The organism is Nonomuraea coxensis DSM 45129, from assembly GCF_019397265.1.
Classification (GTDB): Bacteria; Actinomycetota; Actinomycetes; order Streptosporangiales; family Streptosporangiaceae; genus Nonomuraea; species Nonomuraea coxensis.
The window spans coordinates 1680506-1791477 of sequence record NZ_CP068985.1 but is presented as its reverse complement, the minus strand read 5'-3'; the positions used below and the strand labels follow the sequence as shown (position 1 = coordinate 1791477).

The window sequence follows — 110972 nt, the reverse complement described above, 5'->3', positions numbered from 1 at the left end:
TGCTCGCTGTCGCTCAGCTCGCGGGTGGTGGTCACGATCTTCGTGGCCAGGTTGTCCTCGACCTTGCGCATGGCGTTGGCGGTCAGCGTGGTGCTGTCGTACCAGTTGTTGAGGTCGCGGCGGGTGGTGACGTCGAGGTCGCCGATCCGGTTGTACTCGCGCATCTGGGCGAGCGCGCGCTGGCGCATGGAGTCGGCGCGGTCGATCTGCTGGCCCCTGACGCCCTGCTGGTAGGCCTTGAGGTCCTCGGCGGACGCCTCGGCCTCGAAGGAGGCCAGGGCGGCCTGCTGCTTGTCCCAGGAGCCCAGGAACTCGGTGAGGGCCTCGCCGTCCAGCTTCCGCTCGGCCAGCGCGACGATGAGGATGATCTGCTGGCGCGAGATCTCCTCCTTCATCGACTGCAGCGAGCCGAGCGCCGCGATGTCCCGCTGGAGGCGGTCGTCGTTGACGCCGTCGGCCAGACCCGCCTGGATCGACGAGAAGATGCCGATCATGGTGGTGTAGGTCCGGATGGAGGCCTGCGGGGGAACGTTCCCGACCATCGAGGTCCGGAGGCTGTCGAGACCGTCGAGCCAGCGGGACATCTCGGCCACGCCCTCGCGGACGCGGTTGGTGTGGGAGTCGTCGATGGCCTCGGCGGCGGTGAGCACCTGCGCCTTGACCTTGTCCGTGGCCTGCCGCTGGTTCTTGAGCTGCACCGTGCGGCCGGCGCGGTTGCCCGTGGCGACGGCCCACGCGGTGAGCGTGCGTTCCTTGGCGAGCTCGTGGTTGAGCGCGCCGACCTTCTGGACCAGCTCGGCGACCTGGGTCAGGCGCCGGTACTCGGCGCTGGTCCCGATGGCGTCGGCAAGCTGGATGCCGGCGAGGAGCACGCCCACGACCGTGGGGATGAGGATCAGAGCGACCAGCCTGGAGCGCACACGCCAGTTAGCCAGCCGGAACCTGCCGCCTGTGTACTCCCCCGACTTCGTATGCCTGGGGTTTTCCGTCCTCACTGACTCTCGCAACCTCTCGCCGGTACGTGCTCGAAAGAAATCAGACACGCGTGTGGCGCATGGGATTCCGTCCGGCTGGGTAATTGGAACACAGTCCGTACCAGATCGGCCAACCGAACATATCCCACCAAACACGCCCAAAGCAGAGCTTTAGGGTGCATTTCGCCGTACGCGTCTTCAGGCGGGCCGGAACGAATCCCGCTCAGCGGGCGCCGCGTGCTTCACCATCAGGTGCCGCGTCACCGAATACTCCAGGACCGCCTCCTGGCTCATGTCCTTGCCGAACCCGCTGCCCTTCACCCCGCCGTGCGGCGCCTCGCTGGCGATGGGCAGATGGTCGTTCACCCAGGTCACGCCCACGTCGAGGCGGTGCGCGACGCGCATCGCCCGCGAGACGTCCCGCGACCACACCGACGAGGCGAGCCCGTAGCGGGTGTCGTTGGCCAGCCGGACCGCCTCGTCCTCGCCGTCGAACGGCAGCGCCACGAGCACCGGGCCGAAAAGCTCCCCCTGGACGATCTCGCTGTCCTGTGCGACATCCGTCACAAGCGTGGGCGGGTAGTAGAAGCCGGGACCCTCGGGCCGGGCGCCGCCGTGCCGCACCCGGCCGCCGGAACGCTCCACGAACCCGTGCACGCGCTCCCGGTGCGCCGCGGAGATCAGCGGGCCGATGTCCGTGGCCGGGTCCCAGGGGTCGCCGTAGGTGATTTCGGCAAGAGTTGCCCGTAGCGCCTCCACGGCGTCGTCGTAGATCTCACGGGCGAGGTAGACGCGGGTGGCCGCGGTGCAGTCCTGCCCGGTGTTGTACGTCGCCCCCATCGCCACGCCGTGGGCCATCTCCGCCAGGTCGGCGTCCGCGAAGACCAGCGCGGGCGCCTTGCCGCCCAGCTCCAGGTGCACCCGCTTGAGCGTGGCCGCCGCGCCGGTCATCACCGCCCGGCCGGTCTCCGTGGAGCCGGTGACGCTGACCATGTCCACGCCCGGGTCGGTGACCAGCGCCTGGCCGACCTCGGCGCCGCCGGTCACCGCCTGGACGAGCCCTTCGGGGGCTCCCGCCTTCGCGAACAGCTCGGCCAGGCGCATCGTCGTGCGCGGCGTCTGCGGCGCCGGCTTGATCACCACGGCGTTGCCCGCGGCCACCGCGGGACCGACCTTCCACACGGCCATGATGAACGGGAAGTTCCACGGCGAGATCGACCCCACCACGCCGACGGGGCGGCGCAGCATGACCGAGGTGTAGCCGGAGCTGAACACCCCGGCGCCCGAGCCGTCCAGCGAGCGGGCGGCCCCGGCGAAGAAGCGCAGGTTGTCCACCGCGAACGGCAGCTCGCCGTCACGGAAGACCGCCGCCGGCTTGCCGGTCTCCTCCACTTCGAGCCTCGTCAGCTCCTCGGCGTCGGCCTCGACGAGGTCGGCCAGCCGCAGCAGCAGCCGGGCGCGCTCGGCCGGGGTGGTCTCGGACCACTCGGCGTAGGCGGCACGGGCGGCCGCCACGGCCGGCGCCACGCCCTCCACCGGCGTGTCCGCGATCTCGGCGAACGGGAGCCCGGTGGCGGGGTTGATCAGTTCACGCATGGAAGGTCATGTCCTTACTGGCCGAGCTGTTCGATCAGGTCCGCGGCCCTGCGCAGGCCGTCGCGACGCCGGATCTCCTCACCCGCGGCGGCGAGCCGCTCCCGCAGCTCGGTGTCGCCGAGCAGGCGGTCGATCGCCCCCGTGAGTTCGTCGTCGTCGAAGGTGTAGGTCGAGAGCCTGACACCGTAGCCCAGCTCGGAGACCCGCTGGGCGTTGTCGTACTGGTCCCAGAACAGCGGCAGCACGATCATCGGCTTGCCGAAGTGCAGAGCCTCGGTGGTCGTGTTGTTGCCGCCGTGCGTGATGACCAGATCGCACTGAGGGACGATCTTAGTCTGCGGCAGGAACTCCGCGCCCCACATGTTGCCGGCGAGCTTGATCTCCTCGTGCAGCGGGCCCATGGAGACGATGTACTGGTGCGGGGTGGTGGCCAGCACGTCGATCACGCGCTGCATCAGGCCGACGTCGGCCGAGCCGAGCGAGCCGAGCGAGAAGTAGATCAGGGCGGTGTCAGGCCGGCGCTCGAAGGGCAGCGTGAAGTCCTCGTCGGTCTCGCGGACCGAGGAGTCGAGGCGGTGCCAGGACGGGCCCAGCGGGCGGCGGTCGGTGTAGTCCAGGATCTCCGGGTACACGTAGAGGTTCAGGTCTCCCTCGTGGATGAAGTCGAGGTCGGGCAGCGGGGCCGTGCCCTGCTCGACGCACCACTCGTTGTAGGCGCTCCACAGCTCGCGGTGGGTGCGGTCGTACTCGGCGCGGAAGTCGTCCCACTCGCTGCGGTCGTCGGCGGGCAGGCCCGAGAAGACCGGCGGGACGTCGGCGCCGCGCACCTCCAGCGGCTGGCAGGAGACGATCCTGACGAACTTCTTGCCCGCCGTCAGGAGCGCAGGGAAGGTGATCACGTTGTCCTCGATGATCACGTCCGGGTCGACCCGCTCTATGATGGCCTTGAGCTGCGGCTCGCAGTACTTCGCGCCGTCGATGAGCTCGCCCCAGATCGGCCTGGTGACCGTGTCGAGCTGCTCCTTGGTGCTCTTGCGGTACTCCGGGGCCGTGTCGCGGATGAAGTCCTTCCAGAACTGGCCCGGGTCCTGCTCCTCGGCGTTCTCGGACGGCGGGGCGAGGTCGACCAGGTCCTCCTCGAAGCCCAGGGCCTCCAGCTTGCCCTTCCAGGACGACTCGGCGGCGAAGACGACGCGGTGGCCGCGGCGGCGGAGAATGTCGCCGATCCCGATGGAGTTGTTGGTGGGGCCGTACGCGCTTTCCGGCATGAACAAGAACGTGAGTGACATCGGAACTCCGAGGAGAGGGATTCGAAGAGTTGAAGGCTAATTCAAAACGTGGCTGGCGTGATGGTCAAGTAACGGGCACTATGGTCACGGCTAACTGAACGGGAGCCCAACGAGTGAAGGTGGTGAGGGTGGCTCAGCGTAAAAGCCGGAGTGACCGGCGCATCGACTTGATCGAGGCCGCGCGCAAAGCCATCATCCGCCACGGCATCGACGGCGTGCAGCTCTCGCACGTCGCCGAGGAGGCGGGGCTCACCTCGGGAGCCGTGCTCTACCACTACCCCGACCTCGGCGAGCTGCTGGTCGAGGCGCAGCACGCCGGGATGGAGCGCTTCTACGAGCAGCGCCTGCGCCGCCTCGCCGACTTCACCGACCCGGCCGAGAAGCTGGTCGTCACGATCCGCTCCGGGCTGCCGACCGGGCCGCTCGACCCCGACGTGCGCCTGCTCAACGAGCTGGGCGGCGCCGCCGGCCGCAACCGCGTCTACGGCGTCCTGCTCACCTCGCTCTACGACCGCCAGGTGTCGATGTACCAGGCGATCCTCGACACCGGGGCGGCGCTGGGCGTCTTCAGGCTGGCCGCCGACTCGCTGTCGATCGCGCGCAACCTGGTGGCGCTGGAGGACGCCTACGGCTACCGCATCACCGCACGGCACCCGGTGATCGGGCCCGCCGAGGCCGCCGAGCTGATCCTGTCGTACGCGCGGGCGGCGACCGGCAACGAGCTCGCTCACTGAGGGTCCGCCATGATGACGGCGTCCTCGGCGTTCCAGCGCACCTTGACCTTGGCCCCGGGCCGCACCGTGCTGGCCCCCTGGACGGCCGCCAGGACGGGCTTGGGGTGGCCGGGGACGTCCACGGAGACGTGCGAGACGCCGCCGTAGAAGCTGACGTCCACGACGCTGCCCGCCAGGCCCCTGACGGCGCTCTCGTCGGCCAGCTCGACCCGCTCGGGCCGCACCGCGAGCAGCGCGGGCGTGTCGGCCTCCAGCTCCTCCAGCGGGGTGCCCGCCAGCATGCCGAACTCCTCGCTGCGGACCGCGTCGAGCCCGCTGGCGAGGCCGCGGAAGAGGTTGTTGGCGCCGACGAAGTCGGCCACGAACGGCGTCCTCGGCCGCTCGTAGAGCGCCACGGGCTCGTCCACCTGGCGCACCCGGCCCGTGTCGAACACCGCGATGCGGTCGGCCAGCGACATCGCCTCCTCCTGGTCGTGCGTGACGACCACGAAGGTGATGCCGACCTCGTGCTGCAGCCGCTTCAGTTCGAGCTGCATGTCAGCGCGGACCTTCTTGTCCAGGGCCGACAGCGGCTCGTCGAGCAGCAGCAGGCGGGGCCGCTTGACGATGGAACGCGCCAGCGCCACCCGCTGCCGCTGGCCGCCGGAGAGCTGCGCGGGCTTGCGGCCGGCGTGCGCCGACAGCCCGACCGTCTCCAGCACCTCGCCGACCCGCTGCCTGATCTCCTGCCGGGGCAGGCGCTCGCGCTCCAGCCCGTAGGCCACGTTCTTGGCCACGGTCATGTGCGGGAACAGCGCGTACGACTGGAACATGAGGCTGATCGGCCGCCGGTTGGGCGCCTTGGACAGCAGGTCCTCGCCGTCGAGCATGACCTGACCGCTGTCGGGCGTCTCGAACCCGGCGATGATGCGCAGCAGCGTGGTCTTGCCGCAGCCCGAGGGGCCGAGCAGGGCGAAGAACTCGCCCTGCTCGATCTGGAGCGAGACGTCGTCCAGCGCGGTGACGCTCCCGAAGCTGCGGGAGACGCCGTCAATCTTGAGCACGTGACTCCCCGATCCTGGTCATCCGCTGACCGGCGATCACCGCGGTGAAACTCACCAGGAGCAGGATCGCGGCCAGCGCGTTGATCTTCGGGGTCACCCCGAAACGAACCATTGAGTAGATGACGATCGGCAGCGTCGGCTCCGCGTTGCCGATCGTGAAGAAGGCGATCACGAACTCGTCGAGCGACAGCGTGAACGCCAGCAGCGCACCGGCCACGATCCCGGGCGTGAGCTGCGGCAACGTGACCCGCATGAAGGTGACCACCGGCCCGGCGCCGAGGTCGCGCGAAGCCTCCTCCAGCGAGGTGTCGGCCCCCGTGAGCCGGGTGCGGACCACCGCCGCGACGAACGCCATCGAGAACAGCGCGTGCGCGAGCGTCACCGAGTACAGGCCGAGCGTGAGCTGGATGGCGCTGTAGAACACCAGCAGCCCGATGGCGAGCACCAGGTCGGGCAGCACGGCCGGCATCAGCGCGAGCGCGTCCAGCGTCTTCGACCGGGTGAAGCGGGCCAGGCCGACCGCGAGCAGCGTGCCGAGCACGGTGGCGATGACGGTGGAGCCCGTGGCCACGACGAGCGTGTTGAGCAGGCCGGTCCTGATGCGCTCGTCGCCGGCCAGCTCGCCGTACCACTTGAGGCTGAAGCCCTCGTAGGTGTAGGCCGAGTCGCCGGCGTTGAACGACATCACGACGAGCACGAGGATCGGCAGGTACAGGAAGGCGTACGTGGCCCAGAACGGGACGTACAGGAGCTTGGACCTACGCACGGCGCGCCGCCCATGCCTGTACGACCAGCAGCGCGACCAGCACCGCGATGAGCGCGAGCGCCAGCGTCGAGCCGAACGGCCAGTCACGCGCCTTGAGGAACTGGTCGCGGATGAGGTTGCCCACCATGGTCGACTTGTTGCCGCCCAGCATCTCGGGGATGACGAAGTTGCCGAAGCTCGGCACGAACACGAACAGGCAGCCGGACAGCACGCCCGGCACGCTCAGCGGCAGCGTGACCTTGCGGAACGTGGTGAACGCCGAGGCCCCCAGGTTGGCCGACGCCTCGCGGAGCTGCGGGTCCAGCCGTTCGATGGCGGCGTACAGCGGCAGCACCATCAGCGGCAGGTACGAGTACAGCAACCCGGTGACGATCGTCCCCTCGTGGTAGAGCAGCTCGTACGGCCCCAGCCCCAGCTTGCCGAGCGCGCTGTTGACCAGCCCGGGCCCGCTCAGCAGCATGATCCAGGCGTAGACCCGGATGATGAAGTTCGTCCAGAACGGCAGCACGACCGCGACCAGCGCGAGCGTCTTCCACCTGGAGGGGAGCTGCGCGATCAGGTACGCCGTCGGATAGCCGACCAGCAGCGCGATCAGCGTCGTCAGTCCCGCGATGCGCAGGGAGTCGCCGACCACGCCGAGGTAGAGGGGGTCGATCAGGCGGGTGAAGTTCTCGGTGGTGAACTCGTACACCACGCCGCCGAAGCGCCCGCGCTGGAAGACCGTGTAGCTCAGCACCAGGCCGAGCGGCACCAGCAGCAGCACCACCAGGTAGGTCAGTCCGGGTGACAGGAAAACGAATGCGCCCAGCCGGCGACCCCGCACGCGGGGCGCCGGCCGGGCCTTTGCCTCAGACTTCACTGCACTGACTACGACTGCGCCGTGACTTCGCTGGAAAGCCGGGTGTACTTGGTGGACGCCTGGCCGAGGTCGATGATGGACTCACCGTCGAGCAGCTCGGCGGGCTTGACGCCGAGCAGCGAGCCCTCGGGGGCCTTGACCCGCTCCATGGCGGCCTTGTTCGGCACCTTGTAGTTGATGTTCTCGGCGGCCCAGCTGTGGATCTCGGGGTCGAGGATGTAGTTGATCAGGGCGTGCGCGGCCTCCTTGTTCTTGGAGGACTTCATGATCACCATGGTGTCCACCCAGAGGTCGCTGCCCTCCTTCGGCACGACGAACTTGATGTTCTTCTCGGTCGTCGGGCACCAGCCGTCCCACGCCTCGACCATCACGGCCTCGCCGGACACCAACTTGTCGCCGAACGTCGTGTCGTCGTAGGCGAGCAGGTGCGGCTTGGCCGCCACCAGCAGCTCCTTGGCCTTGGCGATCTCCTCGTCCTTGTCGGTGTTGACCGAGAAGCCGAGGGACTTGAGCGCGGGCAGGGCCAGCCAGCGCTCGGTGGTCATCATGGTGACCTTCTTGTCGGCCCAGGCCGGGGGCTTGAGCAGATCGTTCCAACTGGTGGGCTCGGCCTTCACCAGGTCGCTGCGGTAGCAGATGCCGGTGGTGCCCCAGGTGTAGGGCACCGAGTACTTGTTGCCCTTGTCGTAGGAGAGCTGGCCGGCCTCCGGGTAGAGGTTGGCCAGGTTGGGGACCAGCTCGGCGTGGATGGGCTCCAGCAGGCCCTGCTCGTTGAGCGCCTGGGCGTACTGGCCGGAGACGAAGGCCACGTCGATGCCGCTGTCGCCGGAGGCGGTCAGCTTGGCCATCGCCTCCTCGTTGGTGGCGTGCAGGCCGATCTTGACGTCGGAGACCTTCAGCTTCTCCTTGGCCTTCTCGGGCAGCTCCTTCGGGGTGTAGCCGTCCCATACGGTGACCTGGAGCGACTGCTTCGACAGGTCGGCGTTGGGCTTGAGCTGTTCGGCAGCCGCCGCGGTCGCGCCGTCTGAGCTGGTCGACGACTCACCGCCGCACGCCGCGACGGCAAGCGCGAGGCCGGCCACCGCGACGGCGGCCGGAAGACGACGGGTGAACCGGATACGGGACACGGCCGCTACTCCTTCTTGATGTGCGATGTACGAGGGGTCGCGCGACCTTACCGGACACAGCAGACCAGGGTAGGAGTGTTGCAGCACGAATCAACATGAGCAAGACTTTTCGTCACATTGCTACCTGGAAGTTTGGTCTACCAGTTGAATTGGGATTCAATAGCGCAGAGGTTGGTCTCTCTCGGTGAGAAACCCCTTACCGCACGGGACCGCGGGTTCACCGCCGCGCTTCTCACCGTGCTGGAGGGGGAGGTCCCGCCGCCTTTCGGCGTGCGCAGGTTCCTGCCGCTGCCCACCCTCTCGCACGACCCGGGACGTCTCCACATCGGGGTCCCACGCGAACGGGACTTCGGCCCCCACGTGGACCAGACCAACTACTCGGTCGTGGTGGCCGAGAAGGTGGTCGTCAAGTGGCTCACCCCGCCCGTCCCGCTGCCCCATCCCACCCCGGAGATCCTCTCCCATCTCGTTGAGGCCGGATTCAACGACACAGCTCCTCCTTACGCCGCTCTGACCGGCCCTGTCGACGGCCGCGAGTGCCTGCTCGCCCTCGCCACCGGCTACCTTCCCGAGGCCAGGGACGGCTGGGAGTGGTGCGTGGACGAGGCCGAGTCGGGCGGCACGGCGTTCGCCGCCGACCTCGGCCGCCTGGCCGCCGACCTGCACCTCGCCCTGTCCACCCTCCCCCTCACCGCGGCGGCCGAGCTGCCCTCCCCCGCCGCCGTGCGGGCCGCGGGGGCGCTGGCCGAGGCGCTGGAGCTCACCGGCGGCGAGGACGGGCAGTGGCTGGCCGCCCACGCCGACCGGCTCAGGCACGAGCTCGAACCCCTCGACGCGCCCATCGCCTCGCCCCTCATCCGCATCCACGGCGACCTGCACGTGGGCCAGATCCTCCGGTGGCGCGACGGCTACGCGGTCATCGACTTCGACGGCAACCCCACGGTGACCGACGCCGACCCCTGCCAGCCCGCCGCCCGCGACGTCGCCCAGCTCACCACCAGCCTGGAGCACGTGGCCCAGGTCGCGATCAAGCGCCGCGGCACGCCGCCGGAGCGGGCCGCCGCCTGGGCCGCCCGCGCCCGCGCGGGCCTGCTCGCCGCCTACCGCGCCCGCCTGGCCGCGCGCGGCCGACCCGACCTGCTGGACGAGGGCCTGATCCGCCCGTTCGAGATCGAGCAGGAGTGCCGCGAGCTGATCTACGCCGCCCGCCACCTGCCCCGCTGGCGCTACGCCCCCATGGGCGTCCTGCGCACCTGGTACACCGAGGAGAACCCGTCGTGAATTCCGAGCTCTACCTGGCCGACCTGGAGTCCAAGCCCGCCGCCCTGGAGGGCCTGACCGCCGCGCTCGCCGCCGCCGACCCCTTCGCGGAGCTGCCCGCGAACCCGCGCCGGGTGCTGTTCCTCGGCATGGGCAGCTCGCGGTACGCGGCCGGGGTCGCGGCGCTGCGCCTGCGCGCCGCCGGCGTGGACGCCTACGCCGACTACGCCTCGGCGGCGGCGACGTACCCGGCCACGCCGGACACCCTGGTGATCCCGATCTCGGCCACCGGCGGCAGCAGGGAGACCCTGGACGCCGTGGACCGCTACGCGGGCGGCCCCGCCTTCGTCGCGGCCCTCACCAACCGGCCGGGCTCCGAGCTGGCCGCGCGGTCCCGCCTGACCATCCCCATGCACGCCGGCGAGGAGCGCGGCGGCGTGGCCTGCCGTACCTTCCAGCACACCCTGGCGCTGCTGCTGGCGCTGGAGAGCCGGCTCACCGGGCGGCCCCTGGACCTGGCCGGGCTGCTCGGCCGTACCGCCGAGGCCACCGCCGACCTGCTCGACCGCAGGGACGAGTGGCTGCCGCTGACCATGGAGCTGCTGGACGGCCCGCACGGCGTCTACACGGTCGCCCCCGCCGAGCGGCTGTCGTCGGCCGAGCAGTCGGCGCTCATGCTGCGGGAGGGCCCGCGCCGCGCGGCCGACGCCTGCGAGAGCGGCGACTGGTCGCACGTGGACGTCTACCTCACCAAGACCCTCGACTACCGCGCCCTGCTCTTCCCCGGCTCCCGCTACGACGAGCAGGCCATGGACTGGGTGCGGCAGCGCGGCTCCACGGTGGTCAGCGTCGGCGGCGAGGTCAAGGACGCCGCGGCCGCCGTCCGCTACGCGCACGACGACGACCGGGACGTGGCGCTGCTCACCGAGACGCTGGTGGCCGAGCTGGTCGCGGCCTACTGGTGGGCGGCCCAGGGGTAGTCAGCGGGCGCGCGCGGCGAGGGCGTGCTCGACCAGCGTGATCAGGGTGTTCTTGACCGCCTGCCGGTCGCGCGCGTCGGTCCGCACGATCGGCACGTGGGCCGAGAGCGTCAGCGCCTCCCGCACCTCGTGCTCGACGTGCGGGAACTCGCCGTTCCAGCCGTTGAGCCCGACGACGAACGGGAGCCCCGACTCCTCGAAGTAGTCGATCGCGGGGAAGGCGTCGGCCAGGCGCAGCGAGTCGACCAGCACGACCGCCCCGATGGCGCCGCGCACGATGTCGTCCCACATGAACCAGAACCGGTGCTGGCCCGGCGTGCCGAACAGGTAGAGGATCAGGTCGCGGTCGAGCGAGAGCCGGCCGAAGTCCATCGCCACCGTGGTGGTGGTCTTGCCGGGCGTGTGCTTCAGGTCGTCGATGCCCTGCGACGCCTCGGTCATCACCGCTTCGGTGGTGAGCGGCATGATCTCGGAGACCGCGCCGACGAACGTGGTCTTGCCCACCCCGAAACCGCCGGCCACCACGATCTTCGTCGAGGTGAGCCCGCTGCTAGAGCCTCCGAAGTCCACTGAGAACCCTTTCGAGCAGGCCGCGATCGGGCAGGCCCGCCTCAAGCTGCGGCTGGTAGACGCGGACCAGCCCGTCCGCCTCCATGTCGGCGATCAGCACCCGTGCCACACCGAGCGGGACATGCAGCAGAGCCGAGATCTCCGCCACGGATCTTACCTGGCGGCACAGCTCGCTGATGGCCCGATGTTCGCGGGGGTAGCTGGCGCCGAGCTGCGCCGACGTGGCAGAGGACACGAGCGCCTCCATCGCCAGGGCGCTGCGCGGGGTGGTGCGGCCACCCGTGAGGGCGTACATCCGCACCAGCGAGCTGCGCTCCGGCTCGGCCTCACCATTGTGCCACGATGCCACGATCGCCTCCCCCTACCACGGACGCCCGGACAGCTCCGCCCGCACCGCGGGCGTGAGCACCTGTCCCGCGCGCTCGACCAGGATCGTCATCTGGTACGCCACCAGCCCCATGTCGCAGTCGGGCGCGGCCAGCACCGCCAGCGACGAGCCGTCGCTGATCGACATCACGAGCAGCAGGCCGCGCTCCATCTCGACCAGGGTCTGGGTCACGCCGCCGCCCTCGAACACGCGGGCCGAGCCCGCCGTGAGGCTGACCAGGCCGGCCGCGATGGCGGCGAGCTGGTCGGCGCGGTCCTTCGGGAACCCGCGGGAGAAGGCCATGGGCAGGCCGTCGGCGGAGACGACCACGGCGTGCGCGACGCCGGGCACCTCCTCGACGAAGCTGCTCACCAGCCAGTTCATGTCCCTGGCAGCTTGACTCAGCTCCTTCATGAGTCCTCCTCAAGCTCGGACCGGCCCTTGCGCACGCCCTGCTGGTAGCTGGCCAGTCTGCTGCGTAACCGGTCGGGGGACAGCGGAGGAGCGGGAGCGGGCGGCGGTTGGGGGTTCGCGGTGCCCGGTACCAGGTTCGCTCTCGGCGTGCGCTTCGGCAAGCCGGAGTTCGTGGTCCCGCTCTGCGCGGGCTCGGCGGCGCTGCCGGCGGCCTGCCAGCCGGCGTCGGCGGGCGAGGACCAGCCGGGGTCGCGCTCGCGGTGGTCGGCGGTGGGCGCGGGCTTGCTGAACCAGCTGCTCTCGTCCTCGACCGAGGTGAAGATCGGCAGGAACTCGTCCTTGGACGGCTCCGCCGGGTACGACGGCAGCGGCGTGGCGAACGACGGGTACGACCCCGTCACGTGCGGCGCCTCCAGGGATGACATGGAGCCGGTGCCCGTGTGCGGCGAGCTGAACCAGGACGACGGCTCGGGCATCGCCGCGTCGAACGACGGATGCCCGGCGAAGGGCGCCACCGGCGCGGCGGCCTGCCGCGCCGGCGGGACGGGCGGCGGGAAGGGCGGCGCGGGCGGCGCGGCCAGGACCGGCGCCATCGGGGGAAGGGCGGGCGACTGTCCCTGCTGCGAGTGGTGGCCGGGCAGCGCGCCGGTCACCGCCGTGAGCAGCATCGGCGGCACGAGCACCATCGCGGTCAGCCCGCCGACGTCCTGGCGGCGGAGCTGCACCCGGATGTTGTGCCGCAGCGCCAGCCGCCCGACCACGAACAGTCCCATGCGCCGCGACACCGACACGTCCACGACGGGCGGGTTGGCCAGCCGGTGGTTGGCCTCGGCCAGCTCCTCCTGGGTCATGCCGATGCCGTTGTCGGTGACCGACAGCAGCAGCGAGCCGCCGTCGATGCGGCTGCTGGAGATGATCACCTTGGTGTCGTGGGACGAGAACGACACGGCGTTCTCGACCAGCTCGGCGAGCAGGTGCACGACGTCGGTGACGGCCTGGCCGGCGACGGCGACGTCCGACTGCACCTGGATGCTGACCCGGTCGTAGCTCTCGACCTCGCCGAGCGCGGCCCGCACGATGTCCATGATCTCGACCGGCTCGCTCCACTTGCGGGCGGCCTCCTGCCCGGCGAGGACCAGCAGGTTCTCGCTGTTGCGGCGCATGCGGGTGGCCAGGTGGTCGAGCTTGAACAGGTCGGCCAGCCGGGTGTCGTCGCGCTCGCCGCGCTCCAGCTTCTCGATGAGCGTGAGCTGCCGCTCGACCAGGGTCTGGCTGCGCCGCGACAGGTTGACGAACATGGCGTTGACGTTGGAGCGCAGCCGGGCCTCGTCGCCGGCCAGCCGCACGGCCTCGCGGTGCACCTCGTCGAAGGCGCGGGCGAGCTCGCCCACCTCGTCCTTCGTGAAGATGCCGATGGGCGGGACCTCGGCCTCGACCGCGCCGTCCCTGGACTCGCGCAGGTGCTGGACGAAGGCGGGCAGCCGGTGGCCGGCGATCTCCAGGGCCTCGCTGCGCAGCCGGCGCAGCGGGCGCACCATCGAGCGGGCCACGCCGGTGGTGACCAGCAGCACGGCGACCAGCAGGGCGAGCACGGCGCCCGCGACGACGAAGGCGCTGCGCCGCTCGGCGTCGCTGAGCTCCTCGCTGCGGGCGAGGATGCCGGCGGCCTGGCGTCGCTCGACCGTGCGCATGGCGTCCACGACGACCTTGGACGCCTCGAACCACTCCTTGGCGTCGTCCTTCCTGGACAGGTCCAGGCCGCGCAGCGGCAGGCCGTTGGTGGACCTGATGAGGACCAGCTCGCGCAGGAACAGCATGCGCTCGGCGGTGTTGCCGTTGACGGTCTCGTCGAAGAAGCGGCGTTCGGCGGCGGTGGCCTCGGCGGCGAAGGCCCTGCGCTCGGCGGTCTCGCCGGCCTGCCGGCCGAGGAAACGTTCCAGTTGGTCGGGGTCGAAGGCCCCTTCGGTGAGCACGACGGTGACGAGGGCCTGCTGGTAGGCCACGCTCTCCTTGGCGCGGGCCAGCGCGTCGAGCATGCGGGTCTGGCGGAACAGCTCGTCGTCGGAGCTGCCCTTGATCAGCTCGTTGTGCGTGGAGAGCAGGCCGGCGATGACCGTGGTGTAGAGCTCGACGGAGGGGCCGGGGAGCAGGTTGGCCTCCAGGGCCTGCTTGCGCAGCGCGACCAGGTCGTCGAGCCGGTTGAGCAGCTGTTCGAGCTGGTCGGCGGTGCGGCCGGTGACCTCGCCGAGGAGCTCGCGGGCGATGGCGCGCACGTCCCTGGCCGCGAGGTCGCTCTCGTCCATCTGGTTCTGGACGTCGCCGAGGGCGCTGGCGGGCCGGTTGCGGGCGATGTACCAGGACATCCTGGCCCGTTCCCCGGAGACGGCGTGCGTGAGCGCGCCCAGCTCCTCCGACAGGCGGGCGAACTGGCTGGTCCTGGCGTAGTCGCCGGCCGCGGAGGTGGAGGCCAGCACCTGGAGGCCGCCAAGCAGGACGGCGGCGGCCGTGGGGATGAGGATGAGCGCCACGAGCCGCGCCCGCACCCGCCAGTTGCGCAGCCGCCAGTTGCCTTCGCCGGTCTGCCTCCTCTGGCCCAGCTGTGTAGTCACCGGAACGCACCTCGCCCGAATCGGCGTAAAAGGGAGGGGCCTGTGTCCCCTGAGGAAATCAGCAAGTGCCGGTAATTGGAACACATCACGTGGCAGGGAAGCTACCCAAACATATCGCGACAAAAATCTAGGCGTGTGGTACGCGCACAAAATCTGGGGCTCCAGTTTCCGGACCGGTCCAGCCGGAAATACGCCTTCGACTCACTCACTGTCGCCCAATGGGTGGTTTGAACGTTTCAAAGCAATAACACGCCGGAAGCACGCCGGTCTCCGACCGGTCACACCGTTGAGATCGGCGTTAATCACGACATATGTTGAGCGACGGCAAACGAGGAGGCGAGCGTGGGGGTTTCTCCCGGCAGCACGGCAATCGGCGTCGCGGGGCTTTGGAAGATCTTCGGCTCCAAGGCGCGGAAAGTGCTGGACAGCGAGGACCGGCACCTCGACCCCGCCGCGCTGCGCGAGAAGACCGGCTGCACCGCCGCCGTCCGTGACGTGAGCTTCGAGGTGCGTCCTGGCGAGGTCTTCGTGGTCATGGGCCTGTCGGGCAGCGGCAAGTCCACCCTCGTCCGGTGCCTGACCCGGCTGATCGAGCCCACCGCGGGCACGATCACGATCGGCGGCGAGGACGTCGGCCGGGCCTCGCCCGCCCGCCTCCGCGAGATCCGCCGCCACCAGGTCAGCATGGTCTTCCAGCACTTCGGCCTGCTGCCGCACCGCAAGGTGATCGACAACGTCGCCTACGGCCTGGAGATCCAGGGCACGTCCAGGGCCGACCGGCACGCGCGGGCCGGCGACATCCTCTCCCTCGTCGGCCTCGACGGCTACGCCGACGCCTATCCCGACCAGCTCTCCGGAGGCATGCAGCAGCGCGTCGGCCTGGCCAGGGCGCTCGCGGTGGACCCGCAGGTGATGCTGTTCGACGAGCCGTTCAGCGCGCTCGACCCGCTCATCAGACGCGACATGCAGGCCGAGGTCGTCCGCCTGCACCGCGAGGTCGGCAAGACGATGGTGTTCATCACCCACGACCTGTCCGAGGCGCTCAAGCTGGGCGAGCGGATCGCGATCATGCGGGCCGGCTCGATCGTGCAGCTCGGCACGGCCGAGGAACTGGTGGGCGCGCCCGCCGACGACTACGTGGCCGACTTCGTCCGCGACGTGCCGCGCAGCCACGTGCTGACCCTGCGCTGGATCATGCGCTCCCCCGAGCCGGGCGAGGTGCTGGACGGGCCCGAGCTGCCCGCGGCCACCCTGGTCAAGGACGCGGTCGGCGTGGCCTCGGCCTCCGCCCGCCCGATCAGGGTCGTCGACGGCGGCGAGCTGGCCGGCGTCGTGGACCGGGTGGACCTGCTGACGTTCCTGTCCGGCCAGGACGCCCCGGTCAAGGCGGGGGCATGAGCAGCACCGCCGCGGTCGGCACGCCCTCCGGGCTCAGGCTCCCCCGATGGGCGGCCCCGGCCGGCGCGGCGGCGCTGATCGTCGCGGCCTACCTGGTCTTCCGCGGCACGGGCACGCTGCCGCACGACAAGGAGGCCCCGCAGTTCCTGGCCGTCACCGAGCTGCGCGAGTGGATCGACGAGCACCGCAACGACAACCCGCTGTTCCTCTACTTCCTCAACTACATCCGGCTCTTCGTGGGCTCGCTCTACGACCTGTTCGCGGGGGCGCTGACGGCGCTCGGCTGGCCCGGCCTGACCGGCGTGCTGGGCGGCCTGGCCTGGCTCGCGGGCGGCCGGCGGGTCGGGCTGCTCGCGGTGGCCGGCGTGAGCGCGTTCGGCGTGCTCGGCCTCTGGCAGTCCAGCGTGGACACCCTCGCCCTGGTCGCGGTGGCGGTGCTGCTGTCGCTGGTGATCGGCGTGCCGATCGGCGTCTGGGCGGGCCGGTCGGAACGGGTGCGGCGGGCCGTCACGCCGGTGCTGGACGTCATGCAGATCATGCCGACGTTCGCCTACCTGGCCCCGCTCGCGCTGTTCTTCCACATCGGCGCCCCGGCCGGGGCGATCGCCACGATGATCTACTCGATCCCGCCGGCCATCCGCATCACCGCCCTGGCCGTCTCGGAGGTCTCGCCCACGGCGGTCGAGGCGTCGGCGTCGCTGGGCGCCACCCGCCGCCAGACGCTGTTCAAGGTCGTCCTGCCGCTGGCCAGGCCCACGATCGCACTGGCGGTCAACCAGACGATCATGATGGCGCTGTCCATGGTCGTCATCGCGAACCTGATCGCCGCCCCCGGGCTCGGCGGCGACATCATCCGCGGCCTGTCGCGGGCCCAGGTCGGCATCATGCTGCCGGCCGGGGTCGCCGTCGTCGTCATGGCGATCGTGCTCGACCGGATGACGACGGCACTCGCCCGCCGCGGCCCCCACACCCGGCCGCGCCGGATCGACCTCGCCGCCGCGGGCGCGCTGGCCGTGGCCGGCCTCGCGCTGATCCCCGTGCTGCCGCGCGCCTGGCCGGAGAGCTGGACGCTCGACGTCACGGCCGAGATCAACGCCGCCGTACGGTGGGCCGAGACGAGCTGGTACCCCGTCACCACGTTCGTCAAGGACCAGACCTCCCTCCTGCTGCTCAACCCGCTGGAGTCGCTGCTCACCTCGGCCCCCTGGTGGCTGGTCGCGCTGACCGTGCTGGCCGTGGCCTGGCGGGTGAGCGGCCCCCGGGCGGCGCTGACCGCGCTCGGCTGCCTGCTGGCGATCGCGCTGCTCGGCACGTGGGAGCACGCCATGCAGACGATGACCACGGTGGCGCTCGCGGTGCTGGTCACCCTGGTGATCGGCCTGCTGCTGGGGGTGGCCGCGGCCCGCTCGCCGCGCTACTCGGCCGTCCAGCGCCCGCTGCTGGACGCCGCCCAGACCATGCCGGCCTTCGTCTACCTGCTGCCCGCGCTGGCGCTGTTCGAGACCACCAGGTTCACCGCCATCTTCGCCTCGGTGATCTACGCCGTGCCGCCCGTGGTGCGCCTGGTGGAGGACGGCATCAGGGCCGTGCCCGCCGAGGTCGTCGAGGCCGCCGTGTCGGCCGGCTCCACCCCGGGCCAGCTGCTGTGGAAGGTGCAGCTCCCGATGGCCAGGCGGGCGATCCTGCTGGCCGCCAACCAGGGCATCGTGATGACGCTGGCCATGGTGGTCGTCGGCGGCCTGGTCGGGGCGGGGGCGCTCGGCTACGACGTGGTCGTCGGCTTCTCCCAGCGCACCGACTTCGGGCTGGGCTTCGTGGCCGGTGTCGCCACCGTGCTGCTCGGGGTCATGCTCGACCGCATCACGCAGGGCGCGGACCGGCGCCCTTCCCCCCAAAGAAGGAAAAGCACATGAAGATCCGCCTGCTCGCAGGCTTGCTCGCTCTGGGAATGGCCGCCGCGGGGTGCGGCGGAGCCACGGTCGAGTCCTCCCCCAGCGCCTCGGCGGGCGCTCCGCAGGGCGGCTCCAGCAGCTCCGCGGGCACCGTCAAGATCGCGATCAACCCGTGGGTCGGGTACGAGGCCAGCGCGAACGTGGTGGCGTACCTGCTGAAGAACGAGCTCGGCTACACGGTGGAGCTGCCCGAGATCAAGGAGCAGCTCGCCTGGGAGGGCTTCGAGAACGGCAGCGTCGACGTCATCATCGAGAACTGGGGCCACCCGGACCTGAAGAAGACATTCATCGAGGACAAGAAGGTCGCGGTCGAGGCCGGATCCACCGGCAACAAGGGCGTGATCGGCTGGTACATCCCGAAGTGGATGGCCGACAAGTACCCCGACATCACCGACTCCAAGAACCTCAACAAGTACGCCGACCTGTTCAAGACCTCCGAGTCGGGCGACAAGGGCCAGCTGCTGTTCGGCGACCCGTCGTACGTCAGCAACGAGGACGCCCTGATCAAGAACCTCAAGCTGAACTTCAAGGTCGTCGTGGGCGGCAGCGAGGCGGCCCTGATCAAGGGCGCCCAGCAGGCGCAGGAGCAGCAGAAGCCGCTGCTGTTCTACTTCTGGGACCCGCACTGGCTGTTCAACAAGACCCAGCTCGTCCGGGTGAACCTGCCCGCCTACACCGAGGGCTGCGACGCCGACCCGAAGAAGGTCGCCTGCGACTACCCGGAGATGGACCTCGACAAGATCGTCAGCAAGAAGTTCGCCGACACCGGCGGCAAGGCCTACGAGCTGGTCAAGAACTTCCACTGGACGAACGAGGACCAGAACGCCGTCGCCAACGACATGACCAACAACGGCATGACCGGCGAGCAGGCGGCCAAGAAGTGGGTCGAGGCCAACACCGCCACGTGGCAGGCCTGGATCCCCAAGTGACCCCGTCCGGCCGCGGCCCCGTCGGCGGGCCGCGGCCCCGGAGACCTCTCATGCGCTTGAAGACGCTCGCCGCGCCGCTGGCCGCGGCCGTTCTGCTCCTGACCTCCTGCTCCGGCGAGGAGCCCGGCGCCGGCACCGGCGCCAAGAAGACCGTCAACCTCGACATCCACGCCTGGGTGGGCTACGAGGCCCAGGCCGCCGTGCTGGCCCACCTGCTGGAGCACGAGCTGGGCTACACGGTGAACACGCGGAAGATGAAAGAGGAACAGTCCTGGCGTGATTTCGAGACCGGCAAGGTCGACGTCATCATCGAGAACTGGGGCCATCCCGACCTGAAGAAGCAGTACATCGAGCAGAAGAAGGTCGCGTTGTCGGCCGGGCTCACCGGGAACAAGGGAGTGATCGGCTGGTACGTCCCCGAGTGGATGACCAAAAAATATCCCGACATTACGGACTACCGAAACCTCAATAAGTACGCGAACCTCTTCCGGACCGAAAAAACCGGAAACGCCGGCCAGCTCCTCGACGGCGATCCGACGTTCGTGACGAATGACGAGGCTCTGGTGCGCAACCTCCGCCTGAATTACAAGGTCGTCTACTCGGGCAGCGAGGACGCGTTGATCAAGGCGGCCCAGGACGCGACGAAGAACCGGACACCGCTGCTCATGTATTTCTACGAGCCGCAATGGCTGTTCTCCAAGGTGAAGCTGGTCAAGATCGCGCTGCCGGCGTACGCCGTCGGCTGCGACGCCGACGCGGCCAGGGTCGCCTGCGACTATCCGCCGTACCTGCTGGACAAGATCGTCAGCCGGAGCTTCGCCGAGAAGGGCGGGCGGGCCTACGAGCTGGTCCGCAACTTCACCTGGACCAACGACGACCAGAACCGGGTCGCCGGCGCCATGGTCAACGACAGCAAGACGGCCGAGCAGGCCGCCGCCGAGTGGGTGGCGGAGAACAAGATCGTGTGGAAGGACTGGATCCCCCGTTGAGGTTCGACTTCGTCATCGTGGGCGGCGGCTCGGCCGGTTGCGCCCTGGCCAACCGGCTCAGCGCCGACCCCGCCACGTCGGTGCTCGTTCTGGAGGCCGGGCGACCCGACAGCCTGTGGGACGTCTTCATCCACATGCCGGCCGCGCTGATGTTCCCCATCGGCAACAGCCGCTACGACTGGAAGTACGAGTCCGAGCCGGAGCCGCGCCTGGACGGCCGGCGCGTCTACCACGCGCGCGGCAAGGTCCTCGGCGGCTCCAGCAGCATCAACGGGATGATCTTCCAGCGGGGGAACCCGCTGGACTACGAGCGGTGGGCGGCCGACCCCGGCATGAAGCACTGGGACTACGCCCACTGCCTGCCCTACTTCAAGCGCATGGAGACCTGCCTCGCCGACCCCGGCACCGACTTCCGCGGCGGCGACGGACCGCTCAAGCTGGAGCGCGGGCCGGCCGAGGGGCCGCTGTTCGAGGCGTTCTTCGCCGCCGTCCAGCAGGCCGGGCACCCGCTGACCGACGACGTCAACGGCTACCGCCAGGAGGGCTTCGCGGCCTTCGACCGCAACGTGCACCGGGGCCGCCGGCTCAGCGCCGCCCGCGCCTACCTGCATCCGGTGCGCCGCCGCCGCAACCTCACGGTCCGCACCCGCGCCTTCGTCGAGCGGGTGCTCTTCGAGGGCGCTCGCGCGGTGGGCGTGCAGGTGGGCGGCGAGCGGATCGACGCCGGCGAGGTGATCCTGTGCGGCGGCGCGATCAACTCCCCGCAGCTCCTCCAGGTCTCGGGCGTCGGCCCGAGCGCCCTGCTGGAGCCCCTGGGCATCGACGTGGTGCACGACCTGCCGGGCGTCGGCGAGAACCTCCAGGACCACCTGGAGGTCTACGTCCAGCACGCCTGCCGCCGGCCGGTCTCGCAGCAGCCGTCGCTGCAGCTCTGGCGGCGGCCCTTCATCGGCGCGAACTGGCTGTTCCTGCGGCGCGGCCCCGGAGCCACGAACCACTTCGAGGCGGGGGGGTTCATCCGGTCCAACGACGACGTGGCCTACCCCAACCTCATGTTCCACTTCCTGCCGCTCGCGGTCCGCTACGACGGCTCGGCCCCGGCCGGCGGGCACGGCTACCAGGTGCACATCGGGCCGATGTACTCCGACGCGCGCGGCTCGGTCCGCGTCACCTCGGCCGACCCGAGGGTCAAGCCCGCCCTGCGCTTCAACTACCTGTCCACCGACCAGGACCGCCGCGAGTGGGTCGAGGCCGTCAGGCACGCCAGGAACATCCTGGCGCAGCCCGCCTGGGACGGCCTGGACGGCGGCGAGCTCTCCCCCGGTCCCGGGGTCGAGACCGACGAGGACATCCTCAGGTGGGTGGCCAAGGACGCCGAGACCGCGCTCCACCCGTCGTGCACCTGCCGGATGGGCACCGACGAGCTGTCGGTCGTGGACCCGGACACCATGCGCGTGCACGGCCTCGACGGGCTGCGCGTCGTGGACGCCTCCGCCATGCCCTACGTCACCAACGGCAACATCTACGCGCCGGTCATGATGCTCGCCGAGAAGTCCGCCGACCTCATCCTCGGCAACACCCCGCTGCCGCCCGAGCCGGTGGAGTTCTACCGGGCTACGTGACGCGCCGCTCGACCAGGGCCTGGATGCCGTCGAGCACCCGCTGCAGGCCGAACTCGAAGGCGTGCTCGGGGCTGTAGGCGCTGTTCATGGCCTCGCCGGCGGCCTGGCCGACGCGGGTGGCGACCGGCCAGCGCTCGGTGTCGGCGATGCGCGCGAAGAAGGGCGCGTGCGCGGCCCACCACTGCTCGTCGGTCAGGCCCGTCTGGCTCTCGATCTGGGCCGCCTCCACCGCACCCCTGGCCGTGCCGTGCACGAAGCCGGTGATCAGGGTGATCACCGCGTCCATCTCCACGTCGGTCAGGCCGATGCCGTCCACGGCGCGCAGCTCGTAGTCGTATTTGGCGGTCACGTTGGGGCCGAGCACCGGGCGGCTCGCGGCCACCTGCAGCAGCCACGGGTGGCGCAGGTAGAGCGCGCGGTTCTCGCGGGCGATCTGCTCCAGGCGGCCCCGCCAGCCGCCGGGGACGTCCTCGGGGCGGGCGGTCTCGCCGTAGACCGTGTCGAGCATGACGTCGAACAGCTCCGGCTTGCCCGGCACGTACGTGTAGAGGGACATCGTCCCGACGCCCAGCCGCTCGGCCACGCGGCGCATGGACAACGCCTGGAGGCCCTCGGCGTCGGCCACCTCGATCGCGGCGCGCACGATGCGCTCGACGCTCAGCTCCGGCTTTCCCTTGCGGCTGGCGCGCTCGCTGGTGCGCCAGAGGAGGGCGAGGCTGCGGGCGGGGTCGCCTTTTCCCGGGTACTCGACGGTCACCCTCGTACGGTACACCGTACGGTTGCGTGTTCAAGTCGTAGGCTGTACGGTACAGCGTACGATTCGGAAGGAGAGCGCGATGACGGCAGTGCTCGCACGGGGATTGCGCAAGACGTACGGCGGCGGCAAGACCGCCCTCGACGGCCTCGACCTGGACGTGGGCGAGGGCACGGTGTGCGGGCTGCTCGGCCCCAACGGCGCGGGCAAGACCACGGCCGTGCGCATCCTCACCACGCTCCTGCGCCCGTCGGGCGGCCGGGCCGAGGTGGCCGGGCACGACGTGGTGCGCCGGCCGCGCGAGGTGCGCCGCAACATCGGCCTGGTCGGCCAGCACACGGCCGTGGACGAGCTGCTGACCGGCCGGCAGAACCTGGAGCTGTTCGGCCGCCTGCACCACCTGGGCGCGGCGGCGGCCAGGGCGCGGGCCGACGAGCTGCTGGACCGGTTCGGGCTGCGGCACGACGGCCCGGCCAGGGAGTACTCGGGCGGCATGCGCCGGCGGCTCGACCTCGCCGCGAGCCTCATCCTGGCGCCGCCCGTGCTGTTCCTCGACGAGCCGACCACGGGCCTCGATCCACGCAGCCGCACGGACATCTGGCGCGCGGTGCGCGAGCTGGTCGCCGGCGGCACGACCGTCCTGCTGACCACCCAATACCTGGAGGAGGCCGACCGGCTCGCCGACCGGGTCGCGGTCGTGGACGCGGGCCGGGTGGTGGCCGAGGGCACGCCGGACGAGCTGAAGTCCCGGCTCGGCGGCGACCGGCTGGACGTGGTGATCCGCGACCACGAACGGCTGGCGGAGGCCGCCGGCATCGCGGCCCGCGCGGCCGGCGGGCCGGTGGAGACCGACCCCGACGCCCGCCGCGTGTCCGCGCCCGTGACCGACCGGGTCAGGGCCCTCACGGAGGTGCCGTCCGCGCTGGCCGCGGCCGGGATCGAGGCCGAGGACATCACCGTGAGGCGGCCGACCCTGGACGAGGTCTTCCTGACCCTGACGACCGCCACCCTGACCACCGACGGGGCCTCCCCCCAGGCGCGAGAGGAACGCGTATGACCACGCTGCGATGGGCGCTGGCCGACGGCTGGACCGTCGCCAGGCGCGACCTGACCCACTGGCGCAACCAGCCGATGACCGTCGGCTTCGGGATCGCCTTCCCGATCATGATCACGCTGGCCTTCGGCTACCTGTTCGGCGGCGCCGTACGGGTGCCGCCCGGAGCCGGCTACTTCGACTTCCTCATGCCCGGCATGTACGGCATGACGATGCTCTTCGGCCTCAGCGCCACCATGGTCGCCGTCTCGACCGACGCCGCCGCGGGCGTCACCGACCGCTTCCGCTCGCTGCCCATGACGCCCTCGGCCGTGCTCATCGGCCGGGCCGTCGCCGACCTGCTCCACTCGGCGCTGGTCCTCGCCGGCCTGCTGGCCTGCGGGCTCGCCGTGGGCTGGCGGCCCGCGACCGCGGGCGGGGCGCTCGGCGCGGTGGGGCTGCTGCTGCTCCTGCGCTTCTCGCTGCTCTGGGCCGGGATGTACCTCGGGCTGGTGGCGCGCGAGCCGGGCGCGGCGGTGGCCGTCCAGACCCTGGAGTTCCCGATCGGGTTCCTGTCGAACGCCTTCGTCGCCCCCGGGACCATGCCGGGCTGGCTGGGCACCATCGCCGAGTGGAACCCGCTGTCGTCCACCGTGGCCGCGGCCCGGCAGCTCTTCGGCAACCCGGGCTGGGGCGGCGACTCCTGGGTGGCGCAGCATCCGCTGCTCATGGCCGTGGCGTGGCCGGTGGCCATCACCGCCGTGTTCTTCGTCCTGTCGGTCCGCCGCTACCAGCGGCTGGACCGGTAGCTCAGGGGGCTCAGTGGACGGCGGCGCGCAGGCGTACGACGTGCTCGACGAGGGCGATCAGCGTGGCCTTGACCGACTCGCGGTTGCGGGCGTCGGTGCGGACGATCGGCGTGTGCGGCGAGAGCGCCAGCGCCTCCCTGACCTCCTGGTCGGAGTGGACGAACTGCCCGTCCCAGCCGTTGATGCCGATGACGAACGGCAGCTTCGCCTCTTCGAAGTAGTCGATGGCGGGGAAGCTGTCGGCCAGCCGGCGGGTGTCCACCAGCACCACGGCCCCGATGGCGCCGCGCACCAGGTCGTCCCACATGAACCAGAACCGGTGCTGTCCGGGCGTGCCGAACAGGTAGAGGATCAGGTCACGGTCCAGCGAGAGCCGGCCGAAGTCCATCGCCACGGTCGTGGTCTGCTTGTTGGGGGTCATCCCCAGGTCGTCGATGCCCGCGGACGCGTCCGTCATGACCGCTTCCGTGGTGAGCGGGAGGATCTCGGACACCGCCCCCACGAACGTCGTCTTGCCGACGCCGAAGCCTCCGGCCACGACGATCTTCGTCGAGGTGAGGCCGGGGCTAGAGCCTGCGTAGTCCACTGAGCACCCTTTCGAGCATGTTGAGGTCTGGCTGTCCCTGCTGGAGGCGTGGCTGGTGCAGGCGGACAAGTCCTTCATCGGACATGTCCGCCACGAGCACCCTCGCCACGCCCAGCGGGACGCGGAGCAGGGCCGAGATCTCGGCGACCGACCGGAACGTCCTGCAGAGCTGCATGATGGACTCCTGCTCGGGGGTGAGCAGAGCCATCTCGGCGTCCGGGATCGACATCGAGGAGATCAGGGTCTCCATCGCGAGGTGGTACCGCGGCTCGGAACGACCGCCCGTCACCGCATAGGGACGGAACAGGGGCTCTTCTTCCCCGATCCCGTCACTGCCGTACACGGCCCGCTCCCATCAGTTCCATCACATCACCGCGCCCTGGCGGCCTGCAGTTCGGCGCGCAGGGCGGGCGTGAGCGCTTGTCCCGCCCTGTCTACCAGCAGCGTCATCTGATACGCCACCAAACCCATGTCACAATCCGGACCCGCCAGCACGGTCAGCACCGAGCCGTCGCTGATGGCCATGACGATCAGCAGCCCGCGCTGCATCTCGACGACGGTCTGCGTCACCGCACCGCCCTCGAACACCCGGGAGGCGCCCACGGTCAGGCTCAGCAGGCCCGCGGAGACCGCGGCGAGCTGGTCGGCCCGGTCCGGCGGGAACCCCTCGGAGGCCGCCAGGCAGAGCCCGTCGGCCGAGACGACCACGGCGTGCGCGACCCCGGGCGTGTTGCGCACGAAGTCGGTGATCAGCCAGTCGAAGCGGTGCGCCTCATGGCTCAGCGTAGTCACGCATCCTCCCCGGCGGGACGCTTACTCACTCTGTTCCTCCTGTCGACGTACTTCCTGGCGGCCCCGTCGCACACCCTGTTGGAAGCCGGCCATCCGGCTGCGCATCCGGTCCGCGGAGACCGGAGGCGGCACGGGGGCCTGCCGCTGCGGCGGCTGCTGCTGCGCCGGCGACGGCTGGGCCGCCGTGCCGGGCACCAGGTTGGCCTTGGGGGTCCGCTTGGGGAGCCCGGCGGCGGTGATGCCGCCGAGGCTGGGCTCGCTGGCCTTGGCCGCCGCCTGCCATCCGGCGTCGGCGGCCGTTCGCCACGATTCCTCCCCAGAGGGTACGGCTTGCGCGGACGTGGCCTCACCGCCGCCCGTCGCCTGCGGCTGCGCAGGGGGTTGCTCGCCCGGCGGGCGCCGGAACCAGGCGGACTCCACCGACGCGAAGATCGGCAGGTATTCCTCCTGGTCAGGCTCCATGGGCGAGACGTCCACGGAAGGGGCGGGGTCGGCCCTGCGCACGTCGTTGGTCGGGTACGCGGGAGGCGGCGGCGTCTGGAACGCGCCATTTCCCGATGCGTTGTGGACGCCGTTGACCGGCTGGCTCGGGTACGACGGGTAGGACCCGGAGTCGAAGGCGCCGGGCGGCCGGCCCCGGTAGGAGCCGCCGTCGGTGTCGGCCGTGAAGGCGTTCACGCCCGGCTGGCCGGGGTCCGAGCCGTACGTGCCGAAGGCGTGCCTGGGCGTGCCCGGCGTGCTGTCGTGGCCGCCCTGGCCCGGATGCCCGGGGCTGGGGCGGGCGGGGCCGCCGCGCGGCGCGTCCATGGACTCGAAGCTGCCGAACGACCGGAACGTCCCGTTGGGGACGGAGCCGGCCGGCCCCCCGTGCCGCCCGCCGAACCCGGCCCCGTTGGCGGGACCGGCGACCGGCCCACTGGCGGACCCACTGCCGGGGCCGGTGAGCGGGCCGGTGAGCGGGCCGTTGGCGGGACCGGTGAGAGGTCCGTTGAGGGGGCCGCCGCCGAAGGACGGGGCGGGGGCGGTGCCGCCGCCGAAGGCGGGCCGCTGCGGCAGCGGCTGCTCGCGGCCGTCGGCGATGAGCGCGGGCGGCAGCAGCACCATCGCGATGAGCCCGGCGCCGTCGCCCTTCCTGAGCTGGACCCGGATGCCGTGGCGCAGCGCCAGGCGGCCGACCACGAACAGGCCCATGCGCCGCGACACCGACACGTCCACGACCGGCGGCTCGGCGAGGCGGCGGTTGGCCTCGGCCAGCTCGTCCTCGGTCATGCTGATGCCGGTGTCGCTCACCGACAGCAGCGCGCCACCGCCCTCGATGGGGCTGCTGGTGACGACGACGTGCGAGCTGTTCGGGGAGAACTGGATGGCGTTCTCGACCAGCTCGGCGACCAGGTGGACGAGGTCGTTGGCGCAGCTGCCGAGCACCGACGTGCCCCGGTGCACCCGCACCTGGACCCGCTCGTAGCCCTCGACCTCCGACAGCGCGGCGCGGACGACGTCGACCAGCTTGGCCGGCTGGCTGCGCCGCCTGGTGGCCTCGTGGCCGGCGAGGACCAGCAGGTTCTCGGAGTTGCGGCGCATGCGGGTGGCGAGGTGGTCGAGCTTGAACAGGTCGGCCAGCCTGGCGCCGTCCTGCTCGCCCTTCTCCAGGCCGTCGATGAGCGAGATCTGCCGCTCGACCAGCGTCTGCGTACGGCGGGAGAGGTTGACGAACATCGAGCTGATGTTGCCGCGCAGCTCGGCCTCCTCGCCCGCCAGGCGCACCGCCTGCCGGTGCACCTGGTCGAAGGCGCGGGCCACCTCGCCGATCTCGTCGTTGCCCTCGACGCCGATCGGGCGTACCTCGCCGACCTGGGCCTCGCCGTTGACGCGGAGCTGGCGCACCACGTCGGGCAGGCGGAAGCCGGCGATCTCCAGCGCCTCGGTGCGCAGCCGGCGCAGCGGGGTGACCATGGAGCGGGCGATGGCGACGGTGAGGAGCAAGACGAGCAGAAGTAGCGCTACGATCATGACACCGGCGATGATCGCGTTGCGGATCTCGGAGCTGCGCAGCTCCTGGCTGCGCAGGCTGACCTTGTCGGCGAGGTCCTTCTCGACGCCGTGCAGGACGTCGATCACGATCTGGTTCTGGTCGAACCACTCCTGCCGGCTGGCGCGGGCGGAGATCAGGTTGTCGGTGATGCGCACGCCGGGAGCCCGGCCGCTGGCCAGCGTGATCGCGCGCGACTTCGTGAGCTGGACGTTGACGTACTCCGGCTTGGCGGCCAGCGACTTGGACAGGTCGAGGCCGACCTCGGCGCCGGCCTCGGCGCCGACGGTGCTGATGTTGCTGAGCTGGCGGGCGTTGGAGGTGATGAACTGCTCGACCGTCTTGGCGTCCACCTTGGCGGTGTCGTAGCTGGCCTGCAGGAGCTGGACGCGCTGGCGGGAGACCTCCTCCTTGGCCGCGGCGAGCGCGCTGAGCGCGCGGAACTGGCCGACTGTCAGGGAGTCGTCGGACAGCAGGCCGAGCTCGTCGTGCAGGGTGAGGAGGCTGTCGGTCAGGGTGTCGTACTGGGCGGTGTTGGTCTGGCCCTCGGCGCGGATGCGGGGCAGCCGGGCGAGGACGGACCTGGCCCGGTCGGCGGCCTTGACGGCGCGCGGGCCGTAGGAGTCGTCGATGGCGTTGAGGTCGGAGCGCACCTGGCCGGCCAGCCCGTCGACGGTCGCCTTGCGCTGGGCGAGCGGCGCGGAGAGCGTCTTCTTCATGGCGCGGCTGGCTCCGATCCAGCCCGCGGTGTCACGCTCCAGCCCGATCGCCTGCAGCAGGTCACGGATGTGGCCGGCCTGTTCGGCGGCGGCGGCCGTGCGGTCGTAGTCGGCGATGCTCTGGACCGACTCGACCACGCGGGAGCCGCCCAGCACGACGGCGGCCACGGTCGGGACCAGGATGAGCGCCGTGAGGCGCCAGCGCACGCGCCAGTTGCGCAGTCCGAAGCGTGACAGCGACCGTCCGCCGCGCCTCCGCGGCGCGGCTGAGCCGCTGTCGGAGTTCCCCGTAGTCACTGGTTCCGCTACCCCTCAATCATGCCGTGGCGATGTGCTCCCAAGCCGCCCAAACCTCGAAGCCGGTCCACAAGGTATCCGAGCAAGTGTCACAACCGGCAAATCGGACACAATTGTTACAGTGGTACCGACAGCCGTTCGGTGCCGGTTATCGCAGTGCGGCGAGCACGTGATCGCGGACTTGTGCCCGCTGCGCGTCGTCGCTGAGGGGGCGACCGGCGCGATCAACCACGTAGAAGACGTCCACCGCCTCCGCGCCGAGAGTCTCCACGCGAGCGGCCCGCACGTCAAGACCGCACTCCCCGAACGCCCGACCGATCCGCCACAGCAGCCCCGGTCTGTCATGGGCTCTGACTTCCACCACGGTGGCCGTCGCGGAGGCGTCGTCGACCAGCGTCACCCGAGGTGGGGCCACGGGTACGCGGGGCGGGCGCACGGCCCTCGCCCGCCGGGCCAGCCGCTGCTCGATGTCAAGACGGCCGGCAAGGACGAGACGGAGATCGGACTCCAGGGTCGCCGGGTCGGGAGGGGAGCCGTACTCGGGGATCACGGAGAACTCGATCACCGCCGTGGAGCCGGCGGAGGCCGACGAGGCGGAGCGCACGATGAGCCGGTGCGCGGACAGCACGCCGGCCGCGCTCCACAGCAGCCCCACCCGGTCGGGGGCGACGACGGTGACGTTGCCGCCGGCGACGCGGACCGCGCCGCCGCCGTGCCTGGCCAGCGCGGCCTGCTCGGCCGACAGGGTGGGCGGCTTGGGCGGCGGCGAGCCGGACAGCACGGACCTGACCCGGCGGACGAGGTCGGCGACCAGCCCGGCCTTCCAGGCGTTCCAGGCGGCCGGGCCGGTCGCGTTGCCGTCGGCCACGGCCAGCGCGGCCAGCAGGTCGAGCACCTCGCGGCTGCCGACGGTGGCGGCCACCTTCTCGATGGTGACCGGGTCGTCCAGGTCGCGGCGGGTGGCCGTCTCGGGCAGCAGCAGGTGGTGGCGGACGACGGTGGCCAGCGTGTCGACGTCCTGGGGCGGCAGGCCGATGCGGGTGGCGATGTCGCGCACCACGACCTCGCCGGTCGCCGAGTGGTCGCCGGGCCAGCCCTTCCCGACGTCGTGCAGGAGCGCCGCGATGAGCAGGAGGTCGGGGCGTGAGACCTCGCGGGTGTGGCCGGCGGCGTTGGCGGCGGCCTCGATGAGGTGCCGGTCGACGGTGAAGCGGTGGATCGGGTTGCGCTGCGGGCGGTGGCGTACGCGCTCCCAGTCAGGAAGCAGCTTGACAACGATGCCGGCCTGGTCCAGCTCCTCCCACACGGGCACGGCGGCGCGGCCCGCGCCGAGGATCGACACCAGCGCGTCGCGCGCCTCCTCGGGCCACGGCACCGGCATGGGAGGCGACTGAGCTGCGAGGACGGACACCGTGGCGGGCGCCATCGGCAGCCCGGAGTCGGCCGCGGCGGCGGCCGCGCGCAGCACGAGGACGGGGTCCGTACGCGGGTTGACGCCTCTGGCGAGCACGACCTCGCCGCCGTGCTCGACCACGCCGTCGGCGAGCGGGCGGCGGCCGCGCGGAGCCGGTCCTGACAGGAGCTTGTCAACGGTGCGCCAGGTCGCGTCGAAGGCGTGGGAGACGGTGCGGCCGGCCTCGGCGAGGCGGCGCATGAGCGCCTCGGCGTCGAGCAGGCCGAGCAGCCCCGCCACGGCGTCCTGCTCCTGGAGGACCAGCCGGTCGGCGCCGCGGGCGGTGACGACGTGCAGCGCGTGCCGGACGTCGAGGATGAACTCGTGGGCCTCGCGGACCCGGGGGCCGGGTGCCGAGGCGACCCAGGCCGCCGCCACGGCCTGCATGGCCTGGACGTCGCGGAGCCCGCCGCGGCCGTCCTTGAGGTCGGGTTCGAGGAGGAACGCCAGCTCGCCGCTGACCTGGGCGCGCTTGTCGGCGGCCTCCCGCAGCTCGCCGAGCCTGCGCCGGGAGTCGGCCCGCCACTCGGCGAGCACCGCCTCCCTGGCCTTCCTGGTCAGCTCGGGGTCGCCCGCCACGTGGCGGGCCTGGATGAGGCCGAGCACGGCCTTGAGGTCCTGGCGGGCGACCGCCACGGCCTCCTCCACCGTGCGTACCGAGTGGTCGAGGCCGGACGAGGAGTCCCAGATCGGGTACCAGATCCGGTCGGCGATCCTGGCGACGTCCGGCCGCCCGTTGTGGAGCAGGACCAGGTCGAGGTCGCTCCCGGGAGCCGGCTCGCCCCTTCCGAGGCTGCCGACGGCGACCAGTGAGACGTGGTCGCCGTCGCTCGCCGTGCGGAAGAGATCCTTAAGCCAGCGGTCGGTGTCCGCGGTCCGCTCCTTGCGGGCCGCGGCGTACGAACGGGCCTCTCCCCTCACCTCAGTGCCCCCTCACCTCAGTGTCCTCTCGCCGGGACCCGCCCGGCGAACCCTGTGTTCCCGCTCCGACGCCGTTGTCGGAGCTCCGCAGGAACATCACAGGGCCTCCGGGCCCCTTTCTCCCGTGCGTACGCGGATCACGGTGTCCACGGGCACGGACCAGACCTTGCCGTCGCCGATCTTGCCGGTGTGCGCGGCCTTCACGATGACGTCGATCACGTCCTCGGTGTCGTCCTCCTCCGCGAGGACCTCCAGGCGCACCTTGGGCACCAGGTCGACCTGGTACTCGGCGCCGCGGTAGACCTCGGTGTGGCCGCGCTGCCGGCCGTAGCCGCTGGCCTCGCTGACCGTCATCCCCTTGATGCCGAACTGCTCCAGCGCGGCCTTGACGTCGTCGAGCTTGAAGGGCTTGATGATCGCGGTGATGAGCCTCATGCGTCCACCTTCTTGGGAGCGGGAGCCGTGGGACCGTTGGAGGAGGCCACGCCCGAGGCGTAGACCGTGCCGAGGTCGTAGCCGGTCTCGGCGTGGGTGGTGACGTCGATGCCGGTGACCTCGTTGTCGGCGGGGACGCGGAAGCCCACCGTCTTGTCGATGATCTTGCCGATGATCCACGTGAGGACGAAGGAGTAGCCGCCGACCGCGATCGGGCCGAGCACCTGGAGGCCGAGCTGGCCGAAGCCGCCGCCGTAGAACAGGCCCTCGCTCTGCTGGTCGAGGAAGGGGTAGGCGGCGAGGAAGCCGAGCGCGACGGCGCCGATGACGCCGCCCACCAGGTGGACGCCGACCACGTCGAGGGAGTCGTCGTAGCCGAGCTTGTACTTCAGGCCCACGGCGAAGGCGCAGATCGCGCCGGCCAGCAGGCCGATGACCATCGCGGCCCACGGGTCCACGAAGCCACAGGCCGGGGTGATGGCGACCAGGCCGGCGACCGCGCCGGAGGCGACGCCGAGGCTGGTGGCGTGCCCGTCGCGCAGCTTCTCGACCACGAGCCAGGCGCCGGCCGCGACCGCCGTGGCGACCTGCGTGTTGAGGAAGGCCAGGGCGGCGGTGCCGTCCACGGCCAGCTCGGAGCCGGCGTTGAAGCCGAACCAGCCGAACCACAGCAGGCCCGCGCCGAGCAGGACCAGGGTGAGGTTGTGGGGCCGCATCGGCTCCTTGCGCCAGCCCTGCCGCTTGCCGATGACGAGGGCCAGGGCGAGGGCCGCCGCGCCCGCGTTGATGTGGACGACCGTGCCGCCCGCGAAGTCCTCGATGCCCATGGTGTTGAGCCAGCCGGTGCCCCAGACCCAGTGCGCCACCGGGAAGTACACCACCGTGGCCCACACGACGGTGAAGAGGATCCACGCCCCGAACTTCGCCCGGTCCGCGATCGCGCCGCTGATCAGCGCGACCGTGATGATGGCGAACGTCATCTGGAAGGCGGAGAAGATGAGACTCGGCATGCCGGTGCCGTCGTCCTTGGTGGCGGTGTCCACCAGGCTCTGCAGACCCAGTGCGTCGAATCCGCCGACGAAGTTGTTGAGTGCCGAGCTGGGATTGTCGGTGAACGCGAGCGAGTGACCGAACAGCATCCAGGTGATGGACACCGTGATGATGGCGCCGAACGACATCATCATCATGTTCAGGACGCTCTTGGCCCTGGTCATGCCGCCGTAGAAGAACGCGAGGCCGGGAGTCATCAGCAACACCATGGCGGTGGCGACGATCATCCAGGCAGTAGTGCCGCCGTCGATCTTCACGAAGCGACCCTCCTTACGTGTGACGTGTGGCCACAGCGTGTTCGCCCGGGGTTTCGTGGCACGACCAGGTGTGTTTCACATCTGTGAAACTCGCCACACAGGTGTTTCGGCCGCGTTTCGGACGTCTCACCCCTCTCATAAGGGAACTGCGCAATCGGCGGCGTGGTCAGCCGAGGCGTACGGGATCGCCCTTCCGCACCAGGCCGGGGTGCGACACGCGGGCGTACACGCCGGCGCAGGGCTGCGGCCCCGTGCCGAAGACCGGCACCCGGTTGTGCCTGGCGACCGTCCGCAGCGCGTCGGGGTCGCGCTCCAGCGTGCCGTGCGCCAGCGTGGGCACGGCGCAGCGCGGGCTGGCGACGATGACCTCCAGCACCACGTCGGCGCCGACGTGCAGCCGCCGGCCGACCCAGTCGTTCTCGGGGAAGCCCTCGCCCTCGGCGGCGATGACCAGGTTGGGCCGGTAACGGGCGGCCTCGACCCGTCCGCGCGGGCCGAGGGCGCCGATCGTCGCCAGGGCCGCGGTCGTGATCAGGTGGATCGGCGCGAAGTCGAAGAAGGTGCCGGGCGGCGCGCCCGCGCCCAGCGTGCCCACCGTGTACGGGACCTCCGCCTCGATGCCCTCGGCCAGCACCCGCTCCGGCACGGACCGCTCCAGCTCGGCGCCCTCCGGCGGCACGTCGATGAGCCGCACCTCGCGACCGAGCAGCCGCGACAGCTCCTCGTCGCCGGGCGGCGCGGCGCCGTCCAGGGTGAGCAGGTCCCGCCAGAGCCGGGGGTTCTTGGCGCTGGCGATCTTGCCGGTGGCGACGTCGAGCACCGCCCGCGCCCGGTCGCCCGCCAGCCCGCGCTCGTCCACCTCGCTCTCGGGGAGCTCCTCACCCAGCAACGACTTGACCGGATAGCGGCGCAATGTCTCGATATGCATGCGCCCCAGCCTAAAGGCGGCGGGTCAGGCGGCGGCGGTCGCCATCTTGCGCAGGCGGGCCAGGGCGTCGCGCTCGATGCGGCGGGCCCGGTCACGGCCGATGCCGTAACGCTCCCCCACCTCGGTCAGCGTGTGCTCGCGCCCGTCGACCAGCCCGTAGCGCCAGCGCAGCATCTCGCTGGTCGGCCCCTCCAGCCCGGTGAGCCACTGGTCGAGCCGCTCGCGCTCCAGGATGTCGATGGCCTGCTGCTCAGGATCGGCCCAGGTCTCGTCGGCGATCATGTCGCCCAGCTCGGTCTCGTCCTCGTCGCCCACGCCGAGCTGCAGCGACACCGGGTCGGAGGCCCAGCGGCGCAGCTCGCGCACCCGCTCGATCGGAAGCTCGAGGATGTCGGCGAGGTCGTCGTCGGTCGGCTCGGCGTCGAACTCGGCGAGCATGTCACGCCGCACCCGCATGAGCCGGGTCATCTGCTCCCCCGCGTGCGTGGGCAGCCGCACCGGCCGCGCCTGCTCGTGGATGGCCCGCCCCACCGACTGCCTGATCCACCACGTGGCGTAGGTGGAGAACTTGTAGCCCCGCCGGTAGTCGAACTTCTCCACCGCCCGCACCAGGCCCAGGTTGCCCTCCTGGACGAGGTCGATCAGCGGCATCCCCCGGCCGGAGTACTTCCGCGCCACCGCCACCACCAGGCGCAGGTTGGCCTGGATGAACTCGTCCTTGGCGCGCCGGCCCGAGATGGCCAGGCGCTCCAGCTCCTCGTCGGCCGCGTCCCCGATGCGCGGCTCCGAGCCCCCGCTGTCGAGCAGGTGCTCCGCGAACAGTCCCGCCTCGATCCGCTTGGCGAGCTCCACCTCTTCCTCCGCGGTGAGCAACGGGACGCGGCCGATCTCGGCCAGGTACGTCCCCAGCAGATCGCGGTCCGCGACGTGCTGCTCCTGCGTGCGACTCCCCGTAGGCCTTGCCATCCCCTGGCACCTCGTTCCGCAGCTGCGTCCTATACCCGGCCAACGTGCGGCCCCGGGCAAAGATTCCCTAAAGCACTACGACCGAGGGAGGGTTCTGGATGTCCTCCTGAAGGAGGAGACCACCCTGGAAGACCTGATGGACGAGGGGGACGCCGGGCCGATAGGCCAGGTGGACGTAGGACGGGGCGTCGAGCACGACCAGGTCGGCGCGGGCGCCGGGACGCAACCAGCCTACGTCCGCGCGGCGCAGCGCGCGGGCCCCGCCGTACGTGGCCGCCCGGATCGCCTCCAGCGGCGTCATCCGCATCTCGCGCACCGCGAGCGCCACGCAGAACGCCATCGACGAGGTGTAGGACGACCCCGGGTTGCAGTCGGTGGCCAGCGCCACGGTGACTCCGGCGTCGAGCAGCCGGCGCGCGTCCGGGTACGGCGAGCGCGTCGAGAACTCCGCCCCCGGCAGCAGCGTCGCCACCGTCCCCGAGCCCGCCAGCGCGTCCACGTCGGCCGCCGTGAGATGCGTGCAGTGGTCGGCCGAGGCCGCGCCCAGCTCGCAGGCGATGCGCACCCCCGGCCCCTCGCCGAGCTGGTTGGCGTGCACCCGCACGCCGAGCCCGGCCCTCTGGCCGGCGGTCAGGATCTCCCGCGTCTGGTCGCCGTCGAAGGCCCCGCGCTCGCAGAAGACGTCCACCCACCGCGCGAACGGCGCGCACGCCGTCAGCATCTCCCCGGCCACCAGCCGTACGTAGTCGTCGGCGTCCACGCCCTCGGGCACGACGTGCGCGCCGAGGAAGGTCGTCTCGTCGGTGAGCGCGGTGGCGAGCTCCAGGGAGCGGCGCTCGTCCTCGACGGTGAGGCCGTAACCGCTCTTGATCTCGACCGTGGTGGTGCCCTGCCTGGCCATCTCGCGGACCAGCGCGAGGGCGTGCGTGGCCAGCTCGGCGTCGCCGGCGCGGCGGGTGGCGGCGACGGTGGTCCTGATGCCGCCGCCGGTGTACGGCTCGCCGGACATGCGGGCCTGGAACTCGGCCGTGCGGTCGCCGGCGAAGATCAGGTGGGCGTGGGAGTCGACGAAGCCGGGGATGACGGCCCGGCCGGCGACGTCCACGCGCTCCTCGGCGCCTCCCGGGGCCTCGGCGGCGGGGCCGAGCCAGACGACCACGCCGTCCTCGGCGAGCAGCGCCGCGTCCGTGATCTCCTCGCGCTCGGGGTCGCCGGTGTAGAGCAGCCCGATCCCGTCGAACAGGGTGGCGGTCATGGCAGGGCTCCGATTCGTCGTCGGTCGGGTGTGGTCAGCGCAGGGCCTTGATCGCCTCGGACAGCAGCGCGCCGGCGTCGCCGAGGACGTGCCGCCCCGCCGTGACCACCCGCCGCCCGCCGGAGACGACGGAGTGCACGTCGGCGGCCGTGGCCGCGAACACCACGGCCTCCAGCCCGGCCGCGCCCGCCGTGCGCACGCTGTCGAGGCGTACGGACACGAGGTCGGCCCAGGCCCCCGGGACGAGCAGGCCCGCGTCGGGGAAGCCGAGCGAGATGTGGCCGGCGCAGGTCGCGGCGGACAGCAGCCCGGCGGCGCTCCAGTGGCCGCGCCGGCCGCTGGCGAGGCGCTCGTCCAGCTCGACCGCCCTCGCCTCCTCGAAGAGGTCGACGACGGCGTGGCTGTCGGAGCCGAGCGTGATCGCCGTGCCCCGGTCGGCGAGCTCGCGGGCCGGGCCGATGCCGTCGGCGAGGTCGCGTTCGGTCGTGGGGCACATGCACACCGCCGTGCCCGAGTCGGCGAGCAGTTCCACGTCCACGTCGTTGAGGTGGGTCGCGTGCACGGCGGTCGAGCGCGGCCCCAGCACGCCGTGCTCGTGCAGCAGGCCGACCGGGGTCGCGGCGTACATCTCGACGCAGGCCGCGACCTCGGCGCGCTGCTCGGAGACGTGCGCGTGCAGCGGCGCGGCGTGGCGGCGGGAGAACTCGGTGACGAGCGGCATCTGCTCGGGCGGCACCGCGCGGACCGAGTGCACCGCCGCCCCGATCTCGACGTCCGGCTGCCCCTCGTAGGCGGCGGCGAGCGCGTCCGCGCGGGCCGCCCAGCGGCCGGCGTCGCCGTCGCCGAAACGGACCTGCGGCCCCGACAAGGGGGCGCCGATGCCGCCGGTCAGGTAGCAGGTGTCGAGCAGCGCGACGCGCAGCCCGGCCGCGCGGGCGGCCTCGACGAGGGCGTGCCCCATGGCGTTGGGGTCGTCGTACGGCGTGCCGTCCGGCCCGTGGTGCACGTAGTGGAACTCGCCCACGCAGGTCACCCCTGCCAGCGCCATCTCGGCGTAGACGGCGGTGGCGAGGCGCAGGTAGGAGTCGGGGTCGAGGCGGGCGGCCACCTCGTACATGCGCTCGCGCCAGGTCCAGAAGTCGCCCTTGCCCTCCTGGGCGACGCCGCGCAGCGCCCGGTGGAAGGCATGGGAGTGGGCGTTGGCCAGGCCGGGGAGGGTGAGCCCGGCCAGCCGCTCGGCGCCGGGCGGCGGCGGCCCCTGGCCGACCCTGGTGATGCGGTCGCCCTCGACGACGACGAGCACGTCCTCGGCGACGCCGTCGGGCAGCCACGCCTGCTCGCACCAGTACGTCAGCGACACAGATCCTCCAGCACGTCGGCCAGCGCCACCACTCCCGCCTCGCAGTCTGCCCGCTCGGCATGCTCCTCCGGGCTGTGGGACACGCCCGTGGGGTTGCGGACGAACAACATCCCGGCCGGCACGCCCGCGGCGGCGAGGATGCCCGCGTCGTGGCCGGCCCCCGTCGGCAGGACGGGCGCGGGCGTGCCGCCGCCCGCCACCCTCGCCAGGCGGTCCCTGAGCGCCGGGTCGAAGCCGACGACCGGCGTCCAGGACTCCTCGCTCACCTCGTGGCCCTCGGCGAGCTCCGCCACCAGGGCGCGGACGTCGTCCTCTTCCGCGCCTCGGGCGTCCAGCCAGGCGGCCACGTGGCCGGGGACGGCGTTGGCGTTGCCGGGACGGACCCGTACCTTTCCGACCGTCGCCACCACGCCCCGCCGCTCGGCCGCCGCGCGGGTGGCCAGCACCATGCGGGCGAACGGCAGCATCGGGTCGTCGCGGTCGGCGAGCCTCGTGGTGCCCGCGTGGTCGGCCCGGCCGCGGAAGTCGAAGCGCCAGCGCCCGTGCGGCCAGATGGCGGCGGCCACGCCCACCGGGCGGCCGTGGGCGGCCAGGCCGCGGCCCTGCTCGACGTGCAGCTCCACGAACGCGCCGACGCCGGCCAGCGTCTCGTCGTCGCGGCCGGCCCACTCCGGCCTGCGTCCCGCCCTGGCCAGGACGTCGGCGAGGGTGTCGCCCTCGTCGTCGGTGAGCGCGAGCGCCCGTTCGGGCCCGATCGCTCCGGTGAGCAGCCGCGACCCCATGCACGGCACGCCGAACCTGGCCCCCTCCTCGTCGGTGAAGCAGACCACGCCGAGCGGCCTGCCGGGGGTGACGCCGCGCTCCCTCAGCAGGTCGAGGGCGGCGAAGGCGGAGACGACGCCGAGCGGGCCGTCGTACGCGCCGCCCTGGCGCACCGAGTCGAGATGGCTGCCGGTCACGACGCCGGGGCTCCGCGACGGGTCGCCCCACCAGGCCCACAGGTTGCCGTTGCGGTCCTCCCGCAGGTCGAGGCCGCGCCGGCCGGCCTCGCCCGCGAACCACTCCCGGAGCTCCATGTCCGCCGGCGACCAGGCGTCCCTGACGTAGCCGCCGGTCGCCGCGTCTCGTCCTATGTGTGTGAGCGGTTCGAGCATGGCCCCACTGTAGTGAATGGATCCATTCAGTTGACCGGGCCGGCGGCGGGCCGCAGCGTCAGCTCGGTGAGATGGGCGTCCGGCCCGGCGTTGACCGCGGCCAGCACGGCGCGTGCCACGCTCTCGGCGGTGAGGTATTTCTCGGGCTCGAACGGGCCGCCCTCGTACGCGCGGACCTCGTGCTGCATGTCGGTGGCGATGCGGCCGGGGTAGACGGTCGTGACCCGCACCTCGCTCTCCTCCTGCCGCAGCGCGTCGGCGAACGCCTTCAGCGCGAACTTGCTGGCCGCGTACGCCGCCCAGTGCGGGTTCGCGCGCTGGCCCGCGCCGGAGTTGACGCACACCACCTGCCCCTTGGCGCGCCGCAGCGCGGGCAGCAGCAGCCGGGTCAGCTCGGCGACGGCGACGACGTTGACCTCGAACATCTCCCGCCAGACGGCGGCCGGCTGCTCGGCGATCAGGCCCATGCGGGTGATCGCGGCGCTGTGCACGAGCAGGTCCAGCCGCTCGACGCCGGCGACGTCGGCCTCGGTGACCCCGGTCAGCTCCACCGGCCACGGCCGCGCGTCCGGCAGCTCCGCCGCCACGGCGGCCAGCGCGCTCTCGTCCCGTCCGCCCAGGATGACGTGGTGAGTGGGCCCGAGGGCCCTGGCGACGGCCGCGCCGACACCTCGGGAAGCGCCGGTCACCAGCGCCGTCGGTCGTTCAGTCATGGTGATCAGCATATTGACCCGCCGAGCGACCGCCGGGATCACCGGCCGGACGCCTCACCCCGCGACTCCGTCACGAATGTCCCCTTGCCGTGCACAGCACGAACGAGCCCTCGCTCCGTCAACTCCCGGATGGCACGCCGGACCGTCATTCGCGCGACCTGCCACATGTTGGAGAGCTCGAGCTCGGAGGGCAGACGGGAGCCGACCGCACGCTCGCCGCGCTCGATCTGGCCGGCGATGTGCCCGGCAATGATCATGTAGACCAGATCAGCCCCAGCGGGATCGGTCTTCGGAAGTATCGCGCCGAGATCGTCTGTCCGCTCTTCAACGTCGCCCCGTGCCATCGGTCAACCATAAAGGGCACTTGACGTCACAAAACACCTATCGTCTTTCAGCGACGTCTATAGACGTCTACTGTCGTAGTCGGGCCACCAGCTGTTCTCCGCCTCATCGATTCCCGACGACAGCCGAAGGGGACCCCTCGTGACCATCACAGTCGTGGAGCTTGAGCTGACCGGACGCTGCGCACTTCGGTGCGCGCACTGTTACGCCAGTTCAGGGCCTCGTGGGAGCCACGGCAGCATGACGGCCGCCGACTGGGCGAACGTCATCAGCGCCACGGCGGACATGCGCATTTCCCAGATCCAGTTCATCGGAGGAGAAGCAACCGGGCACCCAGCTTTTCCCGTACTCATTCGGCAGGCGGTCGCCGCGGGTCTGGCAGTCGAGATCTTCTCCAATCTGCTCAACATCCGCCGCGCATGGTGGGACGAGCTGTTCTCTCTCCCCGGCGTGTCCCTCGCCACGAGCTATTACAGCGACGATGCCAAGACGCACGACCGCGTTACGGGACTTGCGGGCAGTCATGCGCGGACCCGGGCCAACATCGCCGAGGCCGTACGCCGCCACATCCCGATCCGAGCGGCCGTCGTCGAGGTGATCGCCGATCAGCGCGTGGAAGGCGCCGCCGCCGACCTCATGGCGCTGGGTGTCACCAGGATCGGCACCGACCGGGTACGCGGCATCGGTCGCGGGGCATCGACGTCTCCGCAGGTTGCAGAGCTGTGCGGCAGGTGCGGACGCACCAAGGCCGCCGTCAGCCCTGACGGGGAGGTCTTGCCGTGCGTGATGGCCCGATGGATGTCGGCGGGCAACGTCAAGGCGACGCCGCTCGCCGACATCCTCGGAGGCGATCGCTGGCGGAGTCTGGTCTCCACCATCCCCTCGTCTCCGCACAGAAGGGTGTGCAATCCTGAGTGCATGCCCGGCCAGGGAGACTCATCCGACTGTGCTCCCGCCGAGACCGACACTTGCGGTCCTTCCTACTGCGAGCCCGATTTCTGAAGGACGCACATGGCGACGCAGACGACATGGCGGACGAGCGCCGCGCGGCTGGCGGCCGAGGTGGCACCGGCTGGGTCGCGGTGGCGCGGACCGGTCGCGTCCACGCCCCGGCATCTGTTCGTCCCGCGCTGGTGGGACACCCCGCCCGGCGTCGGCTACGGGCAGTGGGAGCTGCACGACGGTCCTTCGGACGACGAGAGCTGGTTCGCGGCGGCGTACCGCGACCAGACGCTGATCACACGGGTCGCGGGCGGGCACGCCGACCACGCGGCCTCCGGCGCGCTTACGTCGGGGCGGCCGACCTCGTCGGGCACGTTGCCGGGCCTGGTGGTCCGCATGCTGCGGCACGGCGAGATCCACGAGGGGGTGCGGGTGCTGGACGTGGGCACCGGGACGGGTTACAGCGCCGCGCTCCTGGCCCGCGCGCTGGGCGACGGCCTGGTGACCAGCATCGACGTGGACCCTTACCTGGTGGAGGCGGCGGCGGCGCGTCTGGACGCAGCCGGGCTCCGTCCCGAGGTGGTGGCCTGCGACGCGACCGGCCCCCTGCCTGGGCAGTACGACCGGATCGTGTCGATGGTGGCGGTGCGCCCGATCCCGCCGAGCTGGCTGGCGGCGCTGCGGCCGGGCGGCAGGCTCGTCACCGTGATCGCGGGCACCTCGCTGATCGTCACGGCGACGAAGACGGCCGACGGTGCGGCGGCCGGGCACGTCGCGCGGGACTGGGCGATGTTCATGCCCACCCGCTCCGGCGCGGACTACCCGCCGGCGCTCGGCGACCTCGCCAAGGACCAGGACGGCGAGCGGATCAGCCGGGGACGCTACCCGGTCGTGGACGCCGGTAGCTCCTGGGAGCTGCGCTCCATGCTGGAGGTCATGACCTCCGGCGGGATCGAACACCACTTCGAGGAGAGCGAGGACGGGCGGCGTACGGCGTGGCTGGCGCACGCCGACGGGTCATGGGCACGGGCCGGCGCGTACGGGAGCGAGCTGCCCGAGGTGCACCAGGCCGGCCCGCGCCGCCTGTGGGACCTGCTCGACGACATCCGCGAGCACTGGCTGCTGAACGGCGCGCTGCCGTTGTACGGGGCGCGGGCGTTCGTCTGGCCGGACGGCGCCGTGGGGCTCGCCAGGGGCGGCTGGCGGCGGGTCATCCGGTGAGGTGGCCGCCGTTGCCCGCGACCGGCGGGGGCGGGTCGCCGGGCAGGAACACGCCGGTCTCGTCGGTCATGCGCTCGTACTCCTCCAGGCGGGCCCTGGTGCGCAGCGGCGCCGCGTCGGCCATGGCCTCCACCAGGGCCATCGCCAGCAGCAGCGGGGCCGCGTGCGAGTCGAACACGAGCCGGTCGCCGACGGGCGCGTCCAGCACCACCTCCGCGGGGAAGCCGGGCTTGTCGGTGATCGCGGCCACCCGGTAGCCGAGCTTCTCGGCGTACTCCAGGGCCTGGACGGCCTCGCGCGGATAGCGCGGCAGGACCACGGCCACCAGCCACTCCGCTCCCGCCCGCCGGCAGGCGTGCAGGCCGTCCACCAGTTCGGAGCCGCCGTGCGTGAGCAGGCGCACGTCGGGGTGGATGCGGCGGGCGTAGGAGGCGAACGTGGTGGCCAGGCCGCACGAGACGCGCAGCCCCACCACCGGCAGCGGCTCGGTGGCGGCCAGGTGCTCGCCCAGCTCCTTCAGCGGGAACGTGGCCAGCCGCTCGCGCACGACGGCGAGGTTGCGGATCTCGACGTCGATCGCGCCCCGGAGCAGGCTCTCCTGCGGCTCGCCCGTGCCGGAGCCGCCCAGCACGAGCGGGCGCAGCGCCTGGCGCAGCTCCGGGTAGCCGGCGAAGCCGAGGACCATGGCGAACCTGGTGACCGACGGCTGGCTGACGCCGGCCCGCTCGGCCAGCTCGACGCTGGACAGGAAGATGGCCTCGTCGAGGTTCTCGCTGAGGTAGTGGGCGATCCTGCGCTGCACCGGTGACAGCCTGCGGCCGTCGAGGAGCACGTTGAGTCCGCCCTGGTATCCGTCCGCCACGCCTCCTCCAACGTCGGCCACCCCTCGTTCTCATCCCTCCCACCAGCCCCACCCGGCCCCCCTTGCCGGAGGGGCGGGGGTCAGGACTCGCGCATCGGGATGCGGACGCCGCGGGCGCCGGCGACCTCGGCGGCGCGGTCGTAGCCGGCGTCCACGTGCCGCATCACCCCCGTGCCCGGGTCGTTGGTGAGGACGCGGGTCAGCTTCTCCCGCCCCAGGGCCGTGCCGTCGGCCACCGTCACCTGGCCGGCGTGGATGGAGCGCCCGACGCCGACGCCGCCCCCGTGGTGGATGGAGACCCAGGCGGCCCCGGAGGCGGTGTTGAGCAGGGCGTTGAGCAGCGGCCAGTCGGCGATCGCGTCGGAGCCGTCGGCCATCGCCTCGGTCTCCCGGTAGGGAGAGGCCACCGACCCGCTGTCCAGGTGGTCGCGCCCGATGACGATCGGCGCGCTCAGCTCGCCCGAGGCCACCATGTCGTTGAAGCGCTCGCCCGCGAGGTTGCGCTCGCCGTAGCCGAGCCAGCAGATGCGCGCCGGCAGCCCCTGGAAGCGCACCTTCTCCCCCGCCGTGCGGATCCACCTGGCGAGCGGCTCGTTGTCGGGGAACAGCTCCAGGATCGCCCGGTCGGTGGCCGCGATGTCGGCGGGGTCGCCGCTCAGCGCCGCCCACCGGAACGGGCCCTTGCCCTCGCAGAACAGCGGCCTGATGTAGGCGGGCACGAACCCGGGGAAGTCGAAGGCCCGCTCGTAGCCGGCCAGCCGCGCCTCGCCCCTGATGGAGTTGCCGTAGTCGAAGACCTCGGCCCCCGCGTCCTTGAAGCCGACCATGGCGGCCACGTGCCGGGCCATCGACGCCCGCGCCCGCTCGGTGAAGCCGGCCGGGTCCTTGTCGCGTTCGGCGGCCATGTCCTCGAAGGCGACGCCCACCGGCAGGTACATCAGCGGGTCGTGCGCCGAGGTCTGGTCGGTGACGATGTCGATCTCGGCGCCGCGGGCCAGCACCTCGGGCACGACGACGGCGGCGTTGCCGACCAGCCCGATGGACAACGGCCGGCGGGCGGCCCGCGCCTCCTCGGCCAGGCGCAGCGCCTCGTCCAGGGTGGCGGCCTCGACGTCGAGGTAGCGGTGCTCGATGCGGCGGGCGACGGAGCGCGGGTCGCAGTCGACGCAGATGGCGACGCCGCCGTTCATGGTGACGGCGAGCGGCTGCGCGCCGCCCATGCCGCCGAGGCCGGCGGTGAGCGTGACGGTGCCGGCCAGGGAGCCGCCGAAGCGCTTGGCGGCGACCGCGGCGAACGTCTCGTACGTGCCCTGGAGGATGCCCTGCGTGCCGATGTAGATCCACGACCCGGCGGTCATCTGGCCGTACATGGTGAGCCCGGCCGCCTCCAACCGGCGGAACTCCTCCCAGTTCGCCCAGTCGGGCACCAGGTTGGAGTTGGCGATGAGCACCCGGGGCGCCCATTCGTGGGTGCGGAAGACGCCGACGGGCCGCCCCGACTGCACGAGCAGGGTCTCGTCGCCCTCCAGCGTGGTGAGCGTCCTGACGAGCGCGTCGTACGACGCCCAGTCACGGGCCGCCCGGCCGGAGCCGCCGTAGACGACGAGCTGCTCCGGATGCTCGGCGACCTCGGGGTCGAGGTTGTTCTGGAGCATCCGGAGCGCCGCCTCCTGCGGCCAGCCTTTGGCGGTGATCGTCGTGCCTCGCGGCGCGCGGACGCTGCGGCCCATCGTGACCCTCCTGAATGAAAACATTCATCTTTGTCACCCGCAGACTACAACGCACCGGCGCGCGTCACCTCACGAGGAACTGGGTGGCCGCGAGCTCCCGGTAGAGGTCGTCCTCCCCCACCAGCTCGGCGTGCGTGCCGACGGCGCGTACGCCGCCCGCCTCCATCACCACGATCCGGTCGGCGCCGGTGACCGTGGAGAGCCGGTGGGCGATGACCAGCACGGTCGTCTCCTTCGCGACCTCGGCGATGACCTCGCGCAGCCGCAGCTCGTTGACCGCGTCGAGCTGCGAGGTGGCCTCGTCGAGCAGCAGCAGCCGGGGCCGGCGCAGCAGCGCGCGGGCGATGGCGACGCGCTGGCGCTCGCCGCCGGACAGCAGCACCCCCCGGTGCCCGACCGGCGTTTCCAAGCCCTCGGGGAGGCGGGACACCAGGTCGTCGAGGCGGGTACGGGCGATGGCGCGGGCCAGCTCGTCCTCGGTGACGTCGCGGGCGGCGAAGAGCAGGTTCTCGCGCAGGGTGCCGGCGAGCACGGGGGCGTCCTGCTCGACGTAGCCGAGCGCGGCCCGCAGCTCGCCGAGCGGCCAGTCGCGGATGTCCCTGCCGCCCACGGTGATCGTGCCGGCCTGGTGGTCGTAGAAGCGCTCGATGAGGCCGAACACGGTGGACTTGCCCGCCCCCGACGGCCCGACCAGCGCGGTCAGCCCGCCGGGCGACACCTCGAAGGTGACCCCGTCGTGGACGAGCGGCCGGTCCTCGCCGTAGCGGAACACCACGTCCTGGAAGGTGACGCCGACCGGCTCGGGGCCGGCGTCGTCCGGGTGCGCGGCGGGCTCGGGGGCCTCGGCGGGTTCGGCCGGCAGCCCTTCGATCTCCTTGATCCGCTGCATCGCGGCCAGGCCCTGCTGGAGCTGCACGCCGCCCTGGACGAGCTGCCCGATCGGCGCGACCAGGTAGAACAGGTACAGCAGGAACGCGATCAGCGACGAGACCTCCAGCGCCCCCGAGGAGACCCTGGCCCCGCCGACCGCCAGCACGGCGAGGAAGGCGATCTGCAGCGACACCCAGGTCGAGACCCCGGCGAGCGAGGTCCAGACGGCGACCTGCAGCCCCCGGTCGCGGGCCCGGGCGGCGGCCTCGCCGACCACGGCGATCTCCCGCTCCTCCGCGCCGCTCGCCTTGACCGTCCGGTACGCCTGCAGCGCCCGGTCCAGCACGGACCCCATCTCGCCCACGGCCTCCTGGGCCTGGGCCTGGGCCCGCTGGATGCGCGGCATGATCGTCGCCACGATCCCGCCGACGACCACGATAACGCCGAGCGTGACGAGCAGCAGCACGGCGTCCATGGTCGCCATCATGACGATGGCCCCGACCAGCATGAACGCCGCGCCGACGGACTCGACGATGCCGTTGGTGAGCACCGCGCGCAGCAGCGTGGTGTCGCCGGTCACCCGCGAGAGCAGGTCGCCGGGCTTGAGCCGGTCGACGTCGGCGACCTTGAGCCGGAGCATCCGGTCCACGAGCCGGCGGCGGGCGCCGAGCACGATGCCCTCGCCGGTGCGCTCCATCAGGTAGCTGCCGCTCGCCGAGACGACCGCGCCGATCAGCACCGCGACGGTCAGTCCCAGCAGCGGCCCGGCCATCGACCCGCCCGCGCCGAAGGCGTCCACGACGTACTTGGCCAGCAGCGGCATCGCGAGCCCCGCGGCCGAGCCGATGAGCCCCAGGAGCCCGCCGAGGATCAGGATCCTCCGGTGCGGGCGGACGTAGGCCAATAACTCCTTGAGCACGGCATCCCCCTCCATGAAATTTCCCACTTTGCGCAACGAACGAAGCGGCGCGATCCGCACCACTCCAGGAGAGTCAACCTAAATTGACGACCTAAGTATGTCAACTTAGGTTGACTCTCCTCCTTGAGGAGGAGAAGGAACCCGCGACATCCACGAACGCCCGGCGAACGAATAGGCCGTCGAGGAACCCGGCCGGACCTCGCAGCACCGCACCAGCAACCGAACCAGCACCTGCGAAAGGACCGAACATGGAGCTCCGGATCAGCCGGCGCGCTCTGGTCGGGCTCGGCCTCGCCGCAGCGGTCGCCATGTCGTCGACGGCCGCGCTCCGCACCGACCCCGGCACCGCCTCCTCGCACCGGAAGGCACCGAAGATCCTGGGGATGCCCCAGGTCGACAACACCGACGTGTACGCGTTCGTCAGCCCGGACAAGCCGGGCACCGTGACGCTGCTGGCCAACTGGATCCCGTTCCAGGAGCCCCACGGCGGCCCGAACTTCTACCCCTGGGACCGGCCTCCTGCTGGTCAAGCTGGTGGACCGCCTGGAACGCCGGGCCGCCGCGGGCCGCCGCCTGGCCGCCCGCGTCTCCGGCCTGGCCCCGCTGGGCACCGCCGCGATGGTCGTGCTGCTCGGCGCGGGCCTCGTCCTCCGCTCGGCCGCCGCACTCTGAGAAGGGCGTCAGAGGGTCGAGGTCAGCCCCTCCGCGATCCTCCTCAGCTCGGCGCTGACGGCCTCGGCGCCGGAGAACTCCTTGGCGTACGACGGACTGAACATGATCTCGGCGCGCTGCCTGTCGCCCATCCTGAGGAAGAGCGTCGGGGTGCCCTTCATGCCGTCCTCGCCCACATGCTGGATGACCAGATAGCCGGTCCGGTCGCCGATGGTCACCTCCTCGCCGTCGCCCTCGTCGCGGTAGCGCTGGATCCGCTCGTCGAGCTCCTGTACGGCGGCGTCCTCGTGCACGAAGATCTGGACGCAGAAAAAACCGCCCTTGTCGCCGTCGAAGTTGTAGCTGGTCGTGTAATGGTCGCCGTAGTCCAGCGACCAGTTCGACCATCTCAGCCCATCAGGCAGATATCCCACCTTGACGTGCCCGAACGCCTTCCCGTCGCCCAGGTCGCCGAAGTCCGGCGGGTCGGAAGGGAGCGGCGGGGTGTCGTCGATGGCGGGCGGCTCCAGCGTCGTGGCGGTCGTGGTCTGCACCACCACCGGGGGCTCGCCGCTCGTGGCCGCCGAACCCAAGGTCACGTACCCGATGGGCGCCGCGGCGACGACGGCGGCCACCGCGGCCAGTGCCGCGCCCCTGACCCTCGTCCGCCTGCCGCCGGCGGCTCGCATGACCCGCTCCGCCAGGTCGGGCGCGGCGTGCAGTCTCGCGGTCTCGTCCGCCATGATCTGGCGGAGCTCCTCCTCAAGCGCGGGCATTCCTGATCACTCCTTCCGCTGTTTCGCGGCCGAGCGCCGAGCGGAGCTTGGCCATGGCCTTCGACGCCTGGCTCTTGACGGTGCCGACCGAGCACCCGAGCACCTCGGCGGTCTGCGTCTCGCTGAGGTCCTCCCAGTACCGCAGGACGACCACCGCGCGCTGCCGGGGCGGCAGGGCGCGCAGCGCGTCCATGAGCACGTGGCGCAGGTCTGGACGACGGCAAGCAGGTCCCCGGCAAGGACTCCGCCGAGACCCTGGTCGAGGTCGGCTGGACCGACAACCCGCCTGCCGTCCCGGCCCTGCCCTAGCGTCCGGCGCCCGCTCTGCTTATAGTCATGTCCATGACTACTCATGGGCATGACTGACGATGGCCCTCCGTCACGCCGTCCTCGCCGCCCTCCTCAGCGGCGAGCACAGCGGCTACCAGCTCACCAAGGCCTTCGAGGTCGGCGTCGCCGACTTCTGGTACGCCTCCCCCCAGCAGCTCTACGCCGAGCTGGCCAAGCTGGAGGCCGACGGCCTGGTGGCGGGCCGCGAGATCGTCCAGCGGGGCCGCCCCAACAAGCGGGTGTTCACCGTCACCGGCGCCGGTCTCGACGAGCTGGCCGCCTTCGCCGCCGCCCCGCCCAAGCCGCTGCTGCTCCGCGACGACCTCGTGGTGCGCGTGCACGCCGTGGACGTCCTCGACCCCGCCCCCGTCATCGCCCAGCTCCGCGAGCGGGCCGGGACGGCCGCCGCCAAGCTGGCGCTGTTCGAGCGCACGCTGCTGCACTTCCGCGGCGACCTGGACGAGGAGACGTTCCTGCGCGAGGGCGAGCGCGTCGGGCCCTACCTGTCGTGCCTGGGCGGCTGCCGGCTGGAGCGGGAGATCCGCGACTGGTGCCTCGGCACCGCCCGCGCCCTGGAGGAGCGCGCCGCCCGCGCCGGGAAGGAGCAGCCCTGATGTACGCCCGTTACGTCGCGCTCGGCGACAGCCAGACCGAGGGGCTCGGCGACGGCGACGACCTGCGCGGCCACCGCGGCTGGGCCGACCGCCTGGCCGAGGTCCTGGCCGGCGCGAACCCGGACCTGCGCTACGCCAACCTCGCGGTCCGCGGCAAGCTGGCCGGCCAGATCCGCGACGAGCAGTTGCCTGCCGCCCTGGCGCTGCGGCCCGACCTCGCCACGGTCATGGCGGGCATGAACGACATCATCCGGCCGGGCTTCGACGCAGCGCGGGTGGCGGAGGCGCTGGAGGAGATGTTCGCGGCCCTGACCGCCGCCGGAGCCCGGGTGTTCAGCGTGACCTTCCCCGACATCGGCGCGATCATGCCGCTGGCCCGCCCGCTCCTGCCGCGCGTCCTCGCGCTGAACGCGCGGATCAGGGACGCCGCCGCCCGGCACGGGGTGACGCTGGTGGACACCTACGGGCTGCGGTTCGTGGCCGACGCCCGGATGTGGAGCCCCGACCGGCTCCACGCCAGCCCGGAGGGGCACGCCAGGATCGCCGGGGCCGTCGCGCATGCCCTGGAGCTGCCGGGCAGCGACGGCTCGTGGATGGACCCGTTCCCGCTCCTGCCGGCGGCGCCGGCCTGGCGGACGGCGGCGGAGCAGGCGCGCTGGGTGGGCGCGTTCGCGGGGCCGTGGATCGGCCGGCGGCTGCGCGGCCGCTCCTCGGGCGACGGCCGCACCGCCAAGCGGCCCCTGCTCGCCCCGGTGGATCAGTCGACGCCCGGCACGTCCTCGGCGTCGTAGTCCACGTCGCCGTCGTCGGCCCGGCGCAGCTTGATGTCCTCCAGCCACTCCCTCGCGAAGCGCCGGACCGCCCGCACGCCCTCCTCGTCCAGTCCGTACGCCTCGAACTCCTCGTCGGCGATGAGGTCGGCGAACTCCAGCCGGTCGGCCAGCTCGTGCACGGAGAAGGACTCGTGGTGCGGCCTGGCGAGGCTTTCGAGCTCGCGGAAGGAGTAGAGGTGGCGCACGGCGGCGACGTCGATGATGTCGCGCGCGTAGCTGCGCTCGTGCAGCGCCCGCATCTTGAGCCCGATCGTGTCCTCGACGCTCAGCACGCGGATCGTGCCGCGCGTGACCGGGTGCTGCTGGAACGCCTCGCGCAGCAGGTCGAACTCGCAGGTCTCGCCGGTGTCGGGGTCGGTGGCGAGCAGCCGGCCGGACCGCGGCGTCACCTCGACCTCCGACACGTCGAGCCCCGCCTCCCTGAGCGCCGCGGCGACCGCGTCGGCGACCTCGGCGAGCGGCGTCTCCCCGGCCGTGGCGAGGTCGAGGTCCCTGCTCGGCCGGTCGGTGAAGCCGTGCGCCCTGACCGCGTGACCGCCCGCGAGCACCAGGCCGTGCCGCTCGCAGGCGGGCAGGACGGCCCGCAGCAGCCGCTCCTGGAAGGGCGGGAGGTCCATCAGGGCGCGCTCTCCCCCCGCAGCGGCAGCCTGCGTTCCCAGGCGTCGCGGTAGCCGAGGCCGAGCGCCCGCCGCAGCAGCGGCCAGTCGGCCGCCAGCAGGCCGGGGTTGAGGTAGGTCTCGTAGTCGGCACGCCGCCCGGCGGTGATCACGATGCGGTACATCGTCATGCGCAGCCGCGGGTCGGACAGGTCGAACTCGGTCAGCCCCGACCAGACCAGGTGCGGCGGCAGGGCGACGACGCCCTCGGCCGGGCCCCGCAGGTCGGCCAGGGAGCCGGGGACCTTGTCCGCCAGGCCCTCGTACAACGGAGGCAGTGCCATGACCCCAGTATGCGTCTCACGTACGCCGGCGGGCCCGCCGGGTGGACGGGAGATCGTGCCGCCCGGACAGGAACTCCTGGAAGGCGATCTTGGCCCGGATCGCCGGCCGCCGCCACCGCTCCTCCCTGTGCAGGGCGCGCGCCATCTTGCGCGGCGAGCGCCGGGCGAAGACCCAGCGCGCCCACGGCGACCCCGGCCTGGCCAGCCGGATCGCGCCCACCAGCAGCATGGGCGGCACGAACAGCCCGGCCATGCCCGTCCAGATCTTCCCCTTGAGCAGGGTGATCACGGCCAGCGCCAGGTTGCCGACGATGAGCACGGCGGGGTTGACGAGGGGCGTGCCGTAGTCCCAGGTGAGCGGCCTGAGCCCGATGAGCAGCAGACCGGTGACGGCGACCGCGATGAAGACCGCGTCCACCGAGGTCCGCCCCTCCTCCTCCCAGTACACGTCGTGCAGGTGCAGGATCAGCGCGAACTCGTCCAGGACCAGCGCCGAGCCGACCCCGAAGACGCCCGCCGCCACCGCGTGCCCGGTCTGCGAGGCGGGCGCGACGACGATCTGCGTGACGCCGCCGACGAGCATCAGCACGACGCCGAAGACGACGTGGTGGATGTGCATCTCGCCCACGTTGACGTCGCGGAACCAGCCGACCTTCGCCCTGATCAGCCGGACGTTGATGCGCGTCGCGATGAACGCCACGATGAGCATGACGAAGAAACAGAACAGCGACAGCCGTCCCGTGGCGACGATGGTGTGCTGAAACCAATCCCCCATGACCTTTAAACGATGGTACGAGGAGATCGCCCTTACGGTGACGTCACTTCCGTCATGCGAGGAACGCGCGCAGCAGCGCGGCCGTCCCCTCCAGGTGCTCGGTCATGGCGCGGCGGGCCGCGTCGGGGTCGCCCGCGAGGATGGCGTCCACGATGGCCCGGTGCTGGACGGCGGCGTGGTCCAGGTTGACCTGGAGCATCGGGATGGCGTTGAGCAGGTCGCTGACCCGCGAACGGGCGTCGGCGCAGGCCGTGGTGAGCAGCGTGGAGCCGGTCAGCTCGGCGATGGACAGGTGGAAGGCGGTGTCGAGGCGGCGGTAGTCCTCCAGGGACGCCTCGTTGAGCTCGGTGAGCCTGCGCAGCAGCAGGGCGCGCCGCTCGCCGGCGAGCTCCGTGCCGGCCAGCACCTGGGCGGCGCCGCACTCGACGGCCAGGCGGAAGGTCAGCGCGTCGGCGAGGTCGTCGCGGCCCATCTCGGCGACGGCCTGGCGCAGGTCGCGGGCGTCGGGGGCGGGCGGCTCGTAGGTGACGAACGCGCCGCCGTAGCGGCCCCTGCGCACGTCGAGATAGCCGGCGTCGGACAGGGCGCGGATCGCCTCACGCAGGGTGACCCGGCTGATGCCGAGCCGCACGGCCAGCTCGCGCTCGGGGGGCAGCTTGCCGCCCGGCGGCACCACGCCCAGCTTGATGGCCTGGAGCAGCCGCTCCACCGTCTCCTCGAAGGCGTTGCCGGCCCGCACCGGGCGCAGCACCGTCATCAGTCGCGCCGACTCGTCCAACATGTCCTCGGGTCTTGACAGACGATCCCACCATGCACATCAATGGTCTGAGACTAGCCCAATCAACGGGAAAGCGCCTCAGGCCAGATCGGAGCGACCTGAACGTGCACGAAGGCTTCCTGACCGTGGACGAGCTCCGCGACGAGGTGACCGCGGGCCGGATCGACACGGTGCTCCTCGCCATCGCCGACATGCAGGGCAGGTTGCAGGGCAAGCGGCTCTCGGCGCGCTACTTCCTCGACGAGGTGCTGCACCACGGCTCGGAGGGCTGCAACTACCTGCTCGCCGTGGACGTCGACATGAACACGGTCTCCGGCTACGCCATGTCGTCCTGGGACCGGGGCTACGGCGACTTCGTCATGAGGCCCGACCTCGCGACCCTGCGCCGGGTGCCCTGGCAGGAGGGGACCGCGATGCTGATGGCGGACCTCGCCTGGGAGGACGGCGGCGACGTGACCGCCTCGCCCCGCCAGATCCTGCGCCGCCAGCTCGCCCGGCTCGCCGAGCGGGACCTGGCCGCGTACGTCGGGACCGAGCTGGAGTTCGTCGTCTACGACAACTCCTACGAGGACGCCTGGAAGCGCGCCTACCGCGACCTCACCCCCGCCAACCTCTACAACGTCGACTACTCCCTCCTCGGCACCGCCCGCGTCGAGCCCCTGCTGCGCCGCATCAGGCGCGGCATGGAGGGCGCCGGCATGTACGTCGAGTCCGCCAAGGGCGAGTGCAACCTGGGCCAGCACGAGATCGCCTTCCGCTTCGACGAGGCGCTCAGGACCTGCGACAACCACGCGATCTACAAGAACGGCGCCAAGGAGATCGCCGCCCAGGAGGGCCGGTCGATCACCTTCATGGCCAAGCCGAACCAGCGCGAGGGCAACTCCTGCCACATCCACATCTCGCTCCGCTCCACCGGCGGCGACCCGGTGATGGCCGGCGACGGGCCGCACGGCCTGTCGCGGCTCGGCGCCCGCTTCATCGCCGGCCAGCTCGCCTGCCTGCGCGAGCTGACCCTCCTGCTCGCCCCCAACGTCAACTCCTACAAGCGCTTCGTCCCCGGCAGCTTCGCCCCCACGGCCGTCAAGTGGGGCCTGGACAACCGCACCTGCGCGCTGCGCCTGGTCGGTCACGGGCTCTCGCTGCGCATCGAGAACCGGGTGCCGGGCGGCGACGTCAACCCGTACCTGGCGGTCGCCGCGCTGGTCGCGGCCGGGCTGCACGGCATCGACGGCGAGCTGACGCTGGAGGACCCGTACGCGGGCAACGCCTACGACTCCGGCGCCGACACCGTGCCGGCGACGCTGCGCGACGCGCTGACCCTGTTCGAGGGGTCGAAGGCGGCGCGCGAGGCGTTCGGCGAGGACGTGGTCGGGCACTACGCGAACAACGCGCGGGTCGAGCTGGCCGCGTACGACGCGGCGGTGACCGACTGGGAGCTGTTCCGCGGTTTCGAACGGATGTGAACATGAAGATCGTCAATCCGGCGACGGAGGACGTCATAACGGACGTCGAGTTCGCCGACGCGGCCGAGGTGGACCGGGCCGTGGAGCGTGCCAGGAAGGCGTACCCGGCCTGGCGGGCGGTGGCCCCGGGCGACCGGGCGCGGCTGCTGCGGCGCTTCGCCGACCTGGTGGGCGAGCACGCCGAGGAGCTGGCCAGGCTGGAGGTGGACAACGCCGGCCACACCATCGGCAACGCCCGCTGGGAGGCCGGCGCGGTCCGCGACGTGCTGCACTTCTACGCCGCCGCGCCCGAGCGCAACCACGGCAAGCAGATCCCGGTGCCCGGCGGCGTGGACGTCACCTTCCAGGAGCCCCTGGGCGTGGTGGGCGTGATCGTGCCGTGGAACTTCCCCATGCTCATCCTGTCGTGGGGCGTGGCTCCGGCGCTGGCGGCGGGCAACACCGTCGTCGTCAAGCCCGCGGAGCAGACCCCGCTGACCGCGCTGCGGCTGGCCGAGCTGGCCCTGGCGGCGGGCCTCCCCGAGGGGGTGCTCCAGGTGCTGCCTGGGGCAGGGGAGGTCGCGGGGGCCCGGCTGGTGGAGCACCCGCACGTCGCCAAGATCGTGTTCACCGGCTCGACCGAGGTCGGCAAGGAGATCGCGGCCAGGGCGGCGGCCCAGGTCAAGCGGCTGACGCTGGAGCTGGGCGGCAAGTCGGCGAACATCGTCTTCGCCGACGCCGACCTCGCGAAGGCGGCCGCGGCGGCGCCGTACGCGGTGTTCGACAACGCCGGCCAGGACTGCTGCGCCCGCTCCCGGCTGCTGGTCCAGGCCGAGGTGTACGACGAGTTCATGGCGCTGCTCGCCCCCGCCGTGCGCGCCGTCCGGGTCGGCGACCCGCTCGACGAGGCCACCGAGATGGGCCCGCTGATCAGCGCCGAGCACCTGGAGCGGGTCCGCGGGTTCGTCTCCGACCCCTGGCTGCAGGGCGAGTGCCCGGCCGGCAAGGGCTACTGGTTCCCCGCCACCGTGCTGACTCCCGAGGTGACCGACCCGGCGTTCACCGAGGAGATCTTCGGTCCCGTCGTGTCGGTGGCCCGCTTCACCGACGAGGCCGACGCGATCCGCGTCGCCAACGACACGCCGTACGGGCTGAGCGGCTCCATCTGGACGCGGGACGTCGGGCGGGCGCTGCGCGTGGCGCGGGCGGTCGAGTCGGGCGCGCTGTCGGTCAACTCGAACGCGTCGGTCCGCTACTGGACGCCCTTCGGCGGTTTCAAGCAGTCCGGCCTCGGCCGGGAACTCGGTCCTGACGCCCTCGCGGCGTTCACCGAGACCAAGAACGTCTTCATCTCCTGGGAGTGAGCAAGTGCAGCGGTTGCAGGATCGGGTCGCCGTCATCACCGGCGCGGGCAGCGGCATCGGGCTCGCCACGGCCCGCAGGTTCGCCGAGGAGGGCGCGAGGGTCGTCTGCGTCGACATCGACGAGGAGGCGGGCGTCAAGGCCGCGGGCGAGGTCGGCGGCCTGTTCGTGGCGGCGGACGTGACCCGCGAGGACGACGTCGAGCGGGTGTTCGCGACGGCCCACGAGACCTACGGCAGCGTGGACGTCGCCTTCAACAACGCCGGCATCTCGCCGCCCGACGACGACTCCATCCTGGAGACCGGGCTCGACGCCTGGCGCCGGGTCCAGGAGGTCAACCTCACGAGCGTCTACCTGTGCTGCAAGCACGCGATCCCGTACATGCGGCGGCAGGGCAAGGGCTCGATCATCAACACCGCGTCGTTCGTGGCCGTGATGGGCTCGGCGACCTCGCAGATCTCCTACACCGCCTCCAAGGGCGGGGTGCTGGCGATGTCGCGGGAGCTCGGCGTGCAGTTCGCCCGCGAGGGGATCAGGGTCAACGCGCTCTGCCCGGGGCCGGTGAACACGCCGCTGCTCCAGGAGCTGTTCGCCAAGGACCCGGAGCGGGCGCAGCGGCGGCTGGTGCACGTGCCGCTCGGGCGCTTCGCCGAGGCGTCGGAGATCGCGGCGGCCGTGGCGTTCCTGGCCAGCGACGACTCCTCGTTCATCACGGCCAGCCAGTTCCTGGTGGACGGCGGCATCAGCGGCGCCTACGTGACGCCGCTCTAGGGGGAGCTCGTCGTGCGTCGCCCGTTGATCGGGATCACCTCCTACGTGGAGCCCGCCACGTTCACGGTCTGGACGGACGTGAGCGTGGCGCTGCTGCCGTACATGTACGTCGAGCAGGTCGTGCGGGCCGGCGGCCAGCCCGTCGTGCTGCCGCCGGCCGGCGAGCCCGCCGGGGCGCTGCGCGGTCTCGACGGGCTCGTCCTCGCCGGTGGCGGCGACATCGACCCGGCCAGGTACGGCGCGCGGCCGCACGAGCGCACCGGCTACGTGCGCGGCTTCCGCGACGAGGCGGAGTTCGCGCTGCTGGCGCGGGCGCTGGACGCCGGGCTTCCCTACCTGGGGGTCTGCCGGGGCCTCCAGGTGCTCAACGTGGCCCTCGGCGGCACCCTCCACCAGCACCTGCCGGACGTGGCAGGGCACACGGGGCACGCGCCGGGGCCGGGCGTGTTCGGCCACCTGCCGGTGACGCCGGTGCCCGGCAGCCGCCTGGCGAAGGCGCTCGGCGCGGAGCCGGTGACGGTCCCGCACTACCACCACCAGGCCGTGGACCGGCTCGCTCCCGGCCTGACGGTGACCGCGACCGCCGGGGACGGCACGGTCGAGGCGGTGGAGCTGGAGTCGGCGTCGTTCGCGATGGCCGTGCAGTGGCATCCGGAGGAGGCCGAGGACGGCGCGGTGTTCGAGGCGCTGGTCGCGGCCTGCTGAGACCCGTAGGCGACAAATGCCCCGTACCGGCACTAGGCTGGCGGGCATCACCGTCGACACCGTGCGGGAGAGCACTCTGACAGCCGGTCAGAGTCCCTGAAGGAGCAAGCCCTCCCCGCGAACCTCTCAAGGCAAAGGACCGCACGGACGAGGTGGCCTCTGGAAAGCAGGCTCTTGGCCTCGCCGAAGGTGAAAGTCCGGCAAAAATCGGGCGAAGCTCTCAGGCATCGATGACAGAGGGGGAGGATGCTGGCATCCACTCCTGTCCTGAGGTGCGACACATGTCCCGACCGACACCGCTACGCGACGTCCACGAGAGCCTGGGCGCCACCCTCACCGACTTCGCCGGCTGGCTCATGCCCCTCCGGTACGGCAGCGAGTCCGCCGAGCACAAGGCCGTGCGCGAGGCCGCCGGGCTGTTTGACCTCTCCCACATGGGCGAGATCTTCGTGACCGGCTCCCAGGCCGCCGAGGCCCTGGACTACGCGCTGGTCGGCCACCTGTCCGCGCTCGCGACCGGCCGGGCCCGCTACACCATGATCGTCGACGAGCGGGGCGGGGTGCTCGACGACCTCATCGTCTACCGGCTCGGGGACGAGGAGTTCATGGTGGTCGCCAACGCCTCGAACTACCTCAAGGTCGCCCAGGAACTCCAGGAGCGGGCCAAAGCGTACGACGCGGCCGTCGAGGACCGCTCCGACCGCTACGCCCTCATCGCCGTCCAGGGCCCGCGCGCGCAGGAGATCCTGGCCACGCTGACCGACGCCGACCTCGCCGGGCTCAAGTACTACGCCGGCCTGCCCGCCCTGGTCGACGGCCGCGAGGCGCTGATCGCCCGCACCGGCTACACCGGCGAGGACGGCTTCGAGCTCTTCGTCGCGAACCAGGACGCCGTGCCGCTCTGGGCCGCGCTCACCGCCGCCGGGGAGCCGTACGGCCTCGCGCCCGCGGGCCTGTCCGCCCGCGACACGCTCCGGCTGGAGGCCGGCATGCCGCTGTACGGCAACGAGCTCGGCGCGGAGCTGACCCCGTTCGACGCGGGACTGGGCAGAGTGGTGAAATTCGACAAGCCCGGCGACTTCGTCGGACGGGCGGCGCTGGAGGCGGTCAAGGACGACCAGCCACGCCGCCGCCTCGTCGGCCTGGTCGCGCGGGGCCGCCGGGTGCCGAGGCACGGCTACCCGGTGACGCGGGACGGCGCCGTCGTCGGCGAGGTCACCAGCGGCGCGCCTTCCCAGACCCTGGGCAAGCCCATCGCGATGGCCTACGTCGACGCCGGCGCGAGCGAAGGCCTGGCAGTGGACATCCGGGGCAGCCAAGAACCCGTGGACCTCGTAGAGCTGCCCTTTTACAGGAGGAAGAAGTGAGCAACATCCCTGACGAGCTGAGCTACACCAAGGAACACGAGTGGGTGGCCGGGCTGGACGACGGCCTGACCATCACCGTGGGCATCACCGAGTTCGCCGCCGAGGCCCTGGGTGACGTCGTCTTCGTGCAGCTCCCCGAGGTCGGCGCGAACGTCGAGGCCGGCGACTCGGTCGGCGAGGTGGAGTCCACCAAGTCCGTCAGCGAGATCTACGCGCCCGTCGGCGGCGAGGTGGTCGAGGTCAACCAGAACGTGGCCGACGACCCGTCCCTGGTGAACAGCGACCCCTACGGGGAAGGGTGGATGTTCCGGGTGCGCATCGAGGGCGAGCCTGAGGACCTGCTGTCTCCCGAGGAGTACACCGCCCTCACCTCCGGCGAGTCCTGATCTCCCCGCCGGGGCCCTCACCGGGGCCCCGGCGCCGTCCCAGTGAAAGGCGCACATCAATGGCGATCAGCGTCTTCGACCTCTTCAAGATCGGCATTGGGCCCTCCAGCTCCCACACGGGCGGCCCGATGGCGGCCGCGCACAAGTTCGCCCGGGGCCTGCACGAGGACGGCCTGCTGGAGCGGGTGGCCCGCGTCGAGGCGATCCTCTACGGCTCGCTCGGCCTGACCGGCAAGGGGCACGGCAGCGACAAGGCCGTCCTGCTGGGCCTGTCGGGCGAGAAGCCGGAGCTGGTGGACGTCGACACCGTCGACGAGCGCCTGGCCGCCATGCGCGCCTCCGGCACCGTACGCCTCCACGGCCGCCACGAGATCCCGTTCGTCGTCGGCGAGGACCTCGTCTTCGAACGCAAGATCTCCCTCCCCGAGCACCCCAACGGCATGCGCTTCACCGCCCGCGACGCCGGCGGCGACACGGTGCGGGAGAAGGTCTACTTCTCGGTCGGCGGCGGCTTCGTCGTGGACGAGAACGCCACCGGCGCCGACCGCATCAAACCCGACGACACCGTGCTCCCCTACCCGTTCACCACCGGCGAGGAGCTGCTCAAGCACTGCTCCAACACCGGCCTGTCGATCTCCGCGCTGATGATGGAGAACGAGAAGGCGTTCGGCCGCACCGAGGACGAGATCCGCGCGGGCGTGCTCAACCTGTGGCGGGTCATGCAGGAGTGCGTGCGCCGCGGCATCTCCCGCGAGGGCGTGCTGCCGGGCGGGCTCAAAGTCAAGCGCCGCGCCAACCAGCTCCACCGCCGCCTCCAGGCCGAGCCGCCCGAGAAGGACCCGCTCCAGGCGATGGACTGGGTGACGCTGTTCGCCCTCGCGGTCAACGAGGAGAACGCCGCCGGCGGCCGCATCGTCACCGCCCCCACCAACGGCGCGGCCGGCATCATCCCGGCCGTCCTCACCTACTACACCCGCTTCGTCCCGCAGGCCGACGACGAGGGCGTCATCCGCTTCCTGCTGACGGCCGCCGCGATCGGCGTGCTGTTCAAGGAGAACGCCTCCATCTCCGGCGCCGAGGTCGGCTGCCAGGGCGAGGTCGGCTCGGCCTGCTCGATGGCCTCCGCCGGGCTGACCGAGGTCATGGGCGGCACCCCTGAGCAGGTGGAGAACGCCGCCGAGATCGGCATCGAGCACAACCTCGGCCTCACCTGCGACCCCATCGGCGGCCTGGTGCAGATCCCGTGCATCGAGCGCAACGCCGTCGCCTCCAACAAGGCCATCACCGCGGCCCGCATCGCCCTGCGCGGCGACGGCCGCCACTACGTGGCCCTGGACAAGGCCATCAAGACCATGCGCGACACCGGCCGCGACATGCTCGACAAGTACAAGGAGACCTCCCGCGGCGGCCTCGCCGTCAACGTCATCGAGTGCTGACCGCCTTTGAGTGGCACCGTAAAGCTGTACCACTCAAAGGGAGGGTCATGTCCATCACCGCGAGCGAGGCCCGCCGCCGCCTGTTCGGTCATCATCCTGCAGGCTCGCTACCACTACGAGTAGGAGACCCGGCCCGGCGGAACTTTGCACTTTCCCCCTCCGTTGCGTGACGACCCATCTACGATCGGTGGTCGAAGGGATGACAGGAGGCAGGCCGTGTTCCGCGAGCGCAAGCCGAGTGTCCGATGGGTCCTTCCCGAAGGGCGGTACGACCCCGTCGTCGCGGACGGGGTGCGGTGGCTCGACTACGAGCGGGCCGCCGAGGCGGACGATCGCGCCCCGGCCCCCGGCGAGCAGGACACGCCCGGCGCCGACGAGCCGACCTGGCTCTGGGCCGACGAGCCGGCCGTGACCGTGCCCGGCGAGCCGGGCGCGTCCGGGGGCGGCGAGGAACCGCGGGCGCCGTCGCCGGCCGCCGGCGCGGACGACTGGTTCGACCGGCCGCACCGGCCGCCGCCGCTCGCCGAGTGCCGGCCGTACGACGTGCCAGGCGGGCTGGCGCGGCCGGACGCGCGGGCCGAGCGCGACCTCATGGAGGCGCTGCCCCCGGGGGCGCGCTTCCCCGACCCGCGCGGCACCTGGATCAGGCTGATCAACGGCTGCGGCCCCGCCGACGACCCGTTCCGGGCCGCCAACGCCGCCGACTGCGCGCTCGCGGTGCTGTCCACCTGGCACGGCGAGCCGGCCACGGCCGCGCCCCGAGTGCCCGAGCACGACCGCATCGGCCGGCCCGTGCTCACCGGCGAGCGCGGCAGCACGGCCAGGATCGAGCGGTGGGTCGGGCAGCGGCTGGAGTACACCGGGCAGGGACGGCACGCCTACCCCATGATCGCCCGGCGGCTGGTGGAGGCCGGGCACGGCGCGAGCGCGGTGATCGTGGTGCGCTGGCCCGGCGGCGGCAGCCACGCCTGGAACGCGGTCAACGCCGACGGTGAGGTCATCTGGATCGACGCCCAGCGGGGGCACATGTCGGTGGAGCCTCCCTACCTGACGGTGACCGGGGTGTTCTGCGTGATCCTCGACCGGCACGGGAGGCCGCGGTGAACCTGGACCAGGCTCGGGCGCTCGCCGAGGAGTACGTCAACGGGGCGCTGCCGGCGGACGAGGCCGTCTCCGTCGGCGTGTACGGCTTCCACGACGGCTACGTCGCCTGGATCCGCGACCTCGAACCCGACGACCCCGCCCGGCTGCCGGACACGATCGGCGGCGCGTGCGTCGTCATCGACGAGAGCACCGGCGAGGTGGCCCCCCGTCCGCTCCTCGACCCGGAGACGGTGGCCGAACTCTGGCCCGGCCCCCTCCCCCGCTGACCCACCATCCGGCCCCGGCCCGCTCAGTCAGTGAGCCCGCTCGGCCGCTGAGCGGGCGCGAGGGCCGGGCGCCGCCCCCATGAGACGCCCGGCCCTCGCGCATGCGCTCTCTATCCACACATTCCGGATTTATGCACCTTCAAGGCGCTTTCACCGACTTATCGCTCATCCGGCGGCGAGCGCGCCGGCGATCGACGCCCGCGCCGCCCGCCGCGCCGGCACCAGCGAGGCCACCACCCCCGCCACCCCCGACAGCGCCACGAACAGCACGACCTGCCCCACCGGCACCGACAGGACCGCCCCGTCCAGCATCGCCAGCACCGCCACCCAGCCGTACAGCCCGCCGAGCACCACCCCGACCAGCGCTCCGACCAGCCCGAGCACCAGCGCCTCGACCGAGAGCATCCGCCGCAGCTGCGGCCGGGTCAGCCCGAGCGCCCGCAGCAGCGCCGACTCCCGCGACCGCTCGTGCACCGACAACGACAGCGTGTTCGCGATGCCCAGCAGCGAGATCAGGATCGCCAGCCCCAGCAGCCCGGTGACGATCATGAGGAGCATGTCGAGCGTCTCGTCGAACTCGCCGCGCACCTCGGTCGAGCTGCTGAGCCGTACGGTCGGGTAGGCGGCGACCGCCTCCCGCACCACGGCCCGAGCCCGGTCGGCGGGCACGCCGTCCCGGATGGTGACGAACACCCGGGCGTCGGGCAGCGCCCCCGCGTAGCGGTCGAACGCGCTCTCGGCGACGGTGAGCGGCGGCAGCGCCGCACCACCCCCGCCGAGCACAGCGACGACGCGCAACGGCACGCTCCCCGCGCGCCCCTCCGTGTCCCGGCCCTTGGCCCGTACGCTGACCTGGACGGTGTCGCCGACCCGTACGCCCAGCTCGGTCGCGACCCGGTCGAGCAGCGCCACCTGCCCCTCCGCCAGTCCGGCGGCCATCGACCCCGCGACCACCTCGGGGGTGACGGGCCCGTGGAAGGTGCCGAGATCGTACGTCCTGGCGCCGCCCGTCCGCCCCGTGACCCTGGCCGGCGTCTCGCGGACCTGGAGCACCGAGTCCAGCTCCGGCGCCCGCCGCAGCTCCCCGGCCACCGAACGCGGCACCGCGGCCTCCCCGCCCTGCGCGGACAGCAGGTAGTCCACCGGGAACTGCTCGTCCAGCTTCTCCGTCACGGTCGCCCGGGTGGACGCGCTGAGCACCGAGATCACCGTCATCAGCGTCACCCCGATCGTCAGGGCGACGGTCGTGGTGGCGGCCCTGCGCGGGTTGCGCGCCGCGTTGTCCAGCGCCAGCCGTCCCGGCACGCCGGCCAGGCGCGCCGGGAGCCGGCCCACGACCGCGGTCAGCGGCCGGACCAGCACCGGCCCGAGGACCAGCACGGCCAGGAACGTCAGCATGCCGCCGGCCATGACCACGACCAGTGTGGGCGCCTGCCCGGGCGGCATCCCCCATACGCCGAACCCGGTCGTGCCCGCACCGCCCAGCAGGAACAGCGCCGCGGCGCTCCAGCGCGCCGCGCCCGTACGGAACGCCTGCTCGTCGGCCTGGGTGCGCAGCGCCGCGACCGGCGGCACCCGGGTGGCCGACCGGGCGGGCAGCAGCGCCGCGCCCACGGTGACGACGAGGCCCACGGCCGCCCCGACGGCGATCGTGACGGGGGTGAGCGCCACGGAGGCGTCCGTGGGCAGCGGCGCGTCGAACGCGGCCAGCAGCGCCAGCGCGAGCGCCGCGAGGCCGTACCCGGCCGCGAGGCCGAGCGCGGAGGCGAGCAGGCCGACCACGCCCGACTCCAGCAGGACCGAGCCGAACACCTGCCCCCGCGTGGCCCCGATGCAGCGCAGCAACGCCAGCTCGCGGGCGCGCTGCGCGACGAGGATGGTGAAGGTGTTGTAGATGACGAGCGCGGCCACCATCATCGCCACGACCCCGAACAGCAGCAGGCCCACGGTCAGCGTCCGCATCTCCAGCCCGGCCGCGTGGGCGAGGTCGGCGGCCAGCTCCTCGCCGGTCCTCACCTCGGCCCCCGGCCCGGCGGCTGCCGCCACGGCCTGCTTCAGCCCCGGGGCGTCGCCCGCGACGTCGATCTCGTGGTAGCCCTTCCCTCCGGTCATCCGCAGGGCGGCGGACGTGGTGAGGCCGACCGCGCCGGTGAAGGCGAGCTCCTGGTCCACTCCGGGGTCGAGGAGCCCGACGAGTTCGAAGGTGTGCCGCTCCCCGCCGGGGCCGAGCAGCACGACGTCGTCGCCGAGCCGGAAGCCGTTGACGCGGGCGGTGTTCTCGTCGAGCACGGCGGCGCGGTCGTCCGTGCCGGGGCCGGTGCCGGCGACGATCGTGGTGCGCTGCAGCGGGCCGCGTACGACGGAGATCGCCGTCGTGGGGAGGTCGCCGACGGCCCTGCCGTCCTTGCCGAGCAGCGGCGCGGGCCCGCGTACCAGGCCCTGCGCGTCGGTGACGCCCGCGACCGCGCGCACCCGCCGCAGGACGTCCTCGGCGAGCACGCCGTCCCCGGCCAGCACCGCCACGTCCACCTTGCCGGCGTCGGCGGTGACCCGCTGGGCGAATCCCGCCTGTACGGTGTCGTTCAGGACGAACGTCCCCGCGATGAACCCCACCCCCAGCACGATCGCCAGGGACGTGAGCAGCAGCCGCAGCCGGTACGCGCGCAGCCCGGCCAGCGCCGTCCTCAGCACCTCACGCCTCCAGCTTCACGAGCGTGTCCAGCACGGTCTGCGGCGTGGGCGCGGCCACCTCGGTGACCAGCTCGCCGTCGCGCAGGAACACCACGCGGTCGGCGTAGGAGGCCGCGACCGGGTCGTGCGTCACCATGACGATGGTCTGGCCGAGCTCGCGTACGGAGGTTCGCAGGAAGGACAGCACCTCGGCGCCGCTGCGCGAGTCCAGGTTGCCGGTCGGCTCGTCGGCGAAGATGACCTGCGGCTTGCTGATCAGCGCGCGGGCCACGGCCACCCGCTGCTGCTGGCCGCCGGACAGCTCGGCGGGGCGGTGCCCGAGCCGGTCCCGCAGCCCGACGGTGTCGATCACCCGGTCGTACAGCGCCTGGTCCGGCTGCCGGGCGGCGATGTCGAGCGGCAGGCGGATGTTCTGCTCGGCGGTCAGCGTGGGCAGCAGGTTGAACGCCTGGAAGACGAAGCCGATGCGCTCGCGGCGCAGCAGCGTGAGCCGCCGGTCGCTCAGCCCGGTCAGCTCGGCCTCGCCGACGCGCACGGTGCCGGAGGTGGCGGTGTCGAGCCCGGCCAGGCAGTGCATCAGCGTGGACTTGCCGGAGCCGGACGGCCCCATGATCGCGGTGAAGGCCCCGGTGTGGAAGGCCACGGAGACGCCGCGCAGCGCGTGCACGGCGGCGTCGCCGTGGCCGTAGATCTTGGTCAGGTTCGTGGCCACCACGGCGGGCGGGGCCTGGGTGCGGGTCACTCGTCGCTCCTTGTCGCACTTTTTCAACGCGACCAACGCTAGGAGCGGAAATATCGGGATTCCTGGGCCTTGAGGAGGGACTTCGGGTGAGACTCCAGACGACCCCGGTCAGACTTTCGGCCGATGGGCGGGCACGATCAGCCCGGCCTCGTAGGCGTACACCACCACCTGGGCGCGGTCCCGCAGCCCGAGCTTGGCCAGCACCCGCCCGAGATGCGTCTTGACCGTCGCCTCGGCGACCTCCAGCCGGGCCGCGATCTCGGCGTTGGACAGGCCCCGCGCCACCGACAGCAGCACCTCGCGCTCGCGCGGCGTCAGCTCGGCCGCCGCGACCGGCTCCGCCGACGGGAGCTGGGCGGCGAAGCGGTCCAGCATGCGCCGCAGCGTGGTGGGCGCGACCACCGAGTCACCGGCGTGCACGTGCCGGATCGCGCTGACCAGGTCGTCCGGCGGCACGTCCTTGAGCAGGAAGCCGGCCGCGCCCGCCTTGATCGCGGCGAAGGCGTACTCGTCCAGGTCGAACGTGGTCAGGATGAGCACCTTCGGCCCGTCGATGCGGCGGGTGGCCTCGACGCCGTCCAGGTGGGGCATCCGCACGTCCATGAGGACGACGTCCACCTCGGTCGTGGCCAGCAGCTCCAGCGCGGCGGCGCCGTCGGCGGCCTCCGCGACCACCTCGATGTCCGGCTGTGCGCCCAGCACCATGCGGAAGCCCGCCCGCAGCAGCTCCTGGTCGTCGACCAGCATCACCCGGATCACCGGGGCCGCCTCACTCACGCCGCCCTCGCCATGGGGAGCCGGGCCAGCACCTCGTAGCCGCCTCCTGGGCGGGGGCCGGCCGTCACCGCGCCGCCGTACAGGCCGACACGCTCGCGCATGCCGATGAGGCCGTGGCCGGAGTCGCCGCGGGGCGCCGTCGCGCCCCTGCCGTCGTCGGTGACGCGCACGACCAGCTCGGGGCCGCCGAAGTCGATCTCGACCAGCGCGCGGGCCTCGGGGCCGCCGTGCTTGAGCGCGTTCGTCAGCGCCTCCTGGACGATGCGGTAGACGGCGAGCTGCTGCCCCTCGGGCAGCTCGCCGGGCGCGCCGGCCACCACCAGCCGGGCGGGCACGCCGGAGCCGCGTACCAGCTCCTCAAGCTGGGCCAGGCCCGGCTGCGGGGTGTAGTCGGTGCCGGGGTGCCCGTCGTCGCGCAGCACGCCGACCAGCCGGCGCATCTCGGCCAGCGCGGCCCTGCCGGTCTTGGAGATGGCCCGTACGGCCTGGCGGGCCTGCTCGGGGTCGCTGTCGAGCGCGTAGCCCGCGCCGTCGGCCTGGACCACCATGACGCTGACATTGTGGGCGACGACGTCGTGCAGCTCCCTCGCGATGCGGGCGCGCTCGGCCGAGGCCGCCATCCGCGCCTGCTGGTCCCGCTCGCGCTCGGCCCGCTCCGCGCGCTCCTCCAGGCTCTCCAGGTAGCGGTGGCGGGTGCCGGCGTACAGGCCGAACAGCCAGATCGTGACCACGAAAACCGACCCGCCGAAGAACGTGCCGAACGAGGGCGACTCCCAGTTGACCAGCGCCAGGAGAATCCCCAGCTCGGCCACCAGCATCGCGGCGAGCGCCCACTGGAACGAGCACCGGTAGGCGACCGCCCAGAGCGCGACCAGCACGGCGAGGTTGGCGGGCAGCGGGTCCACGCCCGCGAGCCACTGCCCGAAACTGATCAGCGCGATCAGCGCGAAGGACTCGACCGGCCTGGCCAGCCACAGCAGCGGGGCCAGCAGCGCCGCCGACAGCGCCAGATAACCGGCCACGCCGAGCGCCATGCCGCCGCCCGGCGGGGCGTAGGACGCGTACGGCACGGCGAACAGGCCGCACAACGCCGCGAGGGGAGCGACCCGCAGGGCGCTCGCCAGCTTCTCGTGGCCACGGGACCACGACCGTACCCTGCCGAACACATCCTCACGATATGCAGGCAGGGGCCAGGGTTGGTCCGCCTGGAGGTGGAAGTCCGCCTACGACCCAGGTCGCACATCGACGAGGTCTTACACGGGGCTTACGCCCTTTGGTGCACTCTGATCTCTGGGAGCGCCCGTTCAGCGGGCGAGTAAAGGGAGATCGTGATGACGGATCATGATCGCGATGCCGGGCCGCGCGGCGATGAGGAAGCGCCGCGCGGCCCTGACCCCCGCACCGGCCCCCACGCCGACCCACTGCCGCCGGACGCCCGCACCGGCCCCACTCCCGCGGACACCGGCGAAGCGCCCCGCCTCAAGTACGGCGAACTCCCGCCCGGCCCCCGCGCCCCTGACGCGAACGATGAAAGTTTCCCCCGTCACGGCTCCTCCACCAGCGCCGTTGACCGGCGGCCGGCGTCGCCCGTGTTCCCTCGGCGGCGAATGACGTACCTTACTCCCGCTCACCCACATCCCCGGTGAAGAGGGAGTCCTCGTGCGTGCATGGCTGGCCGGTGTCGTCGCGTCCGTCCTGATGGTGCCGCTGACGGCGGCTCCGGCCGCCTCAGCCCGGACGGACCCGCGTACGTGCGCGAAGGCGGGCCTGCTGTTCTGCGAGGACTTCCAGGCCATGCCGGTCGGCGGCGCGAGCAGTCTCCGCTGGGGCGTCGACACCAAGCACGGCACGCTCACCGTCGAGCGCGACGGGCGGCGGGGGCAGAAGGTGCTGCGCGTGCACACCGAGGGCAACGGCCGCGCGTTCCTGAAGGTGGACGACTTCGCCGCGCCGGGCAACAGCTTCTACGGCCGCGTCCGGCTGCGGGTGGGCGCGTTCCCGACCGCGCCGGACTGGGCGCACTACACGCTGGTCGAGGCGACCGGCGACGGGCCCGAGATCGTCCGTCCGCTCGGCGGCCAGTACGCGCCGCCGCCCCACGGGGGAGCCGCGTACTGGGGCGTCGGCGCGGACGGCGGCCCCACCGGGGACTGGACGAACTGGCGGACCACCGCGCCCTCCGTCGCCGGGACGTGGTCCTGCGTGGAGTGGCGCATGGACGCCGCCGACAACCGGATCTCGTTGTGGTTCGACGGGGTGGCCAAGCCGGAGCTCACCGTGTCCACCCGGGAGCACGGCGGCAACCCGGTGGACTTCATCTTCCCGCGGTTCGACACGATCAAGCTGGGCTGGCAGCTCTACCAGGCGAACCCGACCCCCGCCGGCTACGACGTGTGGATGGACGACATCGCGCTGAGCAGCCGCAGAGTGGGCTGCTGACCGTAGGCGAACCGGACACCACGATCGTAGGGCCGGTGGGATTCGAACCCACACTGACAGCCACCTAAAGACTGCGCCTCTGCCATTGGGCTACGACCCCTTGCGAACTGCCCGCCCGGCAGCTCGGGGCACAGGAAGGCGGAAGTGATCGACGACCTTCCCTGCCACGTGCGGCCAATCCTACACGGGTCAGGCCAGGCCGAGCTTCTTCTTCAGTGAGGCCACGTGCCCGGTCGCCTTGACGTTGTAGAGGGCCTGCTCGACCTTGCCGTCGCCGTCGATGACGAACGTCGAGCGGATGACGCCCTCCACCTCCTTGCCGTAGAGCTTCTTGAGCCCGTACGCGGCGTACGCCTTGTGAACGGTCAATTCGGGGTCCGACAGCAGCGGGAAGGTCAGCCCGTCGCGCTCGGCGAACGTGGCCAGCTTCGCCGGCTTGTCCTTCGACACCCCGAGCACCACGAACCCCTCGGCGGCGAGCTGATCCAGACTGTCACGGAAATCACAGGCCTGCTTGGTGCAACCGGGCGTCATCGCGGCAGGGTAGAAATAGAGGATCACCCGCTTGCCGCGGTAGTCCTCCAGCGAGACGGCGCCGCCGGCGGCGGTGGGTAGCGTGAACTCGGGCGCGGCGTCGCCGGGCGCGAGCTTGGTTTCGGTCATGTGGCCCTCCTCGAGTTCTCCTCGCCAACCTACCGGCCCGACCGGCGTGCCGTACCGTACGCGGACCTGACAGACTGATCACGACCGGGCGCACGGTCGAGAGGAGAGCCATGGCTGACACCGATCCCGACGAGCTGGAGCGGCGGATCGCGCGGGCACGCGCGGAGCTGGCGCAGACGGTCGACGCCATCGCCGACCGGGTGAACCCCAAGCGGGTCGCCGAGCGCACGGTGGCCGACGTCAAGAGCCGGGCCGGGCACTTCGTGGCGTCCGTGGGCGACGCGCTCGGGGTCACGCCGCGGCCGGTCGAGTACGGCGACGAGCCCGGCCAGGTGTGGGAGGACGAGCGGCCCAGCCTGGCGCCGGTGCTCATCGGGGTGGGCGCCGTGCTGGTCGTGGGCGCGGCGATCGCGCTCCTGCGCAGGCGCCGCCGCCGCTGACGAGCCCCGGCGGTCAGCGCGCTGCGGTCAGGCGCCGCGGTCGGGCCCGGCGTTCGGGCGCCGCGGTCACAGGAAGGTGCGGCCCTCGCCCCGGTACGTCGGCACCGTCTCCACGACCTTGTCCCCTTCCACGAGGTGCAGCGCGTCGAACCGCTCGCACAGCTCCCCCGCCTTCGCGTGCCTGAACCACACCCGGTCACCGATCCGCAGGTCCTGCGCCGCCTGCCCGAGCAGCGGCGTCTGCACCTCGCCCGCTCCCTCGTCGGGCGCGTAGCGCAGGCCGGCGGGCAGATACGGCTGCGGCAGCCGGCTCGGCCCCGCCGACCCGGAGGCCGGATAGCCGCCGCCGAGCACCGTCACCACGTCGGGCCGGGGCCGGCGCACCACGGGCAGCGCGAAGAGCGCGGCCGGGTGGCCGGTGAAGCGGCGGTAGAAGTCGAACAGCCGGGGGTGGAACAGCCCGGATCCTGCCCCCACCTCCGTGACCGCCTTCTCCCGCACCGTCAGCTCGATGCTCCCGGTGCCGCCGCCGTTGACGAACTCCAGCTCGGCGAACTGCCGTACGGCGTTGACCACGAGCCCGCGCCGGACGATCAGCTCGCGGGCCGAGCGCGCCTGCATGAGGCGGACGGCGCGCGCGTAGGCGGCCTTCCCCTGCGGCGCGTCGCCGACGCCGGCGATCTGGGCCTCGTACGCCAGCAGCCCCACCAGCCGCAGCCCCGGCCGCTTGGCGATCTCGGCGGCCAGGTCGGCGGCGTCCTCCGGCTCGCGGACCGGCGAGCGCAGCGCCCCCGCCCGGAACCTGCCGCCGAGGGCGACATATCCGGCGTCCACGTCGAGGCAGAGCCGGAGCTCGGCCCTCGGCGTGGCCTGCTCCACGGCGTGCTCGATGAAGTCCAGGTGGGCGGCGGAGTCGACGGTCACCGTGATCCGCCGGGCGGCCTCGGCGTCGGCCGCGAGGGCGGCGAGCGCGTGCCGGTCGGCCGTCGGATAGGCGACCAGGATGTCGGTGAAGCCGTGCCCGGCCAGCCACAGCGCCTCGGGGAGCGTGAAGGCCATGACGCCGCGGAAGCCGTCCATGGCGAGGATCCGTTCGAGCACGGGGCGGCTGCGGATCGACTTGCTGGCCACCCGGATCGGCTTGCCTCCCGCCCTCCGGACGAGGTCGGCCGCGTTGGCGCGCATGGCCTCCAGGTCGAGGATGGCGAAGGGGGGCTCCAGCTCAGCGGTGGCACGGTCGTAGCGCTGGCGGTCGTCCATATGAGCAGCGTAACGACATACGAGACAAAAGAATATGAGCGCTGTTCGCGTTCGCCCGGCTTCCGTAAGGATCGGGCAAACCGGCGGCGAGGACAGGACAGCGCCCGCCCTGCCCCCGTGTACCTCTGATGCTGTGATGACCACGCTCCAGCGGCAACGCACGGGCGCGCCCGCCGGTCAGGGGCAGAGCCCGCTGCGCCGGGCGCGGCGGGCGCTCAGGCCGGCGCGCGCCCTGCCCGGCGCCGTCGTGTCGCTCACGCTCACCGGCGCTCTCGGGGCGAGCGCCGCCGAAGTGGTCTCGGCGCTGCTCGGGCATCCGCTCGGCTGGGTGCCGCTGAACGAGCTGGCCGAGCTGGCGGGCCGTACCTCGTGGCCGGAGGCGTCCACGGTGGCCCTGGCCCTCACCGGCGCGGGCGCGGCCATGCTGCTGCTCGCCGTCGTGCCCGGCCGCTCCCGGCTCGTGCCGGTCGAGACCACCGACCCGCTCATCGTCATCGGCATCACCCGTACGGGCCTGCGCCGTACCCTGCGGGCCGCCGCCCAGCAGGTGCCCGGCGTGCATCGGGCCCACGTACGGCTGCGCCACCGCACCATCGAGGTCACCGTCGTGACGGAGGCCGAGAGCTCCGGCTCGATGCTCCGCCAGGTCGGCACCGCCGTCGGCGACCGCCTCGCCGGGGTCGGCACGTTCGGCGCGGGCGAGGTCGTCGTCCGGCTGCGCGGGAAAGCCGGCTGATGGCAGCGCCGCCGCTCCCCCTGAGGAGGCCGTGACATGCGCCCGTACACCGGCAACCGCATCGGCCTCGCCGTCGTGGGCGCCACGCTCGCCGGGGCCGGCGGCTACGCCTGGCTCCGCGGCCACGGCCGCTTCCTCGACCTGCCGACGAACGCCAAGGTGCTGCCCGCGCACACCGTGCGCGCCCTGACCGACACCGCCTGGCCCCTGTGGGCGCTCGCCCTCGTCCTGCTCCTGCTGGCGCTCGCCGCGCTGCGCTGGCTGCTGCTCTGCCTCGGCTGGGGCCGCCGCGGCGCCCGCAACGGCACCGGCACCGCCATGCTGTACGTCGGGCTCAAGAACGTGGACGGGCTGAGCAAGGCCAGGGTGCGGCTGGGCCCCGACGGCCTGCGCCTCACGCTCACCTGCCCGTCGGACGCCGACGTCGGCGCCGTCGCGGGCAAGCTCGACCAGGACGTCATCGGCCGGATCCGCCGCGAGCTCCGCGACGACGAGACCCCGGCGATGGCCCGCCTGCACGTCCGCCGGTAGCGGGGGGGATCAGGCCACGCGGACCGTGATCGTGTGCCAGCCCGTCGCGCCGTCCGGGGCCGGCGGGGCCTCCTGCTCGGTCTGGGTGTAGCCGGTGGCGTCGGTGGCGCGTACCTGGAGGGTGTGGGAGCCGGGCGTGGCGTCCCAGTCCAGCGACCACTGCCGCCAGGTGTCCGGCCCCGGCACCTCGGCCAGTCTCGCCTCCTGCCACGCGCCGCCGTCCACCCGCACCTCGACGGCCGCCACGCCCTTGTGCTGGGCCCACGCCACGCCGGCGATCGCCGTACGGCCCGGCTTGAGCGAGGCGCCCGAGCCCGGCACGTCGATGCGGGACTGCGTCTTGATCGGGGCCTTGGCCGACCAGCCGCGCGGCGTCCAGTACGCCTCGTCCCGGTCGAACCTGGTCACCTTGACGTCCACCACCCACTTCGTGGCCGACACGTACCCGTACAGGCCGGGCACCACCTGGCGCACCGGGAACCCGTGCTCCACCGGCAGCGGTTCACCGTTCATCGCGATCGCGAAGAGCGCCTCGCGCCCGTCCATGACGACATCCACCGGGGTGCCGCAGGTGAAGCCGTCGGCGGAGGTGGACAGCAGCATGTCGGCGTCGGCCCCCAGCCCCGCACGGCGCAGGACCTCCGACATGCGGACCCCGAGCCAGCGGGCGTTGCCGGCGAGCCGCCCGCCCACCTCGTTGGAGACGCAGGTGAGCGTGACGTCGGCCTCGGTGAGCGGCATCCTGAGCAGGTCGTCATAGGTGATCTCGACGGGCCGCCCGACCATGCCATGGATCCGCAGCTTCCAGGTGCCGGGATCGACCTGAGGGACGACCAGGGCCGTGTCCACCCGGTAGAAGCCGGAGTTGGGAGTGACGAAGGACGACAGCCCGCCGATCCGCAGGTCCGCGCCCGCGGGGATCGGCCGGGCCGGGGTGGCCGGTGAGGGCAGCGCCACGTTCACCCGGGCGAGGTCCACCGCCCGGGACCCGGCCAGCCGGGTCCCGGCCACCGCCCCCACCCCGGCCACCACCACTCCCCCGGCGACACCGGTCAGCAACCGCCGCCGGTCGAAGGTGGAGGGCTCACCGCTCGCCCGCATCACGGCGGGCCGCTCGGCCTCGTCGCGATCCTGGCCGGAGGGCGCCTCCGGGACGGCTGGAGCCGGGACGGCGGCACGCCGGAGCAGCCAGGCGAGCGCCCCCATCCCGGCGGCGGCCCCCACGAGCGTCGGCAGCACGTCCACGACCGAGGCCGTCGGACGAGTGACGACGGCGACCAGCCCGACCACCCCGAACGCCGCCAGCCCCGCGATCCCGTACGCGAGCCGCCGCCGCGCGAGCACGCCGATGACCGCCGCCACGACGGCGAGCAGCACCAGCACGCCCCAGACGAGCACCGTCTTGTCGTTCTCGCCGAAGGTCCTGATCGCGAAGTCCTTGACCGGCGGGGGCGACAGGTCCACGACGCCATCGCCCACCGCGACCACGGGTGAGGTCTGCGGCCCGAAGAAGCCCGCCACGAGCTGGGCCAGCCCGAGGGCCACGCCGCCGGCCGTCAGTCCGGCCAGCGCACCCGCCCAGGCGGGCACCGAGAAGTTCCTCTGCACACTGCCGACGCTACGCCCCGCGCCACCACCCGGTTCTTACGCGATGGTTACGAGATCCCCAGCCCGCTCCAGCCGTACGCGCTCCCCGTCGAGGCGGGAGCCTGCGAGGATCGCAGCGTGCCGATCTTCCGTCTCTTCCTGGTCGCTGTCGCGGTGCTGACCGCCGCCGTCCTGGCCTTCCCCCAGTCGGTGCCGAACGGGGCCGGGCGCCTGGGCAGCCTCGTCGACACGTTCCTGCCGTGGCTCGCCCTGGCCGTTCCCGTGCTGCTCGGACTGGCCTGGTGGCGGCGCTTCACGGCGGGCGCGCTGGCTGTACTGCTGCCGGTCGCCGCCTGGCTCGCCCAGTTCGGCGGGCACCTGCTGCCCCGGGAGGAGCAGCCACACCATCTCGTCGCCGTGCAGCACAACGTCAGTGACGAGAACACCGACCCGGCCGGCACCGCGCGCACGCTGATCGCGGCCCGGCCGGATGTGATCGGCCTGGAGGAACTCCTCCCGGCAGCCCTGCCGGTCTGGGAGGCCGCGCTGCGCGCCGACTACCCGTATCGGACGGTGCACGGCACCGTCGGCCTCTGGTCCCGCCACCCCCTCACCGAGACCGCGCCGGTGGACATCCGCCCGCACGACGTCGGCCCGGACTGGAACCGCGGGCTGCGCGCCGTCGCCCGCACCCCGTACGGAGACATCGCCGTCTACGTCGCCCACCTGCCCTCCGTACGCATCGGCCCAGGAGGATTCGACGCCGTACGCCGGGACGAGAGCGTCCGCCGGCTCGGCGCGGTGCTGGCCGCCGAACCACGCGACCGCATCCTCCTGCTCGGCGACCTCAACAGCACCGTCGAGGACCGCGGGCTGCGCCCGGTCCTCTCGCTGATGACGGCCCCACCCCGCGATTTCGCCTTCAGCTGGCCGGCCCGCGTCCCGTTGGCGCGCATCGACCAGATCCTGACCCGCGCGATGACGGTGACCGGAGTCCACTCGCTGCCGGCAACGGGCAGCGACCACCTGCCGATCGCGGCCCGCATCCGCCTCTGACAGTGACGAGAGGCGGTCAGGGGGCGAGCAGTTCGCGCACCAGCGGCGCCAGGGAGCGGAAGGCACGCCCCCGGTGGCTGATGGTGTCCTTCTCCTCGGGGGTCATTTCGGCGGTGGTGCGCCGCTCGCCCTCGGGCACGAAGATGGGGTCGTAGCCGAAGCCGTGCTCGCCGCGCGGCGCCCTGACCAGGTGGCCCGGCAGCGTGCCCTCGGCCACGCGCTGCTCGCCGCCGGGCAGGGCCAGGGCGGCGACGCAGGCGAAGTGGGCGGTCAGCTTGCCGGCGGGCACGTCGGAGACCTGGGCGAGCAGCAGGTCGAGGTTGGCGCGGTCGTCGCCGTGCCGGCCCGACCAGCGGGCCGAGAAGACGCCCGGCATGCCGTTGAGCACGTCGACGCAGAGGCCGGAGTCGTCGGCGACGGCGGGCAGGCCCGAGCCCTGGGCGACGGCGTGCGCCTTGAGCAGGGCGTTGTCCTCGAAGGTGACGCCGGTCTCGGCGACGTCGCCGATCTCGGGGAACTCCTCCAGGCCGACGATGTCGAACCCGGACAGGATGCGGCGCAGCTCGGCGATCTTGCCGGGGTTGCGGGTGGCGAGGACGATCCTCATGACCCCAGGGCCTCCTGCTGGATGAGCGTCAGCTCCTCGCACCCGGCCACGGCGAGGTCGAGCAGCCGGTCGAGCAGCGCGCGGTCGAACGGCGCGCCCTCGGCGGTGCCCTGCACCTCGACGAAGCTGCCCTCGCCGGTCATGACGACGTTCATGTCGGTCTCGGCGGCGACGTCCTCGGTGTAGCAGAGGTCGAGCATCGGCACCGAGCCGACGACCCCGACGGAGACGGCCGAGACCGAGCCGATCAGCGGGTCGCCGGGGCACATGCGGCGCTCGCGCATCCAGGCGACGGCGTCGGCCAGCGCGACGTAGGCGCCGGTGATGGCGGCCGTGCGGGTGCCGCCGTCGGCCTGCAGCACGTCGCAGTCGAGCAGCACGGAGTTCTCCCCCAGCGCCTTGTAGTCGACGCAGGCGCGCAGCGAACGGCCGATGAGGCGGGAGATCTCGTGGGTGCGCCCGCCGATCTTGCCGCGGACCGACTCGCGATCGTTGCGGGTGTTGGTCGCCCGCGGCAGCATGGCGTACTCGGCCGTGACCCAGCCCTGGCCGCTGCCCCGCCGCCAGCGCGGCACGCTGTCCTGGACCGAGGCCGCGCAGAGCACCCGGGTGCCGCCGAACTCGACCAGCACCGAACCTTCGGCGTGCGCCAGCCAGTTGCGGGTGATCGTGATGGGACGGAGCTGGTCAGGGTTGCGGCCATCCTGTCGGGACATGCAGATCACCCTATCTCCGCCCCACGACGCTCTTGACCAAATGTGTCGGCCACATGGATCCTTACGCAATGACAACGGGGGTGTTGCGCAACCCTGACTTCCTCCGGTTCCTCAGCTCACATCTGGCCAGCGAACTCGGGGCGAACATCTCCCGGGTCGCGCTTCCGCTGGTGGCCGTCCTCGTGTTGCACGCCGGGCCGGCCGAGGTCGGCCTGCTCGCGTCGTTGCAGACCACCGCTTACCTGGTGATCGGCCTGCCCGCGGGGGTGTGGGTCGACCGGATGCGCAGGCGGCGCGTGATGATGGCGTCCGACCTGGCGAGGTTCGTGCTGATCGGGAGCGTTCCGGTGGCGGCGGAGCTGGGTGTGCTGACGATGCCGATGTTATGCGTGGTCGCGCTGCTCGCGGGCACCGCTCAGGTGTTCAACGACGTGGCCGACCAGACCTACCTGCCGAGACTCGTACGGGGACCGCAGCTCGCCGACGGCAACGCGAAGCTGGAGACCGTGCGCTCGGCGTCGTTCCTGTCCGGGCCCGCGATCGGGGGCGCGCTGGTGGAGCTGGTCGGGGCGTCGCGCACGATCGCGGCCACCGCCCTCGGCTCGCTCGCCTCGATGCTCTTCCTGACCACCATCAGGACGCCGGACGAGCCCCGCAGGACCGGCGGGCACGAGCCGCTGCTGCAGGGCATCCGCGAGGGGCTGGCCTATCTGTGGCACGACCGGCTGATGCGGATGTTCGTGGCGTCGTCGGCCATCTCCAACCTGTCGGTGAGCGGCGTGCTCGGCCTGTCGGTGCTGTTCCTGGCCGACGTGGTCAGGCTGGAGCCGGGCGTGCTCGGCGCGCTGCTCGTCTTCGGCGGCGTCGGCGGCATGGTGGGCGGGCTGAGCGCGGGGTGGCTGTCGCGGCGGGCCGGGTCGGCGCGGATGACGTGGCTGGCCGCCGTGATCGTCCCGCCGTTCTGCCTGCTGCTCCCGATGACGCAGGCGGACTGGCGGGCGGGGTTCTTCGCGGTCACCTCGTTCGCGATCTCCTGGGCAGCGGCGATGAGCAACATCGGCCAGCTCACCTACCGGCAGACCGTGACCCCTGAGCACATGCTCGGCCGGGTCAACGGCTCGGTGCGCTTCCTCGTGTGGGGCACGATGCCGGTGGGCGCGTTGCTCGGCGGGCTCATCGCCGCGGAGGTCGGGGTCCGCCAGGCGCTCTGGATCCTGCTGACGGGCCGGGCGCTCGCGTTCGTGCCGCTGCTGTTCTCGCCGCTGCCGCGGATGCGGGAGTTCGACGAGGCCGGCGAGGTTCAGGCCAGGTCGTAGACCGCGCCGCTGCGGGCCAGCTCGATCGGGCCCCCGTAGCCGCCGCGGGCCGCCTCGGCGAGCACCTCGGACTGGTCGTTCCACGGCACCAGGTGGGTGAGGACGAGCCGTCCGACGCCCGCCTTGGCGGCGTGCTCGGCGGCCTGGCGGCCGGTCATGTGCAGGTTGGCCGGCAGGTCGGGCCGCTCGACGAACGACGCCTCGCACAGCAGCAGGTCGGCGTCCCCGGCCAGCGTGACCAGCTCCTCGCACTCGCCGGTGTCGCCCGAGTACGCGACGACGCGCCCGCCCGCGGCCACGCGGAAGCCGTACGCCTCGACCGGATGGTTGACCAGCCCCGCGGTGACCGTGAACGGGCCGACCTCGAAGCTGCGGGGCTCCAGCGGCACGAAGTCGAACGCGGTCTCCAGGCCGGGCTCGTCCGGCATGCCGTACGCTGCCGCCAGCCGGGCGGGGGCGCCCGCGGGCGCGTGGACCGGCAGCACCGGGTACGGGGCCCGCGGCCCGTAGGTGCGGGCGACGTGGTAGCCGCAGAGGTCCAGGCAGTGGTCGGCGTGCAGGTGGGAGAGGCAGATGGCGTCCACGTCGTACAGCCCGATGTGGCGCTGGAGCGCGCCGAGCGCCCCGCTGCCGAGGTCGAGCAGCAGCCGGAAGCCGTCGGCTTCGAGGAGGTAGCAGGACGCGGGGCTGTCGGGGCCCGGGTAGCTTCCTGAGCAGCCGACGACGGTCACCTTCATGTGGGCTCCTTCTCGTTGCGACGCTCGGCGTCGCGGCTCGGCCGCGCGGCCCCGCCGTCCAGCGCCCCCCAGCCGCCGTCGAGAGCGGCGAGCGGCGCGGGCGCCGGACGGGCCGGGCGGCCGTTCACGGTGGTACCCCCCACGGGTGCGACTTCGACCGCGTCGATCTCCGGGCCCAGGAACCGGCGCCCGAGGCGGGCGAAGGGCCGGGGGTCGCCGGTGGCGAGGAAGCGGTGCCGGGGGGTGGCCCCGCCTCCTGACGCCAGGCCGCGGTCGTGCAGGATCCGGTAGACGTCCTTGGCCGTCTCGTCGGCGCTGGAGACCAGCGTGACCTCCTCGCCGGCGACGTACGAGATCGCGCCGGCGAGCAGCGGATAGTGGGTGCAGCCGAGGATGAGAGTGTCGCACCCGGCGGCCCTGACGGGCTCCAGGTAGTCGCGTACGACCTCGATGAGCTCGCCGCTCATCGTCTCGCCTCGTTCGACGTACTCCACCAGGCGTGGGGCGGCCACGCCGGTGAGCTGCACGTCGGGAGCCGCGGTGAAGGCGTCGTGATAGGCCATGGACTCGATGGTGGCCCTGGTGGCGATCACGCCGACCCTGCCGTTGCGGGTCGCGCGCACGGCGCGCCTGGTGGCGGGGTGGATCACCTCGACGACGGGCACGTCATAGCGCTCGCGGGCGTCGCGCAGCACGGCGGCGCTGGCGCTGTTGCACGCGATCACGAGCAGCTTGACGTCGAGCTCGACGAGGTGGTCCATCACCTCCAGGGCGCAGGCGCGGACCTCGGGGATGCTCTTCGGCCCGTACGGCTGCCGGGCCGTGTCGGCCACGTAGGTGATCGACTCGTGGGGAAGCTGGTCGATGATCGCGCGGGCGACCGTCAGGCCGCCGACCCCGCTGTCGAATATCCCGATGCTCGTGTCCGGCACGTCTCAGAGCGTAGGCGACCTGGCCGATCAACACTGCGTAAGAATGCTCACATGTGCGACTCGTGAGCATGATGCGATGTCGCCTTGGTCACATCCGTACTCTCCCGCGCCGGTCAGCCCCTCCCCACCCGGGCGAGCTGGCGGGACTGGGCGACCAGGCGGCCGGTGGAGTCGCGCACCTCGACCTCCTCGTCGAACCAGCCGTCGGAGATCATCCGGCCGCCGCCGATGAGCGTGAGCCAGCCGGGGGCGGGCAGGGCGCGCAGGTGCCAGGTGAGGTCCACGGTCGGCGCCCAGCCGCGCGCCCCGGCCGAGAAGACCACGGGGGGCAGGACGTCCACGGCCAGCGCCAGCACGTACGGGTCCGGGTCCTGCGGCTCGGCCATCCGGAAGTAGGCGCGCGACTCGGGGCGGCCGGTGGGCTCGCCCTTGAGCCAGCCGATCGTGGGCGGGTCGAAGCGCAGCTCCATCTGGGCGTTCAGCGTCATGCCGGACTCGGGCTTGGGGTCGGGGAGCCTGAGGCAGTCGTCGAGGGGCGGCATGGGGTGGACGTCGTCGTCGTGGTAGTCGGGGGTCACCTCGCCGAGCGTCGCGGTGGTGATCAGCCCCTCGATCTTGGCGGTGCCGTCCTGCACGAGCGTGGCGCGGGCGAACGCGGCCGTGCGGCCCGCCTTCAGCGGCTCCACCCGCACCTGCGCGGGCCCCGGGACCGGCGGCTTGAGGAACTGCGCGGTGGTGCTCACGGGGTGCTCGAACGGCGAGGCGTCGACCACCGCGCGCAGGATCACGGCCATGAGGTAGCCGCCGTTGAGCGGGCCGCCGATCGCGTAGCCGGGGTCGAGGCACACGTCGTACGTGGTGTCGTCGATCTTGATCGCCTGCGTGGCCTCGTCGAACTTCGTCATCCGCCTCACCCGTGAAGTCTGGAACTATGTTCTAGTCGCCACATACTCTACGGCATCCCCTCATCAGCGCGCCTACCTGGGGAAACGTGACCGGACTGAGACAGTTTGATCATGGCAACTGTTACCGAACTCATCGGCCAGTCCGTGTGGGACGCCAACGGGGTGTGGGTCGGGCACGTGGTCGACATCCGGGTGGTCCGGCACAAGGGGGAGCTCCAGCAGAGCCACACCGTCTACGGGCTCGTGGTCTCCCAGCACCGCGCCCCGCTGCTGCTCGGGCTCACCCGCGAGCGCGAGGGGCGGTCGCCCTGGCTGTCGAAGGCGCTCGCGCGGGTGCTGTACGCCGGATGCGCGTTCGTCCCGTGGGCGCGCGTGGCCGACTACGGCGGGGGCGAGGTGCACATCAGCGCCTTGAAACGCGAGCTTGACCGCGCGTAAGGGCGGGATCCAGCGTTCTGCAAGCGCCTGATAAGCAGCAGGCACTATGGTCCGATGTGGCCAGAAGTCCACATTGTGAGTGAAGTGATGTCTGCGAATAACCCCCCTTACGGTGCTGGGCAGGATCCTGACCGCACTCAGGCGTACAACTGGAACCAGGGACAGCCCTATCCGCCACAGCAGGGCCAGTCCGCGCACCAGCAGCAGCTTCCTCAGGGCGGCTGGCAGCAGGAGCAGATCCAGCAGGGCCAGTACGGCCAGCAAGCCCCGTCCGGCCAGCAGCAGTACGGCCAGCAGTACGGCCAGCAGCCCCAGTACGGGCAGCAGCCCCAGTACGGCCAGCCCGGCCAGTACACCCAGCCCCAGTACGCCCAGCAGGACCCCTACGGGCAGCAGCAGGGCTGGCAGCAGCACCAGCAGCCGCCCGCCCAGCCCCCGAAGAAGGGCCGCAAGGGCTGGCTCGTCGCGGGCGCCGCGGCGCTCGCCGTGGTGGTGCTCGGCGGCGGCGCGGTGTGGGCGGTCGGCGCGCTCGGCGGCGGCGGCACGCAGCCGGCCGAGGTCCTGCCCGCCAACGCGATCGCCTACGCCCGCCTCGACCTCGACCCGGCCGCGAACCAGAAGCTGGCGCTGTTCCAGCTCGCCAGGAAGTTCACGGTCACCAAGGACACCTTCTCCGGCGAGGACCCGCGCAAGGCGCTGTTCGACACCATCAACAAGGACTCCGACGGCAAGCTCGACTTCGCCAAGGACGTCGACCCGTGGCTGGGCAGCAGGGTCGGCTTCGCCGCCGTGCCCTCCGGCAAGGAGGAGCCCGACTTCGCGGTGGCCGTCCAGGTCAAGGACCAGGAGCAGGCCAAGGCCGGCATCGCCAAGCTGATGGAGGGCGAGAAGTACGGCATCGCCTTCCGCGACGACTACGCCCTGCTCACCCCCACGCAGGCGCTGGCCGACAAGTACGCCGGCGCCGACGGCAGCCTGGCCGACAACGCCGAGTTCAGCGACGACATGGGCGCCGTCGGCGAGCAGGGCGTGCTGTCGTTCTGGACCGACATGGGCGGCCTCGTGGAGCTGGCGGGCAAGGAGATCCCGGCCGACCAGCGCGCGGCGGTCGAGCAGGTCAAGGACGCCCGCTTCGCCGGCGCGCTCCGCTTCGACAGCTCCTACGTCGAGCTCGCCGGCACCGTGCGCGGGGCGAAGGGCATGACGCCGGAGGGCGACCTGCCGCAGGCGAACCTCGGCACGCTGCCCGCCTCCACCGCGGGCGCCCTGTCGGTCTCCGGCCTCGACCAGATGGTCACCAAGCAGTGGGCGGAGATCGAGAAGCAGGCCGCGGCGACCGGGTCGGCCGAGATCACGCAGCTCCTCCAGCAGGCCAAGACCCAGTACGGCCTCAGCCTGCCCGGCGACATCGCCACGCTGCTCGGCAAGAACGTCACCTTCGCGGTCGACTCCGAGGGCCTGAACGGCGACCAGATCAAGGCCGGGCTGCGCATCGCCACCGACCCGGCCAAGGCGCAGGCCGTCTTCGACAAGGTGCAGCAGGCGATCACGTCGAGCGGCCAGCCCGCCCCGCAGATCGCCAAGGTCACCGGCGACGGCGTCTTCACCGTGGCGAGCAGCGACGCCTACGCCAAGTCGCTGTCGGAGGAGGGCTCGCTGGGCGACTCGGAGACGTACAAGACGGCGGTCGCGGACGGCGACGAGGCCAACTTCGCGCTCTTCGTGGACCTCGACAAGGTGGAGAACCTCTACCTGGAGTCCATGAAGGGCGACGACAAGGCCAACCTCCAGGTGCTGCGGGCGGTGGGGCTGAGCGGCAAGGTGACCGACTCGGACGCGACGTTCTCGCTCCGGGTGCTGTTCAACTGACCCTGACACGGCGAAGGGCGGCCCGGCGGGCCGCCCTTTCTCGTGCGCTCAGGCCCAGAGCTGGCCTTCGAGGCGCTCTTCGGCCTCGTCCAGGGTGCCCTCGTAGGCGCCCGTGGACAGGTATTTCCAGCCGCCGTCGGCCACCACGAAGACGACGTCGGCGCGCTCGCCGGCCGTGGCCGCCTTCTTGGCGACGCCGATCGCGGCGTGCAGCGCGGCCCCGGTCGAGACGCCGGCGAAGATGCCCTCGGCGGACAGCAGCTCGCGGGTGCGCCGCAGCGCGTCGGCCGAGCCGACCGAGAAGCGCGTGGTCAGCACCGACTCGTCGTAGAGCTCGGGGATGAAGCCCTCGTCCACGTTGCGCAGGCCGTAGACCAGCTCGCCGTACCGCGGCTCGGCGGCCACGATCCGCACCTCGGGCACCCGCTCGCGCAGGAACCGGCCGACGCCCATGAGCGTGCCCGTGGTGCCGAGCCCGGCCACGAAGTGCGTGACGGTGGGCAGGTCGGCGAGGATCTCGGGGCCCGTGGTCTCGTAGTGGGAGCGCCAGTTGGCCGGGTTGCCGTACTGGTAGAGCATGACCCACGACGGGTTGTCGGCGGCGAGCCGCTTGGCGACGCGGACCGCCTCGTTGGAGCCGCCGGCGGCGGGCGAGGAGATGATCTCCGCGCCCCACATGCGCAGGAGCTGGCGGCGCTCCTCCGAGGTGTTCTCCGGCATGACGCAGATCAGCTTGTAGCCCTTGAGCTTGGCCGACATGGCGAGCGAGATGCCGGTGTTGCCGCTCGTGGGCTCCAGGATCGTGCAGCCGGGCGTGAGCAGGCCGTCCTTCTCGGCCTGCTCGATCATCCAGAGCGCGGGCCGGTCCTTGATGGAGCCGGTCGGGTTGCGGTCCTCCAGCTTGGCCCAGATCCGTACGTCGCTGGACGGCGACAGCCTCGGCAGGCCGACGAGCGGCGTGCGGCCCACCGAGTCGATCAGTGATGCGAAACGCATGTCATCCGCCGGCGACGGCGGGAAGGACGGTCACCGTGTCACCGTCGGACACCGGGGTGCCGAGGCCGCCGAGGAAGCGCACGTCCTCGTCGTTGAGGTAGACGTTGACGAAGCGGCGCAGGCCGCCGGCCTCGTCCACCAGGCGGTTCTTGATGCCCGGGTGGTTGGTCTCCAGGTTGGTGATCAGCTCGTCCAGGGTCGCGCCCTCGGCGTTCACTGCCTTCGCGCCGTCGGTGTAGTTGCGAAGGATCGTCGGAATGCGAACCTCGATGGCCATCGCGGTCAGTCTCCTCATGAGTGCTCAGGTCGTCGTCCAACGGGCGTCAACGCCCAGGGTGTGGCTGGTGTTCCACGCTCAGCGACAGTCGTAGACGACGACGGCCGGAGTGTGCGCGAAGAGGAAGCTCTGCACAGGCCGGACCATCATGGGAGGAACTCTACCTCTTCCTCTGTGACCACCCCATCGAGGATGCGGTAGGAGCGGAACTCCGTCTCGCCCTCCTCGCGCGTCGAGACCAGCACGTAGTGGGTGTCGGGCTCGGAGGCGTAGGCGATGTCGGTGCGCGACGGGTAGGCCTCGGTGGCCGTGTGCGAGTGGTAGATCACCACGGGGGTCTCGTCGCGGTCGTCCATCTCGCGCCAGACGCGGAACTGCTCCTTGGAGTCGAAACGGTAGAAGGTCGGCGAACGCTCGGCGTTCTCCATCGGGATGAACCGCTCGGGCACGCCGTCGCGGCCGGCGATCACCCCGCACGCCTCGTCGGGATGGTCGGCCCGGGCATGGGCGACGATCTTGTCAGCGAGTTCACGCGGGATCGACAGCATGGCCCGGAAGTTACCAGAGGGCCCGGACCAGGCTGTCCTGGAGGTAGGTCAGCCAGTCGTAGGTGACGTACGCCGGGTAGCGGGGGTCGTCCTCGGACATCATCGCGATCTCGTCGTGCACCTCCTCGGTCACCTCCAGCTTGGTGCCGAGCGTGAGACGGACGTCGTTGAGTGCCCGCAGCCACGCCTGTGCCTGCTCCGGGGTCAGCTCGAAGCGGCCGGGGGCGGCGGTGTCGTGGACGGTCTGGGCGTCGGCCCGCTTGCCCTCGCGCAGGGTCGCCTCGGTGTAGCGGCGGAACTCGGAGGCGTCCTTCTCGTCGTCGTACGCCGAGGGGAACAGCCGCGCCAGCACCGGATCGGACGGCGCCTCGCCCCCGCCGATGCCGAGCGCCCGCTCCAGCGGGTCGTCGCTGGTCTCGCCCGGCGGGACGAGGCCGAGCATCATCGACACCAGCGAGCGCAGCAGGGAGATCTCCGCGGCGTCGAACCGCGCGACCACCCGCCCGCCCTCGCCCGGCGAGAACTCCGAACTCACCCGTACCTCTTCACGCGCGTCGAGAGCGTCATACGCCCTATTTGACCGAATCCGGCTGGAGCGTCGCCCACAAGCCGTAGGAGTGGAGAATCTGCACATCGCGCTCCATCTCTTCGCGCGTGCCGCTGGACACGACGGCCTTGCCCTTGTGGTGCACGTCCAGCATGAGCTTCTCGGCCTTCTCGCGGGTGTAGCCGAAGACCGTCTGGAAGACGTAGGTCACGTAGGACATCAGGTTGACAGGGTCGTTCCACACGATGGTTACCCAGGGCAGATCGGGCCGGACGTCCGATGACGGACGCTCGACGGCGATTGGAGCGGTGGTACCCACATCCGCAAGTCTGCCCTATCTGAGTCGTAGTCTTCGAGTCGTGACAATGACCATGAGCACTGCGTTGCTCACAGATCACTATGAGCTGACGATGCTGCAGGCGGCCCTGCGCAGCGGCGCGGCGCACCGGCGGGCGGTCTTCGAGGTGTTCGCCAGGCATCTGCCGGGCGGGCGCAGGTATGGGGTCGTCGCGGGCACCGGGCGTGTCCTCGACGAGCTCGAACGCTTCCGTTTCGGTGACGAGGAACTCACCTTCCTGCGCGAGCACCGGGTCGTCGACGAGGCCACCCTGGCGTTCCTGGCCGACTACAGGTTCTCCGGGACCATCTGCGGCTACCCCGAGGGCGAGCTCTACTTCCCCGCCTCCCCCATCCTCGTCGTCGAGGGGACCTTCGCCGAGGCCGTGCTGCTGGAGACGCTGATCCTGTCGATACTCAACCACGACTGCGCGATCGCCTCCGCCGCCTCCCGCATGGCGAACGCGGCCGGCAAGCGGCCCCTCATCGAGATGGGCTCGCGGCGCACGCACGAGGACGCGGCCGTGGCGGCGGCCCGCGCGGCCTACCTCGCCGGCTTCGCCTCGACCTCCAACCTCATGGCCGGCCACCGGTACGGCATCCCCACCGCAGGCACCGCCGCCCACGCCTTCACCCTGCTGCACGACAGCGAGCGGGCCGCGTTCGAGGCCCAGATCGCCTCACTCGGCCCCGGCACCACCCTGCTGGTGGACACCTACGACGTGGCCGAGGCGGTGCGCACGGCGGTCGAGCTGGCCGGGCCCACGCTGGGCGCGGTCCGCATCGACTCCGGCGACCTCGCCGCCGCGGCCCAGGAGGTACGCGAGCAGCTCGACGCGCTCGGCGCCTTCGACACCCGCATCCTCGTCACCTCCGACCTGGACGAGTACGCCATCGCCGCCCTCGCCGCCGCCCCCGTGGACGGCTACGGCGTCGGCACCTCCCTGGTGACCGGCTCCGGGGTGCCGACGGCGGCGCTGGTGTACAAGCTGGTGGCGCGCGAGACGGCGAGCGGCGAGCTGGAGCCCGTGGCCAAACGGTCCGTGGGCAAGCCGTCGCGGGGCGGGCGCAAGGACGCGTACCGGCTGCTCGACGACTCCGGCCACGCCGAGACCGAGCTGATCACCACCGGAGGCCCGGCCCCGGCGGGCGGCGTGCCGCTGCTGCACGACCTGGTGCGCGACGGCAAGGTGGTCGGCAGGGAGTCCCTGGACGAGGCCCGCGAGCGTCACCGGCGCGCGGTCGCCACCCTCCCCCTGGAGGCCCTGCACCTGGGCAGGGGGTACGCGGCGATCCCCACCGAGTTCGCGTGACGTATCGTGCTCCTATGGGCACCGCGCTGATCATCGTCGATGTGCAGAACGACTTCTGCGAGGGTGGCAGTCTCCCCGTGGCCGGCGGCTCGGCCGTGGCCGCGGCGATCACCCGCCACGTGAACGAGCACGGCTACGACCACGTGGTGGCCACCCGCGACTACCACGTCTCCCCCGGCGAGCACTTCGCCGACTCCCCCGACTACGTCTCCACCTGGCCCGCCCACTGCGTGGCGGGCACGCCCGGCGCCGACTTCCATCCGTCGTTCGACGTGTCGGCGGTGGAGGAGGTCTTCAGCAAGGGCGCGTACGCGGCGGCGTACAGCGGCTTCGAGGGCGCGAGCGGCGACGGCGCGACGCTGGTCGACTGGCTGCGCGAGCACGGCGTGGACGAGGTGGACGTCGTCGGCATCGCCACCGACCACTGCGTGCGCGCCACCGCCCTCGACGCCCTGAAGCACGGCCTCTCGACGCGGGTGCTGCTCGACCTCACGGCCGGGGTGTCGCCAGCGACGACCGAGGCCGCGCTGGCGGAGCTGGAGCGGGCGGGCGCCACGCTCACCGGGACCCCGGTTACGGGCTGACCACAACGGCCGTTCACGGTGCGTACACGCTGCACAACGCTGCGGTCATGTGATAATCAAGAGGACGAACCCTCTCCGGAGCCGTAGTAGTACGGAGAGTGACACATGATCCTCTATCTCGAAGGTTTCCCATGCTGGCCCTCTCACTCGGGGTGGCCTGGCTGCTCCTCGCTCCGCTCAGCCTCTGGCTCCTGTTCAGGGGCCGTCCACTGGAGCGAACGGGCGCGATCGTGACCCTGCTGCTGCTGGAGGCCAGCACGATCGTCATGGGCCGGCTCACCACACCGCATCCGGCGCCCGACCACGCGGTCGTGGCCCACGACGCCGCGCCGCCGGTGGCGTCCTGCGCGCAGCGCGCCCCCACCCCGCGCTCGGCCCGGCTGGGCACGAGCCTGGTGCTGACCTGGGTGGCCGGCCACCACGAGTGCCGCACGGCGGAGGTCGCGATGCGCTCGCAGGGCCGGCGGCTGCTGGTCTGGCTGCAGACCGGGCGCCCGGCCCCGGCGGGCGGCGCCCGCTCCGGCCCGCAGCGGCTCGCCTACACCTTGCCGGTGCAGGTCAAGGGCCACACCGCCGCGGTGACGGTGCCGCTGCCGAAGAACGCCGCCCGCGTCCCGGTCGACGGCCGCAGCGGCCGGCGCATCCCGCCGCCGCGCGGCTGAGCGGAGTCAGGGGGCCGCGACCGCGAGCCTGAGCGCGTCATCGAACCGCGCGAACACCTCGAACGCGTGCCGCAGCCCCGTGATCGACAGCACCCGCGCCATCACGCCCTGCACCCCGCCGAGCAGCAGCCGGGTGCCACGGGCCTCGCAGCGCTGCATGACGCCGACGAGCTCGTTCATGCCCATCGAGTCGCAGAACTGCACCTCACCGAGATCGAGGATGAGAAACGGCGGCGGCGGCAGCCCCCAGACGAGCTCCAGGTGCTCCCGCAGCAGGGGCACCGCGTTGACGTCGAGCTCGCCTTCGAGCCGAAGGATCACGGCGTTGCGGGAGAGGCCGGAAGTGACGTTGAGCGTCGAATGTCGGTTGACCTCATGTGACATGGGGCGGAGTCCTTCTGCGCATCAACGCGAGCCAAGAGAGTTTGTTGCCGCTTCTACCGGGTCTCTAACGGAAGGTCACTGCTCTGTATCCATATGCGTAGAGTCTGATGGAGTGGGGTCGGCAGACATGGCCGAGAGGGTGTCCTGCCCGCAGAGGTCCGCCTGTTCGCCGCAGGGGACGGCGGAAGGATCGCGTGCCAGGATCACCAGAAGAACTCCACCCGGCGGCCGTGTACGTGTGGCTGGCGCCCGCCGAGGAGCCCGAGCTGCGCGCCCACTTACCCGGCGTGGCGCTGCTCACCCACCTGGAGGTGGCCGCGCCACGCCGCAACCAGGGCATCGGGACCGAGCTGCTGTGGGCGGCCGAGGACCGGCTGCTCGCCGAGGGCCACGACCGCGTCGCCCTCGGCGTGGACCTGGACAACCACGACGCGCAGCGGTTGTACCGCCGCCGCGGCTACGCCGAGTGGCCCCACGGCCCGGTCGCCACGACGGAGGTCGTCCACCACCCGGACGGGACCCGCGAACGCCGCCCCGGGATCTGCCGCATCATGACCCACCGCCTCGGCCGCGACCGCTACCGCTGACCCCCGCAGACGCGGCGCAGCTCGGCGTGGATGACGCCGTGCGGCTGGCCGGTGCGGTGGTTCCAGGCGCCGACGAGGCCGTTGAGCTCGCGGCGCAGCTCGGCGACCTGCTCGTGCGGGGCGAGGGCCTGGGCGGCCGGCTCGGCGGACGCCTGCTTGCGCTTGGCGGCCTGCTGGTCGGACTGGCGTTTGCGGAGCAGGGTGGCCACCTGGTCGGGCTCCAGGAGGCCGGGCAGGCCGAGGAAGTCCTCCTCCTCGGCGGAGCCGATCTCGGCCCCGGTGCCGAACTCGCCGCCGTCGAAGAGCACCCGGTCGAACGTGGCCGAGGTCTCCATCGTCTCGAACGGCAGCTCATCGCCCAGAACGTCAGGATTGTCCTGCTTGCGGTTGGCCTGCTCCAGCAGCGAGTCGTCGAGCCCGTCCTCCGGAGGCCGTTTGTTGAGCACGTGGTCGCGCTCGACCTCCATCTCGTTGGCCAGCCCCATGAGCGTGGGCACCGAGGGAAGGAAGACCGAGGCCGTCTCACCGCGCTTGCGGGCACGGACGAACCGCCCGACCGCCTGCGCGAAGAAGAGCGGCGTGGAGGTGGAGGTCGCGTAGACGCCCACGCACAGGCGCGGGATGTCGACGCCTTCGGAGACCATGCGGACGGCGACCAGCCACCGGTCCTGCGACGCCGCGAACTGCTTGATCTTCTTCGAGGCGCCGGGATCGTCGGAGAGGACCACGGTGGCGCCCTCGCCGGTGATGTCGCGCAGGTGGCGGGCGTAGGCGCGGGCCGTCTCGTGGTCGGTGGCGATCACCAGGCCGCCCGCGTCGGTCACGCCCCGGCGCACCTCGGTCAGCCGCCGGTCGGCGGCGTGCATGACCTGGCGGATCCAGTCGCCCTTGGGGTCGAGCGCGGCCCGCCACGCCTGGGAGAGCTGGTCCTTCGTGAGCGGGGTGCCGAGCGTGGCGGCCAGCTCGTCGCCGGCCCGCGTGCGCCACTTCATCTCGCCGCTGTAGGCGAGGAAGATCACCGGGCGGACGACGCCGTCGTCGAGAGCGGGACCGTAGCCGTAGGAGTAGTCGGCGACGCTGCGCTTGAAGCCCTCGGCGTCCTCCTCGTAGCCGACGAACGGGATCGGGTTGTCGTCGGAACGGAACGGGGTGCCGGTGAGCTGGAGGCGGCGCGCGGCCGGCTCGAACGCCTCGCGCACCCCGTCGCCCCACGACTTGGCGTCGCCGGCGTGGTGGATCTCGTCGAAGATGACCATCGTCTTGCGGGCCTCGGTGCGCGCCCTGTGCAGCGCCGGATGCATCGCGACCTGCGCGTACGTCACCGCGACGCCCGTGTAGTCACGCGACGTGGTGCCCTGGCTGTTCTTGAACTCGGGGTCGATGCCGATGCCGACCCGCCCGGCGGCGTCGGCCCACTGGCGCTTGAGGTGCTCGGTCGGGGTGACGACGGTGACGGCCCTGATCACCCCGCGGGACAGGAGCTCGCTGGCGATGCGCAGGGCGTAGGTCGTCTTGCCCGCGCCCGGCGTCGCCACGGTGAGGAAGTCACGCGGCTCGCGCCTGAAGTAGAGGTCGAACGCCTCCTGCTGCCAGGCGCGCAGCTTGGGAGCGGTGCCCCACGCGGCCCGGTCGGGATAGGAAGGCGACAGGTGGGACGCGGCGAAGGTGCTCACCGCATCACCTCTGGGGTTCGTGTGCTTCGCTCTCTCACAGTGACCCAAGAGTAATCGGGCCCACTGACAAGACGTGCCGTGAGCCGTGGATTCTGGCCAAGGTCGTCCTCACGTGCTATGCGGCTTATCGGAGGCTCGTCAGCACCGTGTCGAGAGCCTGTCTGCGTGCGGTTTGCTCGGGTTGCAGCAGGCCGAGCAGCAGCACGCTCCGCTCGCCCCGGGTGAGAAGCATCACCCTCAGGTAGGCGGGCCGGTTGACCACGTCACGGTACTCCGCCCGCAACGCCCGCGTGTGCCCGCCGGGGATCCGCCGGTCCTCGACGACCTTGACGCGGTCGCCCTTGAGGAGCAGCCGGCCGTACAGCTCGGCGGCCTCGGCCGTGGCCTTCCCCGCGTCGGCGACGGGTTCGGGGAGCGGACGGGCCATCACCAGGCCCCCGGCCCCGTCCCTGGCCACCGACGTGAAGCCGGACACCGGGGGCACCGGGGCCACGTACCAGCCTTCCGGCAGGGTGGCGGCCACCCCGGCCAGGCCGTCGCTCAGCCTGCCCGTCCCGGCGGCGGGCCGCCCGGGCTCCGGCGCGACGAGGCGCGGCGCCACGGCGATCGCCACCGTCACGACCGTCGCGGCGGTCAGGAGCACCGCCAGCGCGAACGCCCAGCGGCGCCGTACGCCTGCCTCCGCCGCCCGCGCGCCCGGGGCGGCGGGGGTGCCGTAGAGGCGGGCGGAAGGCGGCAGGGCGTCCCTGGAGTTCTCCCTGGAAGCCGGGGACGGGATCGGCGGGAACGGCGACGGCTCGGCGACCGCCGTCCGGTACGACGGCGACTCAGCCCAGAACTCGGCGTCCGGGTCGTCATAGGGATCAGGGTTCCGGACGTCGTCCCGGGCGCCGTTCCGCGCCCAGTCGGAGGCGGCGCTCCAGCCCAGGTCCGGGCCGGAGTCCGGAACGGGGTCGAGCGCGGGTGGCTCGTCACGGCCGAAGCCCCGGTCGTAGGGGCGTCTCAGGCTGCGCGCGGCATCGCGCTCAAGGCCACGCCGCCGCCCCAGCCGGTCAAGCCCGCCGTCCCCGTCCTCGGCCTCGGCCTCCTCGGAGGCACCCCCACGCACAGTCCCGCGGCCTCCTAAGGCCCCCCAGCCGTTCTCCTCGTCGTCGGCATCCCCGCCGTCGCCCCTGGAGGCGCTGGACGCGGCCGTCGCGTCCGGGTACGGGGCCCGGCCCGACCGGGGCTGGGCGGCGCGGGGAGCGGTGCGCCGGATGCGCGGGTTCCAGGGCTCGTCGAGCTCTTCGGTCTCCCCCGGCTCCAGGTCCAGCGGATGCCCGCGCCGGCGTACCACGGGCTCCCCGGGGGGAGCGGGCTCCTGCTCGCCGTCCGGCGGAGGACTGCGGCGGTGCCTGGCCCCCGGCGGGAGGGGCGGCCAGACTCGGTGATCATCCTCCATGACACCTCCTCGCCCGCTGTCCTATCACTCCTAGCGACGGAGATCAGGCGATCCGTGATCGCTGGGACGGGAGGGGCGGAATTCACCTCATGCGACCGGCGAGTACGGCCCCGCTCCCTCCGACCACCGCCATGAGGAGGCAGATGACCACGAACCCGGTGGCGATCTGGTCCGGCGCGTGCCCGATCAGGTTGACCAGCGCGCCCCCGGCCCCGATGGCGAGCGCCGACCCCAGCATGTCGGTGACGTTGAGCGCCGCCGAGTTGGCGCCCTGCTCGTTCTCCGGCGACTGCTTGAGCGTGGTGACGCTGACCGTGGCCATGCCGACCCCCATGCCGAGCCCGGCCACGATCCAGGCCGGCACCGCGACCCAGCCGGTCACCCCGGGCAGGACGGCGAGCAGTGCCAGCAGCACGCCCACGGTGACGCAGGACGTCGCGAACCTGATCCGCAGGTGCGGCTCCCCGGCCTGGCGGCTCTGCAGGTACGACCCCGCCGACCAGCCGAGCGCCCCCGTGGTGAGCGCGATCCCCGCCTCCCTGACGCCGAACCCCTTCACTTCCTGCAGCGCGAGCGGGATGAAGGAGTTGACGCCGAAGAAGGCGGCCGACAGGAAGCCGCGCATGAGCACGGTCGTGGGCAGCCCGCGGGCGAAGCGCAGCGCCCCGGAGGGCAGCAGCCGGTAGAGGCCGTACAGCAGGAACGCGAGCCCCACGACGGTCTCCACGGCGCCGGCGACGGGTGCTTGATGCAGCCGGTCGACGCCGTGCAGCAGCACGCCGGCGCCGCACGCGGCGGCCGCCGCGGCCAGCGTCATGGCGAGCGGGCGCGAACGCGGCCCGTCGGGCAGTTCCTCGGCGGCGGCCGAGCGCTTCAGCGACGGGAGCAGCATGAGCAGCGCGGGCACGACCAGCGGGATGATGCCGTAGAAGACGTACCGCCAGCCCCACTGGCCGGCCACGGAGCCGGCGATGGCGGGGCCGACCATGGACGGCACGACCCAGGCGGCCGAGACCGCCGCGAACGCCTTGGGCCGCATGTCGACCGGGTAGACCCGCGCGATCATCACCAGCAGCGCCACGAACGAGGCTCCGGCCCCCAGCCCCTGCACGGCCCGGGCCGCGAGGAACAGCACCGACGTGTTCGCCGCGCCCGCCAGCGCCATGCCGGTCACGAACAGCGCCAGCCCCACCACGAACGGCGCCGCGAAGCCCCGCCGGTCCGCGAAGAGCCCGGCCACCACGTTCGCGAACAGGCTGGAGACCAGGAAGGCGGAGAAGCTCAGCCCGTAGAGGTCGAGGGCGTCGAGGTCGCGGGCGACGTCCGGCATGACGACCCCGACCGACATCCCCTCGAACGCGACGAGGGTGACGACGAGCAGGATGCCGAAGGTGGCGACGCGGTAGTCGGCGCCGAAGAGCCTCGGGGGTTGGTGGGGGGCGTCGAGTGCTTTTGGTGCTGTCACCTGCACATCGTAATTTGTCGCACCGTTTACCTTTCCGCGGCGTGACCGTGCGCATGCCGACGGGACGGCGGTCGCCCGCCGGACCATCCGGTCCCCCGTACGCGGTCAGGGCCGGTCAGAGGTCCTGACCACAGCGCGGCGCTTACTGCTTGTCGCCGCCCTGGTCGCCGCCGCCGCCCGAGGGGAGGCCCTGGTAGATCTCCTTGCACTCCGGGCACACCGGGTATTTCTTGGGGTCGCGGCTGGGCACCCAGACCTTGCCGCACAGGGCGCGGATGGGCGTGCCGGTGACCATGCTCTCGGTGATCTTGTGCTTGTCCGCGTAGTGGGCGAACCGCTCGTGATCGCCGTCGCCGTGCGACGTCCGGGGCGTGGTTTCCTGCTCTGGAAGGATCTTCGTGCTCACCCCATCGAGTTTATGCCCGCCCGCGACCCGTGGCCGCCCCGGACAGCCCGACGGCCCCCGCCGTGGGGCGGAGGCCGTCGGGGAAGGCGGCGATCAGCCCACGTGCACGGGAGCGCCCTCGGTCTTGCGGCCGGCCTTCACGAACAGCGTGAGGGCCGCGGTCAGCACCGCGACGCAGGTGCTCACGATGAAGGCGAGGTGCATGCCGTCCATGAACGAGTTGTGGACGGCGCTCGTGACCACCTCGGGCAGCCCGCCCGGCGCGATGCCGAACGCGGCGGCCGCCTCAAGGCCCGCCATCTGCTCGGGCGACATCATCTGGGCCGCCGGCCCGAGGTAGCCGGGCAGCCTGTCGGAGATCTCACCGGCCATGACGGCGCCGAGGATCGCGGTGCCGAGCGCGCCGCCGACCTGCATGGCCGACTGCTGCAGGCCGCCCGCGACGCCGCTCAGGTCGAGCGGGGCGTTGCCCACGATGATCTCGGTGGCGCCCACGAACACCGGCGACAGGCCGAAGGCCAGCAGCACGAACGGGATCGCGGTGTCGACGAACGAGGCGTCGATGCCGAGCCGGGACATGAGGAACATGGCGCCGGCGGTGACGAGCAGGCCGCCGGCCATCGTGACCTTCGGCCCCAGCCTGCCGATCGCGAAGCCGGCGAGCGGCGAGGCGACGATCATGCCGGCGCTCATCGGCAGCATGCGCAGACCGGCCTCCAGCGGCGTCAGCCCGTGCACGCCCTGGAAGAAGAAGCCCAGGAAGAACATGGCGCCGAACATGGCGAAGGCCACCATCATCATCAGGAACGTGCCGATGGAGATGGACCGGTTGGCGAACAGCGACAGCGGCACCAGCGGCTGGCCGCCGCGCTGCTTGAGCAGGTGCTGCCAGAGGACGAACGCCCCGATCAGCGCCACGAAGCCGGCGAGGAAGCCCAGCGTGGTGGTGTCGCCCCAGCCCCACTCGGGGGCCTTGATGATGGTCCACACCAGCGCGAACATGGCGCCGGACAGCAGCAGCACGCCCAGCCAGTCGATGCGCGCGAACGTCTTGGCCCGGCTGTCCTTGATCAGCGCGATGCCGAGGATCAGCGCGATGACGCCGACGGGGGCGTTGATGAAGAAGACCGACTCCCAGCTCACCTTCTCGACCAGCACGCCGCCGACGATCGGGCCGGCGGCGCTGGACAGGCCGATGATCGCACCCCACGCGCCCATGGCCTGGTTGAGCTTCTCCCCCGGGAACGCGGCGCGCAGCAGCGCCAGCGCGGCGGGCTGGAGCAGCGCACCGAACAGGCCCTGGAGCACGCGCAGCCCGATCAGCGCGCCGACCGGCGTGATGCCGGGAATGATGTCGGCCAGTTCGGCGCTGAGTCCGATGCCGACCGACGTGACGGCGAATCCGGCCACACCGATGAGGAAGACCCGCTTGTGCCCGAACAGGTCGCCGAGCTTGCCCGCGGTGATCAGGAAGACCGCCAGGGCCAGCAGATAGCCGCTGGTCACCCATTGCAGGTCGGACAGCGACGCCTTGAGGTCGACCTGGATCACCGGGTTGGCGATGCCGACGACCGTGCCGTCCAGCATCACCATGATCACGCCCAGGCTGACCGCCAGCAGCACGAGCCACGGATTCCCCCCGGCCCCCGTCTTCGCCACCTCGGGCGAGGACGGTGCGTCCACCGCCTTCGCGTTCGCCATGAAGCCCCCTAGTTTCACATTCGCCCCTCAACAGGGCGGAACTCTCTTAAGCCTCAGGTAATCTATGGCAGGCGATGACGACTGACAAATGACTTTCAATCGGCAGCGGATGACTTCTGTCACACTGTGACAGGAAAGTTTCGAGGGAGTGACGGCAGTGGGTCTCCGCGAACGCAAGAAGGAGAAGACGCGCCTGGCGATCCTCGACGCGGCGCTCGACCTTTTCCTCGAACAAGGATACGAGTCGACCACCGTCGAGCAGATCGCGGGTGCCGTCGAGGTGTCCCCGCGCACGTTCTTCCGCTACTTCACCAGCAAGGACCATCTGGTGCTGTGGTTCCACGACCACGGCGAGGAGATCGTGCTGGAGGCGATGGCGGACCGGCCACCGGACGAGCCGCCGTTCACCGCGCTCATGCACGCCCTGCGCGCCATGGTGGCCGACATCGAGGACGCGACGCCGCAGGAGCACGAGCGCTTCCTCAAGCTGCGCCGGGTCCTGGACGAGAACCCGCGCCTGGTCGGCCAGTCGGTGGCGCGGGGCACGGAGATCGAGCGCCGCCTCGCCGAGGTGGTGGCCGCCCGGCGCGGCGTCAGGGCCGACGAGGACCAGCTCTCCCACCTGATCGTGGCCTTCGCGATGTCCACGGTGCGGGTGGGCTTCGAGTGCCCGCGCAGGGATGGGGGCCTGCCCGAGATCACCGGCCGGATGGCCGAGAGCATCGAGCTGGCCGAGCGGTCCCTGCGGCCCGGCTGGGACACCTGAGCGGCCGGTCCGAAGGGGCTGTCAGTTCATCGAGGGGTCGTCCGGGCAGGTGGCGACGAAGGCCAGCTCGCCCGGCTGCCGCCGCAGCACGTGCCGCCACAGCGACCCCGGGTCGGCGTGGAAGGTGTCGCCCACCTCGGAGTCGACGACGTACCAGGCGCCTTCGGCGATCTCGCTCTCCAGCTGGCCGGAGGACCAGCCGGCGTAACCGGCGAAGATCCGCATCTGGGCGATCTCGCCCTGGAGGATCTCGGGCGGGGCGTCGAGGTCGACCGTGCCGAGCCGGGACACCGCGGGCGTGCCGGCGTGCAGCCTGCGCCAGCCGAGGGGCTCCTGCCCACTCGGCACCGCCGCCAGCGCCAGCGCGCTGTCGGTCTGCACCGGCCCGCCCTCGAAGAGCACCGAAGGCCCGGTGACCAGCGGGTCCCAGACCGGGAGCACCTGGGTCACCGAGATGTCGCTGGGCCGGTTGAGCACGACGCCGAGGGTGCCCCCGTCGCGGTCGTGTTCGAGGATCAGCACGACGCTACGCCGGAAGTTGGGGTCGTCGAGGAGCGGCGTCGCCACCAACAACCCGCCGACGTAGATCGCTTCCGCCATACCTCCATCATGAAGGGTGTGGGGGGGTTCGCGCTGCCCTAGAGGGCTCATGTTACTTTTCGTGTTCATCAAGACACTTCGGGTAGCAATGATCACGACGTGCGGACCTTGGGGGGAGCTCATGCGCATCGGTACCCGTCTGGCCTTGGCCGCCCTGCCGGTGGGCGCCGCGCTGTTCGTTCCCGCGTCGGCCGCGTGGGCCTGGCCGGGGACGCCCGATCCGGGTGACGCGTTCACGATGACCGTGGACGACGTCGGCTGCCGCTCGGGGCGGGCGGAGGTGACGCTGCGCAACCAGACCCGGCAGGCGGTCCGCTTCGACCTGAAGTCCGACGCGGTCAGCGTGGCCAGCGGCTCGATCCCGGCCCGCAAGAGCGTCGTACGGCAGGTGCCGGTCGGCAAGGGCAGCAGCGCCGAGATCGAGGCGTACCAGGTCACCGAGCACCAGCCGGACACCCTCATCGACTCCACCCGGGTGCGGAACGACTGCCCCTGGGGTCACCGCCGCGGGCAGCTCCCCTTCACCGGCCCGCCCGTCGATCTCATGGCCAAGCTGGCCACCGGGGGCGGGCTGGTCGTGATGGGCGGGATCTTCTGGTGGTACGGCTCCGTCTGGCCCCGCCGCACCGGCTACGGGACGAACGCGCCCGCCTTCGCGGCGGCGAGCGCGCGGCGCACGGACCGCTCGGCGTCCTCCGGGGTGACCGGCTCGCGGGTGACGACGAGCCGGTAGTAGAGCGGGGCCGAGACCGCCCGGATCACCTCCATGGCGTCCGTGCCGGGCGGCAGCTCGCCGCGCCCCACCGCGAGCTCCACCACGCCCGCCCATTCCTCGATGCGCCGCAGGTAGAACGCGCGCAGCGCCGCGGCCGCCTGCTCGTCGCAGGTGGCGGCGGCGATCATCGCCTGGAACGTGGCCCCGAGCCGCCCGTCGTTGAGCGCCTCGGCCACGGCCAGGGCGTTGGCGCGCAGGTCGCCCTCGATCGAGCCGGTGTCGGCGTGCGGCGAGGACTGTTCGGCCAGCTCGACCATGAGATCGGTGACCAGGCCGGCGGGGCTCCCCCAGCGCCGGTAGAGCGTGGTCTTGCCCACGCCGGCCCGGATCGCCACCTGGTCCATGGTCAGGCCGTGGAAGCCGTGCTCGACCAGCTCGTCCTGGGTGGCCTGGAGCACGGCCGCGCGGACCCGCGCGGTCCGGCCGCCCGGCCGCACGGTTCCCGCGACGCGGGCGGGTGAGTCCATCTGTCTCCTCGTCCCTCGGGGGCACGCGCGGTCGCCGGGACGGGGGTCCCGGTGCGCGTGAGGGTGGCGGCGCCTGCAGGTCCGCTGAGCGTCCGCTGCGAGAATGCTTACCGCTTGCGCAAATTGTAGAGCCAGGCGGGCCGGCCGTCGGCAGGGCGATCCGTGTTCGGCGATGTCGAACACCCCTGCGCTACAGTGCCGAACGTGGGAGAGACGATCCAGTCGGTCGAGCGGGCGGCCGCGATCCTGCGGCTGCTGGCCTCCGGCCCCCGCCAGCTCGGGGTGGCCGAGCTGGCCCGGGGGCTCGGCCTGCCGAAGGGCACGCTGCACGGCATCCTGCGCACCCTGGTCAGGGTCGGCTTCGTCGAGCAGGACCCCGCCACGGGCAAGTACCGTCTCGGCGCCACGCTGCTCCACCTCGGCAGCAGCTACCTCGACGTCAACGAGCTGCGCGCGCGGGCCATCAACTGGGCCGACGCGCTGGCCGGGCGGAGCAGGGAGAGCGCCTGGATCGGCACGCTGCACGAGGGCCACGTCCTGGTGATCCACCACGTCTTCCGGCCCGACGACAGCATGCAGACGCTCCAGGTCGGCACGTACCTGCCGGTGCACGCCAGCGCGCTCGGCAAGGTGCTGCTCGCCCACGACCCGTACGGCGAGCCGGCCGCCGCGCCGCTGCCCGCGCTCACCAGGGCGACGATCACCGATCCCGGGCGGCTGGAGGCGGAGCTGGAGCTGGTCCGCGCCCGCGGCTGGGCGGCCGAGATGGAGGAGCTGACCGAGGGCGAGGTGGCCGTGGCCGCGCCCATCAAGGACTCCCGGGGCGTCGTCGTCGGCGCCATCGGCATCAGGGGCGCCCTGGAGCGGCTGGCCCCGGAGGGCGGGCCGCGCATGGAGTTCGTCTCGTACGTCAGGGACGCCGCCCGCGCGATCACCCGCGACCTGGCCCGTTGAGCCCGACCGGTTGAACGCTTCCGGAGAGACCGCATACCATTCCCCATGTCGTTCGACATTGTCGAACCCCGAGCCAGCGAGGAACCGCACAGTGCCTCGACCGACCTACATCGCCGCCATCGACCAGGGCACCACGTCCAGCCGGTGCATCGTCTTCGACCGGACCGGCAACATCATCTCCGTCGCCCAGCGCGAGCACCGCCAGATCTTCCCGAGGCCCGGCTGGGTCGAGCACGACGCGGCGGAGATCTGGGAGTCGGTCCAGCTTGTCCTCGCCGAGGCCGTCGGCGGCGTCGACGGCGAGATCGCCGCGCTCGGCATCACCAACCAGCGCGAGACCACCGTGCTGTGGGAGCGCGACACCGGCCGGCCCGTCTGCCTGGCGATCGTCTGGCAGGACACCCGCACCGCCCCGCTGACGCACGCGCTGGCCGAGCACGAGGCCCTGTTCAAGGAACGGGCCGGGCTGCCGCTCGCCACCTACTTCTCCGGGCCGAAGATCCGCTGGCTGCTCGACGAGCACCCGGGGCTGCGCGAGCGGGCCGAACGCGGCGAGGTGCTGTTCGGCACCATGGACAGCTGGCTGCTGTGGAACCTCACCGGCCGCCACGTCACCGACGTCACCAACGCCAGCCGTACGATGCTCATGAACATCCACACGCTGGCCTGGGACGACGACCTGCTGGCCGCCATGGGCGTGCCGCGCGCCATGCTGCCGGAGATCCGCCCGTCCGCCGAGGTCTACGGCCGCACCGGCGACGGTGTCCCGGTGGCCGCCGCGCTCGGCGACCAGCAGGCGGCGCTGTTCGGCCAGACCTGCTTCGACCCCGGCGAGACCAAGAGCACCTACGGCTCGGGCAGCTTCCTGCTCATGAACACCGGCGACCGGCCGGTCGTCTCCCGTAACGGCCTGCTCACCACCGTCGGCTACCAGATCGGCGACACCCCGGCCACGTACGCGCTGGAGGGCGCCATCGCGGTCACCGGCTCGCTGGTGCAGTGGCTGCGCGACAACCTCGGCCTCATCTCCAGCGCCGCCGAGATCGAGACGCTGGCGAAGACCGTCCCCGACAACGGCGGCTGCTACTTCGTCCCGGCGTTCTCGGGGCTGTTCGCGCCGCACTGGCGCTCCGACGCGCGCGGCGTGATCGCGGGGCTGACCGGGTTCGTCACCAAGGGGCACCTCGCGCGGGCCGTCCTGGAGGCCACCGCCTGGCAGACCCGCGAGGTCGTCGACGCGATGAACGCCGACGCCGGGCTCGGGCTCACCACGCTGCGCGCCGACGGCGGCATGACCGCCGACAACCTGCTCATGCAGACGCTCGCCGACGTGCTGGCGGTGCCGGTGATCCGGCCCATGGTGGCCGAGACCACCGCGCTCGGCGCGGCGTACGCGGCCGGCCTCGCCACCGGCTACTGGCCCGACCTCGACAGCCTGCGCGCCAACTGGCACAAGGCGGCCGAGTGGCGGCCGGAGATCGGCGAGGCGGCCCGCGAGCGCGAATACCGCAACTGGCGCAAGGCCGTGGCCCGCACCCTCGACTGGGTCGATGAGCAGGAGTTCCAGCAATGATGATCAGTACGGGGACCGACCGCGCGGAGACCAGGGAGGAGCTGTCCACCACCACCTACGACCTGCTCGTCATCGGCGGCGGCATCCTCGGCACGTCCGTGACCTGGATGGCCGCCCAGGCCGGGCTGCGGGTGGCCATGGTGGACGCGGGCGACTTCGCCGGAGCCACCTCCAGCGCCTCGTCCAAGCTGGTCCACGGCGGCCTGCGCTACCTCCAGACCGGCAACGTCCGGCTGGTCGCCGAGAACCACCGCGAGCGCCGCGCCCTCGCCGCCGACATCGCTCCCCACCTGGTCAAGCCGCTGACGTTCCTGGTGCCGATCTACAAGGGCGGCCCGCACGGGGCGGCCAAGCTGGGCGCCGGGGTGTTCCTGTACTCGGCGCTGTCGGTGTTCGGCGACGGCATGGGCCGCGTCATCACGCCGCACCAGGCCCTCGCCAAGGTGCCCGCGCTGCGCGCCGAGGGGCTGCGCGCCGCCGCCGTCTACGGCGACCACCAGATGAACGACAGCCGCGTCGCGGTCATGACCGTACGCGCGGCCGTGGACGCCGGCGCGACCGTGCTCAACCACGCCGAGGTCGTCGGCCTGCGCAAGAGCCGCGGCACGGTGACCGGCGCCGAGCTGCGCGACCGGCTGGAGGGCGCCGAGTTCGGGGTGAACGCCCGCCTCGTGCTCAACGCCACCGGCCCCTGGGTGGACCACCTGCGGCGCATGGAGGATCCCGGCGCGGCCCCCAGCATCCGCCTGTCCAAGGGCGCCCACCTGGTGCTGCGCCGGCACGAGCCGTGGAAGGCGGCGCTGACCACGCCGATCGACAAGTACCGGGTGTCGTTCGCCATCCCGTGGGAGGGCCACCTGCTGCTCGGCACGACCGACGAGGCGTACGAGGGCGATCCCGCCGCCGTGCGGCCCACCGAGGCCGACCTCACGCAGATCCTCGACGAGGCCGGCCACGCCGTGCGTGACACGCAGCTCAGGCGCGAGGACATCACCTACGCCTTCGCCGGCCTGCGCGTGCTGCCCGGCGGCCCCGGCCAGGTGACGGCGGCCAAGCGCGAGACCGTGGTGACCCGCGGCGCGGGCGGCATGCTGTCGGTGGCGGGCGGCAAGTGGACGACCTACCGGCACATCGGCCGCACCGTCCTCGACACCCTCGCCCACCTGCCCGGCCGGCCGCTCGGCGACGACCTGGCCGACATCCTGCCCGCCGTGCCGCTGCCCGGCCTGGCCAGCCCCGACGCGGTCGCCCTGCGCCTGTGGACGGACCGCGAGCGCGGCGCCCGCATGGACCCGCTGGTCGCCAGGCACCTGGCCACGCACTACGGGTCGATCGCGTTCGACCTGGCCCGGCTCATCAGGGAGGAGCCGGCGCTCGGCGAGCGCATCCACCCGGAAGGGCCGGACATCTGGGCGCAGGCCGTCTACGCGCGCGACCGCGAGTGGGCGGCGACCGTCGACGACGTCGTGCGCCGCCGTACCACGCTGACCGTGCGCGGGCTCGACACGCCGGAGGTGCGCGCCAGGATCGCCGCGCTGCTCGGCTGAGCCCGCCGGGTGGCGGCAGGAGGTGGCTGACGCCGCTGTCGGGGAAGGGGGTGGGCATGCGCAGTCCCATGAACGAAGCCCTGCTCCGCCACTTCCGCGACCTGCGTGACGGCGTGCACGGCCCGGCCGTCTCGCGGGAGGACAAGGAACGCCTCTTCGCCACGGCGGTCGAGCTGCTCGACCCCGTGGCGCGGCGGGTGCTGGCGGAGCTCGACGCCGACCTGCTGCTCGGGACCGGCGAGGTGGTGGCCAGCGGCCTCACCCGCTCCAAGGAGGGCGGGCTGAACGCCATGTGGTCGCTGACCTGGCCGGAGCAGCGGGCCGCCCAGGAGCAGCCCGTCGCCGTCGTCGCCCACTACGGCGCCGGCTTCCACCACCCGCACCTGCGCGGGAACACGGTGGGCGACTGGCCGATGAACATCTTCGACGCCGCCGACGCCGAGGCGCAGGCCGACACCCTGCGCGTCATCGCCGCGGGCGACGCCCACAACCTGGTCTTCCAGGAGTCCTACCGCCTCATGCCCGCCCTCACCCGGCCCGCGCCCACCGGGCGCTGAGGGTGCCGGAGGACGCCCCGGTCAGGCCTCGGTGAAGCCGCGGGCGCGACCGCCGGCGGACTCGCGGACCGCCGCCGCCACCGCCCCCGCCACGTCCGGGTGGAACACGCTCGGGATGATGTAGTTGGGGCCCAGCTCCTCGGGCGTGACCACGGCGGCCAGCGCGTTGGCCGCCGCCAGCAGCATCTCCTGCGTCACCACGGCCGCCTGCGCGTCGAGCAGCCCGCGGAACACGCCGGGGAAGGCCAGCACGTTGTTGATCTGGTTGGGGTAGTCGGAGCGGCCGGTGGCCACCACGGTCGCGTGCTCGCGGGCGTCGTCGGGCGACACCTCGGGCTCCGGGTTGGCCAGCGCGAACACCACGGCGTCCTTGGCCATGGTCGCGACGTCGTCGCCGGTGAGGATGCCCGGCGCGGAGACGCCCACGAAGACGTCGGCGCCCTTGAGCGCGCCGCGCAGGTCACCGGCGTAGCCCTCGGCGTTGGTGTGGTCGGCGATCCAGCGCAGCGACTCGTCGAGGTCGTCGCGGCCCTGGTGCACGGCCCCGAGGTAGTCACACACGATCACGTTGCGCGCCCCGGCCGCGAGCAGCAGCCGCAGCACGGCGTTGCCAGCCGCGCCCGCGCCCGCCATCGTGATCCTGACGCTCTCCAGGCTCTTGTTCACGACCCGCAGCGCGTTCTGGAGCGCCGCCAGCACGCAGATCGCGGTGCCGTGCTGGTCGTCGTGGAAGACGGGGATGTCGAGCAGCTCGCGCAGCCGCCGCTCCACCTCGAAGCAGCGCGGCGCGCCGATGTCCTCCAGGTTGATGCCGCCGAAGCCGGGCGCGATGACCTGGACGGTGCGCACGATCTCGTCGACGTCCTGGGTGTCGAGGCAGATCGGCCAGGCGTCGATGCCGGCGAAGCGCTTGAACAGCGCCGCCTTGCCCTCCATGACCGGCAGCGCCGCCTCGGGGCCGATGTTGCCCAGCCCCAGCACGGCCGAGCCGTCGGTGACGACGGCGACGGTGTTGCGCTTGATGGTCAGCCGGCGCGCGTCCTCCTTGTTGCGCGCGATCGCCATCGACACCCGCGCCACGCCCGGCGTGTAGGCCATCGACAGCTCGTCGCGGTTGCGCAGCGGCACCTTCGACACCATCTCGATCTTGCCGCCGAGGTGCATGAGGAACGTGCGGTCGGACACCTTGTGGATGACGACGCTCTCGACGGCCTCGAGCTGGTCGACGATGGCCTGGGCGTGGTCGGTGTCGCGGGCCGCGCAGGTCACGTCGATGCGGAGCTTCTCGTGGCCGGCGTTGGTGACGTCGAGGGCGGTCACCACCCCACCGGCGGACTCTACGGCATGGGTGAGCTGGCTGACGGCCTTGCCGCCGGCCGGCACCTCGAGACGCACGGTGATGGAGTAGGACACACTCGGGACGGTCGCCACGTCAATCGCTCCTTCGGGACTGACCAAGAAGTCCTCCCATGTTAGGGGGTTTTAGGTCAGCCAAGTGCCGCGGAGGCCAGGACGATCAGCTCCACACAGGCAGGAACGGGGATTGTCGTGCTGTCGACGACCAGGTGGTAATGGCGTGGATCGGCCGGATCCGCCCGGTAGAAGTGCCGCCAGTAGGCCGCGCGGGCACGGTCGTTGTCGCCGATGACGCGCCTGGCCTCGCCCTCGTCCGTGCCGGCGAGCGCGGCCGTCGCGCGCACCCTGCGCGCGAGCGGGGCGTCGAGCCGGACGTGCAGGGCGCCGGGCTCGCCGGCCAGGACGACGGCTCCGGCCCTGCCGAGGAAGACGCCGCCGCTCGTGCGGGCGGTCTCGCGCATCACCCGCTCGGCGCGGCGCACGAACTCCTCGGGGGCGTGCGGCATCGCGCCCGGCACGTACATGTCGACGCCGCCGAAGGCGACGGTGGGCAGCCGCATCGCGCCGAAGAGCAACCGGCCCAGCCCCCGCTCGGCGCGGTCGTCGTGGGCCAGCGCCTCCTCCAGGGTGCAGCCGAGCTCCTGGGCGACCGCGCTCGGGATCGCGCGGTCGACGAAGGGCACGTCAAGGCGCTCGGCCACGGCCGGGCCGATCCGGCCGCCGGCCGTGCCGTATGTCGCCGAGATGGTGACGACCCGCATGCCCCCAGGCTAGAACAGGGCGCTCGCCAAGGCTCTGCGCGCTTTCGCCAGGGAAGGGTCATCACTCGGCAAGGTGTCGAACAGGCCGAGCAGGTGCCGCCGCGCCCGGTCGCGGTCGTCGCCCGAGGTGCGCTTGACCACGGCGATGACCCGGCCGAACGCCTCGTCGACCGCGCCCGACAGCATCTCGAGGTCGGCGGCCAGCAGGTGGGCGTCGAGGTCGGCGGGGTCCTGCAGGCGGCGCTGCAGGTCGCCGGGGTCGACGCCCTCCGTGCGCTTGATCAGGGTGACGCCGGCCAGGCCCATCTTCGCGTCCTCGTGGCCGGGGACGCGGGCCAGCAGCCGCTGGTAGGCCTCGGCCGCCGCGTCGAGGTCGCCGCGCTCGACGGCCTCCTCGGCCGCCGCGAGGTCGGGGTCGGCGGGCGGGCCCGCGGGGGCCTCCTCGCCGCCCTCGGCCGCGGGCGGCCTGGCGGCGGGGTTGGCCTGGTAGAACTGCTCGACGGCGGCCATCAGCTCGTCGAGCCAGCGGCGCACCTCCTGCTCGGGCAGCACCTGCTGGAAGCCGGTGACGGCCTGGCCCTGGAAGATCGCCAGCACGGTGGGCACGGCCTGCACGCGCAGCGCGGCCGCGATCTGCGGGCTGGCGTCGACGTTGACCCTGGCCAGCACGGCCCGGCCGGCGAGGTCTCCGACCACCTTCTCCAGCACCGGCCCGAGCTGCGCGGAGGCCGGCGCGCGGGGGGACCAGAGATCGAGGACGACCGGCACCTGCATGGAGCGGTCGACGACATCGGTCGTGAACGTCTCCTCGGTCACCTCGACGACCGAGGCCGACGCGGCCTGAGGACCTGCGGCCTCCCGCCGGGCCTGCGCCTCCAGTGCCTGCTTGCGAGCGCCCAGATCGATCGCCCCGTAGAGCGACCCGGGCCTAGAGAAGTCCGCCATGCCCTTCATCTTGCCGCATGGACGAGCCGTCGAAGTCACCCGCCGCGACCCGCAGCGTGCGCAACTGGTCGAACAGGCCGTGGAGTTCGTCCTCGGCGTACATCGCCAGGCCGAACTCGGCGTCCATGAGGTCGCGGGTGGCGCGGCGCACGACGTCGCGGCCGGCGTCGGTGATCTCGGCGAGCACGCCGCGGCCGTCGCGCGGATTGGGCAGCCGCCGGACGTAACCGGACTTCTCCAGCCTGTCCACCGTGTTCGTGACACTGGTGGGGTGGACCATCAGCCGCTCGCCGATCTTCGACAGCGGCAGCGCGCCGGTCTTGCTGAACGTCAGCAGGACGAGCCCCTCGTAGCGCGCGAAGGTCAGCCCGTACGGCTTCAGCAGCCCGTCGAGCTGCGACAGCAGGATCTGGTGCGCTCTCATGATCGAGGTCACGGCCGCCATGGCGGCGGACGGCCCGAAGTGGGCGCGCCAGCTCTCCGCGGCGCGGTCGATGGGGTCGAACGGCAGGTTGAGCGGCTTCTGCTGTGACACGCAGATACGGTAGCGCGCCCCTCGTCCCGGTTCGTCGGGTGATCTGGAGCGACAGGCGGGCCTCCTTGACCAAGAATCCGGACGTCAATCATCACGCTCAGTTATGGTTCTCGTACGAATGGTGACGCGGAAGCCAAGTCCATCAGCCTGTGGGGACCGGCCGGACTGCCCGCTTCCGTCTTGCCGAAGGCACGGGGGGTGCTTGATGGACGTCAACGGGGCAAAGGGTGCGTGAGCACGCGGGCGTTTCACGGGAGGAGCTGAAGCAGAGCGCGGCCGTCACGGTTGCCGTGCTGCTCGCTGTCGGCTTGATCGCGGCGTGGAACGTCCTGATACCGGGCGTGGACGCCTGGGAGAACATCGTGGCCGCGGTCATCGGCTCGCTCCGGCTCACCGGGCCGGTGGCGGCCGCCTTCGCCGCCTGGGTGGCGCTGCGCAAGCGCCGCGCGCTGCGCGGCCGCTCGCTCACCACCTGGCGGGCGCTCAAGGCGCCGCTCGCGATCGTGGTGGTGGTGCTGGGGTCGTTCGCGGCGACGGTGCTGGTGCTGGCCGTCAAGACGGTCCTCACCGACCAGGCGGGCCGGCTCAGCCTGCCGGGGCTGGGCATGGGCATGGCGGGGCTGGCGCTCTACTCGGTCATCGGGTGGGTGGCCGGCTGGGTGCTGCCGAAGGCGTTCACGCCGCCGCTCGCCGGGCTGGCCTGCTACGCGGCGTTCTCGTGGCTGGCCGACGACCGGGGCTGGGCGGACAAGCTGGCGCCCGGCACCGGCGAGCCGTACGACCTGTTCCAGGAGCTGAGCGGGGCCGCGTTCTTCGACCAGACGATCTGGCTGCTCGGGCTCACGGCGGCGCTGCTGCTTGGCTGGGCGGCGACGGTGACGAGGCAGGCGCTGGTGCTGGCGTGCGCGCTGCTGGCGGTGCTGGCGGCGGGCATGGGCGTGTCGCGGGTGCTGGCCCAGACCCGGCCCGCCGCCGCCGAGGACATCGCCTACGCCTGCCAGGACTGGCCGATCACGGTGTGCGTGCACCCGGGGATGCGGGCCGGGCTGACCGAGCTGGGGGCGGTGTTCACGCAGATCGCCATGCGGCTCGACGGCACGCCGGCGGCGTTCAAGCGGGTGGAGCAGCGGCCCCTGGAGGAGAAGCTGCGGCCCTCGCTCGGCCTCGCGCCGATCCACGTTCCCGACCTTTCCGCCGGGTTCGCGGAGAAGGCGGCGTACGAGTACATCGAGTCGCTGTCCGACCCCTGCCCCGGCACCGTCACCGAGGGTTACCGGGAGATCGTCATGGTCTGGCTGCGCGGCGAGCCGCCGGCGGGCGGGCCGCTCGCCGAGCACCAGTACGCGACCTCGTGGTTCTCCTGGCTGAGCGAGCACCAGCGGCGCGAGTGGCTGCGCATGTTCTACAGCGACTTCCGCAACTGCCGGCTGTCGAGCACGCACTTCGGCGGCAGCCCCGCCCGGCCGCAGCTCGTGCCGCAGACGGTGCAGCCGTCGCCCGACTCCACCCACGTCTACCCGGTCTACCCGGATCCGGCCGCCACGCCGGCCGCGCCGCCTGCCTCGTACGGCACGCCGGGCACGTCCGGCACCGCGCCCTCCCTGGGCTACGCTCCCGAGCCCGCGCCCGGCTGGGTCGCCGCCGGCCCGCCCACCTGGTCCACGGCGGGCGGCGCCACCGAGCCCGGCAGGAGCTACGGCGGGCACAGCGGCCGGGGCCCGTTCGGCTGGGCCTCCCACGACCACTGGAACGCCCAGGGCGGAGGGCCGCGGGACGGCGCCGCGGCCGGGCAACCGGCCACCGGCGACACCCCGGCCACGCCCGGCCCCACCACCCCCGCATCCACCGGCCCGAAGAACACCGGCCCCACCGGCCACGTCCCCACCGGCCGCGTCCCGTCCAGCCGCGGTCCATGGACCCACGGGACCCCGCGCACCGTACGCACCGGGGACGGGCGCATCGGGGGCGGACGCACCCGGACTGACGGCAGGACCGACGCTCACAGGCTCCGCGGCGAGGGGTGGCGCGGCCACCAGCCCGTCGGCGACGCGATGTCCGGCGACCGGCCTACCGCCGCCGCCCCCCAGGGCAACAGGACATCCGGGCTCAACAGGACGCCTGGGGACAGGACGCCTGGGGAAACGGCGCAGAGGGGCGGCCCGCGCGCCGGCATGACGGGCGACGCCCTCCCGCCCCGCCGCCCACAGAGCGGCACACGCTCACAGACCAGCAACACGCCCCCACAAACCAGCACTCCCCTGCAAAGCGACCCGCCCCTGCAGAGCAGCGCTCCCCTGCAGAGCGGCACGCCCCTGTAGAGCGCGGCACACGCCCGCAGAGCGGCACGCACCTCCAGAACGGCGCTTCCTCACTGGCAGCGCGCCCCCACTGCGCGGCACACCCTCGCTGGGCAGGCCACACTGCGCGGCGCGCCCTCGCTGAGCAGGCCACACGTCCTGGGTGGCGTGGTTTCGTCGGACGGTGCCCGTGTGTGCGGTGGCGCGCGGTCGCGGTCGGCGCGGCAGGGCGGTCGGCGGGTCACGGCCAGCCCCCGCATGCCCACGGACCGTGCCCAGCCGGGCTGGGCGTAGGATCCCGGGCGGTGCGGGTGTGAGCGGGCGGAATCGGAGATGTCACCCTAGGGCTGGCACTGATGATCGCTGTAGGGGTAGTCATGCCACCATGACGACTTCCCGTACGACGCCACCGGAGGTCACTCCCGGGCGGCGTCGCTGGTGGCGATACGCCGCGGGCCTGCTGGTCCTGGCGGTCCTGCTGGTGGTGGCCGGCCGGCTGGCCTGGACGTACCTCGATCCCACGGGCGAGCGGAACATCGACCGCAGCCAGCCTGTCCTGCTGGAGTCCATCAAGGACCTCAGCCGTTTCGAGGCCGCCACGGGCACCTTCCAGGTGGTCGTGGACCTGGAGAAGGACGCGAACTTCCTGCCCGACGCGATCAAGGGCACCAGGACGTTGTTCGTCGGCGCGGGCGGCGTGGACGCCTACGTGGACTTCTCCTCCCTGGCGACGAACGCGGTCACGGTCTCGCCGGACCGTACGGAGGCGACGATCCGCCTCCCCCGCGCCCAGTTGGAGAAGCCGAACCTCGACAACAACCGCTCGTACGTCTTCGCCCAGCAGCGCGGCCTGTTCGACCGCGTCTCGGACTTCCTGTCGGGCTCCCCTGGCGACCAGCGCGAGCTGTACCTGCTGGCGGAGAAGAAGATCACCGAGGCGGCCGTGGCCAGCGACCTGCGGGCCCGCGCTGACGCCAACACCAAGGCGATGATGGCGGGCCTGCTGAAATCGCTCGGCTTCACGAAGGTCACGATCAAGTTCACCGACGAGCCCTGAGCCGCCCGCCCGTCCTAAGTACATCCCTAGGACTCCTACGTCCAGAGATAAGGCATAAGTCCGATGTGCCGGGGAGGGCCTTAGGCGCAATCTTGAGAGTGCAGACGACAGGCAGAACGAAGAAGCCCGAGGAGCACTCGAATGAACGCCGAACTCGAATACAGCATCATGCAGCACCACGCCTCCGAACTCCGCCGGGCCGCCGCCGAGCAGCGGCGCGTACGTGAGGCGCTGCGCGGGCCCCGGGCCGAGCGCCGCCACCGCTCGCTCCTCGCCCGTTTCCGCACCGCGTGACCGCCACCAAACAGCCCGGCCGCAGCCTCCCTCGCGGCCGGGCTGAACAGCCCCCGTAGGGGGCGCCCGGAGCCGGAGCATTCCTGGGCGAAGGCTGCGGGAGGCGTACGCGAAGCCCCGGTCCATCCTGGTCGGACCGGGGCATCGCGCTGTCCGGGCACGGGGCCCGGCCGGCGGCTCACACGGTGATGACGAGCTTGCCGCGCACGTGCCCCTTCTCCAGCTCGCGGATCGCCTCGGGCACCCGCTCCAGCGGGTACGTCGCGCTGACCACCGGCGTGATCCGCCCGCTCCCCGCCAGCTCGGCCAGCGTCAGCAGGTCGGCCTCGCGGGGGAAGGCGAAGAACATCCGGGGCCGCTTGCGGGTGAACGGCCCGTACAGGGCGGTCCGCAGCTGCCGGTCCAGCCCGGCGAACCACCGGCCGCCGCCCTCCCCGCCCACGATGACGTACGTGCCGCGCGGCGTGAGCGCCCGCCGCAGGTGGGACAGCCGGCGCATGCCCGCGATGTCGACGATGACGTCGAACGGGGGCCGGCTGCCGTCCGTGAAGTCCTCGCGCGTGTAGTCGACGACGTCGTCCGCGCCGATCGAGCGGACGAGCTCCTCCTTCGAGCCTGAGCACACGGCCGTGACGTGCGCGCCGAACGTCTTGGCGAGCTGCACGGCGAACGTCCCGACGCCGCCGCCCGCGCCCGTGATCAGCACGCGCTGCCCGCGCCCCGCCCGCCCGGCGTCGCGCAGCGCCCGCAGCGCGGTCATGCCCGAGGTGGGGATGGCGGCGGCCTGCTCGTACGACAGGTTCGCGGGCATCGGCGCGAGCCGGTCCGCGCGGGCGCAGGCGTGCTCGGCGTAGGCCGCGCCGCAGGTGCCGAAGACGCGGTCGCCGGGCTTGAACGCGGTGACGCCCGCCCCGGTCGCCGTCACCTCCCCCGCCACGTCGGCCCCGAGCCAGGGGCTCCTGGGGCGGCGCGGGCCGATGCCGAGCCGCATCACGTAGGGGACGCCGGTCAGCAGGTGCCAGACGCCCTGGTCCACGCCCGCCGCGCGGACCCGTAACCGCACCTCGCCGGCGCCGGGCTCGGGCTCGGGCACGTCGGCGAGGCCGAGGACGTCGGGCGAGCCGTACCCGCTTCTGGTGATCGCTTTCATCAGAGGTCTCCGTCCGGATACTGGAACACGTCGTCGAGCGGGACGCCGAAGACCCGCGCGATCTGGAAGGCCACCTCCAGGGACGGTGAGTACCGGCCCTGCTCGATGGCGATGATCGTCTGCCGTGTCACGCCGACGCGGTCGGCCAGGTCCGCCTGGGTCATCTCGCCGTGCGTGAAGCGCAGGGCGCGGATCGTGTTGGTGACCTTCGTGGGCTTCACCATCCCGGCATCCCCCGCCGGTAGGCGACGATCTTGAGCGTGGACCCGAGGACAGCCGACAGGACGAACCCCAGGTAGAGCACGTTGGCGATCCAGAAGTGCGGGAGCTCGGCCATCGCCATGACCATCGCGGCCACGGCTCCGGCGACGAGGAACCACTGCCCGGTGTACTCGCCGTAGCGGTGGATCTCGCGGTCCCGCTGGTCCTTCTTGCCGGCCTCGGCGGGTGCGGTGGTGCTCACCGCGACGAACAGCACCATCGAGGCCAGGAACGCGCCGCCGATGCTCCACAGCAGCGGCGCCACGTACGGCACGTCGGTCAGCGGCACGGCGCCCGCCCGGCCGAGGACCGTGGCGACGTAGACGCCGTACGCCGCGACGGTGACCACCAGCATGACCCAGGCGCGTTTCTCTTCGGAAGCCATACGTCGAATGTAAAACAGCGCAGACATGATGTCTAGGATTTTTGACATTGCGAGCCGTGAATGACATCGATGTCACGCTTCGCGTACGTGTGGGGTGGACGGCGGGCGGCCGATGATGCGGATATGCGCGGCAGGCGGCGAGGGCTGGTGTGGATCGGGGCGGCGGTCGCGGTGGCGGCGCTGACCGGGCTGGGCGCGCACTTCGCGCGGGTGGGGCTGGACGAGGCCGACAAGCTCTCCAGCGTGATCGGCGGCTTCGCCGGGCTGGCCGGGCTGGCCCTCGCGGCCTACGGCCTGCTGCCCGCCCAGCCGGGGAATCGCCCGGCGCGAGGGCCGGGCAGAGGCCCGGAGAAGAGCCCCGGGGCCGCCTCGCCGGGGGCGACGGCCTCAGGGCCGCGATCGGTCGCCGTCGCGGGCGACAACAGCGGCGCCATTACGACCGGCGACGACGCCACGAACGTCCACGCCCGTGCGCAGGGCCCCGGGCAGGAACCCGCCCGCCCCGCCCGCGACGACCGCCCGGCCGGCGAACAGTGACGAGAACCTGTCGCCGGCGGGGCGCTCAGCGGTGATCAGCAGGACCAAGGGCCGCCCACCGGGCGGCCGGGCGGCCGGGGGTCAGGACTTCGGGACGCTGATGAGGAGGGCGTCGCCCTGGCCGCCGCCGCCGCAGAGGCCGGCCGCGCCGAGCCCGCCGCCCCGGCGCTTCAGCTCGTGGGCGAGGGTGAGCACGACGCGCGCCCCGGAGGCGCCGATGGGGTGCCCGAGCGCGATGCCGCCCCCGTTGACGTTGACCTTGTCCAGCGGCACGCCCAGCTCCTTGGCCGACTGGACGACCACGCTGGCGAACGCCTCGTTGATCTCGACGAGGTCGAGGTCGTCCGCGCTGACGCCCTGCTTGGCCATGGCCTGCTTGATG

Annotated in this window: 114 protein-coding genes, 1 tRNA gene, 1 pseudogene and 2 riboswitches (2 of these 118 running past the window's edge); of the genes and pseudogenes, 47 read left to right on the top strand and 69 right to left on the bottom strand. The window is 72.2% G+C overall.

Going from position 1 to position 110972, the window contains the following annotated elements; genetic code table 11:
* The 3 genes from Nocox_RS08730 to Nocox_RS08720 form a co-directional block, all read right to left on the bottom strand.
* Positions 1-920, bottom strand: the start of a protein-coding gene (locus Nocox_RS08730) for a sensor histidine kinase (RefSeq protein WP_020546552.1). Its footprint begins 2362 nt before the window's first position; 920 of the gene's 3282 nt are visible here — the first part of the coding sequence; it begins with the start codon at positions 918-920; the stop codon falls past the left edge of the window.
* Between the two features lie 252 nt (positions 921-1172).
* On the bottom strand, positions 1173-2570 hold the full coding sequence (locus Nocox_RS08725; protein WP_020546553.1) for an aminobutyraldehyde dehydrogenase: 1398 nt from the start codon (positions 2568-2570) through the stop codon (positions 1173-1175).
* Between the two features lie 14 nt (positions 2571-2584).
* Entirely contained in the window at positions 2585-3859 is a 1275-nt protein-coding gene (locus Nocox_RS08720; RefSeq protein ID WP_020546554.1) for a glycosyltransferase, read from the bottom strand.
* Between the two features lie 128 nt (positions 3860-3987).
* Between Nocox_RS08720 and Nocox_RS08715 the strand changes: the two genes are divergently transcribed.
* Complete coding sequence (locus tag Nocox_RS08715; protein ID WP_026215044.1) at positions 3988-4593, top strand: TetR/AcrR family transcriptional regulator; 606 nt, start codon at positions 3988-3990, stop codon at positions 4591-4593.
* Here Nocox_RS08715 and Nocox_RS08710 read toward each other — a convergent pair.
* From Nocox_RS08710 to Nocox_RS08695, 4 genes are read right to left on the bottom strand one after another with little or no spacing between them, the layout of a single operon-like run.
* Positions 4587-5636, bottom strand: coding sequence for an ABC transporter ATP-binding protein (locus Nocox_RS08710; protein ID WP_020546556.1), 1050 nt, complete (start codon positions 5634-5636; stop codon positions 4587-4589). The genes Nocox_RS08715 and Nocox_RS08710 overlap by 7 nt on opposite strands.
* A complete protein-coding gene (locus Nocox_RS08705; RefSeq protein WP_020546557.1) occupies positions 5623-6402 on the bottom strand; it encodes an ABC transporter permease in 780 nt (259 codons plus the stop codon). The genes Nocox_RS08710 and Nocox_RS08705 overlap by 14 nt, the downstream gene beginning before the upstream one ends.
* Positions 6395-7261 (bottom strand): ABC transporter permease, encoded by an 867-nt coding sequence (locus tag Nocox_RS08700; RefSeq protein WP_033410886.1) that lies wholly within the window; start codon positions 7259-7261, stop codon positions 6395-6397. Before Nocox_RS08700 ends, Nocox_RS08705 begins: the two co-directional genes overlap by 8 nt.
* An 8-nt stretch (positions 7262-7269) precedes the next feature.
* The gene (locus Nocox_RS08695) at positions 7270-8388 is read right to left on the bottom strand and encodes a polyamine ABC transporter substrate-binding protein (protein ID WP_020546559.1); all 1119 of its coding nucleotides are present in this window, start codon (positions 8386-8388) and stop codon (positions 7270-7272) included.
* 237 nt (positions 8389-8625) lie between these two features.
* Between Nocox_RS08695 and Nocox_RS08690 the strand changes: the two genes are divergently transcribed.
* Together Nocox_RS08690 and Nocox_RS08685 are read left to right on the top strand one after the other, a co-directional pair.
* Positions 8626-9669: a hypothetical protein gene (locus Nocox_RS08690; RefSeq protein WP_051112737.1), complete on the top strand. Its 1044-nt coding sequence runs from the start codon at positions 8626-8628 to the stop codon at positions 9667-9669.
* Positions 9666-10628, top strand: a complete 963-nt coding sequence (locus Nocox_RS08685) for an SIS domain-containing protein (protein WP_020546560.1) — start codon at positions 9666-9668, stop codon at positions 10626-10628. The genes Nocox_RS08690 and Nocox_RS08685 overlap by 4 nt, the downstream gene beginning before the upstream one ends.
* Here the strand turns inward: Nocox_RS08685 and Nocox_RS08680 are convergent, their stop codons facing one another.
* The 4 genes from Nocox_RS08680 to Nocox_RS08665 are packed head-to-tail and all read right to left on the bottom strand — an operon-like array spanning position 10629 to position 14588.
* Positions 10629-11198, bottom strand: coding sequence for a GTP-binding protein (locus tag Nocox_RS08680; protein WP_084685893.1), 570 nt, complete (start codon positions 11196-11198; stop codon positions 10629-10631).
* On the bottom strand, positions 11179-11547 hold the full coding sequence (locus Nocox_RS08675; RefSeq protein ID WP_020546562.1) for a DUF742 domain-containing protein: 369 nt from the start codon (positions 11545-11547) through the stop codon (positions 11179-11181). The genes Nocox_RS08680 and Nocox_RS08675 overlap by 20 nt, the downstream gene beginning before the upstream one ends.
* Positions 11548-11559: 12 nt before the next feature.
* Entirely contained in the window at positions 11560-11979 is a 420-nt protein-coding gene (locus tag Nocox_RS08670; RefSeq protein WP_026215047.1) for a roadblock/LC7 domain-containing protein, read from the bottom strand.
* Positions 11976-14588: a sensor histidine kinase gene (locus Nocox_RS08665; RefSeq protein WP_020546564.1), complete on the bottom strand. Its 2613-nt coding sequence runs from the start codon at positions 14586-14588 to the stop codon at positions 11976-11978. The genes Nocox_RS08670 and Nocox_RS08665 overlap by 4 nt, the downstream gene beginning before the upstream one ends.
* 342 nt (positions 14589-14930) lie before the next feature.
* Between Nocox_RS08665 and Nocox_RS08660 the strand changes: the two genes are divergently transcribed.
* Genes Nocox_RS08660 through betA form a run of 5 tightly spaced genes read left to right on the top strand, consistent with a single transcriptional unit; the run spans position 14931 to position 21478 of the window.
* Positions 14931-15986: a quaternary amine ABC transporter ATP-binding protein gene (locus Nocox_RS08660; RefSeq protein ID WP_026215048.1), complete on the top strand. Its 1056-nt coding sequence runs from the start codon at positions 14931-14933 to the stop codon at positions 15984-15986.
* The gene (locus Nocox_RS08655) at positions 15983-17899 is read left to right on the top strand and encodes an ABC transporter permease (protein WP_020546566.1); all 1917 of its coding nucleotides are present in this window, start codon (positions 15983-15985) and stop codon (positions 17897-17899) included. Before Nocox_RS08660 ends, Nocox_RS08655 begins: the two co-directional genes overlap by 4 nt.
* The gene (locus tag Nocox_RS08650; protein ID WP_020546567.1) at positions 17896-18867 is read left to right on the top strand and encodes an ABC transporter substrate-binding protein; all 972 of its coding nucleotides are present in this window, start codon (positions 17896-17898) and stop codon (positions 18865-18867) included. Before Nocox_RS08655 ends, Nocox_RS08650 begins: the two co-directional genes overlap by 4 nt.
* A 50-nt stretch (positions 18868-18917) precedes the next feature.
* The gene (locus tag Nocox_RS08645) at positions 18918-19856 is read left to right on the top strand and encodes an ABC transporter substrate-binding protein (protein WP_020546568.1); all 939 of its coding nucleotides are present in this window, start codon (positions 18918-18920) and stop codon (positions 19854-19856) included.
* On the top strand, positions 19853-21478 hold the full coding sequence (gene betA, locus Nocox_RS08640) for a choline dehydrogenase (RefSeq protein ID WP_020546569.1): 1626 nt from the start codon (positions 19853-19855) through the stop codon (positions 21476-21478). The genes Nocox_RS08645 and betA overlap by 4 nt, the downstream gene beginning before the upstream one ends.
* Here betA and Nocox_RS08635 read toward each other — a convergent pair.
* A complete protein-coding gene (locus Nocox_RS08635) occupies positions 21471-22235 on the bottom strand; it encodes a TetR/AcrR family transcriptional regulator (RefSeq protein WP_020546570.1) in 765 nt (254 codons plus the stop codon). The genes betA and Nocox_RS08635 overlap by 8 nt on opposite strands.
* A 79-nt stretch (positions 22236-22314) precedes the next feature.
* Between Nocox_RS08635 and Nocox_RS08630 the strand changes: the two genes are divergently transcribed.
* Entirely contained in the window at positions 22315-23289 is a 975-nt protein-coding gene (locus tag Nocox_RS08630; RefSeq protein WP_051112738.1) for an ATP-binding cassette domain-containing protein, read from the top strand.
* Positions 23286-24074 carry an ABC transporter permease gene (locus Nocox_RS08625; RefSeq protein ID WP_020546572.1) on the top strand — a complete coding sequence of 263 codons (789 nt, stop codon included), beginning with the start codon at positions 23286-23288 and terminating at the stop codon, positions 24072-24074. Before Nocox_RS08630 ends, Nocox_RS08625 begins: the two co-directional genes overlap by 4 nt.
* A 10-nt stretch (positions 24075-24084) precedes the next feature.
* Here the strand turns inward: Nocox_RS08625 and Nocox_RS08620 are convergent, their stop codons facing one another.
* The 14 genes from Nocox_RS08620 to Nocox_RS08555 all read right to left on the bottom strand — a co-directional run bounded on the left by Nocox_RS08620 (position 24085) and on the right by Nocox_RS08555 (position 39333).
* Positions 24085-24660 (bottom strand): GTP-binding protein, encoded by a 576-nt coding sequence (locus Nocox_RS08620; protein WP_051112739.1) that lies wholly within the window; start codon positions 24658-24660, stop codon positions 24085-24087.
* Positions 24641-25003 (bottom strand): DUF742 domain-containing protein, encoded by a 363-nt coding sequence (locus Nocox_RS08615; protein ID WP_020546574.1) that lies wholly within the window; start codon positions 25001-25003, stop codon positions 24641-24643. Before Nocox_RS08615 ends, Nocox_RS08620 begins: the two co-directional genes overlap by 20 nt.
* Before the next feature lie 26 nt (positions 25004-25029).
* On the bottom strand, positions 25030-25452 hold the full coding sequence (locus Nocox_RS08610) for a roadblock/LC7 domain-containing protein (RefSeq protein WP_020546575.1): 423 nt from the start codon (positions 25450-25452) through the stop codon (positions 25030-25032).
* A gap of 21 nt (positions 25453-25473) precedes the next feature.
* Entirely contained in the window at positions 25474-28407 is a 2934-nt protein-coding gene (locus tag Nocox_RS08605; RefSeq protein WP_169577082.1) for a sensor histidine kinase, read from the bottom strand.
* 238 nt (positions 28408-28645) lie between these two features.
* Complete coding sequence (locus tag Nocox_RS08600; RefSeq protein WP_020546577.1) at positions 28646-30871, bottom strand: [protein-PII] uridylyltransferase; 2226 nt, start codon at positions 30869-30871, stop codon at positions 28646-28648.
* A gap of 96 nt (positions 30872-30967) precedes the next feature.
* A complete protein-coding gene (locus Nocox_RS08595; protein ID WP_020546578.1) occupies positions 30968-31306 on the bottom strand; it encodes a P-II family nitrogen regulator in 339 nt (112 codons plus the stop codon).
* On the bottom strand, positions 31303-32613 hold the full coding sequence (locus tag Nocox_RS08590) for an ammonium transporter (RefSeq protein ID WP_020546579.1): 1311 nt from the start codon (positions 32611-32613) through the stop codon (positions 31303-31305). The genes Nocox_RS08595 and Nocox_RS08590 overlap by 4 nt, the downstream gene beginning before the upstream one ends.
* A gap of 166 nt (positions 32614-32779) precedes the next feature.
* Entirely contained in the window at positions 32780-33541 is a 762-nt protein-coding gene (locus tag Nocox_RS08585; RefSeq protein ID WP_033410898.1) for an MOSC domain-containing protein, read from the bottom strand.
* 24 nt (positions 33542-33565) lie between these two features.
* Entirely contained in the window at positions 33566-34507 is a 942-nt protein-coding gene (locus Nocox_RS08580) for a sigma-70 family RNA polymerase sigma factor (protein WP_020546581.1), read from the bottom strand.
* Positions 34508-34574: 67 nt separating this feature from the next.
* Positions 34575-35762 carry an imidazolonepropionase gene (gene hutI, locus Nocox_RS08575; protein ID WP_020546582.1) on the bottom strand — a complete coding sequence of 396 codons (1188 nt, stop codon included), beginning with the start codon at positions 35760-35762 and terminating at the stop codon, positions 34575-34577.
* 34 nt (positions 35763-35796) lie between these two features.
* Positions 35797-37122: a formimidoylglutamate deiminase gene (locus Nocox_RS08570; RefSeq protein WP_020546583.1), complete on the bottom strand. Its 1326-nt coding sequence runs from the start codon at positions 37120-37122 to the stop codon at positions 35797-35799.
* On the bottom strand, positions 37113-38276 hold the full coding sequence (locus Nocox_RS08565; RefSeq protein WP_020546584.1) for an allantoate amidohydrolase: 1164 nt from the start codon (positions 38274-38276) through the stop codon (positions 37113-37115). Before Nocox_RS08565 ends, Nocox_RS08570 begins: the two co-directional genes overlap by 10 nt.
* Before the next feature lie 26 nt (positions 38277-38302).
* The gene (locus Nocox_RS08560) at positions 38303-38989 is read right to left on the bottom strand and encodes an SDR family oxidoreductase (RefSeq protein WP_026215051.1); all 687 of its coding nucleotides are present in this window, start codon (positions 38987-38989) and stop codon (positions 38303-38305) included.
* A 38-nt stretch (positions 38990-39027) separates the two neighbouring features.
* A complete protein-coding gene (locus Nocox_RS08555) occupies positions 39028-39333 on the bottom strand; it encodes a GntR family transcriptional regulator (protein WP_020546586.1) in 306 nt (101 codons plus the stop codon).
* Positions 39334-39472: 139 nt separating this feature from the next.
* Here Nocox_RS08555 and Nocox_RS08550 point away from each other — a divergent pair, with 139 nt between their 5' ends.
* Together Nocox_RS08550 and Nocox_RS08545 are read left to right on the top strand one after the other, a co-directional pair.
* Positions 39473-40333: a radical SAM/SPASM domain-containing protein gene (locus Nocox_RS08550; RefSeq protein ID WP_211212808.1), complete on the top strand. Its 861-nt coding sequence runs from the start codon at positions 39473-39475 to the stop codon at positions 40331-40333.
* 9 nt (positions 40334-40342) lie between these two features.
* The gene (locus Nocox_RS08545; protein WP_020546588.1) at positions 40343-41494 is read left to right on the top strand and encodes a methyltransferase domain-containing protein; all 1152 of its coding nucleotides are present in this window, start codon (positions 40343-40345) and stop codon (positions 41492-41494) included.
* Here the strand turns inward: Nocox_RS08545 and Nocox_RS08540 are convergent.
* The 3 genes from Nocox_RS08540 to Nocox_RS08530 form a co-directional block, all read right to left on the bottom strand.
* Positions 41484-42356, bottom strand: coding sequence for a MurR/RpiR family transcriptional regulator (locus Nocox_RS08540; protein WP_020546589.1), 873 nt, complete (start codon positions 42354-42356; stop codon positions 41484-41486). The genes Nocox_RS08545 and Nocox_RS08540 overlap by 11 nt on opposite strands.
* 80 nt (positions 42357-42436) lie before the next feature.
* A complete protein-coding gene (gene hutU, locus Nocox_RS08535; RefSeq protein WP_020546590.1) occupies positions 42437-44086 on the bottom strand; it encodes a urocanate hydratase in 1650 nt (549 codons plus the stop codon).
* A 64-nt stretch (positions 44087-44150) separates the two neighbouring features.
* On the bottom strand, positions 44151-45890 hold the full coding sequence (locus tag Nocox_RS08530) for an ABC transporter ATP-binding protein (RefSeq protein WP_033410902.1): 1740 nt from the start codon (positions 45888-45890) through the stop codon (positions 44151-44153).
* 233 nt (positions 45891-46123) lie between these two features.
* Here Nocox_RS08530 and Nocox_RS43925 point away from each other — a divergent pair.
* Positions 46124-46327, top strand: a pseudogene (locus Nocox_RS43925) (DUF4331 family protein); the annotation flags it as partial.
* A gap of 82 nt (positions 46328-46409) precedes the next feature.
* A complete protein-coding gene (locus tag Nocox_RS42880; protein ID WP_020546593.1) occupies positions 46410-46547 on the top strand; it encodes a hypothetical protein in 138 nt (45 codons plus the stop codon).
* Positions 46548-46555: 8 nt separating this feature from the next.
* On the opposite strand, the gene Nocox_RS42875 is transcribed toward Nocox_RS42880, so the two are convergent.
* Both Nocox_RS42875 and Nocox_RS08520 read right to left on the bottom strand, forming a co-directional pair.
* Positions 46556-47302, bottom strand: coding sequence for a hypothetical protein (locus Nocox_RS42875; RefSeq protein WP_020546594.1), 747 nt, complete (start codon positions 47300-47302; stop codon positions 46556-46558).
* Positions 47289-47495: a sigma-70 family RNA polymerase sigma factor gene (locus tag Nocox_RS08520; RefSeq protein ID WP_157383416.1), complete on the bottom strand. Its 207-nt coding sequence runs from the start codon at positions 47493-47495 to the stop codon at positions 47289-47291. Before Nocox_RS08520 ends, Nocox_RS42875 begins: the two co-directional genes overlap by 14 nt.
* Before the next feature lie 175 nt (positions 47496-47670).
* On the opposite strand from Nocox_RS08520, the gene Nocox_RS08515 reads away from it, so the two are divergent.
* Both Nocox_RS08515 and Nocox_RS08510 read left to right on the top strand, forming a co-directional pair.
* Entirely contained in the window at positions 47671-48246 is a 576-nt protein-coding gene (locus Nocox_RS08515; RefSeq protein WP_020546596.1) for a PadR family transcriptional regulator, read from the top strand.
* On the top strand, positions 48246-49037 hold the full coding sequence (locus Nocox_RS08510; RefSeq protein ID WP_020546597.1) for an SGNH/GDSL hydrolase family protein: 792 nt from the start codon (positions 48246-48248) through the stop codon (positions 49035-49037). The genes Nocox_RS08515 and Nocox_RS08510 overlap by 1 nt, the downstream gene beginning before the upstream one ends.
* Here Nocox_RS08510 and Nocox_RS08505 read toward each other — a convergent pair.
* Genes Nocox_RS08505 through Nocox_RS08490 form a run of 4 tightly spaced genes read right to left on the bottom strand, consistent with a single transcriptional unit; the run spans position 49004 to position 51575 of the window.
* The gene (locus tag Nocox_RS08505; RefSeq protein ID WP_020546598.1) at positions 49004-49696 is read right to left on the bottom strand and encodes a nucleotidyl transferase AbiEii/AbiGii toxin family protein; all 693 of its coding nucleotides are present in this window, start codon (positions 49694-49696) and stop codon (positions 49004-49006) included. The genes Nocox_RS08510 and Nocox_RS08505 overlap by 34 nt on opposite strands.
* The gene (locus Nocox_RS08500) at positions 49696-50019 is read right to left on the bottom strand and encodes a hypothetical protein (RefSeq protein ID WP_033410904.1); all 324 of its coding nucleotides are present in this window, start codon (positions 50017-50019) and stop codon (positions 49696-49698) included. Before Nocox_RS08500 ends, Nocox_RS08505 begins: the two co-directional genes overlap by 1 nt.
* Positions 50020-50035: 16 nt before the next feature.
* Entirely contained in the window at positions 50036-50794 is a 759-nt protein-coding gene (locus Nocox_RS08495; RefSeq protein ID WP_020546600.1) for a hypothetical protein, read from the bottom strand.
* Positions 50795-50846: 52 nt separating this feature from the next.
* Positions 50847-51575 carry a FadR/GntR family transcriptional regulator gene (locus Nocox_RS08490; RefSeq protein ID WP_026215054.1) on the bottom strand — a complete coding sequence of 243 codons (729 nt, stop codon included), beginning with the start codon at positions 51573-51575 and terminating at the stop codon, positions 50847-50849.
* Between the two features lie 101 nt (positions 51576-51676).
* Between Nocox_RS08490 and Nocox_RS08485 the strand changes: the two genes are divergently transcribed.
* The 9 genes from Nocox_RS08485 to Nocox_RS08445 all read left to right on the top strand — a co-directional run bounded on the left by Nocox_RS08485 (position 51677) and on the right by Nocox_RS08445 (position 60411).
* Positions 51677-53035 (top strand): glutamine synthetase family protein, encoded by a 1359-nt coding sequence (locus tag Nocox_RS08485; protein ID WP_020546602.1) that lies wholly within the window; start codon positions 51677-51679, stop codon positions 53033-53035.
* Positions 53036-53037: 2 nt separating this feature from the next.
* Entirely contained in the window at positions 53038-54378 is a 1341-nt protein-coding gene (locus Nocox_RS08480) for an aldehyde dehydrogenase family protein (protein ID WP_026215055.1), read from the top strand.
* Positions 54379-54382: 4 nt separating this feature from the next.
* On the top strand, positions 54383-55147 hold the full coding sequence (locus tag Nocox_RS08475; RefSeq protein ID WP_026215056.1) for a 3-oxoacyl-ACP reductase: 765 nt from the start codon (positions 54383-54385) through the stop codon (positions 55145-55147).
* Positions 55148-55159: 12 nt separating this feature from the next.
* A complete protein-coding gene (locus Nocox_RS08470) occupies positions 55160-55852 on the top strand; it encodes a gamma-glutamyl-gamma-aminobutyrate hydrolase family protein (protein WP_033410912.1) in 693 nt (230 codons plus the stop codon).
* Between the two features lie 54 nt (positions 55853-55906).
* Positions 55907-56004, top strand: a riboswitch (glycine riboswitch).
* A riboswitch (glycine riboswitch) is annotated at positions 56005-56099 on the top strand.
* Positions 56100-56133: 34 nt separating this feature from the next.
* Positions 56134-57219: a glycine cleavage system aminomethyltransferase GcvT gene (gene gcvT, locus Nocox_RS08465; RefSeq protein WP_020546606.1), complete on the top strand. Its 1086-nt coding sequence runs from the start codon at positions 56134-56136 to the stop codon at positions 57217-57219.
* Positions 57216-57605 carry a glycine cleavage system protein GcvH gene (gene gcvH, locus Nocox_RS08460; RefSeq protein WP_020546607.1) on the top strand — a complete coding sequence of 130 codons (390 nt, stop codon included), beginning with the start codon at positions 57216-57218 and terminating at the stop codon, positions 57603-57605. Before gcvT ends, gcvH begins: the two co-directional genes overlap by 4 nt.
* A 59-nt stretch (positions 57606-57664) precedes the next feature.
* Entirely contained in the window at positions 57665-59041 is a 1377-nt protein-coding gene (locus Nocox_RS08455; RefSeq protein WP_020546608.1) for an L-serine ammonia-lyase, read from the top strand.
* Positions 59042-59257: 216 nt separating this feature from the next.
* The gene (locus tag Nocox_RS42870; protein WP_020546609.1) at positions 59258-60145 is read left to right on the top strand and encodes a toxin glutamine deamidase domain-containing protein; all 888 of its coding nucleotides are present in this window, start codon (positions 59258-59260) and stop codon (positions 60143-60145) included.
* Positions 60142-60411 carry a hypothetical protein gene (locus tag Nocox_RS08445; RefSeq protein WP_020546610.1) on the top strand — a complete coding sequence of 90 codons (270 nt, stop codon included), beginning with the start codon at positions 60142-60144 and terminating at the stop codon, positions 60409-60411. Before Nocox_RS42870 ends, Nocox_RS08445 begins: the two co-directional genes overlap by 4 nt.
* A gap of 165 nt (positions 60412-60576) precedes the next feature.
* On the opposite strand, the gene Nocox_RS08440 is transcribed toward Nocox_RS08445, so the two are convergent.
* The 4 genes from Nocox_RS08440 to Nocox_RS08425 form a co-directional block, all read right to left on the bottom strand.
* The gene (locus Nocox_RS08440) at positions 60577-63102 is read right to left on the bottom strand and encodes an ABC transporter permease (RefSeq protein WP_020546611.1); all 2526 of its coding nucleotides are present in this window, start codon (positions 63100-63102) and stop codon (positions 60577-60579) included.
* Between the two features lies 1 nt (position 63103).
* Positions 63104-63844: an ABC transporter ATP-binding protein gene (locus Nocox_RS08435; protein WP_020546612.1), complete on the bottom strand. Its 741-nt coding sequence runs from the start codon at positions 63842-63844 to the stop codon at positions 63104-63106.
* A 108-nt stretch (positions 63845-63952) separates the two neighbouring features.
* Positions 63953-64603: a response regulator transcription factor gene (locus Nocox_RS08430; protein ID WP_020546613.1), complete on the bottom strand. Its 651-nt coding sequence runs from the start codon at positions 64601-64603 to the stop codon at positions 63953-63955.
* Positions 64604-64617: 14 nt separating this feature from the next.
* Positions 64618-65787 carry a sensor histidine kinase gene (locus tag Nocox_RS08425; protein ID WP_020546614.1) on the bottom strand — a complete coding sequence of 390 codons (1170 nt, stop codon included), beginning with the start codon at positions 65785-65787 and terminating at the stop codon, positions 64618-64620.
* 493 nt (positions 65788-66280) lie between these two features.
* Between Nocox_RS08425 and Nocox_RS08420 the strand changes: the two genes are divergently transcribed.
* Positions 66281-67060 (top strand): hypothetical protein, encoded by a 780-nt coding sequence (locus tag Nocox_RS08420; RefSeq protein WP_020546616.1) that lies wholly within the window; start codon positions 66281-66283, stop codon positions 67058-67060.
* Positions 67061-67087: 27 nt separating this feature from the next.
* Here the strand turns inward: Nocox_RS08420 and Nocox_RS08415 are convergent.
* Positions 67088-67160: transfer RNA gene (locus tag Nocox_RS08415), tRNA-Leu, on the bottom strand.
* 89 nt (positions 67161-67249) lie between these two features.
* Positions 67250-67723: a thioredoxin-dependent thiol peroxidase gene (gene bcp, locus Nocox_RS08410; protein WP_020546617.1), complete on the bottom strand. Its 474-nt coding sequence runs from the start codon at positions 67721-67723 to the stop codon at positions 67250-67252.
* 110 nt (positions 67724-67833) lie between these two features.
* Here bcp and Nocox_RS08405 point away from each other — a divergent pair, with 110 nt between their 5' ends.
* Positions 67834-68163 (top strand): DUF3618 domain-containing protein, encoded by a 330-nt coding sequence (locus tag Nocox_RS08405; protein ID WP_020546618.1) that lies wholly within the window; start codon positions 67834-67836, stop codon positions 68161-68163.
* 66 nt (positions 68164-68229) lie between these two features.
* Here the strand turns inward: Nocox_RS08405 and Nocox_RS08400 are convergent, their stop codons facing one another.
* On the bottom strand, positions 68230-69423 hold the full coding sequence (locus Nocox_RS08400; RefSeq protein WP_020546619.1) for an amino acid deaminase/aldolase: 1194 nt from the start codon (positions 69421-69423) through the stop codon (positions 68230-68232).
* Between the two features lie 136 nt (positions 69424-69559).
* On the opposite strand from Nocox_RS08400, the gene Nocox_RS08395 reads away from it, so the two are divergent.
* Positions 69560-70159 carry a DUF6286 domain-containing protein gene (locus Nocox_RS08395; RefSeq protein ID WP_051112742.1) on the top strand — a complete coding sequence of 200 codons (600 nt, stop codon included), beginning with the start codon at positions 69560-69562 and terminating at the stop codon, positions 70157-70159.
* A gap of 36 nt (positions 70160-70195) precedes the next feature.
* A complete protein-coding gene (locus tag Nocox_RS08390; protein ID WP_020546621.1) occupies positions 70196-70690 on the top strand; it encodes a hypothetical protein in 495 nt (164 codons plus the stop codon).
* A gap of 9 nt (positions 70691-70699) precedes the next feature.
* Here the strand turns inward: Nocox_RS08390 and Nocox_RS08385 are convergent, their stop codons facing one another.
* On the bottom strand, positions 70700-72298 hold the full coding sequence (locus Nocox_RS08385) for a molybdopterin-dependent oxidoreductase (RefSeq protein WP_246649752.1): 1599 nt from the start codon (positions 72296-72298) through the stop codon (positions 70700-70702).
* Between the two features lie 117 nt (positions 72299-72415).
* Between Nocox_RS08385 and Nocox_RS08380 the strand changes: the two genes are divergently transcribed.
* Complete coding sequence (locus Nocox_RS08380; protein ID WP_020546623.1) at positions 72416-73333, top strand: endonuclease/exonuclease/phosphatase family protein; 918 nt, start codon at positions 72416-72418, stop codon at positions 73331-73333.
* A 16-nt stretch (positions 73334-73349) separates the two neighbouring features.
* Here the strand turns inward: Nocox_RS08380 and rdgB are convergent, their stop codons facing one another.
* Together rdgB and rph are read right to left on the bottom strand one after the other, a co-directional pair.
* Positions 73350-73940: an RdgB/HAM1 family non-canonical purine NTP pyrophosphatase gene (rdgB, locus tag Nocox_RS08375; protein ID WP_020546624.1), complete on the bottom strand. Its 591-nt coding sequence runs from the start codon at positions 73938-73940 to the stop codon at positions 73350-73352.
* Positions 73937-74656 carry a ribonuclease PH gene (gene rph / locus Nocox_RS08370; RefSeq protein ID WP_020546625.1) on the bottom strand — a complete coding sequence of 240 codons (720 nt, stop codon included), beginning with the start codon at positions 74654-74656 and terminating at the stop codon, positions 73937-73939. Before rph ends, rdgB begins: the two co-directional genes overlap by 4 nt.
* A 68-nt stretch (positions 74657-74724) precedes the next feature.
* On the opposite strand from rph, the gene Nocox_RS08365 reads away from it, so the two are divergent.
* Positions 74725-75972: an MFS transporter gene (locus Nocox_RS08365; RefSeq protein WP_026215057.1), complete on the top strand. Its 1248-nt coding sequence runs from the start codon at positions 74725-74727 to the stop codon at positions 75970-75972.
* Here the strand turns inward: Nocox_RS08365 and Nocox_RS08360 are convergent.
* From Nocox_RS08360 to Nocox_RS08350, 3 genes are all read right to left on the bottom strand, one after another.
* A complete protein-coding gene (locus tag Nocox_RS08360; RefSeq protein ID WP_020546627.1) occupies positions 75957-76709 on the bottom strand; it encodes an MBL fold metallo-hydrolase in 753 nt (250 codons plus the stop codon). The two genes, Nocox_RS08365 and Nocox_RS08360, sit on opposite strands and share 16 nt — an antisense overlap.
* Entirely contained in the window at positions 76706-77641 is a 936-nt protein-coding gene (gene murI, locus Nocox_RS08355; protein ID WP_020546628.1) for a glutamate racemase, read from the bottom strand. Before murI ends, Nocox_RS08360 begins: the two co-directional genes overlap by 4 nt.
* Positions 77642-77754: 113 nt before the next feature.
* Positions 77755-78546, bottom strand: a complete 792-nt coding sequence (locus Nocox_RS08350; RefSeq protein ID WP_020546629.1) for a thioesterase family protein — start codon at positions 78544-78546, stop codon at positions 77755-77757.
* Positions 78547-78657: 111 nt separating this feature from the next.
* Between Nocox_RS08350 and Nocox_RS08345 the strand changes: the two genes are divergently transcribed.
* Positions 78658-78984: a PRC-barrel domain containing protein gene (locus Nocox_RS08345; protein WP_157383402.1), complete on the top strand. Its 327-nt coding sequence runs from the start codon at positions 78658-78660 to the stop codon at positions 78982-78984.
* An 87-nt stretch (positions 78985-79071) separates the two neighbouring features.
* Positions 79072-80853 carry a DUF3352 domain-containing protein gene (locus Nocox_RS08340; protein ID WP_020546631.1) on the top strand — a complete coding sequence of 594 codons (1782 nt, stop codon included), beginning with the start codon at positions 79072-79074 and terminating at the stop codon, positions 80851-80853.
* A gap of 48 nt (positions 80854-80901) precedes the next feature.
* On the opposite strand, the gene Nocox_RS08335 is transcribed toward Nocox_RS08340, so the two are convergent.
* The 5 genes from Nocox_RS08335 to clpS form a co-directional block, all read right to left on the bottom strand.
* A complete protein-coding gene (locus Nocox_RS08335; RefSeq protein ID WP_020546632.1) occupies positions 80902-81849 on the bottom strand; it encodes a PLP-dependent cysteine synthase family protein in 948 nt (315 codons plus the stop codon).
* Position 81850: 1 nt separating this feature from the next.
* Entirely contained in the window at positions 81851-82126 is a 276-nt protein-coding gene (locus Nocox_RS08330) for a MoaD/ThiS family protein (protein ID WP_020546633.1), read from the bottom strand.
* Positions 82127-82272: 146 nt separating this feature from the next.
* Positions 82273-82674: a M67 family metallopeptidase gene (locus tag Nocox_RS08325; protein WP_020546635.1), complete on the bottom strand. Its 402-nt coding sequence runs from the start codon at positions 82672-82674 to the stop codon at positions 82273-82275.
* Positions 82675-82684: 10 nt separating this feature from the next.
* The gene (locus Nocox_RS08320; protein WP_020546636.1) at positions 82685-83209 is read right to left on the bottom strand and encodes a DUF2017 domain-containing protein; all 525 of its coding nucleotides are present in this window, start codon (positions 83207-83209) and stop codon (positions 82685-82687) included.
* A gap of 37 nt (positions 83210-83246) precedes the next feature.
* Positions 83247-83540 carry an ATP-dependent Clp protease adapter ClpS gene (clpS, locus tag Nocox_RS08315; protein WP_026215058.1) on the bottom strand — a complete coding sequence of 98 codons (294 nt, stop codon included), beginning with the start codon at positions 83538-83540 and terminating at the stop codon, positions 83247-83249.
* Positions 83541-83586: 46 nt separating this feature from the next.
* Between clpS and Nocox_RS08310 the strand changes: the two genes are divergently transcribed.
* The 3 genes from Nocox_RS08310 (at position 83587) to Nocox_RS08300 (ending at position 86116) form a co-directional block, all read left to right on the top strand.
* Positions 83587-84870: a nicotinate phosphoribosyltransferase gene (locus Nocox_RS08310; protein ID WP_246649751.1), complete on the top strand. Its 1284-nt coding sequence runs from the start codon at positions 83587-83589 to the stop codon at positions 84868-84870.
* A gap of 14 nt (positions 84871-84884) precedes the next feature.
* Entirely contained in the window at positions 84885-85454 is a 570-nt protein-coding gene (locus Nocox_RS08305; protein WP_020546639.1) for an isochorismatase family protein, read from the top strand.
* Between the two features lie 131 nt (positions 85455-85585).
* Positions 85586-86116, top strand: coding sequence for a hypothetical protein (locus Nocox_RS08300; protein ID WP_020546640.1), 531 nt, complete (start codon positions 85586-85588; stop codon positions 86114-86116).
* A gap of 6 nt (positions 86117-86122) precedes the next feature.
* Here the strand turns inward: Nocox_RS08300 and Nocox_RS08295 are convergent, their stop codons facing one another.
* A complete protein-coding gene (locus Nocox_RS08295; protein WP_020546641.1) occupies positions 86123-86500 on the bottom strand; it encodes an STAS domain-containing protein in 378 nt (125 codons plus the stop codon).
* Between the two features lie 194 nt (positions 86501-86694).
* On the opposite strand from Nocox_RS08295, the gene Nocox_RS08290 reads away from it, so the two are divergent.
* Positions 86695-87087, top strand: coding sequence for a GNAT family N-acetyltransferase (locus Nocox_RS08290; protein WP_211212810.1), 393 nt, complete (start codon positions 86695-86697; stop codon positions 87085-87087).
* On the opposite strand, the gene Nocox_RS08285 is transcribed toward Nocox_RS08290, so the two are convergent.
* The 5 genes from Nocox_RS08285 to Nocox_RS08265 all read right to left on the bottom strand — a co-directional run bounded on the left by Nocox_RS08285 (position 87078) and on the right by Nocox_RS08265 (position 93773).
* Positions 87078-88760, bottom strand: a complete 1683-nt coding sequence (locus Nocox_RS08285; RefSeq protein ID WP_219495586.1) for a DEAD/DEAH box helicase — start codon at positions 88758-88760, stop codon at positions 87078-87080. The two genes, Nocox_RS08290 and Nocox_RS08285, sit on opposite strands and share 10 nt — an antisense overlap.
* Positions 88761-88884: 124 nt before the next feature.
* Complete coding sequence (locus Nocox_RS08280; RefSeq protein ID WP_157383403.1) at positions 88885-90201, bottom strand: hypothetical protein; 1317 nt, start codon at positions 90199-90201, stop codon at positions 88885-88887.
* 82 nt (positions 90202-90283) lie between these two features.
* A complete protein-coding gene (locus Nocox_RS08275; RefSeq protein ID WP_157383404.1) occupies positions 90284-91666 on the bottom strand; it encodes an MFS transporter in 1383 nt (460 codons plus the stop codon).
* A gap of 142 nt (positions 91667-91808) precedes the next feature.
* On the bottom strand, positions 91809-92072 hold the full coding sequence (locus Nocox_RS08270; protein ID WP_020546645.1) for a DUF3039 domain-containing protein: 264 nt from the start codon (positions 92070-92072) through the stop codon (positions 91809-91811).
* A 93-nt stretch (positions 92073-92165) separates the two neighbouring features.
* The gene (locus tag Nocox_RS08265; RefSeq protein WP_020546646.1) at positions 92166-93773 is read right to left on the bottom strand and encodes an MFS transporter; all 1608 of its coding nucleotides are present in this window, start codon (positions 93771-93773) and stop codon (positions 92166-92168) included.
* 157 nt (positions 93774-93930) lie between these two features.
* On the opposite strand from Nocox_RS08265, the gene Nocox_RS08260 reads away from it, so the two are divergent.
* On the top strand, positions 93931-94539 hold the full coding sequence (locus Nocox_RS08260; RefSeq protein WP_020546647.1) for a TetR/AcrR family transcriptional regulator: 609 nt from the start codon (positions 93931-93933) through the stop codon (positions 94537-94539).
* A gap of 21 nt (positions 94540-94560) precedes the next feature.
* On the opposite strand, the gene Nocox_RS08255 is transcribed toward Nocox_RS08260, so the two are convergent.
* On the bottom strand, positions 94561-95139 hold the full coding sequence (locus Nocox_RS08255; RefSeq protein WP_020546648.1) for a YqgE/AlgH family protein: 579 nt from the start codon (positions 95137-95139) through the stop codon (positions 94561-94563).
* A 121-nt stretch (positions 95140-95260) separates the two neighbouring features.
* Between Nocox_RS08255 and Nocox_RS08250 the strand changes: the two genes are divergently transcribed.
* Positions 95261-95872: a hypothetical protein gene (locus Nocox_RS08250; RefSeq protein ID WP_020546649.1), complete on the top strand. Its 612-nt coding sequence runs from the start codon at positions 95261-95263 to the stop codon at positions 95870-95872.
* Here the strand turns inward: Nocox_RS08250 and Nocox_RS08245 are convergent.
* Positions 95770-96381 carry a TetR/AcrR family transcriptional regulator gene (locus Nocox_RS08245; protein ID WP_020546650.1) on the bottom strand — a complete coding sequence of 204 codons (612 nt, stop codon included), beginning with the start codon at positions 96379-96381 and terminating at the stop codon, positions 95770-95772. The two genes, Nocox_RS08250 and Nocox_RS08245, sit on opposite strands and share 103 nt — an antisense overlap.
* Before the next feature lie 204 nt (positions 96382-96585).
* Here Nocox_RS08245 and Nocox_RS08240 point away from each other — a divergent pair, with 204 nt between their 5' ends.
* The 4 genes from Nocox_RS08240 to Nocox_RS08225 all read left to right on the top strand — a co-directional run bounded on the left by Nocox_RS08240 (position 96586) and on the right by Nocox_RS08225 (position 101012).
* Positions 96586-97335: an IclR family transcriptional regulator gene (locus tag Nocox_RS08240; protein WP_033410977.1), complete on the top strand. Its 750-nt coding sequence runs from the start codon at positions 96586-96588 to the stop codon at positions 97333-97335.
* Between the two features lie 91 nt (positions 97336-97426).
* Complete coding sequence (gene glpK / locus Nocox_RS08235; RefSeq protein ID WP_020546652.1) at positions 97427-98908, top strand: glycerol kinase GlpK; 1482 nt, start codon at positions 97427-97429, stop codon at positions 98906-98908.
* A complete protein-coding gene (locus Nocox_RS08230) occupies positions 98905-100455 on the top strand; it encodes a glycerol-3-phosphate dehydrogenase/oxidase (RefSeq protein ID WP_020546653.1) in 1551 nt (516 codons plus the stop codon). Before glpK ends, Nocox_RS08230 begins: the two co-directional genes overlap by 4 nt.
* Before the next feature lie 56 nt (positions 100456-100511).
* Positions 100512-101012 (top strand): hypothetical protein, encoded by a 501-nt coding sequence (locus Nocox_RS08225; RefSeq protein ID WP_051112749.1) that lies wholly within the window; start codon positions 100512-100514, stop codon positions 101010-101012.
* Positions 101013-101033: 21 nt separating this feature from the next.
* On the opposite strand, the gene Nocox_RS08220 is transcribed toward Nocox_RS08225, so the two are convergent.
* Genes Nocox_RS08220 through Nocox_RS08205 form a run of 4 tightly spaced genes read right to left on the bottom strand, consistent with a single transcriptional unit; the run spans position 101034 to position 104609 of the window.
* On the bottom strand, positions 101034-102443 hold the full coding sequence (locus Nocox_RS08220) for an NAD-dependent malic enzyme (protein WP_026215061.1): 1410 nt from the start codon (positions 102441-102443) through the stop codon (positions 101034-101036).
* Positions 102444-102499: 56 nt separating this feature from the next.
* Complete coding sequence (locus tag Nocox_RS08215; RefSeq protein WP_020546656.1) at positions 102500-103129, bottom strand: cytidylate kinase-like family protein; 630 nt, start codon at positions 103127-103129, stop codon at positions 102500-102502.
* 9 nt (positions 103130-103138) lie between these two features.
* The gene (locus Nocox_RS08210) at positions 103139-104074 is read right to left on the bottom strand and encodes a tetratricopeptide repeat protein (protein WP_020546657.1); all 936 of its coding nucleotides are present in this window, start codon (positions 104072-104074) and stop codon (positions 103139-103141) included.
* Positions 104058-104609, bottom strand: a complete 552-nt coding sequence (locus Nocox_RS08205; protein ID WP_020546658.1) for a MarR family winged helix-turn-helix transcriptional regulator — start codon at positions 104607-104609, stop codon at positions 104058-104060. The genes Nocox_RS08210 and Nocox_RS08205 overlap by 17 nt, the downstream gene beginning before the upstream one ends.
* A 227-nt stretch (positions 104610-104836) precedes the next feature.
* On the opposite strand from Nocox_RS08205, the gene Nocox_RS08200 reads away from it, so the two are divergent.
* The 3 genes from Nocox_RS08200 to Nocox_RS08190 all read left to right on the top strand — a co-directional run bounded on the left by Nocox_RS08200 (position 104837) and on the right by Nocox_RS08190 (position 108257).
* Positions 104837-106927 carry a hypothetical protein gene (locus Nocox_RS08200; RefSeq protein WP_157383405.1) on the top strand — a complete coding sequence of 697 codons (2091 nt, stop codon included), beginning with the start codon at positions 104837-104839 and terminating at the stop codon, positions 106925-106927.
* Positions 106928-107291: 364 nt separating this feature from the next.
* Positions 107292-107963, top strand: coding sequence for a DUF4230 domain-containing protein (locus Nocox_RS08195; protein ID WP_020546659.1), 672 nt, complete (start codon positions 107292-107294; stop codon positions 107961-107963).
* A 141-nt stretch (positions 107964-108104) separates the two neighbouring features.
* Positions 108105-108257, top strand: coding sequence for a hypothetical protein (locus tag Nocox_RS08190; protein ID WP_020546660.1), 153 nt, complete (start codon positions 108105-108107; stop codon positions 108255-108257).
* A 178-nt stretch (positions 108258-108435) separates the two neighbouring features.
* Here Nocox_RS08190 and Nocox_RS08185 read toward each other — a convergent pair whose 3' ends face one another.
* The 3 genes from Nocox_RS08185 to Nocox_RS08175 are packed head-to-tail and all read right to left on the bottom strand — an operon-like array spanning position 108436 to position 110053.
* Entirely contained in the window at positions 108436-109407 is a 972-nt protein-coding gene (locus Nocox_RS08185; RefSeq protein ID WP_020546661.1) for an NAD(P)-dependent alcohol dehydrogenase, read from the bottom strand.
* Positions 109407-109631, bottom strand: coding sequence for a helix-turn-helix transcriptional regulator (locus Nocox_RS08180; RefSeq protein WP_020546662.1), 225 nt, complete (start codon positions 109629-109631; stop codon positions 109407-109409). Before Nocox_RS08180 ends, Nocox_RS08185 begins: the two co-directional genes overlap by 1 nt.
* A complete protein-coding gene (locus Nocox_RS08175; protein WP_157383406.1) occupies positions 109625-110053 on the bottom strand; it encodes a hypothetical protein in 429 nt (142 codons plus the stop codon). Before Nocox_RS08175 ends, Nocox_RS08180 begins: the two co-directional genes overlap by 7 nt.
* Before the next feature lie 123 nt (positions 110054-110176).
* Here Nocox_RS08175 and Nocox_RS08170 point away from each other — a divergent pair, with 123 nt between their 5' ends.
* Positions 110177-110590 carry a hypothetical protein gene (locus Nocox_RS08170; protein ID WP_020546664.1) on the top strand — a complete coding sequence of 138 codons (414 nt, stop codon included), beginning with the start codon at positions 110177-110179 and terminating at the stop codon, positions 110588-110590.
* A gap of 81 nt (positions 110591-110671) precedes the next feature.
* On the opposite strand, the gene Nocox_RS08165 is transcribed toward Nocox_RS08170, so the two are convergent.
* Positions 110672-110972, bottom strand: partial view of an acetyl-CoA C-acetyltransferase gene (locus Nocox_RS08165; protein WP_020546665.1) — the 3' end only. 887 nt of this gene lie beyond the right edge of the window; 301 of the gene's 1188 nt are visible here — the last part of the coding sequence; its start codon lies off the right edge, out of view; it ends in the stop codon at positions 110672-110674.

What these genes read in the sequence shown, in the direction of transcription:
- Nocox_RS08490 (WP_026215054.1), bottom strand. Translation starts at nt 51,575, where the DNA reads ATGTTGGACGAGTCGGCGCGACTGATGACGGTGCTGCGCCCGGTGCGG.
- Nocox_RS08350 (WP_020546629.1), bottom strand. Translation starts at nt 78,546, where the DNA reads ATGACGAAGTTCGACGAGGCCACGCAGGCGATCAAGATCGACGACACC.
- Nocox_RS08495 (WP_020546600.1), bottom strand. Translation starts at nt 50,794, where the DNA reads ATGGGGGATTGGTTTCAGCACACCATCGTCGCCACGGGACGGCTGTCG.
- Nocox_RS08500 (WP_033410904.1), bottom strand. Translation starts at nt 50,019, where the DNA reads ATGGCACTGCCTCCGTTGTACGAGGGCCTGGCGGACAAGGTCCCCGGC.
- Nocox_RS08725 (WP_020546553.1), bottom strand. Translation starts at nt 2,570, where the DNA reads ATGCGTGAACTGATCAACCCCGCCACCGGGCTCCCGTTCGCCGAGATC.
- Nocox_RS08330 (WP_020546633.1), bottom strand. Translation starts at nt 82,126, where the DNA reads ATGGCCATCGAGGTTCGCATTCCGACGATCCTTCGCAACTACACCGAC.
- Nocox_RS08405 (WP_020546618.1), top strand. Translation starts at nt 67,834, where the DNA reads ATGGCTGACACCGATCCCGACGAGCTGGAGCGGCGGATCGCGCGGGCA.
- hutI (WP_020546582.1), bottom strand. Translation starts at nt 35,762, where the DNA reads ATGACCGCCACCCTGTTCGACGGGATCGGGCTGCTCTACACCGGCGAC.
- Nocox_RS08190 (WP_020546660.1), top strand. Translation starts at nt 108,105, where the DNA reads ATGAACGCCGAACTCGAATACAGCATCATGCAGCACCACGCCTCCGAA.
- Nocox_RS08250 (WP_020546649.1), top strand. Translation starts at nt 95,261, where the DNA reads ATGCGCATCGGTACCCGTCTGGCCTTGGCCGCCCTGCCGGTGGGCGCC.
- Nocox_RS08230 (WP_020546653.1), top strand. Translation starts at nt 98,905, where the DNA reads ATGATGATCAGTACGGGGACCGACCGCGCGGAGACCAGGGAGGAGCTG.
- Nocox_RS08630 (WP_051112738.1), top strand. Translation starts at nt 22,315, where the DNA reads ATGACGGCAGTGCTCGCACGGGGATTGCGCAAGACGTACGGCGGCGGC.
- Nocox_RS08560 (WP_026215051.1), bottom strand. Translation starts at nt 38,989, where the DNA reads ATGACTGAACGACCGACGGCGCTGGTGACCGGCGCTTCCCGAGGTGTC.
- Nocox_RS08565 (WP_020546584.1), bottom strand. Translation starts at nt 38,276, where the DNA reads ATGCTCGAACCGCTCACACACATAGGACGAGACGCGGCGACCGGCGGC.
- Nocox_RS08305 (WP_020546639.1), top strand. Translation starts at nt 84,885, where the DNA reads ATGGGCACCGCGCTGATCATCGTCGATGTGCAGAACGACTTCTGCGAG.
- Nocox_RS08455 (WP_020546608.1), top strand. Translation starts at nt 57,665, where the DNA reads ATGGCGATCAGCGTCTTCGACCTCTTCAAGATCGGCATTGGGCCCTCC.
- Nocox_RS08515 (WP_020546596.1), top strand. Translation starts at nt 47,671, where the DNA reads ATGGCCCTCCGTCACGCCGTCCTCGCCGCCCTCCTCAGCGGCGAGCAC.
- Nocox_RS08245 (WP_020546650.1), bottom strand. Translation starts at nt 96,381, where the DNA reads ATGGACTCACCCGCCCGCGTCGCGGGAACCGTGCGGCCGGGCGGCCGG.
- gcvT (WP_020546606.1), top strand. Translation starts at nt 56,134, where the DNA reads ATGTCCCGACCGACACCGCTACGCGACGTCCACGAGAGCCTGGGCGCC.
- Nocox_RS08360 (WP_020546627.1), bottom strand. Translation starts at nt 76,709, where the DNA reads ATGAAGGTGACCGTCGTCGGCTGCTCAGGAAGCTACCCGGGCCCCGAC.
- Nocox_RS08340 (WP_020546631.1), top strand. Translation starts at nt 79,072, where the DNA reads ATGTCTGCGAATAACCCCCCTTACGGTGCTGGGCAGGATCCTGACCGC.
- Nocox_RS08400 (WP_020546619.1), bottom strand. Translation starts at nt 69,423, where the DNA reads ATGGACGACCGCCAGCGCTACGACCGTGCCACCGCTGAGCTGGAGCCC.
- rph (WP_020546625.1), bottom strand. Translation starts at nt 74,656, where the DNA reads ATGTCCCGACAGGATGGCCGCAACCCTGACCAGCTCCGTCCCATCACG.
- Nocox_RS08395 (WP_051112742.1), top strand. Translation starts at nt 69,560, where the DNA reads ATGACCACGCTCCAGCGGCAACGCACGGGCGCGCCCGCCGGTCAGGGG.
- Nocox_RS08650 (WP_020546567.1), top strand. Translation starts at nt 17,896, where the DNA reads ATGAAGATCCGCCTGCTCGCAGGCTTGCTCGCTCTGGGAATGGCCGCC.
- hutU (WP_020546590.1), bottom strand. Translation starts at nt 44,086, where the DNA reads ATGGGCCGCAGCGTCCGCGCGCCGCGAGGCACGACGATCACCGCCAAA.
- Nocox_RS08555 (WP_020546586.1), bottom strand. Translation starts at nt 39,333, where the DNA reads ATGGCACGGGGCGACGTTGAAGAGCGGACAGACGATCTCGGCGCGATA.
- Nocox_RS08265 (WP_020546646.1), bottom strand. Translation starts at nt 93,773, where the DNA reads ATGGCGAACGCGAAGGCGGTGGACGCACCGTCCTCGCCCGAGGTGGCG.
- Nocox_RS42875 (WP_020546594.1), bottom strand. Translation starts at nt 47,302, where the DNA reads ATGCCCGCGCTTGAGGAGGAGCTCCGCCAGATCATGGCGGACGAGACC.
- Nocox_RS08595 (WP_020546578.1), bottom strand. Translation starts at nt 31,306, where the DNA reads ATGAGGCTCATCACCGCGATCATCAAGCCCTTCAAGCTCGACGACGTC.
- Nocox_RS08310 (WP_246649751.1), top strand. Translation starts at nt 83,587, where the DNA reads ATGACCATGAGCACTGCGTTGCTCACAGATCACTATGAGCTGACGATG.
- Nocox_RS08175 (WP_157383406.1), bottom strand. Translation starts at nt 110,053, where the DNA reads ATGGCTTCCGAAGAGAAACGCGCCTGGGTCATGCTGGTGGTCACCGTC.
- Nocox_RS08545 (WP_020546588.1), top strand. Translation starts at nt 40,343, where the DNA reads ATGGCGACGCAGACGACATGGCGGACGAGCGCCGCGCGGCTGGCGGCC.
- Nocox_RS08625 (WP_020546572.1), top strand. Translation starts at nt 23,286, where the DNA reads ATGACCACGCTGCGATGGGCGCTGGCCGACGGCTGGACCGTCGCCAGG.
- Nocox_RS08520 (WP_157383416.1), bottom strand. Translation starts at nt 47,495, where the DNA reads ATGGACGCGCTGCGCGCCCTGCCGCCCCGGCAGCGCGCGGTGGTCGTC.
- Nocox_RS08295 (WP_020546641.1), bottom strand. Translation starts at nt 86,500, where the DNA reads ATGTCACATGAGGTCAACCGACATTCGACGCTCAACGTCACTTCCGGC.
- Nocox_RS08195 (WP_020546659.1), top strand. Translation starts at nt 107,292, where the DNA reads ATGACGACTTCCCGTACGACGCCACCGGAGGTCACTCCCGGGCGGCGT.
- Nocox_RS08670 (WP_026215047.1), bottom strand. Translation starts at nt 11,979, where the DNA reads ATGAAGGAGCTGAGTCAAGCTGCCAGGGACATGAACTGGCTGGTGAGC.
- Nocox_RS08655 (WP_020546566.1), top strand. Translation starts at nt 15,983, where the DNA reads ATGAGCAGCACCGCCGCGGTCGGCACGCCCTCCGGGCTCAGGCTCCCC.
- Nocox_RS08365 (WP_026215057.1), top strand. Translation starts at nt 74,725, where the DNA reads ATGACAACGGGGGTGTTGCGCAACCCTGACTTCCTCCGGTTCCTCAGC.
- bcp (WP_020546617.1), bottom strand. Translation starts at nt 67,723, where the DNA reads ATGACCGAAACCAAGCTCGCGCCCGGCGACGCCGCGCCCGAGTTCACG.
- Nocox_RS08210 (WP_020546657.1), bottom strand. Translation starts at nt 104,074, where the DNA reads ATGGCGGACTTCTCTAGGCCCGGGTCGCTCTACGGGGCGATCGATCTG.
- Nocox_RS08180 (WP_020546662.1), bottom strand. Translation starts at nt 109,631, where the DNA reads ATGGTGAAGCCCACGAAGGTCACCAACACGATCCGCGCCCTGCGCTTC.
- Nocox_RS08215 (WP_020546656.1), bottom strand. Translation starts at nt 103,129, where the DNA reads ATGCGGGTCGTCACCATCTCGGCGACATACGGCACGGCCGGCGGCCGG.
- Nocox_RS08335 (WP_020546632.1), bottom strand. Translation starts at nt 81,849, where the DNA reads ATGCGTTTCGCATCACTGATCGACTCGGTGGGCCGCACGCCGCTCGTC.
- Nocox_RS08645 (WP_020546568.1), top strand. Translation starts at nt 18,918, where the DNA reads ATGCGCTTGAAGACGCTCGCCGCGCCGCTGGCCGCGGCCGTTCTGCTC.
- Nocox_RS08325 (WP_020546635.1), bottom strand. Translation starts at nt 82,674, where the DNA reads ATGCTGTCGATCCCGCGTGAACTCGCTGACAAGATCGTCGCCCATGCC.
- Nocox_RS08530 (WP_033410902.1), bottom strand. Translation starts at nt 45,890, where the DNA reads ATGGAGGGGGATGCCGTGCTCAAGGAGTTATTGGCCTACGTCCGCCCG.
- Nocox_RS08345 (WP_157383402.1), top strand. Translation starts at nt 78,658, where the DNA reads ATGGCAACTGTTACCGAACTCATCGGCCAGTCCGTGTGGGACGCCAAC.
- Nocox_RS08720 (WP_020546554.1), bottom strand. Translation starts at nt 3,859, where the DNA reads ATGTCACTCACGTTCTTGTTCATGCCGGAAAGCGCGTACGGCCCCACC.
- Nocox_RS08225 (WP_051112749.1), top strand. Translation starts at nt 100,512, where the DNA reads ATGCGCAGTCCCATGAACGAAGCCCTGCTCCGCCACTTCCGCGACCTG.
- Nocox_RS08480 (WP_026215055.1), top strand. Translation starts at nt 53,038, where the DNA reads ATGAAGATCGTCAATCCGGCGACGGAGGACGTCATAACGGACGTCGAG.
- Nocox_RS08255 (WP_020546648.1), bottom strand. Translation starts at nt 95,139, where the DNA reads ATGGCGGAAGCGATCTACGTCGGCGGGTTGTTGGTGGCGACGCCGCTC.
- Nocox_RS08505 (WP_020546598.1), bottom strand. Translation starts at nt 49,696, where the DNA reads ATGGACCTCCCGCCCTTCCAGGAGCGGCTGCTGCGGGCCGTCCTGCCC.
- Nocox_RS08185 (WP_020546661.1), bottom strand. Translation starts at nt 109,407, where the DNA reads ATGAAAGCGATCACCAGAAGCGGGTACGGCTCGCCCGACGTCCTCGGC.
- Nocox_RS08580 (WP_020546581.1), bottom strand. Translation starts at nt 34,507, where the DNA reads ATGGCAAGGCCTACGGGGAGTCGCACGCAGGAGCAGCACGTCGCGGAC.
- Nocox_RS08510 (WP_020546597.1), top strand. Translation starts at nt 48,246, where the DNA reads ATGTACGCCCGTTACGTCGCGCTCGGCGACAGCCAGACCGAGGGGCTC.
- Nocox_RS08300 (WP_020546640.1), top strand. Translation starts at nt 85,586, where the DNA reads ATGCTGGCCCTCTCACTCGGGGTGGCCTGGCTGCTCCTCGCTCCGCTC.
- Nocox_RS08170 (WP_020546664.1), top strand. Translation starts at nt 110,177, where the DNA reads ATGCGCGGCAGGCGGCGAGGGCTGGTGTGGATCGGGGCGGCGGTCGCG.
- Nocox_RS08280 (WP_157383403.1), bottom strand. Translation starts at nt 90,201, where the DNA reads ATGGAGGATGATCACCGAGTCTGGCCGCCCCTCCCGCCGGGGGCCAGG.
- rdgB (WP_020546624.1), bottom strand. Translation starts at nt 73,940, where the DNA reads ATGAGGATCGTCCTCGCCACCCGCAACCCCGGCAAGATCGCCGAGCTG.
- Nocox_RS08390 (WP_020546621.1), top strand. Translation starts at nt 70,196, where the DNA reads ATGCGCCCGTACACCGGCAACCGCATCGGCCTCGCCGTCGTGGGCGCC.
- Nocox_RS08585 (WP_033410898.1), bottom strand. Translation starts at nt 33,541, where the DNA reads ATGCATATCGAGACATTGCGCCGCTATCCGGTCAAGTCGTTGCTGGGT.